Here is a 113,631-nt window from a genome sequence, read left to right on the forward strand (position 1 = left end):
GAGCACGCTCCGTCTCTTCGAGCACGGCCTTTCCCTGGAAAAAGACAAGCGGCTCTTCCCCTTCGGCATACGCTTCAAAAGCGATGTCTCCGTTTTCTTCCGGCTGAAGCTTTACATGAAGCGTCACGCCTTCAGAAAGCGCCGTCACCGGGCGAAGCCAAACGATCTGTTTGAGCCGGACACCCGCTTTCCCGCCCGGCAAGTCCTCAGCGGCAAGCGTAACGGCGGCCCGGGCCATTTCTAAAGCAGCCGCGCCCGGAAGCACCGGTTTTCCATTGACGATGTGATCGGCAAAAAACGGTTCACGCCCTGAAAAAACAGAAGTAAAGCGCTGGGCGGTAAAGATCGATGTATTCGCGTGGAGCAGCGGGTGAAGTCTGGCTGCTTTCTCACTTTGCGCTGAGCCTGTTTTGTCAAGTGACACATCAGCTTTTGTGACCCAATATCGGTCTTTGGCAAAAGGGTAAGCCGGGAGACTGATGCGGCCCGGGTTGCGCTGATAAAGAGCTGACCAATCGACGTCAAGTCCTTTAACCCAAAGGTCAAGCAGCTTTCCGTATTTCCCTTTTTTCAGCCAGGCATTTATGGTAAGCGCCATATCTTCATCAGAAGTGAGCGAAGCCGCCAATGAATGATGTTTGGCTGTCCTGCCCCGCCAGATATGAGCATGTTCGATATTATGATCGTTTGAGAAACTCCTAAGCTTCATTTTCAGTTCTTCTATCGACTCGGCCGTAAATGCAAGCCGCTCAGCCATCGGTTCTCTTCCCGCCTGAAGCGTGTAAGCGATCTTGGCCAAATCCCCGTCAGAACGTTTTTTTCTTATGACATCATCCAGAAGCTGGCGGGCGCGCTCTTTCAATTGCTGCTCATTTCGTGCTGATAAAATAATAACAGCCGGTTTTTGCGGAGAAACAGACGCGTTTTCCATTGGTTTCAGGCTGTCAGACGGCACATATTCCTGAATGATGACATGCGCGTTTGAACCTCCTGCTCCAAATGAGGAAATACCGGCAATTCTCGGATATTCTTTCATTTCACCCGTGATATTTAAGACAGGTCGTTTCCATTCCGTTTCTTTTTGCTGTACGAAAAACGGAGTGTGCTCAAACTCAATATTCGGATTCAATTCCGCCGCATGCAATGAAGGGGCAATCCTCTTATGTTTCAATTGGAGAAGCAGTTTGGTGATTCCCGCAATCCCGGCAGCGCTTTCTAAATGTCCGATATTTGATTTAATTGAACCGATGGAACAAAACTGCCGGTCTTCTGTTGTCAGGCGAAAAGCTTTCGTTAACCCGTCGATTTCAATCGGATCACCGAGCGCAGTGCCCGTTCCGTGGGCTTCCAAGTAACTGACCGTTCTCGGGTGAATGTCTGTCCGTTTCAACGTCTCTGCGATCAGATCAAACTGCGCTTTCGGATTCGGCACCATATAAGCGTTTGTCCTGCCTGCTGCGTTCAGCATGCTTCCTTTGATAACGCCGTAAATATGATCGCCGTCTTTCTCCGCTTGAGCAAGCGGCTTTAACACAATCGCCCCTACTCCTTCACCGTCAACAAAACCGTCCGCCCTGTCTCCGAAAGATTTGCATTTATCACCGGGAGACAGCATTGAAAAAGCGGACAGCCGCTCATAGTGAGCCGGATCAACGATAAGATTGACTCCGCCGGCAATCGCTGTTTCACTCATTCCGCTCCGCAGGCTTTCTGCAGCGAGATGGACAGCTGTTAAAGAAGAAGAGCAGGCTGTATCCACTGCCATACTCGGCCCTTGGAAATTGAACAAAAACGATACTCTGTTTGCGATAGACCAGTCGCTGGGAACTGTCGGGTAATTGCTGTTCATCACACCGACAAAGACTCCGATTTTCCGGCTGTCACATAGCGTGGCCGGGGTGTACCCCGCATCTTCAATGCTTGAATAAGCAGTCTGCAGAAACAACCTTTCCTGCGGGTCCATCCTTTCAGCTTCCGCGGGAGATATACGGAAAAACAGCGGATCAAATTTATCAATGTCATCGAGGAAACCGCCCCATTTTGAATAAATGGACCCCCATTTTCCGCGTTCCTCGTTATAAAACGTTTTCCAGTCCCAGCGATCTTTCGGCACTTCAGTAATAGAATGCCTGCCGGCTTTTACATTTTCCCACAGCTCATCAACGTGATCGGCGCCCGGATACCGGCCTGACAGACCGATGACAGCGATATCCTGGATATAGGGATCTCCGTTTGTCCTGCTGCCTTCCTCGTTTTGAGGAATTACATTCAGGTTATCTGTGTGATCAGACAGCTGCTCCTCACGCACACCCATTGCTTTCATAAATGCTCCCCGCTGAGAAAGAAGCAGGTAATCCGCGATTTCTTCTATCGTCTGATATTCAAAAAAGAGGGTGCTGGTCATTTGGTCAAACACGTTACGAAAAGCATTTGTAAGCCTGACGACCAGAATAGAATCCAAACCGTATGCGGTTAAGGAAACCGACGGATCCATTCTCCCGCTCGGAATCTTCAGCGTTTTTCCTATTAATTCCGTCAGATATGTGATGCCCCGTTCCCTTACGTTTGGAATCGGCGCGGCGCTTTCTGCGGGAGCCTGCACCCGTTCGGCGTTTTCAGGATGAGCCCGTCCATTCCCGAATTGCCGCTCGAGCGCTTCTTTACGGGAAGACAGAAAGTAATCAGCAAGCTCATCAATGGTTTGATATTCAAAAAACAAAGTGCTGCTGACAGAACCGAAGACGTCTTTTAACGCGTTGGTCAGTCTGACGACCAGTATGGAATCCAATCCGTATGCGGTTAAAGGTTCATGGGATAAAAGACGATGCGCCGGCACTTTAAGCGCTTCACCGATTACCTTCTTCATCAGTTCAACGCTTTTTTCTCTCAAGCTGAAATGCAAGGTATCATCCGAAAGACCATCTGCGTCATACGGACGGCGCTCCGGTTTTTCTTCTGACGCCTGCGGGAGGGCAAGCCTGACCGTTCCGTCACTTTCAGCCGCTATAATCTGCTGGCCCAAGTCGTGTGCGGCTTCAGCCGGAAACAGAGGATGGACGAATCCTTCAAGTGAAAGCGCTTCCGCCCAGCCGGCCGGCTCAACCCCCGGACAGCCCGGAATCCGTAAATCATGATCCTCATACAGCCACCAGCCTTCAAGAAGGCCGAATGTCACATGGTTAAATATGGTGCGGCTGTTGATCTCATTTATAAACAACTGGCCGTTTTTTTGCAGCATTGCTTTCGCATGGCGCAGCGTAGAGCGGATATTTTTTGTCGCATGAAGCACATTGGTCGCGATCACTGCGTCATACGTGCCGATGTCCGGCACTTCTGTTGATACCGGCTGCTCAGCGTTGAATATTTTATAAGTGACATAAGGATATTCCGGACCGAATATGTCTTCTGCATGTAAAAGAAATGCTTTAGAAATATCCGTGAAACAATATTCGGCAATATGCGCTTCATACGGTTTCAATTTTCTCATGACCGCGGCGCTCGTCCCGCCCGTTCCGGCTCCGATTTCTAAAATGCGGATTTTCGCCTGCGGGTCTTTTTCCAGACGTTCCCGCAGAACTGCAATCAATGTGTCAGCAAGCTTGTCATTGAAAAAATCAGAAATGATATTATTGCGGTAAATACCTTCCACAAGACGGAAAGAGGAGTCTGGGAACATCACTTCCGTTGCCGGAAGCTTACCGGTTAAAATGTCTGGAAGCACACGCAATGTCTCTTCTGCCAATCTGACATGCGCCCTCATGTCTTTCTGGCGCAGCCAAGTCTCTTTTTTCCGCTCCCATTCCTCCCACACCTGCCCTAAATCCGTTTTTTCCGGAGCAAGCGCTAATTCAGTCAGGAAGACAAAGCTCTCTTTCAGCCATCTGCTGTATTGTTCCGTTATGCCGGCAGCCGATTGAAATAACGGCAAAGTCTCATCAAGCCTTGCGCCCATCTCATAAAGGGTTGATACAAGTATTTTTTCAATGAGGGATTCCATCTCTCTCATGCAGCTCATGACATTTGATGCTTTTACCCGCTCAGCTTCGTCATTCTGCGTGATGTTAACCGCTAATTGTCCGAGTGCGGAAGGAATCTTTTCCGGATAAACCGTTACTTGTTCTTTCAGATCATCTTTCATAAAAACCGGATCTGTCGTTTTGATCAGCGCCAGCTGGTCATAAGGTCCCGAAAGCAGGGTTTCCAGCGTTTTCATCGCTTCGGGCGCCTCAATAGAAGCGATTCCGTCCCGCTCCATCCGTTTCCGGTATTGTTCTGAAGCGACAACGCCGACACTTCCCCAAAAGCCCCAATTGACAACCTTTACGGCATACGGCGCTTTTTGTGAGATCCGCTTAGCAAAAGCGTCTTTAAACGTGCACCCGGCGGCATAATTGCTCTGTCCCGGCGCTTTTTGAAACGACATCATCGAAGAGAAAAACAGCAAGAAATCCAGCGGTTCCCCTTCAGCTACCCGGGCAATCTGCAAGCTGACATCAGTTTTTGCAGAAAGTGAAGCGCGGAACTGCTCCTCTTCCATATTGGCAAAACTTCGGTCTGATAACACGATGGCGGAATGAATGATTCCGCGCACCTTTCCATGTTCCTTCACAATGGTGTCATACGCCCGCTTGAGAGAATCATAATCCGCAGCATCCGCGCTGAAATATTGCGGTGCGGGGCCTAAAGCCGCAAGTCTTTTCAGCTTTCTTTCAATCTGTGTATCTTTTTTCCGTCTCCCGATCCAGACAATTTTCGCCTGATAGGTCTGAATCATATATTCAGTCCATACTTCTCCTATTCCGCCTGCTCCGCCGATAATCACATAAACCCCGCCGTGCCGGTATAATGAAGGCTCACCTGCATGAGGCTGGCAGACGGCCAATTGCTGGCGGTGCCACTGACCTGCACGAAAGACCCACGGATTTCCCTCGGGGTCCGCCGGTAAAGAAAAAACATCGGGAAGATGCCGGTCTCCCCTTTGAGATTCCAAATCAAGAAGCCGGATGCTCCAATTACTGTATTCTTTTGCGAGCGACCCCGCTAATCCGTGTATGCTTGCATGACTCGGATTGACCTCATCATGTTCATGAATCGGCTGTGCTTGAAACGTGCAGATTGTCAATGATAGTTGTTCCGTGTCAAAATTCAGAAGCAGAAGCGATTTTACCAGCCGGAAAAGCTGCATGACCCCGTGCTCCTGTCCGTCGGCCGTATCCGCATCATAAACGGATGGAATCGGATGATCCGGCGCAGCCCATATCATGTGTTGAAAAGAGCCTTGCGCTTTCAGTGTTTCAGCCATTTGTTCCGCGCTGTCCAAAGAAGTGATGTCCGGAAAACGGACATCGGAATACATCTCTTTCAAAGCCTGCTGAAAATCCGGCCCGCCCCCGATGACGATTATTTTTTCTTCACGCATGAAAGACATGCCGGTTTCCGGAATGGTGACGGTGTTCCAAACCGGTGTCATAAGCAATTCCGTTTCACGGCTTTTCTTCGGCGTGACGCCGGCTTTTTGGTTAAACCCGGCGCTTTCCTGCACCTCTTTTATGATAAAATCTTTCACTGCCGCCAGCAGCACGCCGCGCTCATCACAAATATGCAGATCAAATTGGTGAACGGAGGCGGCTTTTACCTCCGCATGCACAAATACGGTTTTCGCTAACGGTTTAAGCAGCTGTATTTCTCCGAAGGAAAACGGTACGATAAGCGCAGGCTCTTTTTGAAATTGCAGCACATGCGCCATTGCGGTTTGAACAGCGCCATCCATTAAGGACGGGTGCAGGATGTACTGTTTAAAATCGGCTTCCAAGTGTGACGGGAGCGTTAATTTGGCCAGTGCTTTCCTTTCTGTATAAGAGAATTCGCGGATGACCTGAAAACTGTCCTTTTGCACGATTCCCGCCGCAGAGAACGAGTGATAGATGTCTTTCGGCTCCGTTCTCTGCACAAATGGCGCCGGAAGCTGAAAGACCGAGGCCTCAAAAGGCGCTCCTTTTTCTTTACAAATCACTTCTCCTTGCGAAAAGAGAGTGCCGGCCGCTCCTTTTTCCTTAATGACATAGCTTATACGCTCTTTTTCCGCTTCAAACTCTATCATGACGGATCTTGGGTCTGTCCCTGTCACAATCGGCTCCATGTACCACACATTTTGGAGAGAGACGGCCGGACGTTCTCCCCACAATGCCGCGCCGTATGCCGCCATTTCCAGATGACAGACTCCGGGGAGCACATATTTTTCGTTCACTAAATGATCTTTAAAGAAATATTCATCCTTGGAAAATATCTTTTGAAACGTCCCTTTCCGGGCGGATGAAACATTCTCATCAAGCAGCGGATGCAGCGCTTCACGCCTTTTGATAGATTGGGGCTTTTTCGTATACCGCTTTTTTTGATCGGTCAGCCAGGACGTTTCCTTTAAAAACGGATACGTAGGAAGCGGAACTTTCTGATACGGCGTCTCCGGCTTTTTGAAACCTTGAAGGCCTTTGACCCACAGCGCGGCAAATTTTTCAGGATCTGAAACGGATTGGCCTGAAACGTCCGGCCGCCCGGGTGACGCTTTTCCGAAGTAAATATGCCTGCCGTCACTGTGGCCGCTGACAAAGCCGTCCAATCGCTGTTTCAGCTCGGAAAGAGATGACGCAATGACAGCAAGCCGGAAGGAGAAAGGCTCTCTGCCTGACAATAGGGTGGCAGCGATATTTTCCAGGCTGTATCCGCCGGCAGAAGGCGAGTTTTCCAATCGGGCAAGAAAGGAGCTCAATTTCCCGGCATATTCTTTCAGCTGCTGTTCGGAATGTGCGCTTAGTACGACGGCATGCGGTTTTTGCTCAGTATTCCCGTCCGCTTGCCGTTTTGGCTGATAAGCACCTACGATCAGATGGGCATTAGAGCCTCCTGCGCCGAACGAACTGATTGCGGCGATTCTCGGTTTATCTCCTTCAGCCGGCCACGGGCGGTTGTTTCGGACAACATAAAATGGCGAATCAGAAAAAGAAATCTTGCGGTTCAGTTCCTCGGCGTGCAGACTGGCGGGAAGCGTTTCATGTTTCATGCTTAAAAGCACCTTGATTAAACCGGCGATCCCTGCAGCCGCTTCCAAATGTCCGATATTGGATTTCACCGAGCCGATTCCGCAGTCATTTTTCTCATCGGCCTGTTTCTCAAATGCCATAGACAGACCGCGTATCTCAATCGGATCGCCGAGTGCCGTGCCGGTACCGTGAGCTTCAATGTAGCTGATATCCGCCGGACTTACCGCGGCTCTGTTTATAGCGGATAAAATCAGGTCCCGGTGCGCTTCCGGATTCGGCACCGTATACCCGGTCGTTTTGCCGCCGTGGTTAGTGGCGGACCCCTTAATGACACCGTAGATGTGGTCGTTGTCCGCAATCGCTTTTTTCAATGGTTTTAACAAAACGGCTCCCGCGCCTTCGCCGGGCACGTAACCGTCTCCGCCTTCACCGAAACTGCGGCATTTTCCTTCAGAAGACAGAAAATGCGATTGGCTTAAAAACATGTATTTTTGCGGATGTAAGCTGAGGTTGACGCCTCCGGCCAGCGCCATTTCACAGTCGCCCGACATAATGGCCTGACAAGCCTGATGGACGGCGACAAGCGATGAAGAACACGCCGTATCAACAGCGATACTCGGTCCATGGAGATCAAGGAAATAAGAAACCCGGTTCGGAATCCCCCAATATAAGGAGCCGGGGCCTTTATACTGATCTTTGAGGAAACCTTCTTCGTGTGCAATTAATGAATATTCATTCCAGGTCACTCCGGCGAATACACCGATTTGATCCGTCGGCCTCGCCGCCGGGTTCCCGTAACCGGCATCCTCCATCGCTTCCCAGCAGCACGTGACATACAGTTTTTGCTGAGGGTCCATTAAATCAGCTTCCCACGGGGAAACAGAAAAAAACAGCGGGTCAAATCGATCCGGACGATCAATAAAACCTCCCCATTTACTGTATGACGCGTATTCTGCCGTTTTCTCTTCCGAGTAATAAGAGCTGTCCCATCTGTCCTCAGGGATTTCGGAGACACAATCTTTATTTTCCATTAAATTGTCCCAAAAATCATGCTGGTTTTCCGCTTTCGGAAACATCCCGCTCATTCCGATAACCGCAATATCAGAACTCCTGTCCGTTCCCGGTTCGGGCACCTTTTCAGCCGCCTGTACAGGAAGCACTTCTTCCTGCCGGCTTCCCGTATCAGGCTCCGTTTCTTTGAATTCAAGAACGCTTTCGGGATTTCGTTTCTGCGTACTTAAAAACTCACTCAATTTCTCAATGTTCGGATATTCAAACAGCAGCGTTTCAGAAAGGCCGGTAAATTCTTTATGCAATATGGTCATGATTTCTTCACTGATGAGAGACGTCACGCCAAGAGTAAAAAAAGCGGTTTTATCTTCTGCTTCGGTCACCTCGGCACCCAGCTTTTCCGCTATTACCGTTCTTAAAAATTCGTTAATACATTTCATGAGGATACCATCCCTTGTACAAAAGAATTTTTCTGTGCTTTAACAAGTTAATCCGCCGTCTATCGCCATTGTCTGTCCGGTCATAAAGGACGATTCAGGAGAAAGCAGGAAACGAACGAGTCCGGTCATATCGTCTGTTTCGCCTAAACGCCCCATCGGCGTCCTTCTGATAATCTGCGATTTTTGTTTTTCCGGCATATTTTTCGTCATATCGGTGTCCACAAAACCGGGCGCAAGTGAATTGACACGGATTCCTTTGGACCCGAGCTCCCTGGCCAGACTTCGCGTCAAGCCGTCAAGAGCCGCTTTGGATGCGCTGTAGACTGAAGTGCCTTTAAATCCTCTTGAACCGATAATGGAGCTTATGTTAACGATTGATCCGGAATTTTGTTTCAGCATGACCCGGGAAACGTTTCGGGTCAGCTTGATGACTGAACCGATATTCAGATTGAGGATGCGGTCAATGTCTTCATCATTGGTCAGGGGCAGCAGCTGATCAAGGTTCAAACCGGCGTTATTGACCAAGCCGTCTATTCTGGAAAACTTGCGGTATACTTGAAGAACAAACTGTTTCATGGCGGCATCATCCGCCGCATCCGCCGCTTCCCAATAAAAGCGGTCACGGTACTTTTCACTCTCTCTCAATGTGTTAATAAAATCAGATTCACTGCGGCTGAAAGCGGCTACTTTGTAATTCTCATCCAAAAGCGCCTGTACAATCGCTTTTCCGAGCCCCCGGCTACCTCCGCTGACGACCGCTACTTTTCCGTTATTCATATTTGCCTCCTGTTTTACACGTTTCTTATTTTTTTAAATCGGTCATTAGACAGTTTCCGATCTGTAACAGAGATGATCTGCGGTATCTGATATGGCTGCAGCTTCTGTCTGCAATGAGCTACGGCCCGCTTTCTGAAAGATTTGATATCTTCCTCTTTTTCAAGCACGGCCTCTGCCGCGACAATCTCGCCCGTAATCGGATTTTTTCGGCCCGTTATGAGAACATCCCGGACATTCGGTATCTCCAGAAAGACGCTTTCCACCTCTGCCGGAAACACTTTCTCTCCGCCCACATTAATAATTTCACTCTTTCTTCCGAGAATTCTTATATATTCGCCGTCTGTTTCCACCTGGTCACCGGTGTCGTACCAGCCGTCTTCATCGAAAGGTGAGGGTGCGTTTAAATAGCCGAGCATCGCCGACTCAGAACGGACCCAAAGCGTGCCTCCGGTAATTTTGGTCTCTGTTCCGGCACCGCCTACTTTCATCCAAGTGGATTGGCTGTCTTTTGATTTCGTTGAGAATATACCCAATTCAGTTAATCCGTATGTTTGTTTCAGCCGTACATCCGGAAACAGCCGGTGAATGCCGCGCAGCGTTGATTGGGGCATCGGTTCTGTGCCGTAAGTGATCAGCTGGAGTGAAGACAGGTTATAGCCGGCATCCGCCTTGGACATCAGCAGCATGTTTAAAAAGGTCGGGGTGGCGGGGAGCACTTGGACAGCATGTTTGTCGACCGCCTGATAAACGGACTCCGGCGTTCTGCTGTCTGATGTGACGATCGTTCCCCCGTTAAACAGAATCGCAAACAGCGTATTAATGCCGCCTATATGATCCAATTTCAGAAAAATGAGCGTACGCAGCGGTTTTCTCTTCGCCGTTTTGTATTTTTCAAGCAGCCGGCCGGCGCTTAACACGGATGCTTTGCTTTTGCCGGAGGTTCCCGATGTGAAAATAATAATGCCTGACTCCCCTCTCTCTCGCAGGTCATCAAGCAGAGGGTGAGAGGCGCTTTCAGAACCTTCACGAAGCGTCCAGCTGTCATTTTCATTTATTTCAATGATTTGATTCACTTTCGCGTCTTCAAACATATCAAGATGCTTTTCCCTTGATTCATTGCTGAGAGGGACAACGATATTTCGGTTTAACAAAAGCGCCATCAGCAAAAAAATGGCGTTCGGGGAATAATCCCCGATAAGCGCCACACATTCTCCTTCACGTATTCCGTTTTGTTCAAGTTCTTTCTGAAAAAAGCTGATTCGTGTCAGCAAATCATCATACGTAAAAGTCTGCCCTTTAAAAATGAGAAACTCACTGTCCTGCGTTTCCCTAAGCTTATCAGTCACCCAGCTGATATCTCCCCTGCTTTCTGTTTTCATGATTGAGCACTGTCCATATATTTTTGATAAATATCACAAATGCTGCCGACGGTTGTAATGCTGGAAATCGTTTCTCCTTGGGAAAAAGGATCTACTCCGGTTTCCATCTCCATCTGTGCGACTAATTGAGCGATATCCAGTGATGAGAAGCCCAGATCCTCTATGACTCTCACATCATCTCCCGCTTCGACGGCCCGATATGACTGCTGTTCTTGAATATCCTGAATGATTTGAGCAATGATCTGCTTCATTTCCTTGGTTTGTTCCATTTGCTTTCAGCTCCATTCTTTATTTTATAAACTTCTGATGACCCGTTTATAATCCGGAATATGATCTTGTGAAGAGGTCGGCACCGCCAGCAGCTTATCCACCTTGGAAATGGCCAGCAATGTATGATTCCTTTTCATATAGACTTCAATCTGATAGCTGATTTTCGCCACTGAGATCATACCGAGGGACTCACCGTGAAAGTCGGGATCGCATTCTTCAATGTGTCCCGTCATATAAATATCAAGCTCTTCATCTGCAAAACAATTTCCGTAATAATACGTCTCTCTTTCAAGCAAAAATAAATGCCGCGCGATTGAAACCGGAAAACCCGGCTTCGATCGGCGCGTCAACCACTCAAATTCCGCCGCATCCATTATCTTGCTGAATTTCGCAAACACCATGGCATGCCCCGGCGCAGCATCCTGATCAACAGGAACCCGATATGAAACGGGGTCCGCTGTTTTGAGGTTGCCCGGCTTCATACCGAAAGCGTCCGTTCTGATTTTCTTTGACCGCATCAGCGCGTAAGGCGGCTTGGCTAACTTAGAAAGTTCCGCAATGCATTCAGCCTTAGGCGCTGAGACTTTGCGGGTCGAACCTTCTGTTTGTGTGACGTCGACGACTATTAAACTATTGGCTTTCATAGAAGGAAACCGTCCCCGGTCCCACTCGCTTTTATCAGAGCTGACCGCTCCTTTCGGCCCGAACAAATAATCAGATTCTAATATGGTTTCTCCAAACCGGGAGATATCGACTCCGACGGAAACCTCGTCCCATAATCGGTACTGATCAAGAGGCTGATCTGAAGGAACTTTGAGATGTGTCATAAAATAAGCCGGATACAAAATCAGCCCTTGGTGATCGGCCATCTGATCAGGCCGGAATCCCGTTCCGTCCGTTAAATGGTGACTGTGTGCGTTGCCGAATAACAGCAGCAGCGCGTACTCATTCAAATTCCCTAATCCGACATGGCTCATCGTTAATTCATGATTTTCAATCAGCATGGTAGTCCTCCGCAGAAAAAATGTAATGTCTGGTCATACTCAGCCTGTAATCGATACCAGCCTTTGCGCCAGAAGGCCGGCTGTTTCTTCCATGAGCTGTTTGCCGATCAAGTCGACATGCCTGTTTCTCCAATTTTCAAGCGGGGTTCCTTTCACCCATTGATTAAACGCGCCGAGTGCAGGGCCGCAATGAATTTGGTAATCTATTTTACTTTCGCTTTTTCCTTCCAGAGCGAGCCTCGTCGTATGGGAAAAATACCATTTAAATACCATCGCCATTTTGTGTTTCGGATTCTGTTCGGCTTTGGCGATCTGTTCAGGAGATTTATCACGTTTCAACTGCTCATACACTTCCTCAAAACTGCGCTGGAAATACTTATCTTCAATTAATGTTTTCGTTTTTTCATCTATTTCATCTAAAGAATTGTATTGTCTGTACAAGTCAAAGAGTTTATTGGCTCTTGCCGGAAAAAACAGGCCTTTTTTCAGCACCTGCACCCTTGCCCCCGCTTCAAACATGTCTCCCGCGGGAGCGTATGACGTATCCTGCACGTTCGCTTCCTGAAGCAGATCTTTCACTGAATCACTTGTCCCGGCTTCGACCGTGCATTGATTAATAGAACCGGTTCCGATAAATTCGGCGCCGAGCAGAAACGCGGCAGCAGCCGCTTCCGGAGTGCCGATGCCGCCCGCTGCCCCGATTCTTACTTTTTTCGCATACCCGTGCTTCTCCATCATGCGGTCTCTGAGTCTGATCATGGCAGGCATTAATGTATACGGAATCCCTTGGTCGGTATGCCCTCCTGAATCCGCTTCAACGCAAATGTCATCAGCCATCGGAATTTCTTTTGCAAGCGCCGCTTCCCCGGCTGTCAGCCGATTGTCAGACACAAGTCTTTCCAGCACATGAGCCGGAGCCGGATTCAGAAAGGCCTCAGCGACTTCAGGCCGGGATACTTTCGCGATGATTCTGTTTTGAACTGACACCGACCCGTCATGATTCCTGCTTAATCCTTTTGCCCTGTATATCACGAGAGCCGGGGTTATGCCCATAAATGCCGATGCTTCAATAAGATGAATGCCGTTTTTCAAATATAAATCTATCATTCTGACTTCCTTGTCAGGTGACATCATATGATGAAGAAGATTCATTCCGAATGTTTCCCCTTGCCGCAGTGCAGACCGGATGGTTCCGATGGCCTGTCCGATCCGTTCGATACTCAATCCGCCCGTTCCGAAAAAGCCTAGCATTCCCGCTTTTGCCGCTTTAATGACCATCTGTTCCGAAGCAATTCCCCTGTACATGGAGCCCGTCATGTAAGCATATTGGATGTTATAATCTTTTTTAAAATCTTCGTTCCCTAATCTCATTCCCGCCGTTTTTTGTGAATCAGCTGCCGATGCTTTAACATCAGCAGTATCAGACTCTTCTTTCGGCATTGGTAATGGGACGGCATCTTTTTTAATCTGCCGCGTCAGTTTTGTCAGCACTTCCCCGGGCCCGACTTCTGCAATTTCATTATTTTCAAGCCCCATCAGACGGCGTATCGTGTCCGTCCACTTTACCTGATTGGTCATTTGCAAAGTCAGATTTGTTTTGATTTCATCATTCTTATAAGGTGCGGCATGAAGATTTGAGATCACCGGAAAACGAAGAGGCAAAAACGCCGTTTCTTCTAAATAATCCGCGAACTCTTTTTCAGCATCTTTCATATAGCGGGAATGGAAGGCGCCGCTCACATTTAAAGGAAGATACATTCTCACGCCGGCTTTTTCAAAGACGGGGCCCGCTTTTTCAATGTCTTGTTTCGTTCCGGCGATCACAATTTGAGAAGGTGAATTGTGGTTAGCGATATCAATGCCGGTCAGATGATAATCGGATAGAACCTCTTTTACTTGTTCAGCCGTAAACCCCAAAACCGCCGCCATGCCTCCGGGAGCTGCCTTGCTCATGAGCTCCCCTCTTTTTTTCACAAGCTGCAAACCGGTCTTAAAATCAAAGCAGCCGGCCGCAAATAACGCATTATATTCTCCTAAACTGTGCCCTGCGGCGTAATCGGGCTCTCTGCCGGACTCTTTAATCTTCTTTAAATAACTGAGTGCACTTACCGTATATAACGCCGGCTGGGTAAATTGCGTTTTCCCCAGCTGATGACTCGGATCCTCCAGACACAATTCTTCTATAGAGTAGCCTAATATGTCATCAGCCTGACGTGTCAGATCTTGAAATTCATCAAACAGCCCGGCTCCCATTCCTTTAAATTGAGAACCCTGCCCCGGGAACACAAACGTAAGCATCTTATCCTCATCCTTTCCGCATCGTCAATTTGAATATCACATGTGGTTCTCAATGCAAAAACGTCTCGCTCATTTCATATATTGACTGGTGTAAACACCGCCATAAAAATAAAAACACAAACGCGTTTGCGATTCAGCACAGGTTTAAAAATCGCAAACGCATTGTGTTTTCCTTTTCTAACATAATTTATATAAAGACATCTTGCTTGTTTACAGAATGTTTCGCATGACAAGCTGCAGTGCCAATATGCCCGAAAACAGCCATGACGGCACACTTCTCCCTTATCATGTATATGTAGATATATACACTGCAATCATTTTTATAATCCCTATTTCCTCTTCAACGTGCCGAAACAGCGATTGAAATTTAATAGGTGCTTTACTTTAATTTAATAAATTTAACAAATAGTTGCTATTTAAAGAGAATAATATCAATTTATAGATAATAATGTCAAGGCTTTATTTCGTTATTTTCTGACATTTATTCCACAGTTTTATGTTCGGTGGACAGTCGGCATAATTGTTTCGGGATAAATGTCAGATAATTCCCTGAACCCTTTTCATGTCAAAGAAAATTCATCACCTCTCTGTCAATTGGGTCTATACTTATTTTTCATTTTCATATATTATGTAAAAAAAAGACGAATTAGAAAATTTTTTAATCACTTTAAATACTATCCATTAAATACTTTCTTTGTATAATAATTTCTTATTATTCTAAGGAGGATCCAGTCATGAAATGGTACGCACTTTTTGTAGAGTCGGGAAAAGAAGAAGCAGTTCAAAAATTTCTGCGTCTGCAGTTTGATGAGCAGGCTCTCTACTCAATCATACCCAAGAAAAAAGTCACAGAACGAAAAGCCGGAATCAAATACGAGGCACTCAAAAAGATGTTTCCGGGATATGTTCTGTTTAAAACAAAGATGACAGAGCGGACATTTCATAAAATCAAAGAACTCCCCATTTCATGCAGAATCGTGAATAACGGCGCATATTATTCCAAAGAGCGTAAAACCTATTTCACGACAATTAAGGATGAAGAAATCCTCCCTATTATCAGGCTGATCGGAGAAGGAGACACTGTAGATTATTCAAAAGTCTATATTGAAAATTCAAAAGTAACCGTTGCCTCAGGGCCTCTTAAAGGAATGGAAGGCATTATTAAAAAGATCGATAAAAGAAAAAGACGCGCCAAAATCTGCCTGTCTTTTATGGGACTGGACAAAATGGTCAACGTCGGAATTGAAGTGCTCTCCAAACCCTAGCATTTCAAAAAAAGCATCAACAGCATGTGCCGTTGATGCCCTTTTTATATAAACAGACGAAAGCCCGACATCAAAATAACCCCGCTCACCACCGTCACGGTCAAATTTTTGTTTTCAAGGCATAGTTGACCTGAAGCCGGGCTGCGCCTATGAGACAAAATCACATTTAGGGGAATCCATTTTAATCAAGAGCGGTGAATTGACGGTTGAGCTTCATGACGAAAACCATGTGCTGACTTCGGGCGGTGCCGCACAATTATTTTCATTCCTCGGATGAACCGGTGACATATTTTATGCTGGTCTATTATCCTGAACCGGCTTAAACGCATATCAGGCTTCTTCAGACAGAAGCCTGATGGACCGCAACCCATTCTTGTATGCATTGAATCAGTTTCTGGACAGAAGGTGTCTGCGTCTCCTTTGCATGAGCTGTCAAAATGCCGAGCTGCCTGGAGACATACCGGTCGAACCGTTTGATGAGCACATCACAATCATTCACCAAAAGCTGCGGCAGGATGCTGATCCCCAGATTGTTCCGCACCATTGCAATTATCGCTTCATCCCCTCTGATTTGATAAGCGACCCGCGGTGTGATCTTTTCTTCCTTCAGCACTTTCAGCACATCAAAATGTGTCTCCGGATAAGGCACGATACATTTGACGGATTCCATGACATGTAACGGAACCGTTTCACATTGCGCCAATTCATGCTGCGGGCTCATCACCGCTACAATCGGGTCCTCGGCCAACGGGTAAAAATGCCACTTCTCGCTGTGGGATGTCCCGATCGCCGCATCAATCCGGTCATCTTTCAGCCATTGTTCCAGCTCAGTAGAATTTCCTTCAAACAAATGCACCTTAATAGAAGGATACAGCTCATTAAATTCCCTCAAGATTTTCGGCAGCCATTTTACCGCCACGCTCGTAACAGTGCCGAGCCGGACTTCCCCTCTTTCTAACCCATTAATATTATCAACGGTTTGAGACAGTTTTTCATAGTTTTTTTGAATTTCCTTCATAATATGTAACACTTTCAAGCCATTTGCGGTGGGCCTCACTCCATGCCGCTGTCTGATCAAAAGCGGAAAACCGTACTCTTCCTCTAATTTACTGATCATTTGGCTGATGTTCGGCTGTGTGTAATTCAATATGGCAGCGGCCTGGGTCAGGCTGCCGCTTTCTACCGTTTTAATAAAGGCTAAATGCTTCTTTAAATCCAACCGGCTTCATCTCCCAGATATCATTACTTATTATCCAATGCATTAGTTATATTTAGTTTACTTATACATCAATCAAAAATAAAATGGCAATGTCTCCATCATTATACTTAATAACAAACAGAAGGTGAGCGTTTCAGCATGAGTTTTCTCATTCAATTTTTTATCGGCGGCACCGTTATGGTGGCCGCCGCGTATTTAAGCAAGTCGAAATACTTATTTTTATCAGGCGTTATCACATTGCTGCCGATCATGACGTTACTGAATATTCACTTGCAGCTGAAAAATATGAGCCCCGACGATTTCAGAGCAGCTCAAAAAAACGGAATATTCGGTGCCTTCGGCGCAGTGATCTTCATCAGCAGTATTTTCATCCTGACAAACTGGTTCAAAGGAGGCCACGCAGTCATCGGTGCGTTTCTCATCTATATTTGCTATATGATCGGCTGTAAATGCCTGTTATGAAGATACGGCCACGCTGTGTATAAAAAAATGCCCGTCCAGAACAATAAGAACGATCTGTTCAGTTGTGAGCAGTTTATATGACTGAATGATCATGAGTTGTTATAATCAATGTCTAAAAACATTCCGGGAGGCGAAATAAATGGCGAGAAAATTATTCACACCATGGACCGTTAAAGATGTAACGATCAAAAACCGTATTGTTATGGCACCGATGTGCATGTATTCCTCACATGAGAAGGACGGAAAACTGCAGCCTTTTCATATGGCGCACTACATATCGCGTGCAATCGGACAGGTCGGCCTGATTATCGTGGAAGCGACAGCCGTTAATCCTCAGGGGCGCATTTCCGATCAGGATTTGGGCATTTGGAGCGATGATCATATCGAAGGTTTTGCCAAACTGACGGAACAAGTGAAAGCGCAAGGATCTAAAATCGGCATTCAGCTGGCGCACGCCGGACGTAAAGCTGAGCTTGAGGGAGACATTTACGCTCCGTCAGCCATTCCGTTCGATGAGCAGTCCAAAACACCGGCTGAAATGACGACAGAACAAATTAAAGAAACCATTCAGGAATTCAAACAGGCAGCGGCGCGCGCGAAAGAAGCCGGCTTTGACATTATTGAACTTCATGCCGCACACGGCTACTTAATGCACGAATTTTTGTCCCCTCTGTCCAATCACCGTACAGACGAATACGGAGGCTCACATGAAAATCGCTACCGCTTCTTAGGCGAGACCATTGAAGCCGTCAAGGAAGTCTGGGACGGCCCGTTATTTGTCCGTATTTCTGCATCGGATTATACAGACAAAGGGCTGGACATTGCGGATCATATCGGTTTTGCGAAGTGGATGAAAGAACAGGGAGTCGACCTCATTGATTGCAGCTCAGGCGCACTCGTTCAAGCTGATATTAACGTCTTCCCCGGCTACCAAGTGAGCTTCGCGGAGAAAATCCGTGAACAGGCCGAAATTGCAACAGGCGCCGTCGGTTTGATAACGACGGGAACAATGGCGGAAGAAATTCTGCAAAACAACCGCGCTGACCTTATTTTTGTCGCGAGAGAACTTCTGCGCGATCCGCACTTTGCAAGGAGTGCAGCGAAGCAGCTGAATACTGAAATACCGTCACCGGTCCAATACGACAGAGCATGGTGATGAAGTGACAGCCGGAGTTTTTCGATCCGGCTGTCTCTTTTTTTATTTTTCGAGAAACGATTGCCGAAGCTTCTCCGTCTTCCCTATAGAACCAATTAGAGGAGATGACTCCAATGAAAGCAGCATGGATGGAAAGGACATATCTGATTGACGGGTGTCCGTTTTATACGAAACACCGTAAAGGCGCCGGCGAAGTGACGATCGTCTTTGAAGCCGGCTACGGCACTTCTTCTGAAACATGGACATCATTACTCGCTGACATAGATGAAGAATTTGGGGTTTTCACATATGACAGAGCCGGAATCGGCAAAAGCGGACGAAGCCGAAACAAGAGAACGGCGGACCATATGGTACAGGAATTAAACGCTCTTCTTCTGAAGGCCGGCGTCAAGCCTCCTTACCTTGTCGTCTCGCATTCATACGGCACGATTATCAGCAGACTTTGGGCGAGCCGGAACCGCCGGGATATTCTCGGGATGGTGCTGCTTGATCCGGTTTCTGAGGATCAGGAGACGAAAGTGCTTCCGCTTCTTCCTGAAGAAATGAAGGCCGCCTATTTGAAACAGTTCAAATTGGAAGGATCACACGCGGAATTTTTAACGAGCCTTAGGCAGATCCAGCATCAGCAGATTCACTTCGGCGATATGCCGCTGTTGATTTTATCATCGGGAGAGCGGGATGAGCGCTTAAAGCACACTCATGAACAATGGGTGAAACTGCACAGAAGCATGCTTGATGTCTCTTATCAAAGCGGATGGATTCAGGCCAAAAACAGTTCTCATGCCATTCACCACGATGAACCGCACATCGTCCACCTTGCCATTTATGATGTTTGGTGCGCGGTGCGCCAGCAAATGAATGCTCCTGCCTATCAGGCGGTAAACTGATAAAACAAAAGCCATTGTGCAACGGCACAATGGCTTTTGTTATCGTGATCTATTTTGTCTCACGATGCAAAGTATACTTTTTCAACCGGGGTGAATACTTTTTCATTTCTAACCGGTCCGGATTCGTCCGTTTGTTCTTCGTCGTGATATAATTTCTGTCCCCTGTCTCTGTACAGGCCAATGTAACATTCACACGCATCATTTTCACCCCTTATATAAATCGTAATTATTACGTTTTATTATATCTCATCAGAAAAAAATGTCAAGCGTCTATTTTTTAAGACCGCTCCACAGTGACCTCCATGAAGTCAAATGCGATCTTACTGTTCTCAAATACCGCTTTCGCCTCATGTTCGAGACGCTCTATCGGCGATTCACCCTGATACCTTGCGCTGATATGAGTTAAGATCAGCTGTTTGGCGCCTGCTTTTTTTGCCGTTTGCGCAGCCTGTTCTGTCGTCGCGTGATAATAATTATGTGCGAGCTTTGCATCTTCCTTGGCAAACGTCGCTTCATGAACAAGCACATCCGCATTGCGCGCAAGCTCCGTTACCCGCTCTGATGCCCTCGTATCCCCGGAAAAAGCGACGATTCTCCCTTTTTTCGGGGATTCCAGAAAATCCCGCCCGTTAATGATTCTGCCATCGTCAAGTGTGACCGTTTCGCCTTTTTTAAGTTTCTGATAGACGGGTCCGGGCGGGATATTCATTTCTTTCAATCTGCCGGCCTGCAATGCGCCGGGAATATCCTTTTCCTGAACCCGGTAGCCGAACGCTTCCACACCGTGAATGACGGATGCTGCGGTAACAATGAATTGCTCATCTTCAAAAACCGTCCCCTCTTCGATTTCATGTACGGTAAGAGGATACGTCAGATGAGTCGCCGTCACGTTCAGGCTTGTTTCGATAAAGGCTTTAATGCCTTTTGGCCCGTAAATCGTCAGCTCTTCTTCACCGCCCTGAAATGAACGGCTCCCCAACAGACCCGGAAGACCGTAAACATGGTCGCCGTGAAGGTGGGTGATGAAAATCTTTTCAATTTTCCTCGGTTTGATTGTTGTATGTAATATCTGATGCTGAGTGGCTTCTCCGCAATCAAACAGCCATACGGAACGCCTTTCTTCAAGAAGCTTCAGCGCGACGGACGTTACGTTTCTCGTCTTTGCCGGCATGCCGGCCCCCGTCCCTAAAAATAATAATTCCACAATGCTTCCTCCTAGATCTTTGTACTACTAAGGATACAGGATCAGACTGAAAATGTGAATTCACCCGGGCCTTCTCCGGCCTGATTAATTTTTTTCCGCAAACCGCAAAAAACAGGCTGAAATGTTTGCTTTCAACGAATTTTAGATTTAAAATGAAGGAAATATGCGGGGTTTTAAACCATGCTTCAGATAAAGTGAGGTACTCTAAGTGAAAACAAACGACAAACCAAAAGCAGTAATTGTAATATTTGGTGCCACAGGGGATTTGGCAAAACGAAAACTTTACCCATCCATTCACCGTTTATATAAAAATGGTCAAATTGGTGAAGAGTTTGCAGTTGTAGGTGTTGGAAGAAGACCTTGGTCAAACGAGGACCTCCGGGAAACGGTTAAAACGTCTGTTTCTTCTGCCGGGCAAAAAGACATAGACGATTTCACATCTCATTTTTATTACCATCCGTTTGATGTAACGAATCCGGGTTCCTATCAGGAGCTGAATGTCCTGCTTGATCAGCTTGAACATACATATGAAATCCCGAACAACAGAATGTTTTACTTGGCGATGGCTCCTGAGTTTTTCGGCACGATCGCAAAATCACTTAAAAACGAAGGTGTCACAGCGACAAATGGCTGGTCCCGTCTCGTCATTGAAAAACCGTTCGGCCATGATCTGCCGAGTGCGAAAGAGCTTAACAAAGAAATACGCGAAGCTTTCACGGAAGATCAAATTTACCGGATCGACCATTACTTAGGCAAACAAATGGTTCAAAATATCGAAGTCATCCGGTTTGCGAATGCGCTGTTTGAGCCGCTGTGGAATAACCGCTACATCTCAAACATCCAGATTACGTCAAGTGAAGATCTCGGCGTTGAAGACCGTGCGAGATATTATGAAAAATCAGGCGCACTCCGTGATATGGTTCAAAACCATATTTTACAAATGGTCGCTCTCTTGGCAATGGAACCGCCGATTAAACTGAACACGGAAGAAATCCGCAGCGAAAAAGTGAAGGTGCTGAGAGCTCTCCGCCCTGTCGCTCCAAACGAAGTGAGTGACTTCTTCGTCCGCGGACAATACCAAGCGGGAAAGATTGACGGAAACGCTGTACCGAGCTATACAGATGAACAAAATGTAGCACCGGATTCCAATACGGAAACATTCGTGTCCGGAAAGCTGTTAATCGATAACTTCCGCTGGGCCGGCGTTCCGTTTTATATCCGCACAGGGAAACGGATGAAAGAAAAATCAACGAAAATCGTCGTTCAATTTAAAGACATTCCGATGAACCTTTATTACGGCAATGAAACGAATGTAAATCCGAACCTGCTTGTCATCCATATTCAGCCGGATGAAGGCATCACACTATATCTGAACGCTAAAAAATTAGGCGGAGCCGCTCATGCTCAGCCGATTAAGCTGGATTACTGCAGCAACTGCAGTGATGAAATGAACACACCGGAAGCCTATGAAAAATTAATCCATGACTGTCTGCTCGGTGATGCGACAAACTTTGCCCATTGGGACGAAGTGGCGCTTTCCTGGAATTTCGTCGATGCGATTTCCGAAACGTGGGCAGCCGACAAAACCCTTTCTCCGAATTATGAAGCCGGGTCAATGGGACCGAAAGCTTCGGACGATCTTCTTGAAAAAGACGGCCTCCACTGGTGGAATATATAAGAAAAAATTAAAAAACCGCGGCGCCGTTCATGACGGCCCGCGGTTTTTAATATCAGGAAAAGCCCCCGCAATCAATGCGGGGGCTTCTTCATTACTTCATCCATTCAGTATGGAAAATGCCTTCTTTATCTGTGCGTTCATACGTATGCGCGCCGAAGTAATCACGCTGCGCTTGAATCAAGTTTGCAGGAAGCACTGCCGTACGGTAGCTGTCGTAATACGCAAGTGCGCTTGAGAACGAAGGTACCGGCACGCCTTGGGCTACGGCAAGTGAAATCACTTGGCGAAGGGCGCCTTGGTAGCTTTCTGCAATGTTTTTGAAGTAGCTGTCTAACAGCAGGTTATCAAGCTCCGGTTCACGGTCATATGCGTCTTTGATCTTTTGCAGGAACGCCGCGCGGATGATACAGCCGCCGCGGAAGATCATCGCGATTTCACCGTATTTCAGATCCCAGTTATATTCTTCAGACGCGGCTTTCATTTGGGCGAAGCCTTGTGCGTAAGAACAGATTTTACTCATGAAGAGCGCTTTTCTGACCGCTTCAATCAGCTCTTCTTTATTTTCAGTGACCGGCTTAACGTCTGGTCCGGACAGAAGGCCGCTTGCTTTCACACGCTCTTCTTTCATTGCGGAAATGAAACGCGCAAAAACAGATTCAGTGATAATCGGAAGCGGCACGCCTAAGTCAAGAGCGCTTTGGCTTGTCCATTTACCCGTTCCTTTTTGGCCAGCTTTATCAAGGATGACGTCAACAAGCGGTTTGCCCGTTTCTTCATCTTTTTTAGTGAAAATATCAGCCGTGATTTCGATCAGATAGCTGTCAAGCTCTCCTTTGTTCCACTCAGCGAATACTTCGTGAAGCTCTTCGGCAGACAATCCGAGCACCTGTTTCAGAATGAAATATGACTCAGAGATCAGCTGCATGTCACCGTATTCGATACCGTTGTGCACCATTTTTACATAGTGCCCCGCTCCGTCCGGGCCGATGTATGTCGTACAAGCTTCTCCGTCCACTTTAGCAGAAATGGCTTCTAAAATCGGTTTTACGAGTTCGTGCGCTTCCTTTTGGCCGCCCGGCATAATAGAAGGCCCTTTCAGCGCTCCCTCTTCACCGCCTGATACACCCGTTCCGATAAAGTGAATGCCGCTTTCGGCAAGCTCTTTGTTCCGGCGCTGTGTATCTTTATAGTATGTATTTCCGCCGTCAATCAAAATATCGTCTTTTTCCAGATGAGGAAGAAGAGATTGAATCGTCGCATCCGTTGCAGTTCCCGCTTTAACCATTAATAAAATTTTACGGGGTGTTTCAAGAGACTGGACAAACTCCTCAATGCTGTATGTACCGACAACATTTTTGCCTTTTGCCTCTTCTAAAAACTCTTCCGTTTTGCTGCTTGATCTGTTGTATACAGACACAGAAAATCCCCGGCTTTCGATGTTAAGAGCCAGATTTTTACCCATTACCGCAAGACCGATAACTCCGATTTGTTGTTTTGACATATTCTAACGTCCCTTCTTCAAACGTTTAACCATTTTAAAATTTAAATTAAAATAAAATGATATTTATACTAAAGAAATTATCATACATAACCCCTTTTTTCAAGTTATTCACCTTTTCTTTTCATCCTGAAAAAAGTCTCTGTTAAAGCTCGTTCCCCTTGTTTTGCTTTCTTCTTTTTTTATAACGGCGCCTTTTCTGATCAGGTTTTGGCCGTACTTTTCATTCAGCTCGTTCATCATCTGAAAAATCGGCTCATCCTTTGCGTCCTCCTTGAATGAAAACAGATCAAGCTGTTTATACGCCTGCTGTTTTTCAACCAGTTCCGTCCCGGTGATGCCGAGAAGCCTTACCGGATTTTGGTTCCAGTGCTTGTCAAACAGTTCCATCGCCGCTTCCATGATGTCTTTTTTCTGATCAGCCGGATTGCTGAGGGTCATGCTTCTTGTGACCGTTTTCCAATCCGCATACCGAATCATGATGAACAGCCGGCAGGCCATGACCTCCTTACGCTGGAGCCGTTCGCTCACAGACAGCGCAAGCCGGTCAAACACGCCCGTTAATTCATCCCAGTCAGCCGAATCATGCGACAGGGTGGATGAGTTGCCGACGCTTTTAAATTCATAAATCCGCTCGGGATTGACTTCTGCAGGATGGATGCCGTTCGCTTTATCCTTCAGCCTCGGGCCGTTTATGCCGAGAAGCGTTTTCAGCGCATGTTCATCTCCTTTTGCCAAATCACCGATCGTTTTGATGCCCAGCGTTTTTATTTTTTCCGCAGTTTTCGTTCCTATACCGTGCATCTCTTCTATCGGAAGAGGCCATAAGACGTCCGGCAGCTCTCTTTTTCTTAAAATGGTGATGCCGAGCGGTTTTTTCATGTCAGACGCCATTTTAGCGAGAAATTTATTCGGGGCGATGCCGATGCTTGACGGAAGCAAAAGCTCTTTTTGCAGTCTCGCCTGAATGTCTGCGGCTGTCTCATACGCCCTGTGTCTGTGCGGTGTGTCCGTAATATCCATGTATCCTTCATCAATAGAAACAGGCTCGACTAAATCCGTATACTCCCACAGAATGCTGAACATTTCTTTTGACGAACTCCGGTAGCGGTCAAAATTCGGAGGCACGACGATGAGTTCCGGACAGAGGCGTTTTGCCCGCCACACCGGCATGGTGGTCTTTACGCCCCGCGCTCTCGCTTCGTAGCTGCAGGTGACGATGATTCCTTTCCGTTCCTTCACGTTTCCGGCAACGGCGATAGGTTTTCCTCTTAAAGACGGATCATACGCCATTTCTACAGAGGCATAAAAACTGTTCATATCGATATGAAATATAATTCTCCCTTTTCCGGCCACTCCCGGCGCCTCCTTTCCTTATATAGACAACCTTATATATATGTAGTAAAATAAGAGCTGAATGGATGTGATAAAATGATTCTTGAGTCAATGAATGACTTTTTATTTTTAGTCGATTTTTTCACAATTATTCTTCCCGCTCTGACCGCGATCGGCATCGCTTTTCTTTTGCGTGAGCGCCGCGCAGGCGAGCATTGGAGAACGAAACGAATAGATGAACATCAAGCAGTCGTTCAGCTGAACCGAACAGACTTTCTTATTATTATATATCATCGCATTACAACTTGGATACGTAAAGTCATCCGCATGAATTCACCGGCGAATGATGATGAAGATGTCAGCTTCCTCCTTTTATAACGGCAAGTGAAGATAAAAAGGAGGAGACATAATTGTCTAAAACATATCAAAAATGGATTGCATTCGGATTGTTTTTTATCGTACTGTGCACAGGCCGCTCGGCTTTTGCGGCGACATCTCAGACTCAGACGGGAGGCCTCGGGAATATCGGTTTTTTCCACGATTACCTGATCGAGCCGTTTTCGGCACTTTTAAAAGGGGTGGCGGGCCTGTTCCACGGTGAGTACGGACTGTCGATTATTCTGGTGACGATTATCGTCCGGATCGTTGTATTGCCTTTGTTTGTGAACCAATTTAAGAAACAGCGGGTGTTCCAGGAAAAAATGGCTGTGATCAAACCGCAGGTCGACAGCATCCAGGCTAAAATAAAACAAACGAAAGATGCGGAAAAACAAAAAGAACTGCAAATGGAAATGATGAAGCTTTACCGTGAGCACAATCTGAATCCGATGGCAATGGGATGTCTTCCGATGCTGGTGCAATTCCCGATTTTGATCGGTTTTTATTACGCCATCCGCTCAACGCCGGAAATTGCTTCACACTCATTTCTGTGGTTCAGCTTAGGGCATTCTGATATTCTTGTATCACTGTGCGCGGGGGCCATGTATTTCTTACAGGCTTATATTTCCCAAAAATTAAACCAGAAATATTCACCGGCTGCTCAAAATCCGGCCGCGATGCAGTCAGCAAAAATCATGGTCTTTATTTTCCCTGTCATGATGACCGTTTTTTCGCTTAACGTACCGGCTGCGCTGCCGCTTTACTGGTTTACAAGCGGACTGTTTTTGACAGTGCAGAACGTACTTTTACAGCAGACGCATCATAAAAAGAAACAGGCTGCGGCTCAGGCGGAGCCCGCCAAATCATAATACTGAAACCCTGCCGGAACCTATCCGGCAGGGTTTTTTTCTTGTATCTGCAAAGCTTTAAGCCAATTATCTTATCATGAAGAATGAAAAAAGCACCCAATCAACTGGGTGCTTCGTTTTTAGTTGGCCGCTGTTTCGATAATGGCAACGACCATTTCCGCCGTTTTGACGAGCTCTTCAATCGGCATTTTTTCATTTTTCGTATGGATTTGTTCATAGCCTACTGACAGGTTGACTGTCGGAATGCCGTGGCCGGCAATGACGTTTGCGTCACTTCCGCCGCCGCTTGTCTGAAGTTCGCTCGGACGGCCGATTTTTGCCGCCGCTTTTTTCGCGACTTCCACAACCTGATCGCCGTCCTGATATTTGAAACCCGGATACATGACCGCGATGTCCACTTCCGCGCGGCCTCCCATCTCAGCTGCAGCAGATTCGAAAGCTTCTTTCATTTTCTGCACTTGCGCCTCCATTTTTTCAGGCACTAATGAACGCGCTTCAGCCAGAATATCAACCTGGTCGCAGACGATATTGGTTTGCGTGCCGCCTTCGAAACGTCCGATATTAGCCGTTGTTTCTTTATCAATACGGCCGAGCGGCATTTTAGAGATTGCTTTTGATGCGATGGTAATCGCGGAGATGCCTTTTTCCGGTTCCACTCCCGCATGAGCCGTTTTCCCGAAAATGGTTGCTCTCACTTTCGCTTGTGTCGGCGCGGCTACAATAATGTTGCCGACTTTTCCGTCTGAATCAAGCGCAAAACCGTATTTCGCGGTAATGTCTGAACGATCCATTGCTTTTGCCCCGACTAATCCCGATTCTTCTCCGGCCGTGATAATGAATTCAATGGTGCCGTGCTCGATGTTTTGTTCTTTCAGCACTTTAATGGCTTCAAACATTGCGGCAAGACCCGTCTTATCATCAGCGCCGAGAATCGTCGTGCCGTCGGATTTTACATAGCCGTCTTCCACAATCGGCTTAACGCCTTTGCCCGGAACAACCGTGTCCATGTGCGAAGTGAAATAAATCGTATCCGCATCTTTTGTGCCCTTTAACGTACAGATTAAGTTGCCGGCTCCATGCCCGGTCACTTCTTTTGTATCATCTTCTTTTACGCTCAATCCTAAATCAGTGAATTTTTGTTTGAGCACCTTGCTGATTTCCGCTTCATGTTTTGTCTCTGAATCAATTTGAACGAGTTCAAGAAATTCTTCAAGCAGACGTTTTTCGTTTACCATTTTCAGTTCCCTCCGTTTAAAGCGGTATATTACCGTGCTTTTTTTTCGGTCTTTCCTCTTCCTTATGCGCAAGCATGTCAAATGCCTGAATCAATTTTTTCCTCGAGTCTTCCGGCCGGATGATATCATCCACCATTCCGCAGGCCGCCGCTTTATACGGACCGGCGTTTTCCTTTTCGTATATGGCTTTTTTTTCGCGCTTCGTCTTCTCCGGGTCGCCAGAAGCCTGTATGTCTTTGCTGTATAAAATCGACGCCGCGCCTTCCGCTCCCATCACGGCGATTTCCGCATTGGGCCAGGCGAATACAAGATCTGCCCCGAGCCCTTTCGAATTCATGGCAACATAGGCGCCTCCGTAAGCTTTTCTGATGATGAGCGTCACTTTCGGCACCGCCGCTTCGGCAAAAGCATACAGCAATTTTGCTCCGTGACGGATGATTCCCGCATGTTCCTGCTGAAGGCCCGGAAGAAATCCCGGAACATCAGCGATCGTCAATAGCGGAATATGAAACGCGTCGCAAAAACGGATGAATCTCGACGCTTTGTCAGCGGCATCAATCGTGAGGCTCCCCGCCAAGTGTTTCGGCTGGTTTGCGACAACACCGACTGTACGCCGTCCGAGTTTCAGAAAACCGACAGCAATGTTTTTGGCAAAATACGGCTGAATGTCAAAAAACGTTCCGTCATCCGCCAGCTCTTTTATTACCTGTAACACATCGTAAGGTTTCGAACTGTCCGCGGGAACGAGGGTGTTTAATAACGGTCTGGCGTCTTCCTTTTTAACGGGTAATGCCGTCTGTCCGCCGTGCGGGAGATAAGAAAGCAGGGTTTTCACAGCGGAAAGTGCCTCTTTTTCCGTTCGTGCGGAATAGTGGGCATTTCCGCTTATCACATTATGTATTCCCGCACCGCCTAAACTTTCCGCGTCAATCTGTTCACCCGTCACCTGTTCAATGACTTTCGGGCCTGTAATAAACATGTGCGACGTATGTTCCGCCATAATCACAAAATCCGTCAAAGCGGGTGAATAAACAGCACCGCCGGCACAGGGCCCAAGGATGACAGAAATTTGCGGAATCACTCCCGAGTAAAGGACGTTGCGCCTAAAGATATGACCGTATCCATTTAATGATACCACACCCTCTTGAATTCTCGCACCACCTGAGTCGTTCAGCCCGATGATCGGGGTTTTGTTTTTCGCCGCCAGATCCATTACCGCCGCGATTTTTTCCGCATGTGTCTCGCCGAGCGTCCCGCCGAGTACGGTAAAGTCATGGGCAAACAAATACACGGGCCGTCCGTCAATTGTGCCGTATCCGGTAACAACGCCGTCTCCCGGAGCATTCTGGCACCCGGGCGTGCGGCTTTTGGCAAACGGCTGCAGCTCTGAAAAACTGTCTTCGTCCAATAGATAGTCAATTCTTTCTCTTGCCGTCAGCTTGCCTTTTTTGTGCTGTTTTTCATTTTTTTCCGCTCCGCCGCCGTTTGTTAAAAAGGAACGTCTTTCGTTTAAGTGTCTGATATGATCACTCATGCTCATCTTGAGTTTCTCCTTTTTCAATTGTTTCACAAAGCTCAATCAGGACCCCGTTCGCCTCTTTTGGAGAGAGAAATGCGATCTTCTTCCCGCCCGCTCCGTTTTGCGGTTCATGATGAATCAAGGTCATGCGGCATGATTCAAGCTCCTTGATCGTTTCCTTCATATCGGCGCAGCGGAATGCCAAATGATGCAGCCCTTCGCCTCTTTTCTGTAAAAAAGAGCTGACGGGAGACGCGTCCGACAGCGGCTCAATCAGCTCAAGCTTTGTGCCTCCCGCTTCTAAAAAAGCAACTCTCACATTTTGGCCGTTTACCAGCTCGTCTCCCATATACGTAAGCCCGAGCATCCGTTCGTAAAATCCTCTCGCGGCTTCAATAGAGCTGACGGCAATGCCGACATGATCAAGTTTTTTCATAGCGCGGCCACCTGCTTTCCGCCATAGGATATGGCTTGTTCATACAAGCAAAACACGTTAAAATGGTAGACAGTAATCTTAAGGAGTGAAACAATGTCTCAAAAATTTATGAAAAGCGCCGTCATCGTCATTTTGGGCGTATTTATACTTTCAACCCTCCTCTCAGGCATTATGATGTATTTGCGGTAAAAAAGCAGGCGCCTCATTGCAAGGGGGTTTCCTGCTTTTTTATGAGGGCTTTCCGCTCTATTGCAATGTCCTCGAATGAGCGGTTTTCTTTTGTAATCAATACTTTCGTTCCGGGAGGGATAATCCGGAAAATACGGATGACATCCCGGTTTTTCATACGGATGCAGCCGTTTGATACAAACCCCCCGATCAGCTCTTCTCTGTTTGTTCCGTGAATGCCGTATATTCTGCCGTCGGTGCCTTTCGCATCAAAACCGATCCAGCGGACGCCGAGCGGGTTTTCCGGCGCGCCTCCCTCTACATTTTTCTTCCGGTAATACGGATTGACGGCTTTGACCGTTACCGTAAATTCTCCTTCAGGCGTCAAATCATCCGTTTTTCCCGTCGCTACCTGATAAATGCCTTCTATTCGGTTATCCTTCACAACAGCAAGCGCGTTTGTGGCTTTATTGACGATAATATAAGGGTCACCCGGCAAAGGGTTCGCGCCAAGCGGCCAAAGCGGAGACAGCAGCAGGGCGGCTGACAATAAAAAAAATCGCATGGGCTCCCCTCCTTTTTTCATTAGAATGACCAATGAAAGGAGGACTCATGCGATTGATCCATATGTTTTTTACAGCTTGATGCCTTTGAAATAACTTTTAATCACGAGATATTGTTCCATCTCACCGAGGAGGTGGAACAAAGCCGCCCGCGCTTCAAACTCCTCGCGCGTTGCCGGGAGCGGCATTTCTTCAAATTCCGTTCTCATTTCTGCAAGTCTTTTTAAAAATTTATGAGCGGTATTGCCGGGATGAATGGCTTCCCTTAATTCATGGATGAAATGGGCGATTATTTTTCCCTGCTCCACCGTTATTGAAATAGAGGTAATCTTCGGCAGCAGCCGTTCAATGATTTCAAATTGTTTCTGTCTCATCTTAAAATAATGATAGTAGAGATTTTCATGGCGCAAAATATGATTCTGCACGTCCCGATAGGCGAGGTTTTTCGCCTCTTGAATCATCTGATGCGTCTCCGGTATTTCCTTCCCCGTCCAATCTTGCTCACCAGTTAACAAATACCGTTCGATTTCGGCGAAGATGACGGAAAAGTTGTCCTCGATTTTTTTCCTGTACGCCGCGAGTTTTCTGTCGAGGCTCGGCATATACAGATTCATTAACAGCGCGACGCCGATACCTACGGTGATCAGCTGGAACTCATTCCAGATAAACGCCATCGTAATGCCGCCGGACATATATAAATGAAGAATGATTACTGAACTGGTGACGATCCCTTCATTTATTTTTAAAACGACTGTAGTCGGAATGAACAGCACCAGCAATATTCCGATCGCAAACGGATAATAGCCGATCAGTCCGAAAAAGACATATGAGAAGACGATCGCCAATAAACAGGCGGCAAATCGGGCCCACGAGGCCTGAAGCGACCGCTTTTGCGTAATCTGGATGCACAATATGGTGATGATTCCTGCGGATGCGAAGTTTTGCAGATGCAACAGCTGGGCTAAATAAATGGCCAGCGCCGTTCCAAGTGCGGTCTTTAGTGTCCGGTAACCGATTTTAAACATTGCTTGCTCCATTCTGTTTGTTTCTTTCTCAAAAAAAAGAAGAAGAGCATTCTTCTTCTTTTCTTACAGTTATATTTTATAATATTTTTTCTAAAAAGTCCTGTGCTCTTTTTGACTTCGGAGAAAGAAAAAATTCTTCCGGCTGACCGTCTTCCACGATCGTCCCTTCATCCATAAATAATACGCGGTCTGCGACTTCTTTGGCAAATCCCATTTCGTGCGTTACGATCACCATTGTCATGCCCGTCTGCGCGAGCTCTTTCATCACCTCAAGAACTTCTTTGACCATTTCCGGGTCAAGAGCCGAGGTCGGTTCATCAAACAGCATGATGTCAGGATTCATGGCAAGCGCCCGCGCGATGGCGACCCGCTGCTTCTGTCCGCCTGACAAACGGTTCGGATAGTCGTTCCGTTTGTCAAGCAGTCCGACTTTTTCAAGGAGAGCGCATGCCTTTTCCTCCGCCTCCTTTTTAGACTCTTTCTTCACGCTGACCGGCGCGTATGTGATATTTTCAAGCACCGTTTTATGAGGAAACAAATGAAAATGCTGAAATACCATGCCGATATTTTCCCGCACTTTCAGTTTATTCGTTTTAGCTGCGGTGATTTCGTTTTCTTTAATGGCAATCGTTCCGCCGCTCGGGGTTTCCAGCAGATTTAAGCAGCGCAGAAACGTTGATTTGCCGGAACCGGAAGGGCCGATGACAGCGACGACTTCCCCTTCTTCGATCTGTGTTGAAATGTTTTTCAGTACTTCATGTTTCCCGAATGATTTTGACAGGTTATCGACCTTAATCATTGGCTTTCAGCTTCCTTTCTACGCCTTTTCCGATGAATGCTAAGATCAAAACGAGCACGTAATAGATTAAGCCCGCCACAATAAGAGGTTCTAAATAGTTGTATGTTGCGGCGCCGGACTGGTAGGCCCGTCTCATAATGTCTCCGAGACCGATTACCGTGACGATCGCCGATTCTTTCGTCAAGGTGATTAATTCGTTAATAATAGCCGGAGAAATGTTTTTAAACGCCTGCGGCAGCAGCAGATCTTTCATCATTTTTCCGTACGGCACGCCGAGAGCGACGGCAGCCTCTTTTTGTCCTTTGTCAATTGCGTTGATTCCCGCTCTGATAATTTCAGAGACGTAAGCGGCTGAATTGAGCGATAATGCGGTGACCGCCGCCCAAAATTGATCGATCTGAAAGCCGAGAAGCTGCGGCATTCCGAAATAGATGATCATCAGCTGCAGCACGAGCGGCGTGCCGCGGAATATCGAAGTATAAAAATCCGCAATCCATTTCAGCGGACTGATCGTGCTGATTTTAAATAAGCTGAGCACGATTCCTAATACAAGACCGATGACCGCTGAAACGAGCACAATTTTTAATGTGACCGCAAGGCCTTCCAATATAAAAGGAATTTGGGGGATTGTCGCTGAGAAATCCAAATTCATACGTGTGATCTCCTTTGTCTTTATTCAAGATAAAAAGCTCAACGAAAAGTTGAGCTTTCTTTTATTTCTCGTTGGTGAACCATTTTTTCTTCAGTTTTTCGATTTCTCCGTTTTTCTCCATTTCTTTCAGCGCTTTGTTAAACTTCGCTGTCAGATCACTGTCTTTGCGGAACGCAATCGCGGAGCCCGATTCGTCTGATTTCGCATCCGCTGACGCAAAGCCCTGCAGATCGTTATTTGAACTGAAATAGCCTTGTGCTACGATGTCTTCGATAATGGCGGCATCAAAACGCCCGGATTTAATCTCTTCCGTTAAGTCTGAGATCCGGTTGCGGTCTTCGAGCTGAAAACCGTATTTCGAAGCGAGCTTCTTGCCTTTTTCCTCTTGAATGGAGCCGAGCTGAACACCGACGGTTTTGCCTTTCAGATCATTCAGGGATTTAATGCTGCTTCCCTTTTTCGTAACAATCATATTGTTAGCAGTATAATAAATATCAGAAAAATCAACTTGCTTTTTCCGTTCCGGCGTAGGTGTCATTCCAGATAAAATCATATCTATCTGCTTGGACTTCAAGGCTGTAATCAGGCTGTTGAAGTCCATGTCCTGCACCTCAACGTCATAGCCGGTCTTTTTGCCCAGAGCTTTTGCCAGATCAACGTCAAACCCGGTGATCTGATCGCCGTCTTTATATTCAAATGGTTTATAGTCAGCCGATGTACCCATAATCAGCTTGTTCTTTCCGCCCTCTGAGCCTGAATTGCCTGATCCGCAGGCGGACAGCGCAATGGTGATACATGCGGCAGCTAATACCAACAGCCATTTCTTCATGATTCATTTCCCCCATATCTACTGATCTCTTAAATTTGAATATTTATTCGTTAACTTGTATTTTAAACACTTTTTAATTGTGATGCAATACTATTTTTGAAAAATATATTTTCCTTTCTGTGTTTATTATAGTCATTGTTTTTCCGATTAGTGACAGCTGAACGCCGATGTATAAATATTTATATTTATACAGATTCCATATAAAAAAACCCCGAAAGCGCTCGGCTCCGGGGTTTTTCTTTCACTTATACTTCTTCACAATATTCTTCAAATGCTTCCTGCAGTTTTGTGACGACGGCCATCGGCTCATGGCCTTCAATTTCATGGCGTTCCACCATTTTCATGATTTTCCCGTCTTTTAAAATGGCAAATGACGGAGAGGACGGCGGATAGCCTTCAAAGTATTCTCTCGCTTTGGCTGTCGCTTCTTTATCCTGTCCGGCAAATACCGTCACAAGCTGATCCGGGCGTTTATCGTAATGTACGGAATGGTATGCGGCAGGCCGTGCAATACCGCCTGCGCATCCGCACACAGAGTTGACCATAACGAGTGTGGTTCCTTTTTTCGAAAGCGCTTCGTCCACTTCCTCAGCGGTTTTCAGCTCTGTATACCCGGCGGCCGTGATTTCCTGGCGGGCTTGACGCACGACATCATTCATAAATAAATTAAAATCCATATTCAACTGGGACCTCTCCTTTTTGATCATCTCTTCTTATGATAGCAAGGAACCTCCCTATCGGCAAATGACACCGCTCATATCCAATTGTTTTTGTCCCTTTTATGTACCCGATGTAAGTTTATGACCTTTTAAAAACGGGAAACTTGTTAAAGAGATTGTCTGAAATAAAGGAGCAGTCGTATGAGCCAACGGAAAGCAGTATTAATTTATAACGGAAACGCCGGTCAAAAACAGATTGATAAAACGCTCGGCACGGTCGTCCCCATTTTGGCCCAGTCAGCTGACGAACTTTTGATTAAACCGACCAAACATCAGGATGATGCCCGTCAGTATTGTGAAAATCTCGACAGTTCAGTTGACTATTTATATATTTTAGGCGGAGACGGCACTGTGCATCAATGCATCAACAGCATCAGTAAGCTTGATCACAGGCCCGCTGTCGGCATTTTGCCGGGAGGAACGTGCAACGATTTCTCAAGGGCGCTCGGCATCCCGCAAAACCTTCAAAAGGCCGCTGAAGCGCTCGCGCCCGGACATAAACGAATGATTGACGTCTGTAAAACGGATGACGGCTATTTTCTGAACTTTTGGGGCATCGGATTGATCACCGAAGCATCAAGCCATATCAATGAAACTGAAAAAGCATGGCTCGGTAAAATCAGCTACTTCACGAGCGCCTTGCGAACGATGACAAGCGCGAACCCGTTCCCTGTCAAATTGACGATTGACGGCGAGGTGAAAGAAGACGAAGCCGTAATGGTGCTTGTCATGAACGGGCATTATATCGGGACAAACCGAGTTCCCCTGCCTGATGCCAGCCTCCGGGACGGCTTAGCCGATGTGTTAATCTGCCGCAACACAAGCCTTGCCGCGTTGCGGGAGCTGATGACGATGGAGCAGGGTTCATTTGATGATTTCAAAGGGGAGCTGTCCTATATTCAGGCCTCCAGGATTGAAATCGAAACCGGACGTGAAATGGACGCGGATACAGATGGCGAGGTATACGGAACAACGCCTTGTACGATCGAAGTGAAAAAACATCATCTCACTATGCTTGTTCCCGAGGATTCACAATGAAAGTAAAAAAGCTCCTTTTGCCGCCCGGGCAAAAGGAGTTTTTTTAATAGACTGAAGTATTTTCGTCAATGTTTTCTAAGATTTCTTTGACGCGTCCGAGGAATCGGCCGCACACGAGCCCGTCGAGCACTCTGTGATCTAAAGACAGGCAAAGATTAACCATATCACGAACGGCAATCATTCCGTTATTCATGACAACCGGACGTTTGACGATAGATTCTACCTGAAGAATCGCCGCCTGCGGATGGTTGATAATGCCCATAGATTGAACTGAGCCGAAAGATCCCGTGTTATTGACGGTAAATGTGCCGCCCTGCATATCTTCCGCGGTAAGTTTTCCGTTTCTCACTTTTTTCGCAAGGTCCGTTATTTCTCTGGCTATGCCTTTAATCGTTTTTTCATCAGCATGCTTAATAACCGGAACAAACAGCGAATCTTCCGTGGCAACGGCAATAGAGATGTTGATGTCTTTCTTTTGGACGATTTTGTCTCCCGCCCACATGCTGTTCATCTGCGGGAACTCTTTGAGAGCCTGCGCCGCCGCTTTTACAAAGAAAGCGAAAAATGTTAAATTGAAGCCTTCTTTCTGTTTAAATGAGTCTTTTATGCTGTTTCTGTACGCCGTCATGTTCGTGACGTCGACTTCCATCATCGTCCAGGCGTGCGGAATTTCTGTTTTGCTTTTATGCATATTGGCGGCGATGGCTTTTCTGACGCCTGTAACCGGAATCTCAATATCACCGGCTGACAGAGCTGGCGCCGGCGCTTGTTTTTGCTGTTGTTTCAGCGCTTGTTGCGTTGTTTGAACGGCGGCCGGCGCCGGTGCTTCCGACTTCTGCTGCATTCCCGAATCAATGATCTTTTGAATGTCTTTTCGCGTAATTCTTCCGCCTGCACCCGTTCCTTCAACTTCTTCAAGCTGAATGCCGTGTTCTCCTGCTAATCTGAGCACGGCCGGTGAATAACGCGCTTTATTTGACTGATCTTTACCTTGACGGTTTGCATCGGTGTCTGAAGGGGTATTCTGCTCTTCTTCCCGCTTCGGCGCCTCTTCGGTTTCCGTTTCTTCCGTTTCAATTTTGCAGATGATCTCGCCGACTGTAAGAGTCTGGCCTTCTTCTCCTACAAGTTCTGTAATCGTACCGGTAAAAGAAGACGGCACCTCCGCATTCACTTTATCCGTCATGACCTCCGCAATGGGGTCATATTTATTCACTTGATCACCGGGGGATACCAGCCACTTGCTGATCGTCCCTTCCGTCACGCTCTCTCCGAGCTGAGGCATAGCCATTTGTTCAATCGCCATGTCAAAAACCTCCTTACGTCTTTAAAACTCCGCTAATTCTCTCATCGCGGCTTCTGCTTTGTCAGGATTCATCATGAAGTATTTTTCCATTGTCGGCGCATAAGGCATTGCCGGAACATCAGGACCTGCAAGCCGCTTGATCGGCGCGTCTAAATCAAATAAGCAGTTTTCAGAAATAATGGCGGCGACCTCACTCATAATACCGCCTTCTTTCGTATCTTCTGTGATCAGCAATACTTTTCCGGTTTTAGACGCAGCTTCAATGATGGCTTCTTTATCTAACGGATAAACCGTACGCAAATCTAATACGTGCGCGGAAATTCCGTCTTTTTCAAGACGCTCGGCAGCCTGCAGAGCGAAATGGACGCATAATCCGTACGTAATGACAGTAATGTCGCTGCCTTCGCGTTTTACATCCGCCTTTCCGATCGGAAGGACGTAATCATCCGCAGGGACTTCGCCTTTAATCAGACGGTACGCCCTCTTATGTTCGAAAAACAGCACCGGATCTTCGTCACGGACTGCGGCTTTCAACAGCCCTTTTGCGTCATAAGGAGTTGAAGGCATGACAATTTTAAGACCCGGCTGGTTGGCAAAAATGGCCTCCACAGACTGGGAATGATACAACGCGCCGTGCACGCCGCCCCCGTAAGGCGCTCTGATGACCATCGGACAGCTCCAATCATTGTTTGAACGGTAGCGTATTTTGGCCGCTTCTGAAATGATTTGGTTGACCGCAGGCAGAATGAAATCGGCAAACTGCATCTCGGCAATCGGGCGCATGCCGTACATCGCGGCGCCGATCCCGACACCGGCAATCGCTGATTCCGCAAGCGGCGTATCCATCACCCGCTCTTCTCCGAACTGTTCATAGAGACCCGCCGTGGCTTTAAACACGCCGCCTTTTCTCCCGACATCTTCCCCGAGAACAAAAACGCGCGGATCTCTTTCCATTTCTTCTTTCATTGCTGCATTAATACTGTCAATATAAGACATTACAGACATAAGTATTCCTCCCTACTTCGCATAAACGTGATCAAGCGTTGATTCAGGAGATGCGTATGGCGCTTTCTCCGCTTCGTCTGTCGCTTCGTTTACGATAGCCATGATGTCATCCAGCATGGTCTTTTCTTCTTCTTCACCTAGAAGCCCGGCTTCTTGCAAGTATGCTTTATATAAAAGAAGCGGATCTTGTTTCTTTGCTTCTTCTACTTCTTCGCGTTCTCTGTAGCTGCTGTCGTCGTCATCACTGGAATGGGGCGTCAACCGGTAGGAAACCGTTTCTATTAATGTAGGACCTTCGCCTTTAGATGCCCGTTCGCGCGCTTCTTTCACGGCCCGGTAAACTTCCAGCAGGTCGTTTCCGTCAACTGTGACTCCCGGCATGCCGTAGCCTGCTGCGCGGTCGGAAATATTTTCGCACGCCACCTGTTTGTCATACGGAACAGAAATAGCATACTTATTGTTTTCACACATGAAAATGACCGGCAATTTATACACGGCGGCAAAGTTTGCCCCTTCGTGAAAATCCCCCTGGTTGGAAGATCCTTCTCCAAAGGTTACGAAAGAGACGATATCCTTTTTATCCATGCGTCCCGCAAGCGCGATTCCGACTGCGTGAGGCACCTGCGTTGTCACAGGGGATGAGCCCGTTACGATTCTGTTTTCCTTTTGCCCGAAGTGGCCAGGCATCTGCCTTCCGCCTGAGTTCGGGTCAGCCGCTTTCGCAAAACCGGACATCATCAAGTCCTTTGCAGTCATACCGAATGCAAGCACAACTCCCATATCTCTGTAGTAAGGAAGCACATAGTCGGTATCACGGTTTAAAGCATAGGCCGCGCCTACTTGAGCCGCTTCCTGTCCTTGACATGAAACAACGAACGGAATTTTGCCCGAGCGGTTTAAGAGCCACATTCTTTCGTCGATTTTTCTGGCTAACAGCATGGTTCTATACATTTCAACGGCTTCTTCGTCAGAGAGCCCTAATGCTTGATGGCGGTTTGTAGTCATTCAAACCCCTCCTTCTTTCCTTTTAAAAATGAATCGCGTTTCCGTCTGCGGCTAACGCAGCTTCTCCAATCGCCTCTGAAAGCGACGGATGCGGATGTATGGACTGGCCGATTTCCCAAGGCGTCGCGTCGAGCACCTTGGCAAGCCCCGCTTCAGAGATCATATCGGTGACGTGCGGGCCGATCATATGAACACCGAGAATATCATCTGTATTCCGATCGGCAACGATTTTCACAAAGCCATCGCTTTCTCCGTATACAAGAGCCTTTCCGATTGCCATGAACGGAAACTTCCCGATCTTCAGTTCATGTCCTTTTCGGGTTGCTTCCTCTTCTGTCAGACCGACACTCGCCGCTTCCGGATTTGAATAAATGCATTTCGGCACAAGAGCTGCATCAAGCGGAGCCGGATTAAGACCCGCCATATGCTCAACGGCAATGATGCCTTCACGGGAGGCCACATGTGCAAGCTGAAGACCGCCCACAACATCACCGATCGCATAAATGTGCGATTCCTTCGTCTGCCCGGCTTCGTTCACGATGATAGAACCGTTTTCCGCTTCAATATCCGTGTTTTCAAGGCCGATCCCTTCAATGTTCGGCTGGCGGCCGATGGAAACAAGCATTTGTTCCGCGTGATACGTTTCTTTTTTTCCATTCTTTTCAGCGGCAATTGAAACGCCGTCCGCTTTTTCCAATGTATCCGGAAGCACTTTCGCACCCGTTACAATCTTAATTCCTTTTTTCGTTAACAGTTTTTCCATCTCGCTTGAAATATCATGGTCTTCAGTCGGCAAAATGCGGTCCGCATATTCAATCACAGTGATATTGACGCCGAAATCGTTCAGCATGGATGCCCATTCAATTCCGATGACACCGCCGCCGACGATCAACATGGATTGGGGCAGACGCTCAAGCTCAAGCGCTTCATCTGATGTCAGAATATATGTACCGTCTGCTTCTAAACCCGGCAGCATTTTCGGCTTTGAACCGGTTGCGATAATCAATTGTTTCGGTATCAGCATGTCGTTTTCTTCACCATTTGCGTATTCGACGGAAACCGTACCGGGAAGAGGTGAGAAGATGGAAGGGCCGAGCATACGTCCGTACCCGTTGAATACATCAATCTTCCCCTTTTTCATCAAGTGGGCGACACCGCCGGCCAGACGGTCAACGATTCCCTGCTTTCGTTTTTGCACGCTGTCAAAGCGGAGGGAGACACCTTCCGTTTCAATGCCGAATGCTGCCGCTTCCTTTGCGGTTCGGTACACTTCCGCGCTTCTTAACAGCGCTTTACTCGGGATACATCCTTTATGCAGGCATGTTCCGCCGAGCTTTTCTTTTTCTACAACGGCCGTTTTTAAGCCGAGCTGGGCCGCTCTGATGGCGGCTACATAACCGCCCGTCCCGCCGCCCAGAATGACCACATCATATTCAGTCGCCATTTGTTTTCACTCCTTCGCCGATCTGATATTGCTTTGACTGCTCCTCACCGGCTAAAACCCGAAGCGCGCCTTGCGCGAGAGATTGCAGTTCATTTTCTCCCGGGTACACCAGTACATCCGAAATCCAATCTATGTACGATCTGATGGCGGATACGAAACTTTTCCCGTACGCCAATCCGCCCGTCAGGACGATAATGTCTACTTTTCCTTTTAATACGGCGCTTGCCGCCCCGATTTCTTTTGCTACTTGATAAGCCATGGCGTCATAAATGAGCCTCGCATGCTCATCTCCGGCCTGAATGCGTTTTTCCACCTTCACCGCGTCCGTTGTCCCCAGGTAGCCGGAGAGTCCGCCCGTGCCGACAAGTTTTTTCATCATATCGGCTTTTGAATACTTGCCGGAAAAACACATCTCCACCAAATCACCCGCAGGAACGGTTCCCGCGCGCTCCGGGCTGAAGGGCCCTTCTCCGTGAAGCCCGTTGTTGACATCCGTCACCCGTCCGCAATCATGGACACCGACTGTGATGCCGCCGCCCATATGAGTGACGATCATCTTCATCTGTTCATACCGTTTGCCGAGGGACGCCGCCGCCTGACGGGCAACAGCTTTTTGGTTCAAAGCATGAAAAATGCTTTTCCGCTTGATTTCAGGCATCCCTGATACTTTAGCGAGCGGAGTCATCTCATCCACCACGACCGGATCGACGATATACGCGGGGATATTTAGTCCGTCAGCTATTTCCCTGGCAATAATTCCGCCCAGATTAGAAGCATGCTGGCCGTTGTAGCCGTTTTTCAAATCAGTGATCATGGCGTCATTCACTTCATATGTGCCGCCCTCAATCGGTCTGAGCAGGCCGCCCCTGGCACAAACGGCATCAAACTTTGAAATGTTGATGCCCTGTTCGTGCAAAGACTCAAGAATGCTTATTTTTCGAAATTCGTACTGGTCGATAATGCCGTTAAATGTTTTCAGCTCTTCTTCGGGATGTCGCAGCGTCTTTTCAAAGATACAGCGTTCATTGTGAAAGACACCGATTTTCGTTGATGTTGAGCCTGGATTCAGAATGAGAATGCGTTTTTCCTTTTCGAACATTTTCATACCTCCAGATCAAATTCCTATCGTCTGCTTAATATACTTTGGCCGTTTTGCAGAAACTGGCTTCTTGAACGGCGCATGCGTTCAATTCGTTCCTCAGCCAGACGGTCGGCCGCTAAGTATGTCGGAATGCCGTCACGCGCGGAAATATCGAGCACCCGCTCAATGTTTGCATAGATGCCTTCAACTTTTTTCAAAGCCCGCTCAGCATTGTAGCCGTAAAGCTCATCGGCCACATTGATGACGCCGCCTGCATTGATGACATAATCCGGAGCGTACACGATTCCCATTTCATGAATGGTATCGCCGTGACGTGTTTCTTTCAGCTGGTTATTGGCCGCTCCCGCAATGACTTTCGCCTTCAGCTGTTTAATCGTGTCATCGTTAATGACGGCGCCGAGAGCACATGGGGCATAAATATCGCACGTCTGTGAGTAAATGTCGCCGGGATCAACTGCGCGGGCGCCGAAGTCCTCAACGGCACGTTTAACAGATTCTTTATTGATATCCGTTACGATTAAAGAAGCGCCTTCTTCGTGAAGGTGGCGGCATAGATTGTAAGCCACATTTCCCACGCCTTGCACGGCAATTGTTTTACCTTCCAGTGAATCAGTGCCAAACGCCGCTTTCGCTGCGGCTTTCATCCCTTTGTAGACGCCGTACGCCGTAACCGGGGACGGATTTCCTGATGAACCGAATGCCGGAGAAATTCCGGTTACATAGTCTGTTTCATCATGAATAATGTCCATATCTTCAACGGTGGTGCCGACGTCTTCCGCCGTAATATACCTTCCGTTTAAGCCTTGGATGTAGCGGCCGAACGCGCGGAACATTTCTTCATTTTTATCTTTGCGCGGGTCTCCGATAATAACGGTTTTCCCGCCGCCTAAGTTTAAACCGGCAGCCGCATTTTTATAAGTCATGCCTTTTGCGAGTCTCAGTGCATCTTCAATCGCCGCTTCTTCACTGTCATATGTCCACATTCTTGTTCCGCCGAGTGCAGGGCCGAGCGTCGTATCATGAATCGCGATGATCGCTTTTAATCCGGATTGTTCATCTTGGCAGAATACCAATTGTTCGTAATCGTAAGTCTCCATATATTTGAAAATTTCCATAGGTTCGTTCCTCCTACTGTTCTTGTGATGCGCAAATCGCAAGCGCAATTGAATACAGTTTATTTTCTGCGGTATCCGCTCTGCTCGTTAATGCGATCGGCGCTTTTGCACCGGCGATGACGGCAGCAACATTTGCTTTCGCAAAATAAATCATTGACTTATAAAGCATATTTCCGGCCTCGATTGAAGGAACCAAGAGAATATCCGCCTGGCCCGCTACGCTTCCGGAAATCCCTTTTTGCAGCGCAGCCGCTTGGGATACGGCATTATCCAAAGCAAGCGGTCCGTCCGCAATGCAGCCGGTAATCTGTCCTCTATTGCACATCTGGACGATCGCAGCCGCGTTCAGCGTCGCCTCCATTTTCGGATTAACCGTTTCAATAGCGGCAAGGACTGCGGCTTTCGGCATAGGGTTCCCTACAGAATGTGCGACATGAACCGCATTTTGCAGAATATGCCCGAGCTCTTCAAGAGACGGGGCAATGTTCAGCGCTGAATCAGTCACATACATCAGCCGGTCATAGTCCGGCACCTCAAAAACGGCTACATGTGATAACACCCTTTTTGAACGAAGCCCTTCCTGGCGGTTTAAAACCGATTTCAGAAGAGTTGAGCTCGGGAGATTCCCTTTCATTAAAACGTCCGCCTCTTGTTCACGCACTGCGCGCACTGCTTTTGCCGCAGATTCTTCGGGTGAATCGGCGTGGATGATGTCAGCATTGAACTTCGGCTCATTTGCCAGAAGCTCTTTCAGCTTTCCGCTGTCACCCGTCAGTAAAAATCGTGCCGACAAGTGTTCTGCCGCCATTTTGACGGCCTGGATCACTTCTTTATCTGCTGCGTGGGCCACTGCAATGGTTTTTGCGTTTTTTGCCGCGGCTTTTTCAACTAGGTCTTTCAGCTTCATTTTGTACCACCTTTCTTGTGCGAATCCGCTTTTAACAATGCAAGTTCCGTGCCAAATATGCGAAAGGGTTTATTCCGGCTTTTTTCAAGAACACATGCAGCTGTTTGCGCTTTCTCTGCAACTTATTGCATGCCGTCATTTGCAAGGCCGTACTTGTCCATTTTGTAGTACAGATTCCGAATGCTGACACCAAGCGCTTTCGCCGTTTTGGTTCGGTTGAATTTATGCTTTTCAAGCGTTTTTTGAATGACGTGCGCTTCAAATTTTTCAACAGCCTGAGACAGCTTTTCCCCTTCTATATCCGGAAAATCACTTTGGGTGCCGTTTTTTTCATTCAGCTCTGATTCGAAAACAGGCAGATGCTGCTGTTCGATCCGTTCCATGTGCGGCTCTAAAAATATCATTGCCCGTCCGAGAACATTTTCAAGCTCCCGTACGTTTCCCGGCCAGCTGTAGGCTGATAAAGCTCGCAGCGCGTTCGGCGTGAGCCCCTTTACATTGCGGCCGTAATCCTGATTGATTTTTTCAATGAGCCGAATGCTCAGCGCTTCAATATCTTCTTTGCGCTGCCGAAGCGGCGGGATTGAGATCGGATAGCGGTTAATCCGGTAATACAGGTCTTCACGGAACGCGCCTTCCGCCATGGCCTTTTCGATGTTGACGTTTGTCGCTGCGATAATTCTGACATTGACAGAAATCGCTTTAGCGCCGCCGACTCTGATAATTTCTTTTTCCTGCAGAACTCTGAGCAGCTTTGCCTGGGTGCTTTGGGTCAGCTCTCCGATTTCATCTAAGAAAATGCTGCCGTTATTCGCTTCCTCAAAAAGTCCTTTTTTGCCCCCGCGCCTCGCGCCCGTAAACGCGCCTTCCTCATAGCCGAAAAGCTCGGATTCAAGCAGGGATTCAGACAGGGCCGCACAATTGACCCGGATGAATTTATTGTATTTTCGGTCGCTTTCATTATGGATGGCGTGGGCGAAAAGTTCTTTCCCTGTGCCGGATTCTCCCCGCAGCAGAATCGTCGCCGGCGTTTTCGCCCCGAGCTTCGCCTGTTCAAGGGCGACCAGCATTTGTTCACTCGTGCCGATAATGTCATCAAACGTGTATTTCGCTTCAAGCGTGCGGATAATCTGGCGCGCCCGATTCAGCTCAGCAGTCAGCGTTTTAATTTCTGACACGTCGTGGATGACGCCGACGCTGCCTTTTAAAATACCGTCCACAATAACGGGGGCAACATTTACGATGACATCCTTTTTATTGGGGCCGACCTTCATCCTCACACCCCGAACGGGCCGCCTTGTCCCCAATACTTTCAGGTGCATGCTTTCCCCTTCTGAGATATCGGTGGAAGCGGGTTTTCCGATGACCTCGCTTTCTGACAGCCCGGTCATTTTTGTATACGCTTTGTTGATTAACATTCCGATGCCGTTTTCATCAACGACGGAAATGGCCTCGTCTGACGATTGAATAATCGCTTCAAGCATGGTGCGGATTTGTTTTAAGTTCGTGACCTCTTCCGCCAGTTCAACTGCGTCGGTGATGTCTTTAAACACGCATAACGCGCCGAGAAGCTTTCCGCCTTCGTCAATGATCGGCAGTCTTGTCGTAACAATCTGCAGGTGCTTGCCGAGAAGCTGCTTCTGGTTATATTCCGGCTCTCTCGTTTCCAGAATCCGCGGCAGCTTTGTGTTCGGCACTACATCTTTAATTTGGCGGCCGATGACATCCTCCCGTTTTCGGCCGACCATTTTTTCTGCCATCTGATTAAATAAAATGATCGTTTCGTTGACGTCTATAAAAATCATGCCGTCGTGCGTTGAATTAAAAATCCGGTCATGCTTATACGTCTGCGACTTCAGCATTTGGATAAGCTGCTGTTTTTCCTCCATCAGCTGAAACACCATGTACGCCAATTTTCCCGGCATGACGATGGTTTGTTCTTTTTTCTCATGGAGCAGCTCATCCATGACCGCTTTATCGCCTGTTGTATGGATGATAATATCTATATCTTCAGTTATGTAGGGTTTCCAATCTGATGAGGTTGCAATTCCATATCTCCGGGCTTCTTGCAGCCCTTGCGCCTCCGGATCTTGGTCAACCACCGCAATAATCCGGATCAGTTTTGTTTTCATCAAAATCTGTAGGAGCGCCGTGCCTCCTTTACCAGCACCTATAATCAGCACCTTCTGCATCCCGATACCCCTTTATATGAAAAAATTTGCACACCTGTATTTCCCGTTGCAATAATTTGCACAACCCCTATGTTACCACGTTTTGATCTCTTGACAAAATATTTTTTCGATTGGACAATAAAGGAAATCATATCGTAAAGGGGTTTTCTGAATATGAGCCGGCTTGTTGCACTTTTGATTCTGGTCCTCCCCGGCGCTGTCGCGGCGCTCGGCATTAAGCTGATGAGAGATGCATTATTCGGGCATGCGTTTTCCCCGTTTCCGTCCCTTTTTCTTCAGGGGGCGGCCGGATTGGCGTTTTTTTTGTTCGGCCTTTATGTCCTGGCCGGGTTTATTCTGTACAGAGATCGGAAACGCAATCAAGTCAGCCCGCGGTTCAGGAAAAAAAAGCTGTAAAAAAAGCCCTTGCAAAAAAAGGGCTTTTTCAGTCGTCCGGCAGTATCGTTTTGGCAATGGATTGATCCAGTTCTTCATAGTCATGGTAAGCGATCGTTTCATATAATTCTTTTCTCGTCTGCATATCCGAAAGCCCCTCTTTTTGAGAGCCTTCTTCTTTCAGAAGGCGGAAAATACGTTCAAAAGCCTTGGCCGCCGTTCTGAGTGACGTGACCGGGTAAATGACCATCTGACAGCCCATATCGGAAAATTCATCAGCACTGTAATACGGCGTTTGTCCGAATTCAGTCATATTTGCGAGAATCGGCACACTGATTTGTTTGGAAAACGCTCTGAATTCACTTTCGGATTGGAGCGCTTCCGGAAAAACAGCGTCAGCACCCGCTTTTATATAAGCGGACGCCCTTTTTAATGCTCCCTCCAGCCCTTCCTGCTGTCTGGCGTCTGTTCTCGCAACAACAAGAAGAGTCGGCGCGGCCCGCTTGACCGCTTGGATTTTTTGCGCCATTTCTTCAATCGGCACGAGCTGCTTCCCATTCAGATGTCCGCATTTTTTCGGCAGGCGCTGATCCTCCATTTGGACGGCGGCCGCGCGCGCTTCATACATTTCTTTCGCCGTCCGGGCGGCATTCAGCACGCCTCCGAAACCCGTGTCAATATCGACGAGGACGGGCAGATCAGACGAGCGGACCAGATCTTTAACCCGTTCAGCCATTTCCGCCGACGTGATGATGCCTAAATCGGGCAGCCCTCTGCTCGCCGTGTAAGCCGCGCCTGATAAATAAAGAGCCGAAAAACCCGTTTTCTTGGCGATAAGAGCGGCCATCGCATCGTGAGCGCCGGGAATCTGCAATAGATCCGGCGCTGCCATCAGCGTACGGAACCGCTCTGCAAGCTCCTCTTGAGACGACTGCTTGCTGACGATCCACGTCATGTTTGTCACCCTCCTATTTTATATGAGAAATAAGTCCATAAATTCACTAACGCTGAGCTTCTGCATTCGGCCGCTATCTTTACAGGCCTCTTCGATTTTCCGCTGCTGCTTCAATGAAAAATGAGTGCTGATGTTTGCTGAAAACTTGGCAAGAATCTTCGGAACGGCTTCTTTTCTGCGGAATCGGTGCCCGAGCGGATATTCACATTCAATCCGTCCCGTAGCCGTGCCGTCTGTAAAATGCACCTGTACGGCATTTGAGATGGATCGCTTATTCGGGTCTAAGTAATCTATTGAGTACGCTTTATGTTCTGTCACCTCCATTTTGCTCCGCAATGTATCAATTCGCGGATCAGACGCCGTTTCCTCTTCATAATGATCCGCCGTGATATCTCCGAAAAGCAGCCCGATTGCCGTAATATACTGGAGGCAGTGATCCCGGTCAGCCGGATTGTGAAGCGGCCCTTTTTTATCGATAATCCGGATTGCCGACTCATGGGTCATAATCGTGATCCTGTCAATGTCTTCGATGCGGTCTTTCACCTCCGGATGAAGCCGGACCGCGCATTCCGCCGCTGTCTGGGCGTGGAATTCAGCCGGGTAGGATACTTTAAACAAAACATTCTCCATCACATAGGACCCAAGCCGGCGGGCAAGCTTCATTTCCTGACGGTTAAATAATACGTCTTGAAATCCCCACCCAGATGCGGTCAGAGCCGTCGGGTACCCCATTTCACCTTTTTGCGCCATAAGGGCCAAATATACGCCTCTGCTCGTCGCGTCGCCGGCCGCCCATGATTTGCGTGATCCGGTGTTCGGCGCATGACGATACGTTCTGAGGCTTGAATTATCAATCCAAGCGTGAGATACGGCGTTATTGATTTCCTCTCTTGAGCCGCCCAGCATTTGTGCGCAAACAGCCGCAGTCGCCACTTTCACAAACAGCACATGGTCAAGCCCGACTCTGTTTAAACTGTTTTCCAAAGCGAGAATTCCTTGAATTTCGTGCGCTTTGATCATTGCGCAAAGCACATCACGCACGGTAAGCGGTTCTTTCCCTTCTGAAATCCGCACTCTGGATATATAATCCGCACAAGCCAATATGCCTCCGAGATTGTCAGACGGATGCCCCCATTCGGCCGCAAGCCACGTATCATTATAATCGAGCCACCTGTTGATACAGCCGATATTAAAGGCAGCCGTGACCGGGTCTAAAACAAAAGGCGTGCCCGGGACTCTGCTGCCGTTGGGCACGGAGGTTCCCGGGACAATCGGGCCGAGCAGCTTTGTACATTCGGGATAGCTGAGCGCCAAAATTCCGCAGCCTATCGTATCAAGAAGCACATGTCCTGCCGTAGTGAAAGCTTCTGAACTGTCAATCTCCTGATGGAGCACGTAGTCAGAAATCTCTTCGATTACAGCATCCATTCGGCGGGGTTCTGTCATGTTTTCATCTTCCTTTCTCATCTGTTTACAGGCGCGCTCCGGTATAGCGGACACGCGGGCGGAAAAGCCGGTTTCGGCTGTGCTGTTCAATGACATGAGCGCACAGTCCGACCGTCCGTGCGCTGAAAAATATAGGCGTATACAGCGGGATCGGGATGCCGAGCATGTAATAAACCGGCGCTGCGTAGTAATCTAAGTTCGGATAAAGGCCTTTTTTCTCCCGCATGACGGTTTCTCCGGCTTCACACATATGATAAAGACGGAAATCGCCTGAAAGATCAGACAGTTTTTTCAATGCTTCTTTCATCATGAGCGCCCTCGGGTCCATTTTTTTCATGTAGACACGGTGGCCGAAGCCCATGATTTTTTCTTTGTTTGCGAGTTTTTGAGTTAATAATTGTGTAAACCCGTCTGTATCCTTCGCTTCCTCAAGCATGTACATAACCGCTTCGTTCGCTCCGCCGTGAAGGTTTCCCTTAAGCGAGGCGACGGCTCCGGTCAGCGCGCCGTAAATATCCGATTGCGTCGAAGCAATGACACGGGCCGTAAACGTTGAGTTCGGCAATTCATGCTCACTGTATAAAAGAAGCGACCGGTCGAATATTTCTTCTTCCAAGGAGGACGGCGTTTTTCCGGTAATCATATATAAAAAGTTTGCGCTGTACGATAAGGTTCCGACAGGCGCTAAAGGCTCCAGTCCGTTGATGACTCGATAGCTGTTGACGGTCAGATTGGGCATTTTGCCTATCAGCCCGCGGACACGGTGCCGATTTACAGAAGAGGTGCGGTTATCAATATCCTTATCAAAGCCTCCAAGCGCGGACAAACCTGTCCTCAGTCCGTCCATCGGGTGAGTACGTTCGGGCAGCAGACGGCATATACGCAAGATTTCCTCGGGAAGGTGTCCGCCGCGCCGAACGTCTTCTTCTAGCGCCTTCTTCTCTTTCGCATCAGGAAGTCTGTCTTCCAATAAGAGATGAACAATGTCCATATAGCCGGCCGTTTTAGAAAGCTCAATCAGATCGTGGCCTTTGATTAAAATACTGCCCTGCTGTGTATCCAGGAAAGAAATCCCCGTTTCCACCGCAATGACGCCATCTAAACCGGGAGAATAAGATTCCATGGTTTCGCTCCTTTGCGCACTTTTTATTGAAGAAGATACTTAGAAATAATCAGCCTTTGAATCTCATTGGTTCCTTCATAGATTTGCGTGACTTTCGCATCCCGAAATAAACGCTCCGCGGGATACTCTTTCATATAGCCGTAGCCGCCGTGAATCTGAACAGCCTCCACCGCCGCTTTCATCGCCGCATCGGACGCGAACTGCTTCGCCATAGATGCTTCTTTTCCGCACGGAAGCCCTCGCTGATACAGATCAGCAGCATGATAGACCAATAATTTGGCAGCTTCCGCATTCGTTGCCATGTCAGATAATTTAAATGAAACGGCCTGATTCGAAGCGATGGGTCTGCCGAACTGGCTGCGGGTTTTGGCGTACTCCACCGAGCAGCCGAGCGCCGCTTCGATAATCCCGAGCGCCTGAGCCGCTATGCCGATCCGTCCGACGTCAAGGTTTTTCATGGCGATTGAAAAACCCTCGCCCTCTTCGCCGAGCCGGTTTTCAATCGGAATTTCCGCTTGGTCAAACTGCAATTCGACAGTATTGGAACCTAACAATCCGAGCTTTTTTTCTTTTTTTCCGACAGAAAAACCGGGTGTGTTTTTTTCAACGATAAACGCTGAAATTCCCTTTCTCCCTTTACCCGGATCGGTTATGGCGAATGTCAGATACAGATCTGCCGCTCCGCCGTTTGTAATAAAGATTTTTGAACCGTTCAGAATATATGAACCGCCTTTTCGCACGGCTGTTGTTCTCAGGCTTCCCGCATCAGATCCGGAGTGAGGCTCAGTAAGCGCAAAAGCCCCAATATATTCGCCCGCTGCCAGCTTCGGAATATACGTTTGTTTTTGGGCTTCTGTCCCGAAATGCAAAATCGGGATTGTCCCTACCGATGTGTGGACGGACAAAATGACGCCGACGGCCGCGCTGACTTTTGATATTTCATGAATCGCTAAAATGTAAGATGTTGTATCAGCACCCGCCCCGCCGTAAGCTTCCGGGACGGGAATGCCCATCAATCCCGCTTCGCCCATTTTTTTAATCAGCCGCTCCGGAAATTCATCTGTTGATTCCATGAGCTCAACCACCGGCGCGATTTCCTTGCGGGCAAAATCACGCACCATTTTTCTCATCATGATGTGCTCTTCTGTAAAATGCATGGCTGCCGTCTCCCCTCATGATCTTTACATCATCTGCCGTACTCATAAAAACCGCGCCCGCTTTTTTTGCCGAGCCAGCCGGCGCTGACATATTTTCTGAGCAGAGGGCATGGGCGGTATTTCGGATCTCCGAGCCCCGCGTAGAGAACCTCCATAATGGAAAGGCACGTATCCAGCCCGATGAAATCAGCTAACGTTAAAGGGCCCATCGGATGACGCATGCCGAGCTTCATCACCTCATCAATCGCTTCCTTTGAAGCTGCTCCTTCGTAAAGGCAATAAACGGCTTCGTTAATCATCGGCATTAATATGCGATTAGATATAAAGCCCGGGAAGTCATTGACTTCGACAGGGGTTTTATTCATCCGGACGGCAAGCTTCTTTACTGTTTCCGCCGTTTCTTCCGATGTGGCGAGTCCTCTGATGACTTCGACAAGCTCCATGACAGGAACCGGATTCATAAAATGCATGCCGATTACTTTTTCAGGCCTTTTTGTGGCCGCGGCAAGCTCCGTAATAGGAAGAGAAGACGTATTGCTTGCCAATACGGCATGAGGGGGACAGATTTTATCAAGTGTGTCAAACAATTCCGCTTTTGCTTTTTTGTTTTCGGCAATGGCTTCAATGATAAAATCAGCATCTCCCGCTTCTGTAAGCTCTGCCGGGGAAATACGGCTGAAAACGGCATCTGTCTCCTGCTGTGACTTCCGTCCTTTTGCCTGCTCTTTCTCCAGGTTTGTCTTTATGCGGTGAAGACCTTTTGTTACCGTTTCCGGCTCCCAATCGTATAAATTGACGGCAAACCCGGCTTCTGCAGCCGTCTGAGCGATGCCTGCCCCCATCTGACCGGCACCTGCGACCATGATTGTTTTCATCTTCATCCGGCGCTCCCTCCTTTGATCAGTACACCTCCAGCAGGACGGCATCTCCTTGAGCCGCTCCGCTGCATATAGCCGCTATGCCTAAACCTCCTCCGCGACGCTTTAATTCGTATATTAAACTCATGATGATTCTCGCTCCGCTTGCGCCGATCGGGTGGCCGAACGCGATTGCCCCTCCGTTTACATTCACTTTCTCCCGGCTGAACCCGGCTATTTTTTCACTCACGAGCACGACGGACGCAAATGCTTCATTTACTTCAAACAAATCAATATCGTCAACGGACAGTCCGGTTTTTTTCAAGAGCCGGCTGATGGCCTCTCCCGGCGCGCTTGCCAGCTCGGACGCTTCCAGTCCGACTGACGCAAAGCCAAGTATTGCTGCGAGCGGCCTGACATGCTGCTTTGCTGCTTTTTCCTCTGACATCAGCACAAATGCTCCGGCCCCGTCATTTACACCGGGAGCATTTCCTGCTGTAACCGTTCCGTCGGCTGTAAAAATTGGCTTGAGCGCTGCGAGCTGCTCAAGGCTTGTATCAGGACGCAGCCCCTCATCCGCTTCAACGATATGCTGTTTGCCCTTTTTGCCGATCCAGGTAACGGGGACAATTTCTTCACGCAATTTGCCCGCCTCAGCCGCCTCAGCCGCGCGTTTCTGGCTCAAAAGAGCGTAATGATCCTGTTCATCCCGGGAAATGCCGTACTTTTTGGCCGCAGTGCTTCCGTGGACAGCCATATGTACCTGGTCGAACGCACAGGTCAGACCGTCATGAACCATTAAATCCTGAAAAACCCCGTCCCCCATCCTCACACCCCAGCGGCCGGCCGGAATGGCGTACGGAATGTTGCTCATGCTTTCCATTCCGCCTGCAATCAGCACGTCCGCGTCTTTCGCCCGGATCATTTGATCACAGATGGTAACAGCCCTGAGCCCTGATGCACAGACCTTATTAATGGTTTCAGCCGGAACGGACCACGGAAGCCCGGCATATCTTGCAGCCTGCCGTGCCGGAATCTGCCCGGCACCCGCCTGGACGACCATCCCCATCACCGCTCCTTCCGCTTCGCTTTCACTGATAGCGGCGCGCTTGATTGCTTCTTTTATGGCAATGCCGCCAAGCTCGGCTGCCTTTACCTCTTTTAATGCGCCGCCGAATTTTCCGAACGGCGTTCTTGCCGCACTGACGATAACCGTTTTTCCCACAATTTTGCCTCACTTTCAATAAGATAAAAGATAACGCTTACACAAAACGCCCTGTTACAATATATGAACCGGCTGACCGAGTTATGATTGCACCGCCTTTTTCCCGCCCATAAAAAAAGAAGACTGTCTGAACAGTCTTCTCAGCTGCGGCATTCTTCTTTTATAGAAACAGCCAGCTTTGGATAATCGGTAAAAATTGCGTCTATCCCCGCTTTCATCAGCTGCTTCATATCCTCAGGACGATTGACAGTGAACGGACGGAGCGCCGCTTGGTGTTTTGCAAGATGTTTGATCACTTCAGCGCTGACCGCAGGCGTACCGAGCTTCGGATGATAACCCGAAGCGGGGATGGCGGCAAGATACCGTTCAGGCCGGTACAGCACATCCATTGTCAGCACCGCCCGTTCAATTTCAGGCGCCAGGGCGTGGCAAACCGCGAGACTCTCATGATTAAATGAAGAAAAAATAACGCGCTTTTCCAGTCCGTAATATCTGACTTTTTTGATCACTTCTTCTTCCATTCCTTCGTAACGGAATACACTGTTTTTCAGCTCAATGTTTATCAGAAAATCAGCACGTTCCGCAAAACGCAGCACATCTGACAAAAGCGGAATTCTGACACCTTTAAAAGAATCTTTCCATTTTCCGGCGGCATCGGCGGTTCTGATTTTGTCATACGCCGTATCTTTCACAAATCCTTTCAAAGACGTCGTGCGGTCGAGGGTTTCATCGTGAATGACCACGATCCGGCCGTCTTTTGTCATCTGTACATCAAGTTCGATTCCGTCAGCCCCGTCCTCAATCGCTTTTTTGAATGCGGGCATCGTATTTTCAGGGCAGTCGCCCGACGCCCCCCGGTGGGCAAAAATATTCGTCATATGTGTCACCTCAGATGTTTGTCATCGGTTTTCTCTATTATAATCGTTATGCACATCAGGAGGGCGCTATTTACACATATTTTATCATTACCGTCCGCTGTAATAGGTTTCGATTCCGTTTACAACGGCGTCCGCGGCATGCTCTTGTCCGTTATCGCTTTTCAGCTTGTCCGCATCTTGAGGATTTGTGATAAAACCTAATTCAGCCAGCACACTCGGCATCTTTGAATATGTAATAACATAAAAAGGAGCTTCTTTTACGCCTCTGTCCCTCATCCCTAAAGACGTGACAAGCTGCTGCTGAATGTCGGAAGCAAGCCTTTCGCTGTCCGCGCCTTCATATGTCGAATTAAAATACGTTTCCGTGCCCGATGCCGTTGATACGGCTGAATTCGTATGGAGGCTGACGAATAAATCGGATTGGCTGGCGCTCGCTTTCGCCACCCGCTCGTCCAAACGTAAAAAAGTATCGTCAGTCCTTGAAGCTACAGGTTTTGCACCTTCTGCCTCCAATTTGGCGATCACCTTGTTTGACACCGCTAAATTGATGTTTTTCTCAAGCAGTCCATTTCCGCCGGCCCCGCTGTCTTCTCCGCCATGTCCGGCATCGATATAAATGGTTTTCCCTTGCAAAGGTTCGGCTGCATAAGCGGACGGCGCAAGCAGAAGCAGAGCGGCACCGAAGGCAGCAGCGCTTTTTGTCAGTAAACCCACGTTTTTTCCTCCCCGTTTTCACATATCTGTTTCTTTTTTCAGTTTCTCAAGCCGTAATTGTCCGTTGCTCTCTTTTTTATAGGTGATTTGCACCGCCGTATGTTCAGGCAGCGACTGACATTCAAACCGCTTAGCGAAAGGCACCTTCACCTCTTGCCTTTCTCCGTCAATTTCGACCGCGATCGTATCGTTTCCGGCCGCTTTTATAAATGTTCCTTCCTGTGTAAATGACGGCGCCGCATCAGCCTCCGCGGTATACTCGCAGCCTGATAACAGCCATGCGGTGAAGATCAGAAGTATGACAGACTTCACACAGATCACCTCACGTTTTCTCATTCGGCTTTATCTTTGAACAGATTGGCCGATTTGTAAAGGGAGCCTCCATTCCTCCAGCGCTTTTCCATATTTGGAATGAAGGCTATCTGACCTGCTGTTTACCTGAACTTAGAAAGAAAACAAGCTGATCAGTCTATGAAAAAGGTTCTGTCTGAAGGCCGAATATGCAGAATTTAACGGAAACGGACGACTTTCTGTTCATTTTGAAAAAATATCAGATCGGCAAAAAAAAGAGAGCCGCGTCATGCACTCTCCCGAATAGAAACATTCATATTTATTTTGAGCTTTTCATAAAATGAACGGGACAACTTAAAAGAGCAGCGTATTGGCGGCAATGATGAGAATAATCACTCCGCTCAGCACCGTGCTGAACTGTCCGACGTGAAAAGAACCGATGCGCAATGACGCGGCTTTTTTTCCAAGCGAGCAGCCGATCCATATGGTCAGAAAGCTTCCGATCGCCGCAGTGATGGAAATGGCAGCAGGAGAAAGCCCGATCAACCCCGCGCTTAATCCGTTGGTCAGCGCATTTGCGGATACGGCCACCCCGAGAACCATGGATTCCAATATACCGATTTCTCCCGAACCGTCGGCATCCGCTGCCTCCGGATTTTGCAGCAGACCGGCAAAACGGCCTTTTTTTCCTGACGCGCCAACACGCGCTGTTTTTCTCGGCACAGCCAGCAGAATGATGCGGATACCGATGACAGATAAAATAAACGCCGCCAGCAATACAGGAAGAAAGCCCGGTAAAACGGCTGAAATCCATTTGCCGAAATAAATTCCGATATAACTGAATACAAAACAGATAAAAGCGATCATCATATTTGACGCATGCGATATTTTGATTTTTCTGATGCCGTATGACATCCCCACTCCTAAATTATCAATGCTTGAGGACACTGCCAAACCTAAAATCAATAACCAAGCCATGTTCGTTTCTCTCCATTCTTTGATGTCTTTTCAACATGTTGTGCCGTTGAATCTACACTATTCTATTCAGCAGCACAGAAAAGGTACCTTTTCTGCAAAAATTATTGATTGACGATCATCATTCCGGCGGAAACGAGGTGACACCCTTGACAGAAAATAAAAATAAGACACTGGGACCCCTTTTAAAATCACTGCTTGATAAGCACTCGCTCTCCATGAGAAAGCTCGGCGCCTTAACAAACATTGATACGGCCACCATCTCCCGGATTATCAACGGCAAACAGAAGGCCAATTTAAAGCATCTTCAGGAATTTTCAAAACACCTCCGCACCCCGCTGGAGGAATTGCTTGAGGCGTCAGGCATAGACATCGGTCATGAAAAAGAAGCTGCGCCGCAAGACCCGATGCACGCGATTCAGGATATGCTGAATATGGCCGAGATGTTTGATCAGCCTTTTTCCCGGGAGCAAATTGAGCGCGAACTGACCAGATATGAACAATACGCCAAAACCCAGCAGGGCCATCGCCTGATTTGCGATGAGTTTCAAAAGAAAATGGACAATGAAGAAAGCGTCGGCCCTTTTATTGATCATTTGAAAAACATGCATCATCAGTATATGGATGAATCAACACCGGCTGAAGACCGCGCGATTCTCGGGAGCGCGCTGCTGTATTATATTTTAGCGACCGACGTTATTCCGGATTACATGTTTCCGATCGGCTACCTGGATGACGCCATCGCCGTGCAAATCGCTTTGAACCGGCTGAAAAAAAAGTAAAGGCGCTTAAAAAAGCGCCCTTTTTGTGTTGAAAAATATGAAACACCGCATTACGGTTTTGTCAAAACAGAGACAGCTGTCATATGATACATCAACCTAACAAAAAGGAGGGTGTCTTCTATGGACAGCAACACAGTAGTGGCAGTGTGCGCTCTGTTAAGTGTTGTGATTCAGATCGGAACGATATTCGCCGCAGGAAAGTGGAAAAAAGAATAAACAAATTGACGGTTTTTTCGCACAAGCGTATGCTTATAAATAACCTTGTAAAAGATAAGAAAGAAGATATGCATATGAAAAAAATCATTCTCCTCTTCGCCGCCGCTGTCATATTCAGCTCGATCGGCCATCAAATTTCAGGAGGATATAAAGATCCTGAAAAGGAACGGAGAAAACCGTTTCATTCGTTTAAATGGTTCAGCCGGTCATAACCTCCGGAAGAAGAACAAGCAAAATAATTGCACACAATGAAAACATAAGCTAGAATACGGACGAGTTAAACTCCTAAGGAAGAAGGCGAAATGATGAAGCAAACTTATCAACCGCTGTTTGAACCTTTTACGTTCGAAAGCGGCGTCACCATACCAAACCGTATTTCAGTCGCACCGATGACACATTATTCATCAAATGATGACGGAACGATTTCCGACCGTGAATTAAGCTACATTACTCCCCGTTCAAAAGAAATGGGCATGGTCATTACGGCATGTGCAAACGTAACGCCGGACGGCAAAGCGTTTCCAGGCCAGCCCGGCATCTATGATGATTCTCACATTCCCGGCTTGAAAAAACTCGCTCAGGCGATCCAGTCTCAAGGAGCGAAAGCCGTTGTGCAGATTCACCACGGAGGATTGGAATGCCCTCCTGAACTCGTGCCAAACAACGACGTCGTCAGTCCGAGCGGCTCAGAAGAAGACGGCAGACAAACGTCCCGGGCTCTCACCGAACAAGAAATTGAGCACATCGTGAAAGCATTCGGCGAAGCGACACGCAGAGCGATTGAAGCCGGCTTTGACGGTGTTGAAATTCACGGGGCAAACGGGTACCTGATTCACCAATTTTATTCACCGAAAACAAACCGGCGCACAGACCGCTGGGGCGGAAGCGATGAAAAGCGCCTCGCGTTCCCGCTTGCAGTCGTTGACGCTGTCAAACAGGCGATTGATACACACGCTGAAAATCCATTCGTTCTCGGCTACCGCCTGTCACCGGAAGAGCCGGAAACACCGGGGCTTACAATGAAAGAAACATTCATGCTCGCCGACGCGCTTGCGGAAGAGAACTTGGATTATCTGCATATTTCACTGATGGATGTCAATTCCAAAGCCCGCCGCGGCGCGGATACTTCACGGACCCGGATGGATTTATTAAACGAACGCGTCGGCCATAAAGTGCCGCTGATGGCCGTCGGTTCCATCTATACCGCGGACGAAGCGCTTGCCGTATTAGAAAGCGGAATTCCGCTGGTGGCTCTGGGACGTGTCATTTTGATTAACCCCGAATGGGCGGTGCTGGTCAAAGAAGGCCGCGAACAGGAAATCGAAAAAGCCATTCAAGCATCTGAAATTGAGAAATACCGACTTCCTGAACCGTTATGGGAAATGATTCAGAATACAGGCGGCTGGGTGCCGTTTGAAAAGTAGACTAAAAAAACTGCCGGATGTCCGGCAGTTTTTTTGATTCACAAGTTTTTACCGCTTTGTTTACTCCTATTTCCAACACACAGCGTACATATAGTAAATAGATTAATAGAAAGGAGACCGTATATGATGGCTGGTTTCCCTATTACGATTAACAGTCTTTCCGGAAACGGGGTTGTCAATGTCGGCGGTGCGTTTTCGATAAGTCATTTAACCGTATCAAAAACCGTCTACGGCTCAGGAGGGGGAAATACAGGTATGGTCCTGCAAATGAATCAATCCAGCACATCTCAATCTTCAAACTCTCAATACTCTGATCAAAATGTAACGAAAACATTATGACATCCGTATTTCCCTCCCTTTCCGGCTGGCAGCAGCCGGATTCTTTTTGCCGTTTTGTTTAATCTTATTCAAATATCACAGCGTACATATAGTTAGTAGACTGAGAGAGAAAGGAGAAAAAATAGAATGAGCGGTTGCCCGATTACGATAAACAACGTATCAGGAAACGGAGTTGTCAATGTTGGCGGCGCCATATCCATCAGTCCGCTGACTGCATCAAAAACCGTTTTCGGTGCCGGAGGGGGAAATATCGGCATTGTCATTCAAAACAATGCTGTAAGCCAGTCCAAAATGTTTGAACATCAATTTTCAGATCAGAATATTGTGAAGTCATTGTAAGGGCTGCCATGCAGCCCTTACTGCATAAATAAAGCAGGCGCATGATTTCCCGAAAACTTGATTTTTAACATCAGCGGTCACCTTCTCATGTTTTGAATGATTTCAGTTAAAGATGAATAGAATGCAGATTGAAAGCATGAGTACTGAATCTCATTAAGGAAAGAAGGAATCGTGATGAAAAAACTTTGCCGGGAAGTTTGGATTGAAGTTGACCTTGATGCGATAAAAAAGAACGTACGGGCGATCCGCCGCCATATTCCGAATACGTCTAAAATTATGGCCGTCGTAAAAGCGAACGCTTATGGCCACGGCTCTGTGGAAGTAGCGCGGCAGGCACTGGAAAGCGGGGCGAGCGAGCTTGCTGTCGCAAGCGTCGAAGAGGGAATTGTGTTACGGAGAGCGGGAATTACGGCACCTATTCTCGTGCTCGGCTTCACAGCTCTCAGCTGTGTGAAAAAATCTGCCGTTTGGAACATCACATTATCAGCGTTTCAGGTCAGCTGGATCAAAAAAGCGAATCGGATATTGGAAAAAGAAGCAGATTCGAAACGGCTGTCCATTCATATCAATGTGGATACCGGAATGGGCCGGCTGGGTGTGCGCACGGAAGAAGATCTTTTAGCAGTGGTGAAAGCGCTCAAGTCGAGTACATACCTGTCATGGGATGGCATCTTTACACATTTTTCAACAGCGGATGAACCGGACACTGAGCTGACGATGCTGCAGCACGAAAAGTTTATCAGCTTCCTCCGCTTTTTAAAAAATCAAGACATTACGCTGCCTACCGTGCATATGTGCAATACAGCCGCCGCTATCGCATTCCCGGAATTCAGCGCCGACATGATCCGTTTAGGCATTGGGTTATATGGTTTATATCCGTCCGCCTCGATAAAGGAGCTGAGCCTCGTGAATCTCACGCCCGCACTAAGTTTAAAGGCGCGTATCGCTTATGTGAAAGCCATGGTGACAGATCCCCGGACCGTCAGTTATGGTGCCACATATATCGCCGAACCGGGTGAAATCATCGCGACGATTCCGATCGGCTATGCTGACGGTTACTCCCGCGCCCTGTCCAACCGCGGGTTTATTCTGCACCGCGGCAGACGGGTGCAGGTAGCGGGGAGAGTGACAATGGATATGATAATGGTCAGTTTAGGTGAGAATGAGGGCAAACAAGGAGAAGAAGTCGTCATCTACGGCAAACAAAAAGAAGCCGAGATTTCCGTTGATGAAATTGCCGAAATGCTCGGTACGATCAGCTACGAAGTCCTGTCAGTGTTAAGCCGCCGCATCCCCCGCTTTTATTTCAGAGACGGCAAAATCATTAAAATATCAGCTCCGGTATTATACGTATAGACGGCATAGTTCCCGTATTTATGTATAGAACAAGTACCAGCGTGAGTGATTCCCATTGTTTTCGTCAGCAAAATCTCAAAACGCCTTCTCTTCCGCGTTCATGCACGGAATAGAAGGCGCAAAAAGACATTTAGCCAAAGGCTTGCGTTACGAAGCTTTATGCTCCAATCTCAGCTTGTCAGCAACCATCGCGATGAACTCTGAATTGGTTGGTTTTGCTTTTGTCATGCTTACCGTATATCCGAACAGTGAAGAAATGGAATCAATATTTCCCCTGCTCCATGCGACTTCAATGGCGTGGCGGATGGCCCGTTCTACACGGCTTGCGGTCGTGTTGAATTTTTTGGCGATGTCGGGATAAAGGACTTTTGTGATGCTGCCGAGGAGTTCAATATCGTTATACACCATGGAAATGGCTTCACGCAAATAAAGATAGCCTTTGATATGGGCAGGCACACCGATCTCATGGATAATGCTTGTAATGCTGGCATCGAGATTTTTCCGCTTCGGCTCCGGCTGGCTGCGGATAATGCTGCTTTGCGCGGACGGCGCACGGTGTGTGACACTGCTGACATTTCCGCTTACCTGGCGGATATGGCCGACAAGGTTTTCCATATCAAACGGCTTCAGGATGAAATAGGACGCGCCTAAATCGACGGCTTTTTTCGTAACGTCTTCCTGACCGAATGCCGTCAGCATGATGACGTTCGGCTGCTTCTCGAGCTCTGATTCCCGCAGACGCTCCAAAACCGCAAGTCCGTCCAGATGCGGCATGATAATGTCTAAAACGAGCACATCGGGATTCTTATCTTTAAACAAAGAAAGACATTCCTGTCCGTTATAAGCAACGCCAATCACTTCCATATCATCCTGTCCCTCTATATATTCACTCAACAGGCTTACAAGCTCTCGATTATCATCAGCAACACAAACTTTAATTTTCTCCACGTTTCTTCCTCCCCCAATGTATTAACAGGACGCAACCCATTTGACTGCTATATGTTACATTCGACAAAACCACTACTTCCCCTTTTAAAAAATCCATATTTACCAATAATAGTGGTATATCTTTGTTTTTCTAGCATTTTCTAGGTTTTTCGACTAAAAATTAAGTTTGACAAATCAGGAAACGTGAATTTGTCGAAAAATCTTCATGTCTTATTTTACATGAATCCAGGAAAGAAGTGAAGAACGCATCACATAAAAAAACTGCCGGATCATCCGGCAGTCAGCTTGCTTTGTCTTTCCCGTAAACATCAACACCCGCTTCAGACAGCATCCATTCGATATGAACGCCGTAGCCGCTTGTCGGATCATTGACAAATACGTGGGTTACGGCTCCGACGACCTTTCCGTTCTGAATGATCGGGCTTCCGCTCATCCCCTGAACGATTCCGCCGGTTCTTTTCAGCAGTTTCGGATCTGTCACTTTCAACACCATTCCCTTTGTCGCCGGGAATTTTTGCGGCGTGGTGCTGACGATTTCAATATCAAATTTCTCTACTTTATCGTTTTCGATAACCGTCAGCATTTGCGCAGGTCCTTTTTTTACTTCATTTGACAAAGCAATCGGAAGCGCTTTGTCGGAAATGTTGTTTTTAATCGGCTGATGCAGTGTCCCAAAAATGCCGAACGGGCTGTTGCGGTTAATATCGCCGATTGTTTTCCGTTCTGACGAAAACCTTGCCAGTTTTTCGCCGGGATTGCCGCCTTTTCCTTTTTCAATCGATGTTACAGTAGAACGGACGATTTCTCCGTCTTCTACAACAATCGGTTTTTTTGTATCCATATCAGAGATGACGTGGCCCAATGCGCCGTATTTTTTTGTTTTCGGTTCAAAAAATGTCATGGTGCCGATGCCGGCTGCCGAATCGCGGATATAAAGGCCGATTCGATATTTCCCCTCGGCTTCGTCCTTTGTCGGAATCAGCTTTGTTTTGATTTTTTGCTTATCGCGTTTCACCAATAAATCCAAAGATTCACCGGTTTTGCCCGCTTTTTGAATAAACGGGGCGATGTCGCTCATTTTTTCAATTTTATGTCCGTTCATTTTAATAATGATGTCGCCAGATTCAATACCCGCTTGTTCTCCCGGAGACTTTTTCCCATCCTTTGTCATCACCTGGTGAAAACCGACGACCAAAACACCGACTGAATGCAGTTTTACACCGATGGACTGTCCGCCCGGAATGACCTTCAATTCTGGAAGGACACGCACTTTCGTTTTTTTAATGGGAAACCCGGCAAGATCATATACTACTTCTGACCGGCCTTGTGTTTGCCCTGTTATGTTTGCATGACCGTGCTCTTCTTTCAGCGTAAAGGCTTCTGATAATTCGCCCTTTTCAGCGCTTATTGATGCATTGACCGGAACGGCCTGAGTCTGGTTTTCAAAGACGCTCATTTCTGACGGTATCAGTAAATATTCTTTAAACGGCTTAAAAAAGCCTACACTTAGTAAAGAAACAAGGAGAATTACACCTATTGCTTTCCTCATGTTATCGTGCATTCATTCCTTCACTCTCCTCGCTCCTATCCCACACCACTTTCTTTTTCTGCTACATCTATACTTTTGCCTTCCTGCGCTTGATTTATAACCGGCATACGAAGAAAAACATTGGATACACTGTTAGAGAAATGGAACAAAAAAATAAGCTGCCTGTATCAGCAGCTTATCCTGTCGTTTTTACCTGTCCGGCCTGTTTTAAAAGCTCTTGTGCATGCCGTTTTGTCAGATCGGTCACTTCAACACCCGCAATCATGCGGCCGATTTCCGCTACCTTATCCTGCTTGGAAAGCGGCGTGACATGCGTTGTCGTCCGTCCGTCTTTGAATTCTTTTGCGATCAGAAGGTGTGTATCCGCCATGGCGGCAACCTGCGGCAGGTGTGTAATGCAGAGCACCTGTGAACCGGTCGATACTTTATGGATTTTTTCCGCGATGGCTTGGGCAACCCGCCCGCTTACACCGGTGTCCACTTCGTCAAAGATGATGGAGGTGACATCCTGCTGGGAAGAAAAAATACTCTTCATCGCCAGCATCACCCTTGAAAGCTCGCCTCCGGAAGCGACCTTTGACAGCGGTTTTAAAGGCTCACCGGTGTTTGTTGAAATTAAAAACCTCACAAGGTCAATCCCCTTTTGGGTAAGCTGCACGGGCTGCCCGTTGACAACCGGTGCTTCACTGGCTGACGGATCGGTTTTCACGAGAAATTCCGTATCAAACGTTGATTTGCCCATATACAGACTTTGTAATTCCTGATGAATCGCTTCCGCCAGTTTCTTGGCCCATGCTTTTCTGATTTTTGATAAATTGGCGGCTTCTACGGCCACATCTTTGCCGACCGACTCCAATTCCTTCTTCAGCGCTTCAAGGTGGCTGTCGCGGTTCTCGATTTGATCGATTTCCTCTTCTATTTTAGAGCCGTATTCCAAAATGTCTTCTACCGTCGCTCCGTATTTGCGCTTCAGCTGTTTGATCTCATTTAAACGGGTTTCAATAAAATTCAGCCGTTCCGGGTCATATTCCAGATCATCTAACAGATTGCGCATCTGAAAGGTTGCATCCTCCAGCAGATAATAGGAACTTGACACACTTTCAGACAGCTTTTGCAGCGGTTCATTAATATCCGAAATATCTTCAAGCTGGGCAGAGGCCATTCCGACCCAGTCAAGCCCCCCCTGCTCGCTGCGGAGCGCATTATAGGCGTTTTGCAATGATTCATAAATTTTTTCAAAGTTGGATATCTGCTTCCGCTCTTCCTGAAGAAGTTCGTCTTCATTCAATTCAAGCTTCGCCGACTCGATTTCTTCAAGCTGAAATTGAATCAGGTCTAACCGATGCGCCATTTCCTGCTCGCTTTCTGACAGCTTCTTCACTTTTTTGAGCAGCTTCATATAACGCTCATAGCCTTCATGGTAAGCCTGAAGCGCGGATTCGGCCTCAGCGCCCGCAAATTTATCCAAAAGCTCCAAGTGTTTGTCGTCCTCCATTAACAGCTGGTTATCATGCTGTCCGTGAATATCTAATAAAAGTCTGCCGATTTCCCTTAAAGCCGCAATCGTCACTAATTTTCCGTTGACACGGCAGACGCTTTTTCCTCCGGCATTGATGTCCCTTCTCATGACAATCATGTCGTCAGATGCGTCTATTCCCTGCTCACGGCATACTTCAAAAACGGGATGACCGCTGTCCAATAGAAACAGTCCTTCAAGCTCGGCCTTTGTTTCACCGTAACGGACAAATTCAGACGAGCCGCGGCCGCCGACTAATAGGGAAACGGCGTCTATAATAATTGACTTGCCGGCCCCTGTTTCTCCCGTCAGGACGGTGAGCCCCCGTTCAAACGAAATCGTCAGTTCCTCTATAATGGCAAAGTTTTTTATTGATAGTTCAGCTAACAAACAGCATTCCACCTTTTATCTGATAATTACGCTACAGCAGCTCCAAAAGACGGCTTTGTACGCCTTCCGTATCTTCAGGCGTCCTGCAGATGATTAAGATCGTGTCATCTCCGCAGATCGTGCCCATGATTTCTTCCCATTCGAGATTATCCATCAGAGCGCCGATTGCCTGAGCATTCCCCGGCATCGTTTTTAATACGATCATATGGCTTGCTGAGTCAATTTTTACGAACGCATCCATTAATGAACGCTTCAGTTTTGACAGCGGATTGAACCGCTGATCCGCCGGCAGGCTGTATTTGTAGGAGCCGTTGTTCGTCGGCACCTTTACGAGATGCAGCTCTTTAATGTCTCTGGAGACAGTCGCCTGGGTTACCTTATATCCTTCTTCTCTCAGCATGTCAACTAAGTCATCCTGCGTTTCAATCTCATGGCTTGTAATAAGCTCTCTGATTTTTATATGCCTTTGGCCTTTTGTCATGTAAGCACCTCTGTTTTCAAGCTGTTTGTCATTATGTTAACCGCTTCTTGATAAAAAGTACATGATGGCAGAAAAAAGGAATAATAGCCCCCTATTATTCCGGTACATCTGTCTTTTTGGCTTTTAATGTCTCATGTGCTTCGCGGACGGTACGGAGAATGTCTTCTTCCGGCAGTTCAGCGCCGTTTCCGTCTTCTCCGCCCCATTCCAAATGAAGCAGAAACTCAATATTGCCGTCTCCCCCCGTAATCGGTGAGAAGGACAGTCCTTTCACTGTATATCCTTCAGAAGCTGCAAATTGATTCATGCGGCGGAGAACGTCAGCATGAACGCCGGGATCTCTGACAATGCCTTTTTTTCCGACGAATTCCCGTCCGGCTTCAAATTGCGGCTTCACCAGTGCGATACAATCGCTCCCCGGTACAAGCAGCGTTTTTAAAACCGGCAGAATGAGGCGGAGTGAGATGAAAGAAACATCGATTGTCGCAAATTCCGGCAAACCCTCTGTGAAATCGGAAGGCTCGGAATAGCGGAAATTCGTCCGTTCCATGACGACGACCCTCTCGTCCTGTCTGAGCTTCCAAGCAAGCTGATTATAGCCGACATCCACTGCGTAGGACCGCTCAGCTCCGTTTTGGAGGGCGCAATCCGTGAATCCCCCTGTAGACGAGCCGATGTCAATCATCGTTTTGCCTTTTACCGAGACAGGAAACACTTCCAAGGCTTTTTCAAGCTTTAATCCGCCTCTGCTGACGTATTTAAGAGGGTTTCCTTTTACCGTTAACGGAAGATCCCGGGCGATTTTTTCACCCGGTTTGTCCAATCGGTTTTCATTTGAGTATACGATGCCCGCCATAATGGCGCGTTTCGCTTTTTCCCGCGTTTCCGCAAGGCCTTTTTCTACAAGAAGTACATCTAATCGTTCTTTTTTTGCTGTCATGATCCAATTCCTTTATGTGTCTTCGGCGGCATCAGCAGTTTTATCCGGTTCATAACCTCAGCCTTCGTGAGACCGATTTCTTCAAGCAGGGCGGTTACGCTGCCGTGTTCAATAAACCGGTCTGGGATGCCCATTCTGTCAATCGGTGTATGATACATGCCGAGGTCATGAGCGTATTCAAGAATCGTGCTGCCGAATCCGCCTTCAAGCACGGCTTCTTCTATCGTTAAAATCGGCAGACCTTCATTAAGAATGGCCTTCATCATTTGTTTATCAATCGGTTTTATGAACCTCGCATTCACGACACGCACGGACAGGCCTTCTTTTTGCAGTTCTTCAGCCGCTTCCAGCGCCATTTCAATGGTCGTACCGAATGTTAAAATGACCGCGTCTTTTCCGGGACGGAGCACTTCCCATGTTCCGATCGGAATGGTTTTCAGCTCTTTATCCATCTTTACGCCGAGCCCGTTTCCGCGCGGGAAGCGCATCGCGATCGGACCTTCCTCATAGGAAAGGGCTGTATTGACCATATGGCGGCCTTCATTTTCATCCTTCGGCATCATTAAAACGAGGTTCGGTATATGCCGCAAAAAGGCGATGTCAAAGACGCCTTGATGCGTCTCCCCGTCAGCGCCGACCAAACCGGCGCGGTCAATGCCGATAAATACATTCGCGTTTTGACGGCAAATATCATGGACGACCTGATCGTACGCCCGCTGCAAAAAGGTCGAATAGATCGCAAGAAACGGCTTCATCCCCTGAAGCGCCATTCCCGCGGCCATTGTCGCCGCATGCTGTTCTGCGATTCCGACGTCAAACATGCGCTCAGGAAATTCTTTCGCAAATCCTTCAAGCTTAGAGCCGACCGGCATGGCCGGTGTAATCGCGACAATTCTGTCATCCTCGCGCGCAAGCTCCTGCACGGTGCCGCTGACAAGTCCGCTCCATGAAGGCGCCGCGGCTTTCGGCTTGACAAAATCACCCGTATTGATTTTATAAGGACCCGTTCCGTGCCATGTGCCGATTGTGTCGGTCTCAGCCGGTTTATAGCCTTTGCCCTTTTTCGTAATGACATGTAAAAGGACAGGACCTTTCGTTTTTTTGGCGTATTGCAGGTTTTCAAACAGTTCGTGGTAGGAATGACCGTCAACCGGGCCTAAATACGTAAAGCCCAGCTCTTCAAAAAACATACCTGACACAAGCATATATTTTAAGCTGTCTTTTATCCGTTCCGCTGTGGCGGCCAATTTTCCGCCGACGGCCGGGATGCGCTTAAATAAATATTCAAGCTCGTCTTTCACCCATTGATATTTGCCGGCCGTGCGAAGCCGTCCCAGCATAGAATGAATCGCCCCGACATTCGGCGCAATGCTCATCTCATTATCATTCAGAATGACGATCATATCTTTTTTCTCATCACCGATATGGTTCAGCGCTTCAAGCGCCATTCCTCCGGTTAAAGCGCCGTCTCCGATAATCGGGATGATATATTCTTTTGATCCTTTAATATCACGGGCGGCAGCCATTCCCATCGCGCCTGAGAGCGATGTTGAGCTGTGGCCTGTTTCCCATACGTCATGTTCGCTTTCGCTGCGTTTCGGGAAACCGCAAAGCCCTTTATATTGGCGCAAGGTTTCAAACTCCTTGCCGCGCCCGGTTAACAGTTTATGAACATAGGACTGATGTCCGACATCCCATAAAAATTTATCTTTCGGACTGTCAAATTCTTTGTGAAGCGCAATTGTCAGCTCGACAACCCCGAGGTTCGGCCCGATATGGCCGCCAGAGGCAGACAGCGATGTGATGAGGAAATTGCGGATCTCCTCACTCAGCTCTTCCAGCTGTTCAATTGACATCTTTTTAAGAAATGACGGGTCCTGTATTGATAAAAGATCCAAAGCGGATCAACTCACTTTCAGCATGAATTTCTGCAAATTAAACAGTGTCTTTTTGAAAAAAGAAAAAGACTCCCTTTGTATTTTCATCGAAACTGCTTACATTTTACCATAGGAGCGGCAGCCCCTTCAAATCAGGACCGTTTTTAATGATCTCTCGCCGCGATTAAATCACAGAGGTCATGCAGCAGTTCTTTCTGAAGAGAAAGGCCGCTGATGATCCGTTTCGCCTCGCTGATATGATACGCCAGCTTCTCTTTCGCGCCTTCAAGCGTTAAAAGCGACGGATACGTTGACTTTTCATTCGACGTGTCTGAGCCGACCGGTTTGCCGATCTTCTCCTCATGCCCTTCAATATCAAGGATGTCATCTCTGATTTGAAATCCGATGCCGATATGGCTGCTGAACAGACGCAGCTTTTCGACTTCATCCTCCGGCGCATCTGCCAAAATGGCGCCCGCCGTCACAGAAAAACCGAGGAGCTTGGCCGTTTTCCGCTCGTGGATGGATTCCAGCTCCTCAAGCGTTATCCGCTTTTGTTCCGCTTCCATGTCGGCAGCCTGCCCGCCGACCATTCCTTCCGTTCCTGCCGCGCTGATCAGCTCATCGACGAGACGGAGCCGTTTTTCTGCTGAAACCGCCTCAGACACGTGAGATGTGATCAATTTAAAGCTTTCTGTCAGAAGCCCGTCTCCGGCCAATACGGCTGCCGCTTCTCCGAAGACTTTATGGTTTGTGGGCTTTCCCCGGCGCAGATCATCATCGTCCATGCAAGGAAGATCATCATGGATTAAGGAATACGTATGAATCATTTCGACAGCGCATCCGACCGGAATCCCGTCTTTTTCATCTTTTCCGTAAGCATTCAGAACGGCTAAGACGACGAGGGGGCGCAGCCTCTTTCCGCCTGCTTCCAAAGAATACAGCATAGATTTTTTGAGGATTTCAGGCATCGCAAGCCGTTCCGTATACAAAGAAAGCTGCTGTTCAATCAGTTGTTTGCGCGATGCTAAAAATGCGTCCAGTTTATTTGTCACCTTCGTCTTCCTCCTGAACGCTGAAAGGTGCAAGTTCGCCGTTATCTTTTAAAATAAAGTCCATTTGCTTTTCGACATGCTGAAGCTTTTCATGGCACATTTTTGAAAGGGCCATCCCTTCCTGAAAATAATTAATCGCCTGCTCAAGCGGCACGTCTCCTTCTTCAAGCTTTGCCACAATGCCTTCAAGGCCTTTCATCGCCTCTTCAAATGTCAGCTCTTCACTTTTTTTGGTTTCTGTCATTTTCGTTCGCCTCTCTTTTGCAATACTTCACACGTCAGAACGCCGTCTGTCATCTTTACTTCAAGCGTATCATTTTGTTCCACTTGATCAACGCTTTTGATCAGCTCTTTGTCTTTATAGGCCAGACTGTATCCTCTCTCCATCACCTGAAGGGGACTTAATGCATTCAGTTTACCAAGAACCGTCTGAAACTGCGAATGAAGCTGCTTCAGCTGGACATTCATGCTTCGGGCGAGCTGATTTGAGCGCTCCTCGTACCGTTTTTTCGCCTGTTTCAGCTGGGTTTCAGGGTGGAGCGCCGTTAATCTGTACGTATTCCGCTCCAGCTGCCTTTGTTTCCTGTCCGTAAGCCCTGTGAGCTGTGATTGGAACTGCTGATACAAAAGATCAAACTGCTGTTCTTTTTGGGTATACAATCGTTTCGGAAAACGGAACGCGTAGGATGACTGGAGCGATTGAACCCGTTCTTTTTTCTTGCTGATATGCTGCTGTATCGCTCTTGTCAGGCGGACTTCCGCCGTTTTTGTCCGTTCCATTAAGTCCGTCGTGTGGGGGACGGCGATTTCTGCCGCTCCTGTCGGCGTTGCCGCCCGGATATCCGCGACGAAATCACTGATTGTAAAATCTGTTTCATGTCCGACGGCTGATATAATCGGAATGGCGGAAGCAAAAATCGCCCGGGCCACGATTTCTTCGTTAAATGCCCACAATTCTTCGATCGAGCCCCCTCCCCTTCCGACGATCAGGACGTCACACATTTTTTGTGCATTGGCTTCTTCAATGCGCTTCACAATCGATCTGCTGGCATTTTCACCTTGAACGAGCGCGGGAAGCACAATGACTTTCACAAGGGGGTATCTTCTTTTAAGTGTGGTAATGACGTCTCTGACGGCTGCTCCCGTCGGTGACGTGACGACCCCGATCGTAGCCGGAAAAGCGGGGATGGCCTGCTTATGCCGGTCATCAAACAACCCTTCGCCGGCAAGTTTTTTCTTTAATTCTTCATATGCTAAGTAGAGCGCCCCCACACCGTCCGGCTGCATTTCTTTCGCGTACAGCTGATAGCTTCCGCTCGGTTCATAGACGGAGATCCCGCCTCTTACGATGACCTTCATTCCGTCCTCGGGCTTAAACGCAAGCCTCGAACTTTGTCTTTGAAACATGACGGCCTGCATGCGGGCATGCTCATCTTTTAATGTAAAATAGATGTGGCCTCTCGTATGAATTTTAACATTGGAGAGCTCACCCTTAATCCAAATGTCTTCAAGATGAGGGTCCACATCGAATTTTCGTTTAATGTATTTGGTCAGCGCGGAAACCGTGACATATGCCGCTTCACTCACATCCTGCACTCCTTTCATAAAGGCTTTTTGCCCTAAACTAAGAAAACCCGCTCTGGCTGAAAGGAGCCTTAAGAAGCGGGTATCGTGCTCATTGTCACACTTTTTGTGACTGTCTCCGGTTATCTATGATAACGTACGTCTGGCAGATTTAACAGTATTATGCGCAAGCATTGTGATGGTCATCGGACCTACTCCGCCCGGCACCGGTGTAATGAAAGATGCTTTTTCTTTCGCTTCATCAAACTGAACGTCTCCGCAGAGTTTTCCGCTTTCGAGACGGTTGACGCCGACATCAATGACAATGGCGCCCTCTTTGATTTGATCGGCTTTGATGAAATTCGCTTTACCGACCGCTACCACAAGAATATCTGCTTTTTTCGTATGCTCAGACATATTTTTCGTGCGGGAATGGCAATATGTGACGGTCGCGTTTTCGTTCAGCAGCAGCTGGCCGACCGGTTTACCGACAATATTGCTTCGTCCGACTACAACAACTTCTTTGCCGGAAAGATCTACGTTCGTCTTTTTCAATAACTCGACAATTCCGTGCGGCGTGCATGGAAGAAATGTATCTTCGCCAAGCAGCATTTTCCCGACGTTGAGAGGGTGGAAACCGTCAACATCCTTATCGGGAGAGATCCGCTCGATTACGGCTTTTTCAGAAATATGATCCGGAAGCGGCAGCTGGACGAGAATGCCGTGGAATTCCGGATTTTGATTATACTGATCAATCACTGTTAAAAGCTCCGCCTCGGTTAAGCTTGAGTCAAAGCGGTCAAGCTTAAATTTCATTCCCATTGTTTCAGCGGCTTTTTTCTTGCCTGTCACATATGAAACAGAAGCGGGATCGTCTCCGATTAAAATGACCGCCAAACCAGGCACTACGCCTTGTGCTTTCAGCTCTTCTACTTCTTTTGCCAATTGTTCGCGTTTTTCTTTAGCCGTTTCTTTTCCGTCGATGATTGTTGCAGTCATTTTCTTTCCTCCTATGATTCGATATCAGTTTTAATGTTAGAAAGAACCCCGTTTACGAATTTTGCAGCTTTATCGTCGCCGAACCGTTTTGCCAGCTCGATTGCTTCGTTTAATGACACGTTAGCAGGAATGTCGTCAGTATAAACCATTTCATACACCGCCAGACGCAGGATCGCGCGGTCTACGTTTGCAATCCGGTCAAGCTTCCAATTGACGAGATGGCCGGAAATCATTTCATCAAGCTGAACCTGATGTTCGATCACTCCGTACACCAGCTGTTCAAAGAAGGCATCTGTTTTTTCACCATCAAGCGCGTGCTCAATGGCATCGTTCGGTGCAATATCGCTGACATCAATCTGAAAAAGTGCCTGCAAAGCTTTTTCTCTAGCTGTTCTTCTTTTCATTTTCTTTCTCCTTCAGATCCGCTTTATCCGCTTGTCGTTAAGCTTAAAGAGATCATAACATATTTTTTTCTCAATCGCATGTCGAAATTTAGGTTTTTTCACCCTAATGCCGAATATTTTCACAAACCGTATTAATTTCATTCGGATTTCACAGCATGAAGAAACTCGGCTGCCGTTTGTAAGCCGGCTTTCTTCATGCCTGAAATGACGGGAAACGTATAAAAAACCAAAGGGCTGCCCATCCCCTTGGTTTTTATACGCTCATTACATTTCTTCGTCGATTTCGACTTCTTGGGCTTTCGTGTCAAATTGAATGCCGACGATATGAATATTGATTTCATTAATGGTCAGAGACGTCATGTTTAATAAGGTTTGGCGGATATTCTCCTGAACGCTTGCCGCCACTTTCGGGATCGAGATCCCGAATTGAACGACGCAATAGACGTCGATGGTAATGCCGTCATCGGCTAAATCGACCTTTACGCCTTTACCGTGATTGATTTTGCCGAAGCGCTCTACGACGCCGGTGGCGAAATTGCCGCGCATTTCAGCAACTCCTTCAACTTCGGAAGCGGCGATGCCGGCAATGACTTCAATGACCTCAGGAGCAATTTCAACCTTGCCTAAATGAGCCTCGTCATGATCCATTTTAAGCACACTGTTGTCTTCCATTCAATTCACCTCCCGCAAAAATTATGAGCCCATTACATCATATGTTTCTAAAAACTTTGTATTAAACTCTCCGCTGACAAATGTTTCGTGTTCAAGCAGTTTCAGATGGAACGGAATCGTCGTTTCAATACCTTCAATCACGAATTCGCTCAGCGCGCGTTTCATCCGTGCGACTGCCTCATCACGCGTTGTTCCGTATGTGATGACTTTAGCAATCATACTGTCATAGTACGGCGGGATCGAATAGCCAGGATATGCGGCTGAATCCACGCGTACGCCGAGTCCGCCCGGCGGCAGGTACATGTTAATTTTACCGGGTGAAGGCATGAAGTTTTTCGCAGGATTTTCAGCATTGATGCGGCATTCAATCGCCCAGCCGTTAAATTCAACGTCTTCCTGTCTGAGCGAAAGCTCCTGTCCGGATGCCACTTTGATCTGTTCTTTGATCAGATCCGTTCCCGTCACCATTTCTGTGACAGGGTGCTCTACTTGAATACGCGTGTTCATTTCCATGAAGTAGTAGCGCTGTTCTCTGTAGTCATAAATGAATTCTACTGTGCCGGCTCCCGTGTAACCGACGGCCTTCGCTGCTTTTACCGCAGCTTCGCCCATCTGCTCCCTGATTTCAGAATCAAGCGCAGGTGACGGTGACTCTTCAAGAAGTTTTTGCAGACGTCTTTGGATAGAACAGTCACGCTCTCCGAGATGGATCGTGTTTCCGTAATTATCCGCAAGCACCTGAATTTCAACATGGCGGAAATCTTCTATGTACTTCTCGATGTACACACCCGGATTTCCGAATGCCGTAGCGGCTTCCTGCTGGGTAATCTCAATGCCTTTGATCAGTTCTTCTTCTGTGCGTGCGACCCGGATGCCTTTTCCGCCTCCGCCCGCAGTGGCTTTTATAATGACAGGATACCCAATTTCACCTGCAAGCGAAACCGCTTCTTCCGTATTTTTTATAATTCCTTTTGAACCGGGCACAATCGGCACGCCGGCCAGCTGCATCGTGTCGCGCGCGATATCTTTTGTTCCCATTTTTGAAATGGCGTCAGCCGTAGGGCCGACAAACGTTACGTTCAATTCCTCGCACAGCTCGGCAAAGTCGGCGTTTTCAGCTAAAAACCCGTATCCCGGATGAATCGCATCCGTGCCGGTCAGCTTTGCGACGCTGACGATGTTCGTTACATTTAAATAGCTTTCTTTTGATGTTTTCGGCCCGATACAAAAAGCCTCATCGGCCATTTGGACATGCAGGGCATCTTTATCTGCCTCAGAATAAACGGCTACAGTTTCAATGCCCAGCTCTTTGCAGGCCCGGATGATTCTGACGGCGATTTCTCCTCGGTTGGCGATCAATAGCTTTTTAATCATAATAGCAGGTCTCCTTACTCAGCTTTTACAAGAAATAGAGGTTGTCCGTATTCGACCAGCTGGCCGTTTTCAACTAACACTTCAACGATTTCTCCTTTTACTTCGGCTTCAATCTCGTTAAAGAGTTTCATTGCTTCTACGATACAAACAACTGTATTTTCGCTCACTTTTGAACCTTGGTTTACGTAAGGGCCGGCTTCCGGCGATGAAGAAGCATAAAACGTTCCGACCATCGGAGACGTAATTTTGTGCAGGTTTTCGTCTTGTTTCGGCGCTTCCTGAACAGGAGCGGCTTCACGCGCTTCCGGTTTTGCAGCCTGCGGAGCAGGTGCGTAAGCGGCGGGAACGGCTTGGGCTTGTCCCGTTACATTCACTGCCGGCGCTTCATTTTTTTTCAGTTTGAGGCTTACGCCTTCGATTTCGTAAACGAATTCGTCGATGGAAGATTCATCGATTCTTTTTATCAGTTCATGAATTTCGTTGATTTTTAACATCAGTTTCCACTCCTATGTATAAAAAATAGAAATTTATGGGTTGCTACTAAAAGTACATACTATGTTTATCTTACAGGAGCGCTTGTGTAAATTCAATACTGATCTAAAATGACATCAGAAAAGCCCGCAGCAGGTGCGGGCGGTGGAGATCTCTTATTTTGTCGGTTCAAACGTGACGGCGACGTCTTTCATCGTCTTGATTTCTTTTTCCACCAGGTCAATGATAGCGGAAGCTTTTGCGTTTGAATGTTTGTCAGACATGACCGTAATGTTGATTTTGTCTCCTTCAGCATCCACGAGCGCATCTTTGTAGCCTTGTGTTTTAATCAGCGTTTCCAGCTGTTTTTCCGTCCCTTCAGCATTGCTCAGCGCCGTCATTTTATCGTAGGCTTCGCTTTTTTCCTTTGCGGTCGCATCATCGCTTGAAACAATGCTGTTTAACTGTTCCCTTTCTTTGCTTCTTGCGTCTTCAAGCTCCATGCGGTATGCGGTAAATAAGTTTTCATCAGCTGTTTCTGTAGCGACCGATCCGTCTTTGTCCGATGCTTCGGCTGATGTTTCTTTATCCTCTTTTGTGCCTTTAGAATCTTTCGTTCCTTTTGTTCCGTCTTCTTTATCCGTGCCGCTTCCGTTCTTATCTTTCGTTTCAGGAGCCGGCGTTTTTTCAGTTGCCACTTCTCCGCTGCTTTTTTCGCTTTTCATCTGCACGGCATTTTTGCTTTCCGGCGACATAATATAATAAACACTTAATACCACGACGAGACTGAGCATTGTTAAAAGCCAAACCGTTTGTTTTTTCAGCATGATTTATGAATCCTCCTTGATTTTTTTAGGGGCAACCGCTACACGGTAGCTCGGAACATCAAGCACCCTTGTGACGGCATCAATGATGGTTTTTTTTATTTGAACGTTGTCCACTCCCTGAGCGACAACGAGTACACCGCGAATATCGGGCTTTTTCGTCTGGACGACGACCGGGGTTTCCTTATCCCCGTTTCGAATCATGACAATTTGCTCCTCTGAGGTTTGATCGGTTACGCTTCTTTTGCCGCCTTCTTTATCGGTTTCTTCGGTGGTGGTGTCTTTTTTCGTTTTATTTTTCTCAAACACTTTCAAAGATGTTGCGTCTACGTTCACGACAATTGATACATCCTCCACGCCGATAATCGTTTCAAGGATTTCTTTCAGCTGGTTTTCATAGTCTCTTTCATAATCATCGATCGTGTTTTTGGCGCTGCTGTCTTTCGATGCCTTAAAAACGGGTGCGCTTTTTTGCCCGCTTTTGTCTTCCGTTCGGCCGGACATGACGGTCTGCGCCGCTTGGTCCTTCCCGGTTTTCTCCGGTGAAGAGAACAGCTGGCTCACCAGCATAAAAGATACCCCGAGCACAAACACGAACAGAAAGTAATGATATTTTGTCAGTTTTGGTTTTTCTCCGTCTTTCGCCTGTCCGATCATCAGCTGTTTTTTGAGTATGGTCCATAGTCCGTTTTTATTCATGGCCGTTTTTCTCCCCGCCTTCCATATAAACCGTAATTTTCTCACTGCCGATTTCCCATATATCCGCAAGTTTTTCTTTGATGTCTGCGGCCTCTTTTTTGTCGGCTGCGCCTTCCGGTTCGTATTTGCGGTCTGTGCGGATGTCGATCGGTGCGACGGTTTGCACGGTTTTTTCAGAAGATGGGGCCATATACACGCTGATCGTTCTTACATCTTCTTCTGAACGAACCTGTTCTTCCGCTGTAAGGCGGATGTCGTCTATTTTGTATTCGTCATGACTGAACATCTCCTCCGCTTTCTTTTTTAGTTGGACAGCCATTTCTTCTAAAACATATGCGCGGTTTGATGCTTGTATTTCTTTTTTTTCTGATTTGATTTGATTTTTTATATCAGCGGATTGAGATTGCTCTTGTTTTGTCAAATAATCGAAGATGATTTCCGGGTCTGTTTTGAAAAGTTTGAAGATCGGGTTGAGCATGACAATGATTAACAGCAGGCTGACAACCATCTTGGCGTATTTTTGCATACTGGAGCTTGGCAGCAGCATGTCGATGACGATGGCGAATAAGATAAATAAAATAATGCTTGTCAGCCATTCTGTTAAAAAGCTCATATCCAATGGGCCTCCTTTATTTCATCATCATGGTGAGGTTGCCTGCTGTAATAATGACTGTAATACTGAGGAAAAACATGAGAGAGACGATGGCGAGCGCCGCGAAAATATACAGCACGCTTCTGCTGATGACGCCGAGGCACGTAATGACGGGCCCGCCTCCGAGCGGCTGCAGAATAGCGGCCGCGAGCTTATAAATAAAAGCGAGCGAGAGCACTTTAATCGCCGGAAACGCGGAGATGCAGATCAAAATTCCGACTCCTAGGATTCCTACGGTGTTTTTTAATAGGAGCGAGGCGCTGATGACCGTATCCGTCGCATCCGTAAACATCCGGCCGAGCACGGGAATAAAATTGCCTGTGATAAATTTTGCAGTCCTGAGGGTAATCCCGTCCGTCACGGCAGCCGAAGCCCCCTGTACGGAGATGACGCCGAGAAACACGGTGAGAAATACGGCAAGCGCGCCGATCGCGATATTTCTGAGCAGATTGGCAAGCTGCGTGACTTTATATTGATCCGTCATCGTGCTGACGATGCTTAAAATCGCTGACAGGAAGATAAGCGGCATGACAATGTTTTGAATGAGAAGGCCGCTCGTATTCATCAGAAATAAAATAACGGGGTGAAAAAAAGCTGCGGAGACGGCTCCCCCGGAAGACGCCAAAAGCGCGAGTAAAAGCGGGATGAGCGCGAGAATGAAACTTGTCATCGTCTGGATCGCTTCACTGGCATAATTGACGGCAACATGAAAGCTGTTTAAAGCGAGAATAATCAGCACCATGTAGACAATTGCATAAGCCACTTTGCTGACGGTGCTCTGCTGGAACGCATTTTGCAAAAGCTGCAGAATGACACAAAAAATGGTGAGAAGAATCAAAGTTCCCAGGAGCTTTCCGTTTGCGAGCACTTCATGAAACAAGTATGAAAATAAAGCCTTCAGCCATGCCTCCGGCGAGAACGTTTTTTCTCCGTTAATAAAGTCGATGATGCTTCCCTTTTGGCTTTCAGGCAGAAGACCGCCGTATTCTGTCATGATGTCGTCCCAAAACTTTCCGATGCCTTCTGTTTTCAGCGCTTCAGCCTGCTTTTTCGCCACTTCATCAGCGGATTCTTGGTGAACTGCGGTTTCCTGCGACGCACCGTCTGTTCCGGCAGCTTGTACACATTCAGTCTGAAAAAATAAGAGGATGAACAAAAAAGCCCCCGCCCACCGAAAGCGCTTCATTTTTTGTGCCCCCCTTTCCATTTTATTGATGATCAAGAAGGAATAAGTCCGAGAATCGTTTCAATAATGACGGTGAGTATCGGCACGGCCATTACCAGTATCAAAATTTTTCCGGCCAGCTCTATTTTCGAAGCAATCGCTCCCTGGCCCGCATCCTTTGTCAGCTGCGCACCGAATTCAGCGATGTAGGCGATGCCGATAATTTTTAAAATGGTTTCCACATAGACCATATTGACATTTGCATTGACGGCTATTTTTTCTATCATTCTGATAATGTCGTAAATCTGATCGATGAGATAGAGAAAGATCACGCAGCCGCTGAAGACGACAATCATAAACGCGAAAGTCGGTTTCTGTTCTTTCACGATCAGGGAGAGAAATGTGGCGATCAGGCCTAAACCTACAATTTGAACAATCTCAATCTGTAAGCCCCCCTATCCTTGGAATAGAAACACAGCTTTGATCTTTTTGAACAGGTCATCGACAATCGTCGCCACCATAAATAAAATATAGATAAAGCCAAGCAGCGTCACCCATTGGGCGTATTCTTTTTTTCCCATTTGGTCAAGTATGGTGTGCAGAAACGCAACCACGATACCGACTCCGGCGATTTGAAAAATGACATTTACGTCGACTCCCATTTTATGTTTGCTCCCCTCATGTTTACATCAATAGAAGAATGAGTAACAGTCCGGCTAAAAATCCTAAGCTTTTCACCATTTTTTCATTTTTCGCCTGCGCCCGTCCGGCATCCGCTTCCGCCGCTTCCAAATGTGTAAGCGCAAGCTTGATATGTTTCTGCTGAGAAACACGGTCATGGAGCCCGAGCGTCTCTCCGAATTGCTTCAGCACATCGTATTCGCTTTTTTTCATCGCCATGGAAGACCAGTTATGTTTCAAGCTCTGTTCCCAAGCCGTTTTGGCGGAATCGCTTCCCTGCTCAAGCCTTCTGCTGAAAGCTAGAAACAATAACGATACAGGTTCGGAAAGCTGTGCGGCAATTTGTCCCGAAGCTATGTGCAGCGGCGTATGCCCGAACATGATTTCCGCTTCTAGCGATTGGAGCGCCGCGCGCAGCTGACGGATCTGCCTCGGCCTTTCAATATACATTTTGGCGATCTCAAATCCCGTCCATGTCGTCGCTGTCAGAATGAACACGGCACCTAAAAGCTTCAGCATGACATCACGCTTTCAGCATGCGGAACAGGTTTCCCGTCCTTTCCGTAAATCCTGCTGATCGTTCCCGGACCGCGGCGTCTTGACAGCTCCACATACCGGTCAAACACGTTTTCCTCCCACAGCATTTTCAGCGACGGCCTCTTGACCAAGTCTTTCATATTCCATCCGTGCGCAGAGACGATAACGGATACGCCCGCATGGAGCGCCTCCAGCAGCGCTTGTGAGTCTTCCATTCTGCCGATCTCATCCACAATTATGACATCAGGACTCATAGAGCGGATCATCATCATCAGCCCTTCCGCCTTCGGACAGGCATCAAGGACATCGACTCTGCGGCCGAAACTGTGCTGGGGAATGCCCCGCAGGCAGCCGGCAATTTCCGACCGTTCATCTACGATACCTGTCTTTTTTGCCGGGATGCGTGTTGATCCGGTGCTGGAAAGCCGGGCCAAATCACGAAGCAAGGTCGTTTTCCCCGTTTGCGGAGGACCGATGATCAGCGTGTTCAGCCAGTTTTCTTTCCATAAGAAAGGAATGAGCGGTTCTGCGATCCCCAGCTTCTCCCGGGCGATTCGGATATTAAAAGATGTAATATCCCGGAGTCCTTTGACGGCTCCGTTTTCGACGATGACTCTTCCGGCCAGCCCCACACGGTGGCCTCCTCTGATTGTGATGTATCCTTTTTTCAGCTCTTCTTCAAGCGTGTACATACTGTAGTTGCTGAGCCGGCTGAGGATCAGCTGTGCGTCGCCGGCCGTACACACATATGACAAATACAAAGGTTGTCCTTTTTGGATCAGTTCAACCGGCCTGTCGACCCGGATTCTGATTTCTTCTGTATCCCGCCTTACTTCTTCGGGCACGGCGGAGATGGCATCTCTCAATAATTCAGGGAGAACCTCTGTAATTTCATTCAATAGAGTCTCCTCCTTTTTACCGATTGGCTTCTTTAAAATGTATGATCCGGGACAGACTTTATGACACCCTGGCCCTCTATTTATGCACACCGGCCAAAATCAGCACCACCCCCGCAAAAATCAATATTAATTTTGCATATGAGAGCTGTCCGGCAATCTGATAAATGCCGATCGTCATTGTGATGATAAAGATCAGAGGGCCGACGATTGCCAAAATACTATTCACCACAACCGCTTTTCTGATGTCGTTTGTCAAAAGCATGATAATAGCGGCCGATAATTCAATGAGCGAGGACAAAACTCGTAAACCGGCCATCGTTAAAACAGTAGAATTGATTGAACCGAACAAAATTTTCATTGCAATCCCCCAACTTCAAGCATTTTGTTACACTATATGCTCTAGCTGACGGAAGTAGTCTCACTATTTTCATATAGAAGAAAGATTCTGAGGCAGAACGCAAAAAAAGCCTGCCCCGTAAAAGGAGCAGACTCCGAATTTCTTTAACTACGCTCTTGACACGTAAGAACCGTCTGATGTATTTACAACCAGCGTATCGCCTTCGTTCACGAAGAACGGTACGTTTACGACAAGGCCTGTTTCCGTTTTGGCAGGTTTCGTGCCGCCTGACGCCGTGTCGCCTTTAATTCCCGGCTCTGTTTCAACAACTTTCAGTTCAACTGTGTTCGGCAGTTCAATACCGAGCGTTTCAGACTGATACATCATGATATGCACAGACATATTTTCCAGAAGGTATTTCAATTCTTCTTCGATTTGGTTTTCGTTCAATTCAAGCTGTTCATATGAGCTTGTATCCATGAACACGTGCTGATCGCCGTTGGCATAAAGATACTGCATCGTTTTTGTTTCGATTTGAGCTTTCGCGACTTTTTCACCTGCACGGAATGTTTTCTCCTGAATAGCGCCCGTGCGCAGGTTACGCAATTTAGAACGGACAAATGCCGCTCCTTTTCCCGGTTTTACGTGCTGAAAGTCAACGACGCGCCAAATGCCGCCGTCTACTTCAATCGTTAGTCCTGTACGAAAATCGTTAACTGAAATCATGTTTGATGTCCTCCTATATTCCGATCACAAAATAATTAATTCTTTAGGGGAATGCGTAATTGTCCGGTTGCCGTCCTCAGTGATGAGGATATCATCTTCGATTCTTGCGCCCCCAACATCCGGTATGTATATGCCCGGCTCAACCGTTACCGCCATGCCCGGCTCAAGAACGGCCGATGACCTGAAAGACAGCCCCGGTGATTCATGGACTTCCATTCCGAACCCGTGTCCTGTCGAATGGCCGAAATACTGTCCGTAGCCTTTTGCGGTGATATGATCCCTCGTCAGGGCATCCGCTTCTTTTCCCGTCATGCCGGGTTTTATATGCAGGACACCAAGCGCTTGGGCATCGTATACGACCTGATAAATCTCTTTCAGTTTATCACTTGGCTCTCCGACCGCGACGGTGCGTGTGATATCAGAACAATAGCCTTTATAATAAGCGCCGAAATCAAGCGTGACCAAGTCTCCCTTTTCAATCAATTTGCCGCTTGCCACTCCGTGGGGAAGGCTGGATCTGACTCCCGAGGCGACGATCATATCAAAGGAAGAGCCGTCTGCTCCTTGACGTCTCATATAAAATTCGAGCTCGTTTGCAACTGAAATCTCTGAGATGCCCGGTTTGATAAACGTCAGAATATGTTCAAACGCATCATCCGCAATCTTCGCAGCTTCCTCTAATATCTTAATCTCTTCACTTGACTTAATCAAGCGCAACTTTTCAACGGAATCCGCGACGGGAACCATCTCCGCTTCCTGCAGCACCGCTTGGTAGGATGCATATGTTCCGTACGTCATGCTGTTTTGCTCGAAGCCGAGTTTTTTAACGCCGTACTCAAGAATCGTATCCGCAGCCGTTTGGATTAAGCTACCGCCGTGCTCGATAATGTCAAAACCCTTCACTTGCGTCTTCGCCTGCTCGGTGTAACGGAAATCCGTGATAAATGCCGCACGTTCTTTCGATATGACCGCAAGGCCTGACGAACCCGTAAATCCCGTCATATACTGCAGATTGGCGGAGCTTGTCACCAACATTCCGTCTATATCCAGCTGACCGAAAAGATTTCGCAATTTCTCCAGTTTCATTCCCTTTCTCCTCCTCGCCGATTCTTGACTGCCGCCTGACAACGCGGGAGCATCCCCGCCCGGTTTTCAGCATAAAAAATGTTCACTTCTCGTGAACATTTTACCATACCGGATAGGGATTATACACTTATTCACTTGTTGCCGAGCGCCCTTGCAAGCTTGTCTGACGTAAGTTCATTGTAGTTGAAGGAAATTGAGTAGCCGACAAACAAACCGTACAGAATGTAAAGGCAAAGCGTCGTCACGATTGTATCTGATTTCAATTCAGTGACGGATTTCACATCTTCGAAAATCGGATTGAATAAGAAAAAAACCGCACACCATAAAATGACGCCGTACACCATCCCCGGCCACATGGTTTTAAAACGCTTCAGGCAGACGAAATAAATAAACGCCCCGGCAATTGAAATGAATCCGATGACAACGATGCTGACCATCGTGCCTAGCCATTGTTTTTTCCATTCTCCGATCATAAACGGCTGAAGAATCATGTTGGGGCTGATCTCTGAAAAATGAAAGACATACCCGAGATAGCCGATCAAACTCCAAAATACACCGCCGGCAAATCCGATACCGCAAATTCTGCCGGTAAATGAAACAGGCTGCTGATCATCATCCTGCTTCTTTTTTTCTTCCTGTTCTGAATGTTTTTCGCTTGTCATCATGGCACCTCCAGTCATAGACTGCCCAAAAATTAAAAAGTCATAAAAAGCTGCGCCATATTTTCATTCAATGAGTAAAATCTAAAGAAACGGGGTATACTGCATGTAGAAAAAGCATTGATTTTCCGGCTGTCTAACTAGAGGTTTACCGCGGTTTCCTGTACAATAGAGTGAAAGGAAATGGTTAGTAAATCCTAAGAAAACAGGCAGGTTGATAAACAATGTCCAAACAAAAAACGCCCCCTGCATACGGCGGGCAGGCTGTCGTTGAAGGGGTAATGTTCGGCGGCAGAAAAAATTATGTTACCGCCATCCGCAGGAATGACGGAAGCATTGATTTTTTCAAGCTTCCGAGAGTGCCGAACGCCAAGCTTTCGGCTTTAAAAAAGATTCCTTTTTTGCGGGGAATCGTCGCCATCATTGAGGCGAGCGCCAACGGCACAAAGCATTTAAACTTTTCCAGCGAACGTTACGGGCTTGATCCTCAGGATGACGCCAAGCTGGAGCAGGAAGATAAGAAGGGTTCCGGCTTATCGATGTTTTTCAGCCTGGCGGTGATCGGCGTTCTGTCGTTTTTGTTCAGCAAATTCGTTTTTACGCTCGTCCCGGTCTTCTTAGCGGAGCTTGTAAGGCCCGTATTTTCCTCAGACGCCGCGCAGATCGGAATCGAAAGTCTGTTTAAGCTGATTCTGCTTCTCGGCTACATTTATTTTTTATCAATGACGCCGTTAATTAAAAGAGTGTTTCAATATCATGGAGCCGAACATAAGGTCATAAACTGTTATGAACAGAATTTGCCAATTACAATAGAAAATGTTCAGAAACAGTCACGGCTTCATTACCGTTGCGGTTCAAGCTTTATTTTATTTACGATCATTGTCGGCATGTTCGTCTATTTACTTGTTCCGACAGATCCGCTTTGGGTGCGGATTTTAGACAGGATTGCGCTTATACCGGTCGTTCTCGGCATCTCCTTTGAAGTGCTCCAGCTGACGAACAGAGTGCGGAATATCCCCGTTTTGAAAGTGCTCGGTTATCCCGGCCTGTGGCTGCAGCTTTTAACGACAAAGGAACCGGCGGATGATCAGGTCGAGGTTGCCATAGAAAGCTTTAACGAGCTTCTCAGACTGGAAGACATTTCAGAACAGAGCGAAAAGCCGTCTCACAACGTAATCTGAGCCGTTACCGTTATTATTTTGGAGGTGGGCAGTTATGAATCATCGTGTACAACCTTTTTTTGCTGTATTGATAGCGCTTGGCGCATTCGGTTTCATTTATGCGGCGGTAACCAACCCCGGGCAGATGATTTCAAGAGCGATCACCGTTATTATCGCAGGCGTTATTATTTATTTTATCGTGAGGACGGTCCTGAACCGCCGCACCGGCCGTGACGGAACCGCTTTCAGAAAAGCGGCCAGACAATCGCGGCTCCGAATGAAGGAGCAAAAAGCGAAGCACCGCGCCGGACACAGAGGCCGGGTCAGCCATTTGCGGAGCGTGCCGAGCAGTAGCAGACCGAAGCCGATGATTCTTAAGAAAAAAAGCCAGACCCAGCTTACCGTCATAGAAGGCAAAAAGAATAAAAAGAAAAACAGAGCGCTTTTTTAATAGCTCCATTGCTTCAAAAATTGCTCTGTTCTGCTTTTTCCTAGCTCAATGAGAGCTAGTTTTTTTTGCGGTGTGAGATGAAACTCCGTCGCCATCACATGTTCCACCGGAATAAAAATAATATTCTGTTCGTACTTTGTCGCGATATGCCTGGCATCATGAGCGTCTTTCATCGTTTCAAACAAAGCCCCGAACAGCTCAAAAGCGTTGCGGATTGATTTTTTCGGGCGCTCTTTTTCGTTGGGCGAAAGCGAAATTCCGATGACCGGCCGTTTGCGTTCTTTTGAATACAGCCAAATCGGGAAATTGCTTAACACACCGCCGTCAACGACCGTTGAGGTGCCTTTTTCGGTCTTCAGTTTTATCGGTTCAAAAAAATAAGGAATGCTGCAGCTCATTCTGACGGCTCTGGCAACCGGGAACATCTCCGGATTTAATCCGTAGCGGGGAAGATCGTCAGGAAGCACGATCATCGTTCCGTTCGTCAGATCTGAAGCGATGAGACGGAGCGAGCCTTTTTTCAAATCGCCGAACGCGATGATGCCCTTCGCTTTTAATTTATCCGCAATCCATTTTTCCAGCATATCGCCTCTGTATAGTCCGAGGCGCCAATATATCGACACCCACTGCAGGATTTTCAGCGGGAGGAATGAGCATCTCTGATCAAGCAATTGCCTTCCGTCCACCTCATCTATGATGGAATGAACCTCTCTGCTCGTATAGCCCGCAGCGATAAATGCGGCAATAATCGCGCCGGCGCTTGTTCCGGCGAGCCTTTCAAAGCGAAAGCCCTTTTCTTCCAGCGCTTCATAAGCGCCGGCAAGCGCCACCCCTTTTATCCCCCCTCCCGAAAATACGCCGTCAATCTGCATAGCGCGCCCTCTCCCTTCCATCTCAAGGTGTATTATTATTTTAAGAAACGGCTGGGCGAAATAGACCAAAGAATGAAGACATTAAAAAAAGGGCGCCCCATTTCGGGCTGCCCTTTATTCACCGGGATTTTCGGTTTTTTTCTGTACGGATTTCAATTCTTTTTTCCGGCTTTCGTCATCTTCAAAATACTGAACGAGGTCGCCGATGCGGTCAATGCTGTTCCAGCTCAGATGATGTTCGATTCCTTCAACATCATTGTAAATCTTCTCTTCATCAACACCAATGATTCTTAAAAACTGCTCAAGCAATTCGTGTCTGTATACGAGCCGTTTGCCGATCTTTTTGCCTTTTGACGTCAATACGAGCCCGCGATATTTTTCATAAATCAAATACTCGTCTTTATCTAGTTTTTGAACCATTTTCGTTACAGAGGAGGGGTGGACTGCCAAAGCTTCCGCGATATCAGAAACCCGTGCATATCCTTTTTCTTCTATCAGCATATAAATCTGTTCAATATAATCTTCCATACTTGGTGTTGTCATAAGTAACCCTCCCAAAAAGCACCTTAACTTTATAAACCATTACAAGTTTACACTAACGGTCATGAAAAAACAAGGATGCTTCCGGTCTGTCAAGCCTTATCAGCGCTTATAATTCCATTCATCAGACGCGTATTTCGTCTCAGCCAGCTCATTGACAAATGCAAGCTCTTCAGACGTGAGTGTGTAAGGCTCAAGATGAATGTTCAGCCCTTCCTCAAAACCGGCTTTAAAAGCGATTCTGGCCTCATCCATCGTTACCCGTTTCGGCGCTAAGGCGTTGATGGCTACCGCTTTGTTTTTGAAATTCCGCTGCATGCGCTCACGGACTCTGTCGCTCGGATATAAAAACAGATCAAACAGTTTATCCTCATCAATGTCAAGCAGGATGGAACCGTGCTGAAGAATGACGCCTTTTTGGCGTGTCTGTGCGCTTCCGGCAACTTTCCGTCCTTCGACGACCAGTTCATACCACGAAGGCGCATCAAAGCAGACGGACGAGCGCGGATTTTTCAAGCTTTCTTTTTCTTTCTCCGTTCGCGGAATCGCAAAGCAGGCATCAAGTCCAAGGTTTCTGAATCCCTGCAGAATACCTTCTGAAATCACCCGGTACGCCTCTGTCACCGTGGCCGGCATTTCCGGGTGATCCTCTGAAACGATTACGCTGTATGTCAATTCTTTATCATGCAGAACACCCCGTCCGCCTGTCGGTCTTCTGACAAACCCGAGGCCGTGTTTATGTACTGCGTCAAAGTTAATTTCCTTCTTAATATTTTGAAAATACCCGACAGACAAAGTTGCCGGATTCCAGCCGTAAAATCGGATCACCGGAGGAATTTTCTTTTGGCTGTGCCAATATAAAAGCGCTTCATCCAGCGCCATGTTAAATGCCGGGCTTTCATTCCCTGAGTCAATAAACCGCCATGTTTCTTTTTCCATATACTGAACCCTTCTTTATCGTTTTAATAAAATCAGTTTAGCAAACTGCCTTGAAAATGAAAAATATTTCGTTTCATTAAGGATGACAATCGCTTCATGCTTTACTATAATAGTATTTGTCCCAAAACGTCCGGTAAGCCTTGTTTTCAGGAAGCAGGGTTTTGATTTTATAAGCTAAAGGAGTAGAATTGCATTGTCTAATATGATTGCTTTAATTATTGTTGCGGCGTTTATCGTTTATATGATCGTGTCGTATTTTTACCAGCAGCGTTTAATGAAAACACTTACGGAAGAGGAATTCCGCGCGGGCTACAGAAAAGCGCAGCTGATTGACGTCCGTGAACCGAATGAATTTGAAGGCGGCCATATTCTCGGCGCGCGCAACATTCCGCTGTCACAGCTGAAACAGCGCAAAAGTGAAATCCGTCCTGATAAACCCGTTTATCTGTACTGCCAAAACAATGTCCGCAGCGGACGCGCGGCACAGACGCTCCGCAAACACGGCTGCAAAGATATTTACAACCTGAAAGGCGGATTTAAAAAATGGGGCGGAAAAATTAAAGCAAAAAACTAATCATGAAAAAAGAGCTGTCCGTTTTATACGGAAGCTCTTTTTTTATACCGTGTCAGCGGCTGACGTCAGGTGTACGTTCGTATTTTAAAACCGGCTTTCTTGCCGCCTTGGTTTCATCCATTCTTTTGACAACTGTTGTATGCGGCGCCTCCTGAACGATTTCAGGCGATTCCTCCGCTTCCCGCGCAATTTGAATCATGGCATCTATAAACGCATCAAGCGTTTCCTTCGATTCCGTTTCCGTCGGTTCGATCATGATGCTTTCTTCAACATTGAGAGGAAAATACACAGTCGGCGGATGATAGCCGAAATCCAAAAGCCGTTTGGCAATATCAAGCGTTCTTACGCCGAGCTTTTTCTGCCTTCTTCCCGATAACACAAATTCATGCTTGCAATGACGGTCAAACGGGAGATCATAATAAGGCGCGAGTCTTCTCATCATATAATTTGCATTTAAAACCGCGTTTTCGGTCACAGCTTTTAAGCCGTCAGGCCCCATGGAACGGATATACGTGTAGGCTCTGACATTAATGCCGAAGTTGCCGTAATAAGGTTTTACGCGCCCGATCGACTGCGGCCGGTCATAGTCAAAAGTCAAACGGCCCTCTTTTTTCGTAAGAACGGGTTTCGGCAGATACGGAATGAATTCTTTTTTCACTCCGACCGGCCCTGAGCCCGGTCCTCCCCCGCCGTGCGGCCCGGTAAATGTTTTATGCAGATTAAGGTGAACGACGTCAAATCCCATATCTCCCGGTCTTGCTTTACTTAAAACGGCATTTAAATTCGCTCCGTCATAATAAAGCTTTCCGCCGGCCTGATGGACGATGTCAGCCATTTCCGTAATGTTTTCTTCAAACAACCCGAGGGTGTTCGGATTCGTCAGCATCAGCGCCGCTGTTTCTTCGTTTACCGCTCTTTTCAAATCTTCAATGTCAACCAGCCCGTGCTCATTTGACTTAACGGTAATCGTTTCAAAACCGGCGACCGTGGCGGATGCCGGATTCGTACCGTGGGCTGAATCAGGGACAATCACCTTCGTCCGTCCGAAGTCTCCCCGCGCTTCGTGATAGGCGCGGATCATCATCAGGCCGGTCCATTCGCCGTGAGCGCCCGCCGCAGGCTGCAGCGTCACCTCGTCCATGCCCGTAATCTCCTCCAAGTGTCCGCTTAAATCGTATAAAAGCTCAAGCGCCCCCTGAACTGTGTCCTCGTCCTGAAGCGGATGAATAGCGGAAAAACCTGCGAACCGGGCAATTTTTTCATTTAATTTCGGATTGTATTTCATCGTACAGGAGCCGAGCGGATAAAAGCCTGAATCAACTCCGTGGTTTCTCTTAGAAAGAGCGGTATAATGCCGCATAATATCAAGCTCTGATACTTCCGGCAGCTTTGCGTCTTCATCGCGGATATAGTCACCGGGAAGAAGGCTTTCAAGCTCTGTTTCCGGCACATCAAGCTCCGGAAGGCTGTAACCGACACGCCCTTCGCGGGACATTTCAAAAATAAGCGCCTGATCTTGATTATTCATGTTGATCCCCCAATCCCGCAATAAGCGAATCGATCTCTTCTTTCGTTCTCAGCTCTGTGACGGCAATCAGCATATGCTGATTCAGTTCCGGATACGCAAGACCTAAGTCATATCCGCCGATGATGCCGTCTTGCAGGAGCCGCCGGTTTGCTTCCTTGACGGGAAGATTCAGCCTGACGGCAAATTCATTAAATATCGGGCCGTCAAATGCTACGTGCAAGCCGGCTTTTTCCGCTTGGCGTCTCGCGTAATCAGCTTTCAATATATTTTGACGGGCCATGTCTTTGACGCCGTTTTTTCCGAGCGCCGTCATTGCGACTGAAGCCGCTAAAGCATTCAGCGCCTGATTTGAACAAATGTTAGACGTGGCTTTGTCTCTTCTGATATGCTGCTCGCGCGCCTGAAGAGTGAGAACAAAACCTCTTCGCCCGTTTTCATCCTCCGTTTGGCCGACAAGCCGGCCCGGCACCTTTCTCATCAGTTTTTTCGTTACTGCAAAATAGCCGCAGTGCGGGCCGCCGAATGCCGCAGGTATGCCGAAAGGCTGCGCGTCCCCGACGACAATATCAGCTCCGTATGCCCCGGGCGGTGTCAAAATACCGAGCGCGAGCGGGTTTGAAGAAACAATCAGCTGGCTGTTTCCTTTATGTGCGAGCGGCTCAATGCCCTTTAACGGCTCGATTTGTCCGAAGAAGTTCGGATACTGAACGATCACGGCGGCCGTCTCATCACAAACGGCATGTTCCAATGCTTCAAGATCTGTGACGCCGTTTTTCGCGGGCACCTCTACAACCTCAATATATTGGCCCTTTGCGTATGTTTTCAAAACATCCCGTGATTCCGGATGAACGGCTGCGGAAATGACGATTTTTTTCTTTTTCGTATGTCCCGATGCAAGCATCGCCGCTTCCGCAAGCGCCGTTCCCCCGTCGTACATAGAGGAGTTTGCGATATCCATTCCCGTTAATTCACAGATCATCGTTTGAAATTCAAAAATCGCCTGCAGCTCCCCTTGTGAGATTTCAGGCTGGTAAGGCGTATAAGCCGTGTAAAACTCTGATCGGGAAATCACATGATCGACGATAACCGGCTGATAGTGATCGTACACTCCTGCGCCCAGAAAAGATGCATATGTAACAGCGTCTTTATTTTTCGCCGCAAGCTTTGTCAGCTCTCTCGTCAGCTCCGTTTCAGATTTTGCTTGTTTAATTTGGTAGTCTTTTTGAAACCTCACATCTTCCGGAATATCGGCAAACAGTTCATCAATTGTTTCTGCGCCGATGGCTTTCAGCATTTCTTTTTTATCCTGTTCTGTCGCGGGCAAATATCGATGCTTCATATGACTCTCCTTTTTCAGTTCTGTTTTGGACGTTTATAAAACGGTGTGCGGACAACCTTCGCTTTTACCGTTTTTTTACGGATTTCCACTTCTACTTCCGTTCCGACTTCACTGAATTCCGTTTTGATTAAGGCAAGGCCGATATTTTTCTTTAAAGTCGGAGATTGCGTGCCTGTCGTGACTTCCCCGATCGGAACACCGTCTTTTTTCACGGCGTACCCGTGTCTCGGAATCCCTTTTTCAATCATCTCAAGTCCGACCAGCTTTCGCGGGGCTCCTTTTTCTTTCTGTTCACGCAATACAGATTTCCCGAAAAAATCGGAATCTTTCTTGTGTTTCACGGCAAATCCGATTCCGGCTTCAATCGGTGTAATATCTTTCGTCAATTCCTGACCGTATAAAGCAAGCTTCGCTTCAAATCTCAGCGTATCACGGGCGCCGAGGCCGCACGGAACGAGGCCTTCATGCTCTCCCGCTGCAAGTATCTCCTTAAATAGATGAACCGCATCTTCATTGCGGCAATATAACTCAAACCCGTCTTCACCGGTATAGCCTGTTCTTGAAAGCAGGACTTGGCGTCCGGCAACGTCCGCCTCGTCAATAAATGTAAACGGCTTTAAGGAGGACAAATCACATTCAGTCAGCTTCGCAAGAACCGTCTGAGCATTCGGCCCCTGAACGGCAAGCAGTGAAATCCCGTCAGACTGATTCGTCAGCGTGACGTCGCCTTCCGCATGTTCCGTCAGCCAGGCGATGTCTTTTTCAATATTAGACGCGTTTATCACGAGCAGATAGCAGCGCTCGCTTTTCTGATAGATCAGCAAATCATCAACCGTACCGCCGTCAGGATAACACATGGCGGTATAAAGCGCGTTTCCCGGCTTTAAATCGGCAACGTCATTTGTCATCATTTTTTGCAGAAAAGACAGGGCGTCTTTACCGGATACTTCAACTTCCCCCATATGAGACACATCAAACAGTCCCGCTTTTGTGCGGACGGCTTCATGCTCCTCTTTAATAGAAGAAAATTGAACCGGCAGCTCCCATCCTCCAAAATCAATCGTTTTTCCGCCGTATTCTTTATACACGTCATAAAGCGGTGTTCGTTTCAGCATCATCTTCCCCCTTCAGTCATTGGCGCATTGTAAAAACATATAAAAAAGGACAGAGAAACACCTCATGAAAATGAAGGTTTCTCTGTCCCGGCACCTGAAAGTTTACTTTATGAACATATCATAAAGACGTCCCCTTTGGTGGCCTGCTTCTTCTAAGTGCAGACACTCTCCAGAGTTGCGTCGAGCAAGAGTTCTTTTGCCTGAGAGATTCACTCCGCAGTTTGCTCCTTCGGCGCCCGGACGCCCATCTTTCGTCCGAGTCTCTCCCCTTGCTGTCATTCGCTCATATTTACCAATTTTATGGACATACTAAAGCAATATCTTTTAGTGAAATCATTACTTATATCCTACCACCCTCATTTACGTCCGGCAACAAAAATTATGATAAATCAGTTTTTTAAAAGAAAGGCGGTTTTGTTACATATGACAGCAGAGATCATATTTGATGCAAACTGGCCGGGAGAGTTTTCTGAGCGGCTGAAAACGGACGGTCCCTGGTCAAATTGGGAGATGTACAAACTGTCGGCTGAAGTCCAGCAGACCCTTGCCATTCCTGAATTCGAAGGGTTGAGGGCTCCTTTGTACCTTCCCGATTTCACTCCGCTTCCCCATCAGCTTGAGGTCGCGCAGAAAGTCGTTGAAAAAATGAACGGCAAGGCGATTTTGGCTGATGAAGTGGGGCTCGGAAAAACGGTGGAAGCAGGCCTGATTTTAAAAGAATATATGATTCGCGGGCTGGCCAAAAAAATCCTGATTCTTGTGCCGGCATCACTCGTTTCCCAGTGGGTGAAAGAGCTTCAGGAGAAGTTTTTAATACCCGCTGTTGAACAGAAGAAAAGCTATGTGTGGGAACAGTGCGATATCGTCGTTTCTTCTATTGATACGGCCAAACGCTCCCCTCACAAAGACATTGTCCTTTCTATTCCGTATGATCTCGTCATTATTGACGAGGCGCACAAGCTCAAAAACAGCAAAACGAAAAATTATGAATTTGCGAGAAGTCTTGTGAAGAAATACTGCCTGCTTCTGACGGCGACGCCGATTCAAAACCGGATCGAAGAAATCTTCAATTTAGTGTCACTGTTAAAGCCCGGCCATTTAGGAAACGAAAGCGGATTTCAAGAAACCTTCAATCAGAAGGACGGGATTGACGCTCATGAGCATTTGAAAGAACTCGTCAATAAGGTGATGATCCGCAACACGCGGAGCGACACCGGCCTTACATGGACGAAGCGCCACGTGGAAACAGTGCCGATCACCTTTTCACCGACGGAACAGGCGCTTTACGATGACATTGCCGCACTGAAAAACGGCACGGAAAAGCCCGCAAGCGCATTTTCCATTATGACGCTGCAAAGAGAGTGCTGTTCAAGCAGGGAAGCCGTGTATATGACGCTCAAAAAAATGCTTGACCAAAAAGACAAACAAGCGCCCGCATTCGATGAACAGACGATCGCTAATTTAATGGACCGCATCAATCAAGTCACGCAAAACTCAAAAGCGATTCAAGTTGTTGACTTGATCCAAAAGATTAATGACAAAGTCATTATTTTTACTGAATACAGGGCGACACAGATTTACCTGCAATGGTTCCTTCAGCAGAACGGCATAAGCTCCGTTCCGTTCAGAGGCGGATTTAAACGCGGAAAAAAAGACTGGATGAAGGATCTCTTCCGCGGCAAAGTGCAGGTGCTGATTGCTACAGAAGCAGGAGGCGAAGGGATCAACCTGCAATTCTGCAACCATATTATCAATTATGACCTCCCGTGGAACCCGATGCGGCTTGAACAAAGAATCGGAAGGATTCACAGACTCGGTCAGGAAAGAGATGTCCATATCTACAATATGGCGACAAAACATACGGTGGAAGAGCATATCTTAAAACTTCTGTATGACAAAATTCATTTATTTGAAAATGTCGTCGGAGAATTAGATGACATTTTAACAAAAATCAAAGTGAGCAATTTTGAAGACCATTTGCATGATATTTTATGCCATTCGCTGACAGAGGAGGAAATGAGAATCAAAATGGACAATCTCACCTCTTTTCTGTCGTACAGTACGGAAAAGCCCGCCACAAAAAAAGGCTCTTAAAAAGGAGGAAGCGCGACATGAGACAGCAGGAGGTTCACCAATTTTTACTGCGCTTTTTTGAAGCGAACCACTGCCCGATTACAGAACACGGGCCGGGTTTTATGACGGTTCAGTTGACGGTCGAGATGGACAAACAAATTATGAACCGCCCGTTTTATTGGCATTGGCGTGAAAAAACGGGCGGCGAACCGAACCCGATGAAGATTACGTTCATCACTGATAAAGAAACGGCTCCGGAGGATATGGACGGCGAGTTTATTTACTTTGGAGCCCCGCGCCTCTTTCAAATCTTTCAAGCAGTTAAACAAAATGGGAGATTTACAAGAATATATGAGAAAATTGTATCAGCCGGAGCCAGAGTGCCGCTTCAGCCCTGGCTTGGATTAAATGTAGTGATTTCATACCAATCCGACATGAAAAAAGACAGACTTTTGTCTTTAGGCCTGCATCTTGTTTCTGGAACAATTATAGAAGGGTTTCAGCAGAAGCTTGCACCGCTTCCGCTGACCTCGCAAATATCAGACTATTGCTTTACCATATCGCCGATGATTAAGCCGGAAAGCGGGATTAAAAGGATGGAGCATTACTTAAAAGACGCTGCCGCCAAAGAGCCGTCAGACTGGGCTGACAGCGCGATCGCCAGATGGAAAAAGGACCTCAGGCTTCTCGATCAGTTTTATGAGCAGACAGAAGAAAAACCTGAGGAATACCATTTGGAAAAACAAGCGCTGAAAGCCTTATATCAGCCGAAAATTCACATTCAGATTGAAAATGGCGGTTTATTTTTCCTGCAAAGTAATTTTTCTGGATAAGCGTTATCCATTCGACACCTTTCCCGTTTTTTCTGGAAATTCTATATTATAATAAAAGTATATAGAAAAAATTTCTGGCGTTTCGCATGCGATGAATCACTTCCAGACATGTAAAGATAAGGTCATGGGCGGATTGGCTGAAATACATAAACAAGTATTTTAGGAGGAGAAAATGCATGAAAAATGCAAAAATGGAATTTTCGCAATTAGATAAGGAATGGGTTGAGCTGATATTAGAAGCTCAAAAAGCAAATATCAGCCTAGAAGAAATACGCAAATACCTGCTTTCGCATAAAAAGTCTTCTCAACATATCCAGGCAGCCAGAAGTCATACCGTAAATCCTTTCTGAATGTGCTATAATATCACAAGGAAGGTGATGACATTGATTGGCCAGCGTATTAAACAATACCGAAAAGAAAAAGGCTACTCACTATCAGAACTAGCTGAAAAAGCTGGGGTAGCGAAGTCTTATTTAAGCTCAATAGAACGAAATTTACAGACGAACCCCTCCATTCAATTTCTCGAAAAAGTCTCCGCTGTTCTGGACGTCTCGGTTCATACTTTACTTGATGAAAAACATGAAACCGAATACGATGGTCAATTAGATAGTGAATGGGAGAAATTAGTTCGCGATGCGATGACATCCGGGGTATCAAAAAAACAATTTCGTGAATTTTTAGATTATCAAAAATGGAGAAAAGCGCAAAAAGAGGAGTAGTGCCGCCATATGTGCACAACTCCTCTTTTAACTGTCCGACTTTCGGATTAGTTTTTATCCTCACTGTGAGCCTTTTCATTTTCCTTGACGTAACCGTCTTTATCCGTATGATCTTTCGTAATGGTCAAGCCGTTCCATTGCGTTGCTTCAAAAGAGAATTGAAGAGAAATCGCATTGCCTTGGAACTTGTTTTGCACACTTAATCCGTCCGCAGTTTTTGCGGTGTCATTTTTAAATTGGATTTCCATTCTCACCTGGTCATAATCAGCAGGCGTTTTCGGAACTCCGTCGTACTCAGGAGCTGTTTTGCCGTTAATGGTTGCCACATTGACTTTTCCGCTCTCACTCAGGAATTTCGGATCAATGTGCTTGCTGATCGCTTCGGCAGCTGCTTTATCCTGTTTTGTTGACATTAAGTATAAGTCTTTCAGGCTGGCCGCCTTTAAAATGATATTTTTAGGATAGCCGTTGCCCCCTTCTTTACCGACTGTCAGAACCGTAATTTCAAACTGGCTGAGGAAATCCTCCGCAGATTCATTTCCTTTCTTTGCTCCTTTAAAGTCAGTAAAATTCAAAGCCATCAGCACTTCTTTAATGGCAAGTGAACCGTTGTTTCTGAATTCAAAATCTTTCGTCAATTTATCACCTGGTTTTAAGTTTGACAAATTGACATTGGCTGATTGTTCTTTAGCCGATAAATCAAGTGTTCCTGACGCAAATGTAGCGTCCGTCGACTTTACATCATTAAATGCGGCCCATGTGCCTCCTCCTACTAATGCTAAACCGAGTGCGGCAGAGGCAACGCCCAAGCTTAATTTCTTTTTCATACCCATGTTTGTACTCCCCTTACTTTTTATTTTTTGTTATCAAATCCTGTCGCCAGGTTGCAACCGTATTCATGTGGAGATGGTTCCCTTTTTCGCATGTTCTTCCAGCGCTTTCGTTTTCCGCTCAATATCGCGGAGGGCGCTGACGATGACTGTTATTGAGTAAATCAAAAGCATGACGCCGGGAACGATTAACAGAATCGCCGTTCCGATCGGCTGGCTTGCCAAATGTATGACATATCCTGCATACGGAAGCTGATATCCCGTATACTGGGCCGCCACTTTTTCAGCTTGAACGGGTGCGGCATCCGGGGCGGCATTATGGTCCCCTTTTGTCTCAAACAGCAGGTTCCCGTCCTTTTTTGTGATCCCGATTATTCTGTGTGTGACGGCTGTTCCGTCATCTTGCGTAAAGGTGATCACATCCCCTTTTTTTAAGTCATTCACGTCAGAAATTTTCTTTACCGCTATGAGCGAACCCGTCTTAAATTCCGGGTCCATTGAACCCGACAGCACGGATTTCAGCGTATAGCCGAAGATGGCCGGCTCACCCCCGGAAGCCCGGGTCGAAATCACCGTTAACGTCAGCACAATAATCAGACTGAAGATGACGGCATACAAAATATTACTGATCAGTTTCAGCGTTTTTTTCATGTTCTTCCCCGCTTTCTTTTACCGGCTCAGCCGGCTCTTTCTCCGTTTTCTTTAGATCAGAAACGGTTGCCTGTTCCCGGCATTTGACGAGTTTCATCGGTTTTGACCACTCAAATTTTTCTTCGTCCGCCGGATACCCTTCAGGCTTGTAAACCTTGAATGCGTATATGCCCGGCTGCAAAGACCGCTTTGACTCAATTTTATAAATCGTTTTGCTTTTTTTATCAGTAATAAGCCCTTTATCCACAACATTGCCGTTTCGTAAAGGCTGCTGCTGAGAAGCGATTTTATGGAGCTCCCATTTCCAGTCAGAAACAGTCCGCTCTTTTCCCTTATTCTCCAGCTCGGCATAGAGTTGAAGCGGCGCACACACGGTGCCTGACGTATCAGTTTGATTTGTTATATGTAAATCACTCTGATCCCAGCGTTCGTCATAACGGCAATCGTCATCCGTATATTGAAAATCTCCGCACGTTTGAACCGGGAGACTGAAGCTTTTCACATCATTGAAGGAGGAACTTGTATCACCTGTGAACTGAGCACATATCGTCACGGACAGGCAAAAAATGAACGAAAGCCGTAAAAATAGCATCATCCGCCATCTCACCTTGCCCTTTTTTTCCATTCGCAACCATCGGAACATGCCTTACCCCCTGTAAAACTGTTAATAAATATGACAACCGTTCTTTTTAAAGAACCGCATGAACAAAGTATAATCAAGGATTATCGTCTTGAAAAATGTCAAAATCGGTCAAATTGTTCGTTTTTAAGAATGGTATCTTTCAAAAACATCGTTTTGCTTCAAATTACACACCTTTTTGGAATTTTTTCTAATAAAACGTGAGAAAATAACGAGGTGACTAGAACAAAATGGAAAGTATATACAGCGAAAGGACGAAGAATGATGATCACACAAAGTCTGATTTGCCTTTCTCTTCTTGTTTTCGGGGTTTCAGGAACAGCTCAGGCGGAAACGGTGCCTTATTATGCTGTTCACCATAAATCAAAATGGGAAAAGTTAGCAGAAAAAGAAGCTAAAAAAAGGTATCCGCTCGCCCAAACATTATTTATTCAAAAGGTGTGGGATCGGAAAAGAACGGATGAAGCAGTCAAACAATACCACTTGACATTGCGGGATGGCGCAAAAGAATTTGGTGTGTTTGTTACGATTTCTTTTAATCCCTACAGCCAAAAGGTAAATAAAATTGCCGTCATTGAGGAATACCAATAAGACCCTCCTGATACAGGAGGACCTTTCGTGTGATTCACTTTATTTTTTTCGTTGCATCCACAGCTTAAAACTGTACGGCAATATTCCGAACCAGTGCTGAGAAGCCGGCACTTTCTTTTCTTTCCGCACTTCTTTTCGCTCTCTCCGTTCCTGTTTCGGCGTATCGAAATATTTAACGAATTGCTCAGTCATATATTTTACATAATCATTTGTTTTCACGGCTCTCACCTCATAGTGCTGTCTTTACTATGAAGTGTTGTCTCGCCGCCTCTTTTTTATACTTCCGTCCATTGAATCAGCTGTTTCTTCTTCTGATCGAACAAAAGGTGAGCCTCGCGTCTCGTGCCTGACACTGTTTCGGCCTGAATTGTAACCTGAACCGTTTCCCGGCGATCACTCCCGGTGATGTGGAAGGAAACAGTTCCGTACGGAAAACGCTGTGTACCAGTTTGGACCTTTTGTCCCTGTGTCATATGGCGGCTTGACAGCAGCGCGCCGTTTTGGAGCAGATTCTCTCCGATCCAGTACTCCCCGGCCTCTTTCTCAAATATTTTTCGGGTGATGAAATCAGATGAAGTATAGCTGATGACAAGTAAAACTGCGGCAGAAACAAACAGAATCGCGGGATATATAAAACCGTCAGATTTGTGCATTTAATCACCTTTTAAAGAGCTGTAAACCGGAATGACCGCCTGATTCTTTTTACCTGTAACGCTTGAGATCTCTAATAAGAGCAGGCCGTTTTTCACATCAGCCGTTAATGATGCCGTGTTTTGCAGGATCGGCACGTGGCCTTTTCCGTTTACTCTTTTCCTTATCATCTTATGATAAATTTCAAAACGCACTTCTTCGCCCCCTGTTTTCCGGCATGCTAACGCCAATCCGCCGTCCGCCGGCTTCACAGTCTCAGCCTGTTTACATTCGTTCATGATCTGCTGAACGGCAATTTGATGCTCCCGGCTGTCTAATCCGCCGTTATCGGTCCGGTTTGATAAAAACAGATGTAAAATCGGGCCCAGGGTTCCTGATAGGAAAAGACAGACTGCCAAGGAGAACAAAACATTAAGAAGCGTAAAGCCAGTCTGTTTTGAGAATGCTGAGGCACATTTCTTTTTCGCCGCGGTCAGCCGCACACACTTTGTAATACTCACCATCCTCCTTCCACTTCACACCGGGAGACGGCGGCTTTTTTCCGGTCATCATATAAGTGCTGATATGTTTCTGAAGAAGCTGGTACGCTTCCTGGCGATCTTCTATTTTCAGACCATCTGTCAGCATGCCCGTCCAGACCGGAATGATAGACGTCATAAGGAACAGCCAAATGGACATTGCTGATAGTGTTTCAATAGTAGAGAACCCTTTATTTCCGTTTAGCATGGACATTTCCGCTCCCTAAGTAAACTGTGATCTCATAGGTGAACCCGGCGCTCTTCAATTGAATCTTTCCTCCCGAATTCGGATGGCCTTTTTCATTAAATTCAAGGCTCTCCGGTAAAGTCACAAGTGTAATGTGAAGCGAATCAAAAGAACGTTCGACAATCCTTCCGCCTGACTGCAGTTTGTATTTATGCTCTTTTGGTAGAAAAGTGATTTTTGTTCTTTTATGTTCTGCGATAGCCGTTTCCTGCGCAAGCTGAATATCTTTTTGAAGCTGTTCTGTTTTTTGCCGCACGGCAAGGTGGGTGCAGACCGGCGGAACCGTCGTGAACAAAATCGTCAGCAGGACGGACGCCAGGCTTAACACAATCAGGCTTTCAAGAAGGGTAAACCCGTTTTCTGTCTGCCTGTTATTGTTCAACTGTAACTTCTCCGCCACTAATTAAGATCTGTTTACCATTCGGGCAGGCTGTATTCTTTTTGATATACCCCTCTGATTGTAAATCGTTCATATCCGGCATTTTACCTTCATGGTCGATTTCGTACGCCGTCACTTGGGCTTTCACCATATTCTGCAGTCCTTCACAGCCTTTATGCTGAATGCTTTGATTATGTTTTGTAACGTTAGGAATGGTGATTAAAAGCAGAATGGAAACGATAAATAAAACGATCAGCATTTCAATTAAAGTAAATCCATCTTGATTTTTCAGACGAAGCACTCCCTTACATTTGGTTCATCATCTGGTACATCGGCATCAGCATTGACATGTAGACAATTAAAATCATACCGGCCACAACACCGTAAATGACAGGCTGGAGAATGCCGGTATACTTCGCCGCGTTTTGTTCAAGACGCTCCATCATAAACTGGCTGTACGTATAAAGTTCGCGGTGAAGCAGGCCGTTTGCCTGTCCGTGGCTGACTGCAGCCGCAAGATCTTTTTCATAACACGGATGCCCGGAAAGAGCGGATTCTATGGTTTCTCCGGCTTTCAGACGTGTAATGAGCATCTCTGCTTCTTCACGATAAAAAGGCAGAAAAGATTGTTCTTTAAAAGCTGTTAAGCTGTCATAGATAGAAAGGCCGGATTTCAGAAGACTGCTGAGCTGTAAAGAGAAAAAGTAGCTGTTAAAAAGAACGGCCGCTTTTCCTAAGAGGGGTATTTTCACAACAATGAGCATTTTATCTTGCGGGGATTTTTTCTTACATAAGAACCAAACGTACAAAAACAAGCAGAAAGCGGCGGACAGCGCCAGTGCGCAGGCTTCATGAAAATGCCGAAAAAACGCAAAGATGAAAGCAGTCGCACCGGATGTATTCATATTCATTGATTGATAAATCCCAGAAAACTGCGGAATAATTAAACTTTGCAGGATATAAAACATGACACAGACGGAAGAAATTAAAAACATCGGATACCGGAGCATTTTTTTGATTTGATTCGTCTGCATGAGCTTTCTCTGTAATAATTCGCCGCTTTGTTTCATCGCCCCTGGCAATTCTCCGTGTTTCTCTGCGAAATAGCAGATAGAGACGGCTTCTTTATGAAAAGACAGTGCCTCAAGCACTTCGTAAAACGCATCACCTTCCCTCAGCCGGCGGATTCCGTCCGTCAGCTCTGCAAGCTGACGTTTATGCAGCTGGAGTTTCAGCAGTCTGAGCCCTTCAATCAGACTGTATCCTTTTTCCGTCATTTCACCGAGCCTTTTCAAAAAAGCCGCTTGATCCTTCAACGGCCAGGTTCGTTTAATCCGCTTCATGATACACCCACCGATCGTAATTGTCGGTCGTGACATAGCCGAGCGCGATTCCTTTTCTGATCAGCCTGCGGAGCGTCTGATATTGAAAATTGGCGTGCTCTCCCTTTGCTTCCCGAAAGCATTGGGTGAGGTTTTTCCCGTAGAGCAGTTCATAAATGCCCGCACGGCGTGTCTGCCTGTACATCCGGCAGTACACCGAACAGTTTTCCTCTTTGCAGAACGGACATGTTAAATCAACCAGACGCTGAGCAGCGATGGCAATGACGGTTTGTTCAATTTCTGTCATGTTCACCCCAAACTCCAGCAGTCTGTATATGGCGCCCTTAGCATCCCTTGTGTGCAGGCTTGAAAGAACGAGGTGTCCCGTCATGGCCGCGCGGACTGCGATTTCAGCCGTCTCGGCATCCCTGATTTCCCCTAAGATGATCATATCGGGATCATGTCTTAAAATCGCTTTTAAACCGGCGGAATATGTGACTCCGGCTTTTTCATTCACCTGAACTTGCAACACATCCTCATCTCTTGTTTCTACGGGGTCTTCAAGCGTGACAATCCGCCGGTTGAAATGCCTTTTTGCATAGTTGACAAGCGAGTAAAGGGTGGTCGTTTTTCCAGATCCGGTCGGTCCGGTAAACAGAAGCAGGCCGTGCGAATGCTTCAGAAAGGACAATAGTGCGGCGCCCGCCCCCCGAAATAAAGACAGTTTATCCAGAGGGGGAATCTGCCGCTTAGGCAAAAGCCTGATGACAAGACTTTCATCATTCATTGTCGGCAAGGTTGACATTCTCAAATGAACGGTTTCCGTCGGAAGCGGCAGAGACAATGACCCGTTTTGCGGCTTACGTCTTTCTCCTATATCCATGGCCGATAAAAACTTGAAATGAGAAATAAGCCTTACGCATTCCTCTTTTTTTAAGACTCTTTTTTTCACAAGAGCATGGCCGATGCGAAAATGAATGAAAGCATCCTTTTCTCTCGGCACAATGTGTATATCTGAAGCCCTTGCCGTATAGGCCTCGTTTATGATGTTCCTGCTGTATGTTTCAATATTTTTCACAAGACTTTCCTCCTTCCGCACGTATTGTAAATCAGATACACAAAAGCCGGCAAAGGAGAGATTATGCGTTTTACACTGTGTAAAACGTAAAAAAATAAAAAATAAGCCCCCTGACTTTGATTTACTGAATGAAATCCGGAACCATTCGGCCATTTTCAGCCATCAAAAAAGCAGGCGTATGCCTGCTCTTCTTAGCGTTTCTTTTCTTTCCGCAAATATTTTTTTTGATGCTCCCTCAAAATGTCTCCTGTCCAGCCTTTCTGCCGCAGATAAATATAAATCAGCAGGGTTGATACAATAATGAGCACGATGGAACAGATATACGCATATTTCCAATGAAGCTCCGGCATGTTATCAAAGTTCATCCCCCAGAGAGCTCCAAGCGCGGTCATCGGTGTAAAGAGAGTTGTAAAGATCGTCAAGGCTTTCACAATTTCATTTCCTCTTTGGGAGGTAATGACTTCCTCGGCGTGCAGCAGATTGCTCAGTTCCTGATCAAACTCATTGATATATGTAATCCCTCTTTCCATCTTATGATGAGCCCTGAGGTAATCTTTCTGCCTGTCATTTTTCGGGAGAAACGCTTCTTTTAAAGCCATTTCCACTTTTTTAGCTCCCAGTGTAAGACCTTTCCAAATGAACAGCTCATGGCGCAGTTTATGCACATTTTCCAAGATTCCTTTGCTGTTGTCATCATGAATCTGCCATTTCAGCGTCCGCTGCTTGACTTCAAATTCATCCAGTCCGATCAGATAGGAATTCATCAGCTCTCCCAGCAGAACAAAAAAGCCTTCAATCGGATTTTCACAGGTTTGAATCTGCTGTGTGGCATGCTTTTCTTTTACACCGCGCAGCAGCGAAAAATCAAAATTAATCGTAAAAAAGAAGTCTCTCGTAATATAAAAGTGAAATACGGTATGGTTTTTTTCATCATCTAATCCTTGATGATAGATTAAAGATCCGAAAACCGCTTCATTATTCTGATCATTTGTATCTGAGCGCAGAAAGTTTATATGATTTTCATGTTCAAACCACTTTTCGCATTGCGGCCAGTGATTGTGATGAATCATTTTTTTCGCTTCCGTTTTTTCATGCGGACCGAGCTGGTACCACAGCCAGTCCGCTCCCGAATGTACCTTCATCTCTTGTCATCCTCCAGTATCGCTTTCTTGTTTTATTACCGTAAATGAAGCAGGCTAAACCAGGTTCGATGTTTGAGCAGCTTTCTACAGTGGTATTATTCCGAAAAAAGGGAGGTGCAAGCCTTCCTTCGCGGAAGGCGTTACATTGTATATCATCAAACTATCTGCCATCGTACTATTTATTTTATTAACGGCGTGTTTTGTCGCCATAGAGTTTTCAATTGTTAAAGCAAGGCGCTCCCGCATTAATCAGCTCATTGAGGAAGATGTAAAAGGAGCAAAAGCAGCCAAGCATGTCATTACACACCTCGATGAATATTTATCGGCGTGCCAATTGGGCATCACCGTCACCGCTTTGGGGATCGGCTGGCTGGGTGAACCGACAGTCAAAACAATGCTTCAGCCGTTATTTTTAAAAACCGGAGTTCACGAAGCGGTTGCCCAAGTACTGTCATTGATCATCGCCTTTCTGCTGGTTACATATGTGAATGTCGTCATCGGCGAACTCGCCCCGAAAAGTTTTGCTATCCAAAAAGCCGAGCGGATTACACTTTTATCTGCCAGACCGATGATTTTGTTTTATAAGTTAATGTTTCCATTCATCTGGCTGCTCAATCATTCCGCCCGCCTGATTACAGCCATGTTCGGCTTGAAGCCTGCTTCCGAACATGAAATGGCTTATACGGAAGAGGAATTGCGGGTGCTCCTTGCCGAAAGCTATCGAAGCGGCATGATCAAAAAAAGCGAGCTGCATTACGTAAATAACATTTTTACATTTGATAAGCGCACTGCCAAAGAAATTATGGTGCCCCGGAATGAAATGGTGAGCCTGCCGTTAGACAGCGGATCGGGACATATGCTCCGGGACATTATCAAAACAAATAAATATACCCGGTATCCCGTCGTAAAAGGAGATAAAGATCATGTAGTCGGCATCATCAATATTAAAGAAGTTTTATTCAGATTCCTGTCAGAAGGAGGGGCGTTTACAAAACACGAACTCAGCCCTTACATCCAGCCGGCGATCCACGTGATTGAGACGATTCCGATTTATCAATTGTTCGTTAAAATGCAGCGAGAACACGCCCATATGGCCATTCTCATTGATGAGTACGGCGGAACCGCGGGATTAGTAACGGCGGAAGATATCATTGAAGAGATCGTCGGCGAAATCCGCGACGAATTTGATACGGACGAAACACCTTCCGTTCAAAAGCTTGGGAAGAACCGCTATCTCCTGAACGCCAAATTGCTGATCAGTGACGTCAATGATTTACTCGGAACAGAGATTACGGCTGATCAAGTCGATACACTCGGGGGCTGGTTTCTTACTCAGCATATTGACGCGAAGCCCGGGAGCACCATTGATTTTGAAGGCTACACATTTACGGTAAAAGAAATCGACAGCCATCATATCATGACGATTGAAGCTGACAAAGCTGAATAGCTGAGGGAGAAATCCTCCCCGGCCATTCAGCTTTTTATCATCTTAATGATTCTTTTACGATAAATCCGTTTTTTGCCAGCGCCTTCGCCAGACTCTGCTCTGTTTTCACCTGAGAAAAATCGATGCCGAGCTTCACGACAGTCTGCGCGATTTCCGGTCTGATGCCTGAGATTGTCGTTTCTATGCCAAGAAGTTTTGTGCTGTCAATCACTTTGAAAATCTGATAAGCGACCATCGTATCCACAATCGGCACTCCTGATATATCTAAAAATAAATAAGAAAGACGGAGTGAAGAACATTGGTCAAGCACCGATTCCAAAATCATTTTTGCCCGGTAGGTATCAATTTCGCCGACGAGCGGCAAAATTCCAATACCGTCGGCAATCGGCATAATCGGCGCGCTTAGTTCGTTAATCATTTCCTTTTGGGCGTTTAATTGTGTAACCGTCACTTTATAATATTCCTCTGTAAATACTTCAATCATATGGTCAATTGCTTTGTTCAGCTTCTCTCCCCAATGGAATACCGCATTCGCCCCGGGCTTCTCAGACATCGTTTCACAGCATGTCTGTATGCGGTTCCAGACCAATCTCCGGAATTCTTTAAAGCTCGTGACGCTTTCATAGACCGGTACTTCATGGACGGCCCGGTCCCTTGCGAACTGAAGCGCCCACTTTGTCAGCTCCTCTTCCCCGCCGTCTTTTTCCGATAAAATGCCGGCAACGATTTCAATTAACAGACGGTGCTGCATTTCCGCTTTCTGATCATCTGAAGGCCGCCCCGATTTTGGTATGAGCAGCCACTGGCGTGTGATTTCACCTGATTCTTCAATTAAGGTTCGAGATAATGTTTCATTCAAATGTTTCACGGGTCTCCTCCATTCAAATTACTTTGTATGTATAAATCGGCGCCGGACGCACATACTGTAATTACATCCGATGGGCTATAGCCAAGCGGTAAGGCAATGGACTTTGACTCCGTGATCGTTGGTTCGAATCCAGCTAGCCCAGTCCCGCAACCGCAAAAAACGAAGATTAGCTGATAAATTTGATCAGCGGATCTTCGTTTTTCTCTTATGATACAGATTGATGTACCGTTTTTTTCTTCGTCAGCTTCATCAGTTCTCCCGGATTGTATCCGATAACGAGCTTATTGCGATCGATCAGAATCGGACGCCGCAGCAGTTTCGGCTTCTCAGTCAAAAGCTTCAGCACTTCATTTACAGTCATTTCTTCAATGTTCAGGTTGAGGTTTTTAAATGTTTGGCTTCTCGTCGCCAATATTTCATCAATTCCTTCGGTCGTTAATGATAAGATCTGCTTCAATTCATCAATTGTCGGTGTCTCCCTGAATAGATGGCGCTCTTGAAAGTCAACATTGTGGGCTTTTAGCCAATGTTTCGTTTTTCGGCATGATGTGCAGCTCGGGTATGAATAAAAAATAAGTTCTTTCATTTTTAAAAATTCCTCCCTCGGATAATCCGTCTCTTTGTTAACATAAGTACCCTGAACTTTTTTTCCCTAAACGTATTTCAAAAAGATTTTTCGGATCTTTTTTAGAGAGCGGCATAAGATATAAAACACAGGGAAAGACATAAATTCCACAATAAATATAATCATGAAAATGTTTACATTTTGAGTGCCGATCTATTATAATAAACTTCAGATAGACTCTCGGGAGGGGATAAGGAATGAATCGCATGTTCCGGGTGTTAGGATTTTGGACGGGGATATTTGCAGTCATGTTTTTTCTAGGGGGCATGAAAGACGCTTCTCTTTTGTTTTTTGGACAGACGATCTTTTTCGTATTTCTTTCTTATTTGAATCTGACTGAGCGGATGTATATTTATATTTTTGGAGCTTACTTAACCGTATTTTTCGCCGGATTTACATATTACTCTATTTTTATTATGACACCGGGCGGCGGAACCCATTGAACAGAAAAAGACAGACCGATTATGGTCTGTCTTTTTTCATTTACAGTGAAAAACCATTGATAAACGGGTTTCGCTCCTGCTCTGTCTGGATGTCCGTTTCCGGCCCGTGCCCGCTTAATACAAGTGTATGTCCGGGAAGCGTGAGCAGTTTTTGATGAATGGAATCAAGCAATACGTCCTGACTTCCGCCGTGTAAATCAGTTCGGCCGATGCCTCCCTGAAAGAGCACATCACCTGAAATCACCAGATCCGCGTCCTTCACATAATAAGAAACGCTTCCCGGTGAATGTCCCGGCGTAAACAATGTCTCCAAATGGAAAGGCCCGATGTCCAAAATGCCGTCGCCTTCGATGAGCCGTTCGGCGGGCCGTGCCGTTACGGCAATGCCCCGCAATATGCCTGATCCGTTTAAGGAAGAGTCCTCCAGCCACTTTTCTTCATTTTTGTGAAGATAGACGGGAACATCCCATCTGTCTCTTACTTCGTCAAGTGCGCCGATATGGTCAAAATGGGCGTGCGTCAGTAAGATGGCCAGCGGCTTCAGATTGTTTTCTTTTATGTAATTGTTGATTTTGTCCGCTTCCCCGCCCGGATCAAAAATAAGACAGGACTGATCCTCACTGACAAGAAAATACGCGTTTGCCTGAATCGGACCGGCCGGCATTCGTCTCCATTTCACTTTCATCACCTCTTTATGTATATGCCCTTATTATGAAGGTTTTCTGCGGAAGATTCAATGAATGCGGATGGGAAAACGCTATCGACAAATAAAATGAAAACGGTTAAAATAAAATGGAAAGATTTTCAGGTTCCAATGACAAAGGAGGAGCATGATGTTACTAGTTGTAATCTTCGGCCTTGTCGCATTATTAGCTGTATTAGGAGTCCTGCGGGCTGTCAGACAGAGAAATATCCTGGGATTTTTGTTAGCCGCCGCCACGCTGGGTGTGTTTGGCTGGTTTACCGTAATGACCGTTGTAACCAGCGGCTATCCGACTGCACATTAAAAGCCTGTATCCAATGGATACAGGCTTATTTTTTATTGCTGCAAATGTTTGCTGACACTTTTGATTTTGCTCTCCAGCGTCGTTTCTTTATCACGTCTGTCATCAATGCGGATATTTGTCGCCACTCTGTGCAGCCCTTTTTGGAACGGGGCTTCGTGAATGTCCTGAATGACTGCGAATAAGTCGCTCAGCTCACCTTCAATCAACGTGTTCATCGGCGTGAGCTGAAATTTGATTTTGCCGGCAGCTTTGTAACCCTCCAAAATGTTTTGCACATCCGCTACATACTCACTGACGCTCGGTGTTTTTGTTCCGATCGGAATGATTGTGACATCTGCAATTGCCATTTGGTTCAAACTCCTTTTTCATTTGTTATGATTGGTTCTGTCATGCCTGTTTTCAGTGAAATCAGACGGTCATACGTAAAGCCGTATAAAGCGTATTCCCCGTTCGGAGAGATCTGAATCGGCTCCATTTCCGTGTTTTTGAGCACCGTCCGCTCCCGTTCGTCTCCTAAGTCAAAGCTGATCAGATTGTAAGAGCGGCCTTCAGGCTTAAATATGTAAAACCGCTTGTGTGTCTGATCGTAATCATATTCCATCGGCGCAAAGCTCTCATACTTTTTTTGGAGAGGAAAGCGGTGTGTCACGGATGCCGGCTTTTGGAAAAGGAACTCGCCGTCTCCGTCCGATTGATCCGTTTGTCTGACGGCAATCGTCATGCCCGGGCGGGAATCAGCCCAGATGACGTGATGAAGCACTCTTTTTTCTTTTTTCGTCTGCAAGTCATAAGAATATAAAGGACCCTCTTCCTCCGTTTTTCCTTGCTTGATATATTGGAATTCATCAGTGGAGGTCCAATGAACAAAAGGGGCCTGAACGGGACTCTTTTTTAAAATGCCGTTGTTCATATCGGCCGTATAGGCTGTGAAGTCCCATGTTTCAGTAAAAACGGTAATCATCATTTGATACGGGTCATACGGATTCCAAGCCGTCTCCAGCTCATAAGAGTTAAAGGCTTTGTGATAAAGTCTTTTCCCCTGCTTGTTCATAAGCACAAGCTCAGTCTGACCGCTGCTTGTCACCTGTACGAGAATCAGCTGTTTTTTCCGGCTGATCTTTACATTGACAATATTGCCCTTTGTTTCATAGAGCCGTTCGGATTTTCCGCTGAAAAGATCATATTTCATCAGCTGATGATGTGCTGTATACAGAATTGTTCTGTTATCCAGCCATCCTTCCGTTTTTTCCGCTTCCTTTTTACTGAGCGGAACGATTTTCTGTTCTGCCGATTTTGCCGAAACGCCTGTGTCTTGCTGCTGATGAGATGGTTCACAGGCCGCTAAACACAGAACGAATGCGGACAGCAGAACACAAACCAAGTATCTCATCAGCCTTCCCTCCATTCTTTTCTATTGTCCCATATTTGTTTATGTAAACAAATGAGAAATTTCACAGATGTCTCAAAAAACAAGCGACCTCCACAAAATACCTTCCGTCGCTTGATAAATATCAGCAAACTGGTGAAAAGGCAAAGGGTTTTTTCCCTTCCCGAGCTCAATGGTATAGCCCTCTTTTCCATACTGCTGTATAAACCAATCCCTAAAACCGGCATGGCTGTCAATGGTTTTAACGCCTTGATAGCGGTTTCCGCTTATCGCTTCAAACTCCCGAATCATCTGAGATGATTGCTCCGGTTCACATCCTTCGTATCCCCAGTAAATCTCTTCTCCCTGCGTATGAAGCGCGATCAGCCGGTCAGGCGGCTGATCCGTTATCAGCCGATGCATCGCCTGCGCCTCCGGTTCAGTGAGCGGCGCCGTTCCCGGAAAATCACGGTATGAAGGGGCTTTCGGTTTGCGCCTTTGTTCAATATCCCAATTGGATGGGAAATGTTTATTTAAATCCACACCGTTTATATTCGCCTTCCATTCGCGGAAATCCGAGCGGTGCTCATTTAATTCGTTGAGAAATTCATTTTTTTCTGATAAATCTTCACATCCGTAAAGCACGAGATCAACCCCGTCGGGATTTACGAGCGGAACGAATGACAATGATGTCCGGCTGAATATATCAAGCGCAGAGTGCCCGAAAACGGTTTTATTTTCGCATAATGCCGCGCAATATTCTTTACACCATTTAAGCGCGACCGAGGTGGTGATCCATTCATTGGCATGAAATGAGGCGTTTACATGGACTTTTCTTTCGGCCGTATCCGCACCTATTTTCAGCTCATAAAGCGGCTTTCCCAATACGGAACTGCCGATTTTACGGCATGTGACAAACGGAAAGACATCCGTTATTTTCTCAATTTCTTCATAAACCGATTGGGAGCCGTACACCTTTTCTTCCTTCACCCATTGATCAGCGGAAAGAACGCTTTCACAGTGCCGGATGTATCGCGAAAGCCCGCTCAGCGTCTCAAGCGGCGGACCCTCTGACTGCCCGCTCACGGCAAAGCCGGGACAAAATAATTCATCGCTTTCCGCCATTTTATCAGCGGCTTTCAACAGTTTTTCATCAATTGAAAGCACCTTTGCAATATCTTTCATATGCTGTTTCAATTCAGGTTTGACACGAATTCCCGCCATGTTCATCCCCCTTTTTTTAAAACTATATGACAGGGGAGATAAAAAAAGAAAGCTGCCCGCGATATGGGCAGGCAGACTTTCTTCAGCAGTTTTGATGTTTGAGCCATTCATTTTTGGCAATCCACGCCCCGCCGATGACTCCGGCGTCATTTCCAAGTGCCGCAATCGAAATATCGGCCGCTTCCGCAGAACGCGGGAACGCGGTGATTTTGAAGGTCTCTTCCACTTTTGACCGCAGGATTTCACCCGCTTTAGACACGCCTCCGCCGAGCACGATTTTCGTCGGATTCATGGCGCTTGCCAGATTTCCGAGCACGAGGCCTAAATGTTTTGCGACGTAATCAACGACTTCAAGCGCTGTCTTATCCTGCTGTTTAGCCGCTTCGAACACGTCACGTGCCGTCAGATCGCGCACTTTTAAGAGCGAAGAGTCGGAAACCGCTGCAAGCTTTTCTTTCGCGATGCGGACGATGCCGGTTGCGGACGCAATCGTTTCGATGCAGCCGGATTTTCCGCAATTGCACGGAGCTCCTCCTTCCGGAATACTGCAAATATGACCGATTTCTCCGCCGGCCCCGTTTTTACCGTGAACGATTTCTCCGTTGACGATGATGCCTCCGCCGACTCCGGTTCCGAGCGTCACTAAAATGACATCTTTGGCCCCGTCACCTGCACCCTTCCACATTTCTCCGAGCGCCGCGATATTGGCATCGTTTTCAATGACGGCCGGAATACCCGTTTCCGCCTCGAGATGGTCTTTCAGCGGATAGTTTTTCCACCCCATATTTGTCGTCTCATAGACCATTCCCGTCGCCATTTCCACGGGTCCGGGCGCTCCCATTCCGATCCATTTTACGATCCGTTTCGGCTTGTTCAGTTCTTCCAGCTTCTGATCAAGCGCTTTGGCGATCGTGACCGTAATTGTGTTTCCTGATTTATCGGTCGGAACTTCCCATTTATGCTGAATTTCACCGTACATGTTGATAAAGGCCAGCTTGATGGTCGTTCCGCCAAGATCAATCCCCGCAAACCATGTATCTTCCATAATAATCTCCTTTTCTTATTTAAAATCCTGCTGTGTTATCTGTCTTTGATCCGCTCCGATTCTCTCTGAAGAACTCCGGCGGCTTTTTGCCATAATTCTCTTTCAATCACGTTTGACAAGTACATTTCCTTTAATTCATCTTTCATAAAGTCAATTTCGGCTTGTCTGTCACCGAAATAAACGATATGTCCGAATGACTTAAACAGCTGCTGCACGTCATAAAATGAATTCATCTTCTTCACCATTTCTATTCTTCTTAGTATAAGCGTATTTCATCACTGATCCGGGCGTCAAGCAAAAAACGATTGGAGAAAATATCCTTGTATTATTTTCATAAATTGTATATTCACAATTGTAAAAAAACACTCATTTATGCGTTTTTCTGTTACAATACTTTCGTGCCCAAAAGCACAAAAGGATTAAAGTTTGATGGGGTGTTGTTTTGAAACAAGAAAAAAGGCTGACGTTCATCTCAGCCATCAGTTTATTTGTCTTGATGTTAGCAGTCATTATTTCCTGCCTGTTTTTCTTTCATACAGAGCCGCATATGCCGCTGTTCTTTTGCGTCATTATTCTGTCTCTGGCAGGTTTATGGCTCGGTTTCTCGTGGGACAGTCTTGAAAAAGGAATTGTCAGCGGATTGAAAAACGGTGTGCAGCCGATTATCGTGCTGGCTTTGATCGGTGTGCTGATCGGCGCCTGGATGTACAGCGGCGCCATTCCCACTGTCACCGTTTACGCTTTGTCAATTATACAGCCGAGTCAGCTGCTTTTGACTGCATTATTTTCCTGCATGATTATCAGCACGCTTGTCGGCTCAAGTCTGACAACTGTCAGTACAATCGGCGTCGCGCTGTTAGGGGTAGCAAGCGCGGCGGGAGTTCCGCTCGAATGGACGGCGGGAGCAGTCATTTGCGGAGCTTGTTTCGGTGATAAAATGTCACCGATGTCCGACACGACGAATTTTGCCGCCGGAATCGGCGAAATTCCGATTTTTAAGCATATTCGCCATATGATGGGCACCACCGTTCCGGCACTGCTGATCACGATCGTTCTTTTTTATATTCTCGGTTCATCTGTTTCAATAAATGCCGCTTCAACGCAAAATATTGAGGCGGTCATTTCCGGAATAAAAGAGGCCGTGCACGTTACGCCTTGGTCGCTTCTTTCACCTCTGTTGGTGATCATTTTAGCTGTGAGACGGGTTTCCGTGATTCCGGTGCTTACCGCCGGTATTATTTCCGCAGGGCTTCTGACTGCTGTTTTTATTCCTGACAGCAGCATTCAAGGATTTATATCCGCCCTGCAAAGCGGGACGGCGTTTAAAACCGGCGACCAGGCTGTGGCCAGCATTATCAACAGAGGCGGGCTCCAATCGATGATGGGATCAGTCTCTCTGATCATGATCGCCTTTGCGCTCGGCGGCCTGATGGAAAAAACGGGCCTGATCGCGGCGCTGCTTCAAGGATTGATAAAAGGCGTGCATACGAAAGGACGTCTTGTCATGGCGACCGTCTTCTCAAGTATAGGCGTAAACCTTGCGACAGGTGAGCAGTATTTGTCGATCTTAATTCCGGGTCAATCTTATAAACCTTTATATGACAAGCTCAGTATTAAGCGGATTCACCTTGCGCGGTCGCTTGAGGACGGCGGAACATTGATCAACCCGCTGATTCCCTGGGGAGTAAGCGGCGCTTTTATGGCAAGCGCATTAGGGGTTTCCGTCATCGACTACCTGCCGTTTACCTTTTTCCTGTACATTTCTCCTATGATCTCAATTCTGCTCGGTTTCCTGAAAAAAAGCTGACAATACGAGAAAACCTGCCGTTTTTTACCGGCAGGTTTTCTTATGCAAAAAATCCCGCTGAAAAAACGGGATTTGTTTAAAATGCCTGCTGAATGAATTTGTTTCTGATAAACGGTATTTTTAAAAAGAAATGAATGAATGTCCGTCTGATCCCCGGCTGGCTGAGCACGCTGTTCATCAGACGGTAGCGGTTTTGGTAAACGGCTAAAACAGATACGGCGCATAATGAGTAGATCAACAATTTTTTCATCTTATCCCTCCTGCCCCTATCGTTTGTCAAACAGCGAGAATTATTCCGGTGCAAGAAGTTTTTTATGCGATTAAGCGATGGTTTCAGATTCAGTCACGATCATATCGACCGGAATATCGTGGGGCATGCGGGGAATGCGGTCTGTCAGCTGGCAGTCAAAGAGAAGCGACACGGTACGGCCTTTATAACCGGACAGGTACCGATCATAATATCCTCCGCCGTATCCGATTCTGAAGCCTTCCCGGTCAAAAGCCACGCCGGGCACAATCACAAGGTCAATGTCATTTTGGGCGGCTTTTTCCGTCAGACTCTCGATCGGTTCACTGAGGCCCGCATATACGGTTTCCAGCTGATCATACGCAGAAAATGTACGGAACTCCATTGCTCCCGTCTGCGGAAAGCATTTTGGGATACAGACTTGTTTTTTCTCTTGCCAGGCCTGTTCAATAATCGGCCGTGTCGGAATTTCCAGGCGTGTCGAGATGGTAACGGCGATCACGCGGGCCTGTTTCCATTCTTTTAAAGAAAACAGCGTTTCACGCATGCTGCGGCATTTTTTCTCCCATTCACTTTCTGTCATGTCAGAAAGCTTTGCTTTTATATCGGTTCTGATTTGTGCTTTCACGTTTCTCAAACCTCCCTGAAAGACAAAAAAGCCAGAACTTTATTGAAAGCTCCAGCTTTTTCCGCTGTGTTAAACAGCTTATTTTGTTTCACGGTGTAACGTAGATTTTTTATCACGTGGGCAATATTTTTTAAATTCAACGCGGTCCGGATTGTTGCGTTTGTTCTTTTTAGAAATATAGTTACGCTCACCACATTCAGTGCAAGCCAAAGTAATATTAACGCGCATTATTTTCCCTCCAAACTAAATATCATTTACTTATTCAGACTTATATATAATACCACTATAATGGACGGAATGCTAGAGCTGATTTACATGAAATGTTGTTTAAGTGCAGAAAACATCAGTTTACGCTTCTGATCCTCTGAATGAGCTTGCGTCAGAAGAAGGCAAAATATGACGAAACAGGACAAAAAAGGGCTTTCCGATACGAAATCTATAGAGAAATAACCGTTTGCTCCCCGAGTAAAAAAGATTTTCCGACAAAATTCCGTTTTTTTCTCTATTTCCTTTAGAATGGCGGCGTTTTATGGTATAAAAAAGAAGGGCA

General features: G+C 46.9%; 121 protein-coding genes, 1 tRNA gene and 1 riboswitch. Of the genes, 29 read left to right on the forward strand and 93 right to left on the reverse strand.

What is annotated here, in order from left to right; translation table 11 throughout:
• The 6 genes from OWN49_RS10065 to fabD form a co-directional block, all read right to left on the reverse strand.
• On the reverse strand, positions 1 to 8,488 hold an 8,488-nt coding region (locus tag OWN49_RS10065), incomplete at its 3' end, for a type I polyketide synthase (RefSeq protein ID WP_265958214.1).
• A 39-nt stretch (positions 8,489 to 8,527) separates the two neighbouring features.
• Positions 8,528 to 9,265: an SDR family oxidoreductase gene (locus OWN49_RS10070; RefSeq protein ID WP_003153268.1), complete on the reverse strand. Its 738-nt coding sequence runs from the start codon at positions 9,263 to 9,265 to the stop codon at positions 8,528 to 8,530.
• Positions 9,266 to 9,279: 14 nt separating this feature from the next.
• Positions 9,280 to 10,644, reverse strand: a complete 1,365-nt coding sequence (locus OWN49_RS10075; RefSeq protein ID WP_176283415.1) for a long-chain fatty acid--CoA ligase — start codon at positions 10,642 to 10,644, stop codon at positions 9,280 to 9,282.
• Entirely contained in the window at positions 10,641 to 10,913 is a 273-nt protein-coding gene (locus OWN49_RS10080) for an acyl carrier protein (RefSeq protein WP_003153264.1), read from the reverse strand. Before OWN49_RS10080 ends, OWN49_RS10075 begins: the two co-directional genes overlap by 4 nt.
• 24 nt (positions 10,914 to 10,937) lie before the next feature.
• A complete protein-coding gene (locus tag OWN49_RS10085) occupies positions 10,938 to 11,918 on the reverse strand; it encodes an LnmK family bifunctional acyltransferase/decarboxylase (RefSeq protein WP_176283416.1) in 981 nt (326 codons plus the stop codon).
• Positions 11,919 to 11,957: 39 nt separating this feature from the next.
• A complete protein-coding gene (fabD, locus tag OWN49_RS10090) occupies positions 11,958 to 14,216 on the reverse strand; it encodes an ACP S-malonyltransferase (RefSeq protein WP_176283417.1) in 2,259 nt (752 codons plus the stop codon).
• Between the two features lie 734 nt (positions 14,217 to 14,950).
• On the opposite strand from fabD, the gene loaP reads away from it, so the two are divergent.
• A complete protein-coding gene (loaP, locus tag OWN49_RS10095; protein WP_003153257.1) occupies positions 14,951 to 15,481 on the forward strand; it encodes an antiterminator LoaP in 531 nt (176 codons plus the stop codon).
• Between the two features lie 340 nt (positions 15,482 to 15,821).
• Here loaP and OWN49_RS10100 read toward each other — a convergent pair whose 3' ends face one another.
• Positions 15,822 to 16,700, reverse strand: a complete 879-nt coding sequence (locus OWN49_RS10100; protein ID WP_070082078.1) for a LysR family transcriptional regulator — start codon at positions 16,698 to 16,700, stop codon at positions 15,822 to 15,824.
• 138 nt (positions 16,701 to 16,838) lie between these two features.
• Between OWN49_RS10100 and OWN49_RS10105 the strand changes: the two genes are divergently transcribed.
• From OWN49_RS10105 to OWN49_RS10115, 3 genes are all read left to right on the forward strand, one after another.
• On the forward strand, positions 16,839 to 17,162 hold the full coding sequence (locus OWN49_RS10105) for a GlpM family protein (protein WP_015240166.1): 324 nt from the start codon (positions 16,839 to 16,841) through the stop codon (positions 17,160 to 17,162).
• Positions 17,163 to 17,301: 139 nt separating this feature from the next.
• Positions 17,302 to 18,318, forward strand: coding sequence for an NADPH dehydrogenase NamA (gene namA / locus OWN49_RS10110; RefSeq protein ID WP_003153250.1), 1,017 nt, complete (start codon positions 17,302 to 17,304; stop codon positions 18,316 to 18,318).
• Between the two features lie 113 nt (positions 18,319 to 18,431).
• Positions 18,432 to 19,205, forward strand: a complete 774-nt coding sequence (locus OWN49_RS10115) for an alpha/beta fold hydrolase (protein ID WP_176283418.1) — start codon at positions 18,432 to 18,434, stop codon at positions 19,203 to 19,205.
• Positions 19,206 to 19,254: 49 nt separating this feature from the next.
• On the opposite strand, the gene rpmG (OWN49_RS10120) is transcribed toward OWN49_RS10115, so the two are convergent.
• Both rpmG (OWN49_RS10120) and rnz read right to left on the reverse strand, forming a co-directional pair.
• Positions 19,255 to 19,404, reverse strand: coding sequence for a 50S ribosomal protein L33 (gene rpmG, locus OWN49_RS10120; RefSeq protein WP_003153246.1), 150 nt, complete (start codon positions 19,402 to 19,404; stop codon positions 19,255 to 19,257).
• 78 nt (positions 19,405 to 19,482) lie between these two features.
• The gene (gene rnz, locus OWN49_RS10125; RefSeq protein WP_032866386.1) at positions 19,483 to 20,409 is read right to left on the reverse strand and encodes a ribonuclease Z; all 927 of its coding nucleotides are present in this window, start codon (positions 20,407 to 20,409) and stop codon (positions 19,483 to 19,485) included.
• Positions 20,410 to 20,617: 208 nt separating this feature from the next.
• Here rnz and zwf point away from each other — a divergent pair, with 208 nt between their 5' ends.
• Positions 20,618 to 22,087, forward strand: coding sequence for a glucose-6-phosphate dehydrogenase (gene zwf / locus OWN49_RS10130; RefSeq protein ID WP_053573216.1), 1,470 nt, complete (start codon positions 20,618 to 20,620; stop codon positions 22,085 to 22,087).
• Positions 22,088 to 22,178: 91 nt separating this feature from the next.
• Here zwf and gndA read toward each other — a convergent pair whose 3' ends face one another.
• Positions 22,179 to 23,588, reverse strand: coding sequence for an NADP-dependent phosphogluconate dehydrogenase (gene gndA / locus OWN49_RS10135; RefSeq protein WP_003153241.1), 1,410 nt, complete (start codon positions 23,586 to 23,588; stop codon positions 22,179 to 22,181).
• A gap of 108 nt (positions 23,589 to 23,696) precedes the next feature.
• Positions 23,697 to 24,941: a DNA polymerase IV gene (locus OWN49_RS10140; RefSeq protein WP_176283419.1), complete on the reverse strand. Its 1,245-nt coding sequence runs from the start codon at positions 24,939 to 24,941 to the stop codon at positions 23,697 to 23,699.
• 75 nt (positions 24,942 to 25,016) lie between these two features.
• Here OWN49_RS10140 and OWN49_RS10145 point away from each other — a divergent pair, with 75 nt between their 5' ends.
• Together OWN49_RS10145 and OWN49_RS10150 are read left to right on the forward strand one after the other, a co-directional pair.
• Positions 25,017 to 25,298, forward strand: a complete 282-nt coding sequence (locus OWN49_RS10145) for a hypothetical protein (protein WP_003153239.1) — start codon at positions 25,017 to 25,019, stop codon at positions 25,296 to 25,298.
• A 32-nt stretch (positions 25,299 to 25,330) separates the two neighbouring features.
• A complete protein-coding gene (locus OWN49_RS10150; protein WP_076851362.1) occupies positions 25,331 to 26,167 on the forward strand; it encodes a membrane protein insertase YidC in 837 nt (278 codons plus the stop codon).
• A gap of 119 nt (positions 26,168 to 26,286) precedes the next feature.
• Here the strand turns inward: OWN49_RS10150 and OWN49_RS10155 are convergent, their stop codons facing one another.
• The 3 genes from OWN49_RS10155 to mce are packed head-to-tail and all read right to left on the reverse strand — an operon-like array spanning position 26,287 to position 29,357.
• Positions 26,287 to 27,402, reverse strand: a complete 1,116-nt coding sequence (locus OWN49_RS10155) for a tripeptidase T (RefSeq protein ID WP_003153237.1) — start codon at positions 27,400 to 27,402, stop codon at positions 26,287 to 26,289.
• 16 nt (positions 27,403 to 27,418) lie between these two features.
• Positions 27,419 to 28,942, reverse strand: a complete 1,524-nt coding sequence (locus OWN49_RS10160) for an acyl-CoA carboxylase subunit beta (RefSeq protein ID WP_370649019.1) — start codon at positions 28,940 to 28,942, stop codon at positions 27,419 to 27,421.
• Positions 28,929 to 29,357 (reverse strand): methylmalonyl-CoA epimerase, encoded by a 429-nt coding sequence (gene mce, locus OWN49_RS10165; protein WP_069473494.1) that lies wholly within the window; start codon positions 29,355 to 29,357, stop codon positions 28,929 to 28,931. Before mce ends, OWN49_RS10160 begins: the two co-directional genes overlap by 14 nt.
• Positions 29,358 to 29,450: 93 nt before the next feature.
• Between mce and prli42 the strand changes: the two genes are divergently transcribed.
• Entirely contained in the window at positions 29,451 to 29,546 is a 96-nt protein-coding gene (prli42, locus tag OWN49_RS10170) for a stressosome-associated protein Prli42 (RefSeq protein WP_007408390.1), read from the forward strand.
• Between the two features lie 13 nt (positions 29,547 to 29,559).
• Here prli42 and OWN49_RS10175 read toward each other — a convergent pair whose 3' ends face one another.
• The 6 genes from OWN49_RS10175 to brxB all read right to left on the reverse strand — a co-directional run bounded on the left by OWN49_RS10175 (position 29,560) and on the right by brxB (position 34,076).
• Positions 29,560 to 30,090, reverse strand: a complete 531-nt coding sequence (locus OWN49_RS10175) for a L,D-transpeptidase (protein WP_003153233.1) — start codon at positions 30,088 to 30,090, stop codon at positions 29,560 to 29,562.
• Positions 30,091 to 30,159: 69 nt separating this feature from the next.
• Positions 30,160 to 31,113: an aromatic acid exporter family protein gene (locus OWN49_RS10180; RefSeq protein WP_003153231.1), complete on the reverse strand. Its 954-nt coding sequence runs from the start codon at positions 31,111 to 31,113 to the stop codon at positions 30,160 to 30,162.
• Between the two features lie 76 nt (positions 31,114 to 31,189).
• Complete coding sequence (locus OWN49_RS10185; protein WP_003153229.1) at positions 31,190 to 31,912, reverse strand: amino acid ABC transporter ATP-binding protein; 723 nt, start codon at positions 31,910 to 31,912, stop codon at positions 31,190 to 31,192.
• Positions 31,905 to 32,564 carry an amino acid ABC transporter permease gene (locus OWN49_RS10190; protein ID WP_003153227.1) on the reverse strand — a complete coding sequence of 220 codons (660 nt, stop codon included), beginning with the start codon at positions 32,562 to 32,564 and terminating at the stop codon, positions 31,905 to 31,907. Before OWN49_RS10190 ends, OWN49_RS10185 begins: the two co-directional genes overlap by 8 nt.
• Positions 32,565 to 32,625: 61 nt before the next feature.
• A complete protein-coding gene (locus tag OWN49_RS10195) occupies positions 32,626 to 33,393 on the reverse strand; it encodes a transporter substrate-binding domain-containing protein (protein ID WP_070082086.1) in 768 nt (255 codons plus the stop codon).
• Positions 33,394 to 33,638: 245 nt separating this feature from the next.
• Entirely contained in the window at positions 33,639 to 34,076 is a 438-nt protein-coding gene (gene brxB, locus OWN49_RS10200) for a bacilliredoxin BrxB (RefSeq protein WP_003153223.1), read from the reverse strand.
• Positions 34,077 to 34,253: 177 nt separating this feature from the next.
• On the opposite strand from brxB, the gene OWN49_RS10205 reads away from it, so the two are divergent.
• A complete protein-coding gene (locus tag OWN49_RS10205) occupies positions 34,254 to 35,150 on the forward strand; it encodes a YegS/Rv2252/BmrU family lipid kinase (RefSeq protein WP_176283420.1) in 897 nt (298 codons plus the stop codon).
• 43 nt (positions 35,151 to 35,193) lie between these two features.
• On the opposite strand, the gene OWN49_RS10210 is transcribed toward OWN49_RS10205, so the two are convergent.
• The 8 genes from OWN49_RS10210 to OWN49_RS10245 all read right to left on the reverse strand — a co-directional run bounded on the left by OWN49_RS10210 (position 35,194) and on the right by OWN49_RS10245 (position 45,226).
• The gene (locus OWN49_RS10210; RefSeq protein ID WP_176283421.1) at positions 35,194 to 36,456 is read right to left on the reverse strand and encodes a dihydrolipoamide acetyltransferase family protein; all 1,263 of its coding nucleotides are present in this window, start codon (positions 36,454 to 36,456) and stop codon (positions 35,194 to 35,196) included.
• 21 nt (positions 36,457 to 36,477) lie between these two features.
• Positions 36,478 to 37,461: a 3-methyl-2-oxobutanoate dehydrogenase subunit beta gene (bfmBAB, locus tag OWN49_RS10215; protein WP_003153216.1), complete on the reverse strand. Its 984-nt coding sequence runs from the start codon at positions 37,459 to 37,461 to the stop codon at positions 36,478 to 36,480.
• Positions 37,462 to 37,473: 12 nt separating this feature from the next.
• Positions 37,474 to 38,466: a thiamine pyrophosphate-dependent dehydrogenase E1 component subunit alpha gene (locus OWN49_RS10220; RefSeq protein WP_070082089.1), complete on the reverse strand. Its 993-nt coding sequence runs from the start codon at positions 38,464 to 38,466 to the stop codon at positions 37,474 to 37,476.
• A gap of 22 nt (positions 38,467 to 38,488) precedes the next feature.
• Positions 38,489 to 39,910 (reverse strand): dihydrolipoyl dehydrogenase, encoded by a 1,422-nt coding sequence (lpdA, locus tag OWN49_RS10225; protein ID WP_176283422.1) that lies wholly within the window; start codon positions 39,908 to 39,910, stop codon positions 38,489 to 38,491.
• Positions 39,900 to 41,015 (reverse strand): butyrate kinase, encoded by a 1,116-nt coding sequence (gene buk / locus OWN49_RS10230; protein WP_094247799.1) that lies wholly within the window; start codon positions 41,013 to 41,015, stop codon positions 39,900 to 39,902. Before buk ends, lpdA begins: the two co-directional genes overlap by 11 nt.
• Before the next feature lie 17 nt (positions 41,016 to 41,032).
• The gene (bcd, locus tag OWN49_RS10235; RefSeq protein WP_173613040.1) at positions 41,033 to 42,127 is read right to left on the reverse strand and encodes a branched-chain amino acid dehydrogenase; all 1,095 of its coding nucleotides are present in this window, start codon (positions 42,125 to 42,127) and stop codon (positions 41,033 to 41,035) included.
• Between the two features lie 13 nt (positions 42,128 to 42,140).
• Positions 42,141 to 43,034: a phosphate butyryltransferase gene (gene yqiS / locus OWN49_RS10240; RefSeq protein WP_025649863.1), complete on the reverse strand. Its 894-nt coding sequence runs from the start codon at positions 43,032 to 43,034 to the stop codon at positions 42,141 to 42,143.
• Positions 43,035 to 43,156: 122 nt separating this feature from the next.
• Complete coding sequence (locus tag OWN49_RS10245; RefSeq protein WP_025649862.1) at positions 43,157 to 45,226, reverse strand: sigma-54 interaction domain-containing protein; 2,070 nt, start codon at positions 45,224 to 45,226, stop codon at positions 43,157 to 43,159.
• Between the two features lie 153 nt (positions 45,227 to 45,379).
• On the opposite strand from OWN49_RS10245, the gene OWN49_RS10250 reads away from it, so the two are divergent.
• Positions 45,380 to 45,622, forward strand: coding sequence for a DUF2627 domain-containing protein (locus OWN49_RS10250; RefSeq protein ID WP_007408378.1), 243 nt, complete (start codon positions 45,380 to 45,382; stop codon positions 45,620 to 45,622).
• Between the two features lie 28 nt (positions 45,623 to 45,650).
• Here OWN49_RS10250 and prpB read toward each other — a convergent pair whose 3' ends face one another.
• The 10 genes from prpB to ytaF all read right to left on the reverse strand — a co-directional run bounded on the left by prpB (position 45,651) and on the right by ytaF (position 55,225).
• Positions 45,651 to 46,556: a methylisocitrate lyase gene (gene prpB / locus OWN49_RS10255; protein ID WP_025649861.1), complete on the reverse strand. Its 906-nt coding sequence runs from the start codon at positions 46,554 to 46,556 to the stop codon at positions 45,651 to 45,653.
• 18 nt (positions 46,557 to 46,574) lie between these two features.
• Positions 46,575 to 48,002, reverse strand: a complete 1,428-nt coding sequence (locus tag OWN49_RS10260) for a bifunctional 2-methylcitrate dehydratase/aconitate hydratase (RefSeq protein WP_172802833.1) — start codon at positions 48,000 to 48,002, stop codon at positions 46,575 to 46,577.
• 25 nt (positions 48,003 to 48,027) lie between these two features.
• Positions 48,028 to 49,125, reverse strand: coding sequence for a citrate synthase (gene mmgD, locus OWN49_RS10265; protein WP_003153198.1), 1,098 nt, complete (start codon positions 49,123 to 49,125; stop codon positions 48,028 to 48,030).
• Positions 49,126 to 49,148: 23 nt separating this feature from the next.
• On the reverse strand, positions 49,149 to 50,282 hold the full coding sequence (locus OWN49_RS10270; RefSeq protein WP_003153197.1) for an acyl-CoA dehydrogenase: 1,134 nt from the start codon (positions 50,280 to 50,282) through the stop codon (positions 49,149 to 49,151).
• A gap of 29 nt (positions 50,283 to 50,311) precedes the next feature.
• Positions 50,312 to 51,163: a 3-hydroxybutyryl-CoA dehydrogenase gene (locus OWN49_RS10275; protein ID WP_077722577.1), complete on the reverse strand. Its 852-nt coding sequence runs from the start codon at positions 51,161 to 51,163 to the stop codon at positions 50,312 to 50,314.
• 19 nt (positions 51,164 to 51,182) lie between these two features.
• On the reverse strand, positions 51,183 to 52,364 hold the full coding sequence (locus OWN49_RS10280; protein WP_077722578.1) for an acetyl-CoA C-acetyltransferase: 1,182 nt from the start codon (positions 52,362 to 52,364) through the stop codon (positions 51,183 to 51,185).
• Between the two features lie 140 nt (positions 52,365 to 52,504).
• Positions 52,505 to 53,242, reverse strand: coding sequence for a glycerophosphodiester phosphodiesterase (locus OWN49_RS10285; RefSeq protein ID WP_077722579.1), 738 nt, complete (start codon positions 53,240 to 53,242; stop codon positions 52,505 to 52,507).
• A gap of 87 nt (positions 53,243 to 53,329) precedes the next feature.
• Positions 53,330 to 53,956 carry an N-acetylmuramoyl-L-alanine amidase family protein gene (locus tag OWN49_RS10290; protein ID WP_003153193.1) on the reverse strand — a complete coding sequence of 209 codons (627 nt, stop codon included), beginning with the start codon at positions 53,954 to 53,956 and terminating at the stop codon, positions 53,330 to 53,332.
• Positions 53,957 to 53,974: 18 nt separating this feature from the next.
• Positions 53,975 to 54,292 (reverse strand): hypothetical protein, encoded by a 318-nt coding sequence (locus tag OWN49_RS10295; RefSeq protein ID WP_003153192.1) that lies wholly within the window; start codon positions 54,290 to 54,292, stop codon positions 53,975 to 53,977.
• A gap of 309 nt (positions 54,293 to 54,601) precedes the next feature.
• Positions 54,602 to 55,225, reverse strand: coding sequence for a sporulation membrane protein YtaF (ytaF, locus tag OWN49_RS10300; RefSeq protein WP_070082095.1), 624 nt, complete (start codon positions 55,223 to 55,225; stop codon positions 54,602 to 54,604).
• Between the two features lie 146 nt (positions 55,226 to 55,371).
• Here ytaF and OWN49_RS10305 point away from each other — a divergent pair, with 146 nt between their 5' ends.
• From OWN49_RS10305 to alr, 6 genes are all read left to right on the forward strand, one after another.
• Positions 55,372 to 56,004: a helix-turn-helix domain-containing protein gene (locus tag OWN49_RS10305; protein ID WP_014418348.1), complete on the forward strand. Its 633-nt coding sequence runs from the start codon at positions 55,372 to 55,374 to the stop codon at positions 56,002 to 56,004.
• Between the two features lie 290 nt (positions 56,005 to 56,294).
• Positions 56,295 to 56,432: a hypothetical protein gene (locus OWN49_RS10310; protein WP_014470646.1), complete on the forward strand. Its 138-nt coding sequence runs from the start codon at positions 56,295 to 56,297 to the stop codon at positions 56,430 to 56,432.
• Positions 56,433 to 56,525: 93 nt separating this feature from the next.
• Positions 56,526 to 57,644, forward strand: a complete 1,119-nt coding sequence (locus tag OWN49_RS10315) for an NADH-dependent flavin oxidoreductase (RefSeq protein WP_003153184.1) — start codon at positions 56,526 to 56,528, stop codon at positions 57,642 to 57,644.
• A 126-nt stretch (positions 57,645 to 57,770) separates the two neighbouring features.
• Positions 57,771 to 57,983: a spore germination protein gene (locus OWN49_RS10320; protein ID WP_223883535.1), complete on the forward strand. Its 213-nt coding sequence runs from the start codon at positions 57,771 to 57,773 to the stop codon at positions 57,981 to 57,983.
• A gap of 126 nt (positions 57,984 to 58,109) precedes the next feature.
• The gene (locus tag OWN49_RS10325) at positions 58,110 to 58,322 is read left to right on the forward strand and encodes a spore germination protein (protein ID WP_014305392.1); all 213 of its coding nucleotides are present in this window, start codon (positions 58,110 to 58,112) and stop codon (positions 58,320 to 58,322) included.
• 174 nt (positions 58,323 to 58,496) lie between these two features.
• Positions 58,497 to 59,678, forward strand: coding sequence for an alanine racemase (alr, locus tag OWN49_RS10330; protein ID WP_077722582.1), 1,182 nt, complete (start codon positions 58,497 to 58,499; stop codon positions 59,676 to 59,678).
• 147 nt (positions 59,679 to 59,825) lie between these two features.
• On the opposite strand, the gene spo0A is transcribed toward alr, so the two are convergent.
• The 26 genes from spo0A to OWN49_RS10460 form a co-directional block, all read right to left on the reverse strand.
• A complete protein-coding gene (gene spo0A / locus OWN49_RS10335) occupies positions 59,826 to 60,626 on the reverse strand; it encodes a sporulation transcription factor Spo0A (protein ID WP_003153177.1) in 801 nt (266 codons plus the stop codon).
• A 280-nt stretch (positions 60,627 to 60,906) separates the two neighbouring features.
• On the reverse strand, positions 60,907 to 62,187 hold the full coding sequence (spoIVB, locus tag OWN49_RS10340; RefSeq protein WP_007408360.1) for a SpoIVB peptidase: 1,281 nt from the start codon (positions 62,185 to 62,187) through the stop codon (positions 60,907 to 60,909).
• A gap of 163 nt (positions 62,188 to 62,350) precedes the next feature.
• Entirely contained in the window at positions 62,351 to 64,081 is a 1,731-nt protein-coding gene (gene recN, locus OWN49_RS10345; protein WP_077722583.1) for a DNA repair protein RecN, read from the reverse strand.
• 31 nt (positions 64,082 to 64,112) lie between these two features.
• Complete coding sequence (gene ahrC, locus OWN49_RS10350) at positions 64,113 to 64,562, reverse strand: transcriptional regulator AhrC/ArgR (protein WP_003153173.1); 450 nt, start codon at positions 64,560 to 64,562, stop codon at positions 64,113 to 64,115.
• 94 nt (positions 64,563 to 64,656) lie between these two features.
• The gene (locus tag OWN49_RS10355) at positions 64,657 to 65,502 is read right to left on the reverse strand and encodes a TlyA family RNA methyltransferase (protein WP_077722584.1); all 846 of its coding nucleotides are present in this window, start codon (positions 65,500 to 65,502) and stop codon (positions 64,657 to 64,659) included.
• Positions 65,499 to 67,400 carry a 1-deoxy-D-xylulose-5-phosphate synthase gene (gene dxs / locus OWN49_RS10360; RefSeq protein WP_024085592.1) on the reverse strand — a complete coding sequence of 634 codons (1,902 nt, stop codon included), beginning with the start codon at positions 67,398 to 67,400 and terminating at the stop codon, positions 65,499 to 65,501. The genes OWN49_RS10355 and dxs overlap by 4 nt, the downstream gene beginning before the upstream one ends.
• Before the next feature lie 143 nt (positions 67,401 to 67,543).
• Entirely contained in the window at positions 67,544 to 68,434 is an 891-nt protein-coding gene (locus OWN49_RS10365; RefSeq protein WP_043867281.1) for a polyprenyl synthetase family protein, read from the reverse strand.
• Positions 68,424 to 68,678, reverse strand: a complete 255-nt coding sequence (locus OWN49_RS10370) for an exodeoxyribonuclease VII small subunit (RefSeq protein ID WP_007408352.1) — start codon at positions 68,676 to 68,678, stop codon at positions 68,424 to 68,426. Before OWN49_RS10370 ends, OWN49_RS10365 begins: the two co-directional genes overlap by 11 nt.
• The gene (xseA, locus tag OWN49_RS10375) at positions 68,675 to 70,021 is read right to left on the reverse strand and encodes an exodeoxyribonuclease VII large subunit (protein WP_077722585.1); all 1,347 of its coding nucleotides are present in this window, start codon (positions 70,019 to 70,021) and stop codon (positions 68,675 to 68,677) included. Before xseA ends, OWN49_RS10370 begins: the two co-directional genes overlap by 4 nt.
• A 123-nt stretch (positions 70,022 to 70,144) precedes the next feature.
• Positions 70,145 to 70,996 carry a bifunctional methylenetetrahydrofolate dehydrogenase/methenyltetrahydrofolate cyclohydrolase FolD gene (gene folD, locus OWN49_RS10380; RefSeq protein ID WP_007408350.1) on the reverse strand — a complete coding sequence of 284 codons (852 nt, stop codon included), beginning with the start codon at positions 70,994 to 70,996 and terminating at the stop codon, positions 70,145 to 70,147.
• An 11-nt stretch (positions 70,997 to 71,007) separates the two neighbouring features.
• Positions 71,008 to 71,400, reverse strand: coding sequence for a transcription antitermination factor NusB (gene nusB / locus OWN49_RS10385; protein WP_061890719.1), 393 nt, complete (start codon positions 71,398 to 71,400; stop codon positions 71,008 to 71,010).
• Positions 71,401 to 71,664: 264 nt separating this feature from the next.
• A complete protein-coding gene (locus OWN49_RS10390; RefSeq protein WP_003153156.1) occupies positions 71,665 to 72,072 on the reverse strand; it encodes an Asp23/Gls24 family envelope stress response protein in 408 nt (135 codons plus the stop codon).
• Between the two features lie 21 nt (positions 72,073 to 72,093).
• Entirely contained in the window at positions 72,094 to 73,446 is a 1,353-nt protein-coding gene (gene accC / locus OWN49_RS10395) for an acetyl-CoA carboxylase biotin carboxylase subunit (RefSeq protein ID WP_007408348.1), read from the reverse strand.
• Positions 73,447 to 73,460: 14 nt separating this feature from the next.
• A complete protein-coding gene (accB, locus tag OWN49_RS10400) occupies positions 73,461 to 73,940 on the reverse strand; it encodes an acetyl-CoA carboxylase biotin carboxyl carrier protein (RefSeq protein WP_070082099.1) in 480 nt (159 codons plus the stop codon).
• 153 nt (positions 73,941 to 74,093) lie between these two features.
• Complete coding sequence (locus OWN49_RS10405) at positions 74,094 to 74,744, reverse strand: SpoIIIAH-like family protein (protein WP_003153150.1); 651 nt, start codon at positions 74,742 to 74,744, stop codon at positions 74,094 to 74,096.
• A 3-nt stretch (positions 74,745 to 74,747) separates the two neighbouring features.
• Positions 74,748 to 75,440, reverse strand: coding sequence for a stage III sporulation protein AG (spoIIIAG, locus tag OWN49_RS10410; RefSeq protein WP_077722586.1), 693 nt, complete (start codon positions 75,438 to 75,440; stop codon positions 74,748 to 74,750).
• Positions 75,433 to 76,053 carry a stage III sporulation protein AF gene (gene spoIIIAF, locus OWN49_RS10415; protein ID WP_077722587.1) on the reverse strand — a complete coding sequence of 207 codons (621 nt, stop codon included), beginning with the start codon at positions 76,051 to 76,053 and terminating at the stop codon, positions 75,433 to 75,435. Before spoIIIAF ends, spoIIIAG begins: the two co-directional genes overlap by 8 nt.
• A gap of 16 nt (positions 76,054 to 76,069) precedes the next feature.
• The gene (spoIIIAE, locus tag OWN49_RS10420) at positions 76,070 to 77,278 is read right to left on the reverse strand and encodes a stage III sporulation protein AE (protein ID WP_003153145.1); all 1,209 of its coding nucleotides are present in this window, start codon (positions 77,276 to 77,278) and stop codon (positions 76,070 to 76,072) included.
• Positions 77,279 to 77,310: 32 nt separating this feature from the next.
• A complete protein-coding gene (spoIIIAD, locus tag OWN49_RS10425; RefSeq protein WP_071392571.1) occupies positions 77,311 to 77,700 on the reverse strand; it encodes a stage III sporulation protein AD in 390 nt (129 codons plus the stop codon).
• A 12-nt stretch (positions 77,701 to 77,712) separates the two neighbouring features.
• Positions 77,713 to 77,919 (reverse strand): stage III sporulation protein AC, encoded by a 207-nt coding sequence (gene spoIIIAC / locus OWN49_RS10430; RefSeq protein ID WP_003153142.1) that lies wholly within the window; start codon positions 77,917 to 77,919, stop codon positions 77,713 to 77,715.
• Between the two features lie 22 nt (positions 77,920 to 77,941).
• Positions 77,942 to 78,457, reverse strand: a complete 516-nt coding sequence (spoIIIAB, locus tag OWN49_RS10435; RefSeq protein WP_071391624.1) for a stage III sporulation protein SpoIIIAB — start codon at positions 78,455 to 78,457, stop codon at positions 77,942 to 77,944.
• Complete coding sequence (gene spoIIIAA, locus OWN49_RS10440) at positions 78,451 to 79,374, reverse strand: stage III sporulation protein AA (RefSeq protein WP_077722588.1); 924 nt, start codon at positions 79,372 to 79,374, stop codon at positions 78,451 to 78,453. The genes spoIIIAB and spoIIIAA overlap by 7 nt, the downstream gene beginning before the upstream one ends.
• Before the next feature lie 76 nt (positions 79,375 to 79,450).
• A complete protein-coding gene (locus tag OWN49_RS10445; RefSeq protein ID WP_077722589.1) occupies positions 79,451 to 79,732 on the reverse strand; it encodes a YqhV family protein in 282 nt (93 codons plus the stop codon).
• A 147-nt stretch (positions 79,733 to 79,879) separates the two neighbouring features.
• A complete protein-coding gene (efp, locus tag OWN49_RS10450) occupies positions 79,880 to 80,437 on the reverse strand; it encodes an elongation factor P (RefSeq protein WP_003153123.1) in 558 nt (185 codons plus the stop codon).
• Positions 80,438 to 80,461: 24 nt separating this feature from the next.
• A complete protein-coding gene (locus OWN49_RS10455) occupies positions 80,462 to 81,523 on the reverse strand; it encodes a M24 family metallopeptidase (protein WP_176283423.1) in 1,062 nt (353 codons plus the stop codon).
• Positions 81,524 to 81,654: 131 nt separating this feature from the next.
• On the reverse strand, positions 81,655 to 82,185 hold the full coding sequence (locus OWN49_RS10460) for a YqhR family membrane protein (RefSeq protein WP_003153121.1): 531 nt from the start codon (positions 82,183 to 82,185) through the stop codon (positions 81,655 to 81,657).
• Between the two features lie 221 nt (positions 82,186 to 82,406).
• On the opposite strand from OWN49_RS10460, the gene OWN49_RS10465 reads away from it, so the two are divergent.
• Together OWN49_RS10465 and OWN49_RS10470 are read left to right on the forward strand one after the other, a co-directional pair.
• Positions 82,407 to 83,363: a DUF1385 domain-containing protein gene (locus tag OWN49_RS10465; protein WP_003153120.1), complete on the forward strand. Its 957-nt coding sequence runs from the start codon at positions 82,407 to 82,409 to the stop codon at positions 83,361 to 83,363.
• Positions 83,364 to 83,397: 34 nt separating this feature from the next.
• A complete protein-coding gene (locus OWN49_RS10470) occupies positions 83,398 to 83,793 on the forward strand; it encodes an SA1362 family protein (RefSeq protein ID WP_020956074.1) in 396 nt (131 codons plus the stop codon).
• Here the strand turns inward: OWN49_RS10470 and OWN49_RS10475 are convergent.
• The 3 genes from OWN49_RS10475 to OWN49_RS10485 form a co-directional block, all read right to left on the reverse strand.
• Entirely contained in the window at positions 83,790 to 84,665 is an 876-nt protein-coding gene (locus OWN49_RS10475) for a patatin-like phospholipase family protein (RefSeq protein WP_015388011.1), read from the reverse strand. The two genes, OWN49_RS10470 and OWN49_RS10475, sit on opposite strands and share 4 nt — an antisense overlap.
• A gap of 114 nt (positions 84,666 to 84,779) precedes the next feature.
• Positions 84,780 to 85,208 (reverse strand): transcriptional regulator MntR, encoded by a 429-nt coding sequence (gene mntR, locus OWN49_RS10480; RefSeq protein WP_007408338.1) that lies wholly within the window; start codon positions 85,206 to 85,208, stop codon positions 84,780 to 84,782.
• Between the two features lie 99 nt (positions 85,209 to 85,307).
• Positions 85,308 to 86,144: a lipoate--protein ligase family protein gene (locus OWN49_RS10485; protein WP_003153114.1), complete on the reverse strand. Its 837-nt coding sequence runs from the start codon at positions 86,142 to 86,144 to the stop codon at positions 85,308 to 85,310.
• Between the two features lie 193 nt (positions 86,145 to 86,337).
• Here OWN49_RS10485 and OWN49_RS10490 point away from each other — a divergent pair, with 193 nt between their 5' ends.
• Entirely contained in the window at positions 86,338 to 86,718 is a 381-nt protein-coding gene (locus OWN49_RS10490) for a rhodanese-like domain-containing protein (protein ID WP_007408335.1), read from the forward strand.
• Positions 86,719 to 86,770: 52 nt separating this feature from the next.
• Here OWN49_RS10490 and gcvPB read toward each other — a convergent pair whose 3' ends face one another.
• Genes gcvPB through gcvT form a run of 3 tightly spaced genes read right to left on the reverse strand, consistent with a single transcriptional unit; the run spans position 86,771 to position 90,700 of the window.
• Positions 86,771 to 88,246, reverse strand: coding sequence for an aminomethyl-transferring glycine dehydrogenase subunit GcvPB (gene gcvPB / locus OWN49_RS10495; RefSeq protein ID WP_070082106.1), 1,476 nt, complete (start codon positions 88,244 to 88,246; stop codon positions 86,771 to 86,773).
• Entirely contained in the window at positions 88,239 to 89,585 is a 1,347-nt protein-coding gene (gene gcvPA, locus OWN49_RS10500) for an aminomethyl-transferring glycine dehydrogenase subunit GcvPA (RefSeq protein WP_077722590.1), read from the reverse strand. Before gcvPA ends, gcvPB begins: the two co-directional genes overlap by 8 nt.
• Positions 89,586 to 89,599: 14 nt before the next feature.
• Positions 89,600 to 90,700 carry a glycine cleavage system aminomethyltransferase GcvT gene (gene gcvT, locus OWN49_RS10505; RefSeq protein WP_176283424.1) on the reverse strand — a complete coding sequence of 367 codons (1,101 nt, stop codon included), beginning with the start codon at positions 90,698 to 90,700 and terminating at the stop codon, positions 89,600 to 89,602.
• A 178-nt stretch (positions 90,701 to 90,878) separates the two neighbouring features.
• Positions 90,879 to 90,979, reverse strand: a riboswitch (glycine riboswitch).
• 144 nt (positions 90,980 to 91,123) lie between these two features.
• Between gcvT and OWN49_RS10510 the strand changes: the two genes are divergently transcribed.
• From OWN49_RS10510 to sinR, 4 genes are all read left to right on the forward strand, one after another.
• Positions 91,124 to 92,794 (forward strand): DEAD/DEAH box helicase, encoded by a 1,671-nt coding sequence (locus OWN49_RS10510; RefSeq protein ID WP_060562612.1) that lies wholly within the window; start codon positions 91,124 to 91,126, stop codon positions 92,792 to 92,794.
• 17 nt (positions 92,795 to 92,811) lie between these two features.
• Positions 92,812 to 93,606 (forward strand): YqhG family protein, encoded by a 795-nt coding sequence (locus tag OWN49_RS10515; RefSeq protein ID WP_014305407.1) that lies wholly within the window; start codon positions 92,812 to 92,814, stop codon positions 93,604 to 93,606.
• A gap of 176 nt (positions 93,607 to 93,782) precedes the next feature.
• Positions 93,783 to 93,956: an anti-repressor SinI gene (gene sinI / locus OWN49_RS10520; RefSeq protein WP_003153105.1), complete on the forward strand. Its 174-nt coding sequence runs from the start codon at positions 93,783 to 93,785 to the stop codon at positions 93,954 to 93,956.
• Positions 93,957 to 93,989: 33 nt separating this feature from the next.
• On the forward strand, positions 93,990 to 94,325 hold the full coding sequence (sinR, locus tag OWN49_RS10525; protein ID WP_003153104.1) for a transcriptional regulator SinR: 336 nt from the start codon (positions 93,990 to 93,992) through the stop codon (positions 94,323 to 94,325).
• A gap of 47 nt (positions 94,326 to 94,372) precedes the next feature.
• Here sinR and tasA read toward each other — a convergent pair whose 3' ends face one another.
• The 3 genes from tasA to tapA form a co-directional block, all read right to left on the reverse strand.
• Positions 94,373 to 95,158, reverse strand: coding sequence for a biofilm matrix protein TasA (gene tasA, locus OWN49_RS10530; RefSeq protein WP_007408329.1), 786 nt, complete (start codon positions 95,156 to 95,158; stop codon positions 94,373 to 94,375).
• Between the two features lie 63 nt (positions 95,159 to 95,221).
• The gene (gene sipW / locus OWN49_RS10535) at positions 95,222 to 95,806 is read right to left on the reverse strand and encodes a signal peptidase I SipW (protein WP_012117977.1); all 585 of its coding nucleotides are present in this window, start codon (positions 95,804 to 95,806) and stop codon (positions 95,222 to 95,224) included.
• Positions 95,778 to 96,449 (reverse strand): amyloid fiber anchoring/assembly protein TapA, encoded by a 672-nt coding sequence (tapA, locus tag OWN49_RS10540; protein WP_070082109.1) that lies wholly within the window; start codon positions 96,447 to 96,449, stop codon positions 95,778 to 95,780. The genes sipW and tapA overlap by 29 nt, the downstream gene beginning before the upstream one ends.
• 258 nt (positions 96,450 to 96,707) lie before the next feature.
• On the opposite strand from tapA, the gene OWN49_RS10545 reads away from it, so the two are divergent.
• Positions 96,708 to 97,037: a DUF3889 domain-containing protein gene (locus OWN49_RS10545; RefSeq protein ID WP_003153097.1), complete on the forward strand. Its 330-nt coding sequence runs from the start codon at positions 96,708 to 96,710 to the stop codon at positions 97,035 to 97,037.
• A 39-nt stretch (positions 97,038 to 97,076) separates the two neighbouring features.
• Here the strand turns inward: OWN49_RS10545 and OWN49_RS10550 are convergent, their stop codons facing one another.
• The 9 genes from OWN49_RS10550 to OWN49_RS10590 form a co-directional block, all read right to left on the reverse strand.
• Complete coding sequence (locus tag OWN49_RS10550; protein WP_003153093.1) at positions 97,077 to 97,256, reverse strand: YqzE family protein; 180 nt, start codon at positions 97,254 to 97,256, stop codon at positions 97,077 to 97,079.
• 56 nt (positions 97,257 to 97,312) lie between these two features.
• On the reverse strand, positions 97,313 to 97,690 hold the full coding sequence (gene comGG / locus OWN49_RS10555; protein WP_077722592.1) for a competence type IV pilus minor pilin ComGG: 378 nt from the start codon (positions 97,688 to 97,690) through the stop codon (positions 97,313 to 97,315).
• Positions 97,691 to 98,086 carry a competence type IV pilus minor pilin ComGF gene (comGF, locus tag OWN49_RS10560; protein ID WP_077722593.1) on the reverse strand — a complete coding sequence of 132 codons (396 nt, stop codon included), beginning with the start codon at positions 98,084 to 98,086 and terminating at the stop codon, positions 97,691 to 97,693. It lies immediately after the preceding gene.
• 13 nt (positions 98,087 to 98,099) lie between these two features.
• Positions 98,100 to 98,414 (reverse strand): competence type IV pilus minor pilin ComGE, encoded by a 315-nt coding sequence (gene comGE / locus OWN49_RS10565; protein WP_077722594.1) that lies wholly within the window; start codon positions 98,412 to 98,414, stop codon positions 98,100 to 98,102.
• Positions 98,398 to 98,835 carry a competence type IV pilus minor pilin ComGD gene (comGD, locus tag OWN49_RS10570; RefSeq protein ID WP_077722595.1) on the reverse strand — a complete coding sequence of 146 codons (438 nt, stop codon included), beginning with the start codon at positions 98,833 to 98,835 and terminating at the stop codon, positions 98,398 to 98,400. The genes comGE and comGD overlap by 17 nt, the downstream gene beginning before the upstream one ends.
• A complete protein-coding gene (comGC, locus tag OWN49_RS10575; protein WP_003153087.1) occupies positions 98,825 to 99,133 on the reverse strand; it encodes a competence type IV pilus major pilin ComGC in 309 nt (102 codons plus the stop codon). The genes comGD and comGC overlap by 11 nt, the downstream gene beginning before the upstream one ends.
• Before the next feature lie 4 nt (positions 99,134 to 99,137).
• On the reverse strand, positions 99,138 to 100,175 hold the full coding sequence (gene comGB, locus OWN49_RS10580) for a competence type IV pilus assembly protein ComGB (protein WP_063174751.1): 1,038 nt from the start codon (positions 100,173 to 100,175) through the stop codon (positions 99,138 to 99,140).
• Complete coding sequence (gene comGA / locus OWN49_RS10585) at positions 100,162 to 101,232, reverse strand: competence type IV pilus ATPase ComGA (RefSeq protein ID WP_070082113.1); 1,071 nt, start codon at positions 101,230 to 101,232, stop codon at positions 100,162 to 100,164. The genes comGB and comGA overlap by 14 nt, the downstream gene beginning before the upstream one ends.
• Positions 101,233 to 101,423: 191 nt before the next feature.
• The gene (locus OWN49_RS10590; RefSeq protein WP_003153082.1) at positions 101,424 to 102,374 is read right to left on the reverse strand and encodes a magnesium transporter CorA family protein; all 951 of its coding nucleotides are present in this window, start codon (positions 102,372 to 102,374) and stop codon (positions 101,424 to 101,426) included.
• 145 nt (positions 102,375 to 102,519) lie between these two features.
• On the opposite strand from OWN49_RS10590, the gene OWN49_RS10595 reads away from it, so the two are divergent.
• Positions 102,520 to 103,821, forward strand: a complete 1,302-nt coding sequence (locus OWN49_RS10595) for a hemolysin family protein (RefSeq protein WP_077722596.1) — start codon at positions 102,520 to 102,522, stop codon at positions 103,819 to 103,821.
• Positions 103,822 to 103,858: 37 nt separating this feature from the next.
• Here the strand turns inward: OWN49_RS10595 and OWN49_RS10600 are convergent, their stop codons facing one another.
• The gene (locus OWN49_RS10600) at positions 103,859 to 104,689 is read right to left on the reverse strand and encodes an STAS domain-containing protein (protein ID WP_070082115.1); all 831 of its coding nucleotides are present in this window, start codon (positions 104,687 to 104,689) and stop codon (positions 103,859 to 103,861) included.
• A gap of 71 nt (positions 104,690 to 104,760) precedes the next feature.
• Here OWN49_RS10600 and OWN49_RS10605 point away from each other — a divergent pair.
• Positions 104,761 to 104,831 (forward strand) — tRNA-Gln (locus OWN49_RS10605).
• 63 nt (positions 104,832 to 104,894) lie between these two features.
• Here the strand turns inward: OWN49_RS10605 and OWN49_RS10610 are convergent.
• Complete coding sequence (locus OWN49_RS10610) at positions 104,895 to 105,275, reverse strand: Spx/MgsR family RNA polymerase-binding regulatory protein (protein ID WP_003153079.1); 381 nt, start codon at positions 105,273 to 105,275, stop codon at positions 104,895 to 104,897.
• Between the two features lie 236 nt (positions 105,276 to 105,511).
• On the opposite strand from OWN49_RS10610, the gene OWN49_RS10615 reads away from it, so the two are divergent.
• Positions 105,512 to 105,757 carry a DUF2626 domain-containing protein gene (locus OWN49_RS10615; RefSeq protein ID WP_003153078.1) on the forward strand — a complete coding sequence of 82 codons (246 nt, stop codon included), beginning with the start codon at positions 105,512 to 105,514 and terminating at the stop codon, positions 105,755 to 105,757.
• A gap of 40 nt (positions 105,758 to 105,797) precedes the next feature.
• On the opposite strand, the gene OWN49_RS10620 is transcribed toward OWN49_RS10615, so the two are convergent.
• Positions 105,798 to 106,436 carry an MBL fold metallo-hydrolase gene (locus OWN49_RS10620; RefSeq protein ID WP_003153077.1) on the reverse strand — a complete coding sequence of 213 codons (639 nt, stop codon included), beginning with the start codon at positions 106,434 to 106,436 and terminating at the stop codon, positions 105,798 to 105,800.
• Between the two features lie 154 nt (positions 106,437 to 106,590).
• Between OWN49_RS10620 and OWN49_RS10625 the strand changes: the two genes are divergently transcribed.
• Positions 106,591 to 106,764 carry a DUF2759 domain-containing protein gene (locus tag OWN49_RS10625; protein ID WP_003153076.1) on the forward strand — a complete coding sequence of 58 codons (174 nt, stop codon included), beginning with the start codon at positions 106,591 to 106,593 and terminating at the stop codon, positions 106,762 to 106,764.
• 32 nt (positions 106,765 to 106,796) lie between these two features.
• Here the strand turns inward: OWN49_RS10625 and OWN49_RS10630 are convergent, their stop codons facing one another.
• The 5 genes from OWN49_RS10630 to OWN49_RS10650 form a co-directional block, all read right to left on the reverse strand.
• Positions 106,797 to 107,111, reverse strand: a complete 315-nt coding sequence (locus OWN49_RS10630; RefSeq protein WP_003153073.1) for an MTH1187 family thiamine-binding protein — start codon at positions 107,109 to 107,111, stop codon at positions 106,797 to 106,799.
• A gap of 5 nt (positions 107,112 to 107,116) precedes the next feature.
• Complete coding sequence (locus OWN49_RS10635) at positions 107,117 to 108,154, reverse strand: hypothetical protein (RefSeq protein WP_039254477.1); 1,038 nt, start codon at positions 108,152 to 108,154, stop codon at positions 107,117 to 107,119.
• A gap of 72 nt (positions 108,155 to 108,226) precedes the next feature.
• Positions 108,227 to 109,354: a M14 family metallopeptidase gene (locus OWN49_RS10640; protein WP_077723167.1), complete on the reverse strand. Its 1,128-nt coding sequence runs from the start codon at positions 109,352 to 109,354 to the stop codon at positions 108,227 to 108,229.
• Positions 109,355 to 109,436: 82 nt separating this feature from the next.
• Positions 109,437 to 110,399, reverse strand: a complete 963-nt coding sequence (glcK, locus tag OWN49_RS10645) for a glucose kinase GlcK (RefSeq protein WP_077722597.1) — start codon at positions 110,397 to 110,399, stop codon at positions 109,437 to 109,439.
• 35 nt (positions 110,400 to 110,434) lie between these two features.
• The gene (locus OWN49_RS10650) at positions 110,435 to 110,644 is read right to left on the reverse strand and encodes a YqgQ family protein (protein WP_025852938.1); all 210 of its coding nucleotides are present in this window, start codon (positions 110,642 to 110,644) and stop codon (positions 110,435 to 110,437) included.
• A 197-nt stretch (positions 110,645 to 110,841) separates the two neighbouring features.
• Here OWN49_RS10650 and nhaC point away from each other — a divergent pair, with 197 nt between their 5' ends.
• Positions 110,842 to 112,206 (forward strand): Na+/H+ antiporter NhaC, encoded by a 1,365-nt coding sequence (nhaC, locus tag OWN49_RS10655; protein ID WP_021494320.1) that lies wholly within the window; start codon positions 110,842 to 110,844, stop codon positions 112,204 to 112,206.
• 76 nt (positions 112,207 to 112,282) lie between these two features.
• Here the strand turns inward: nhaC and OWN49_RS10660 are convergent, their stop codons facing one another.
• The 3 genes from OWN49_RS10660 to rpmG (OWN49_RS10670) form a co-directional block, all read right to left on the reverse strand.
• Positions 112,283 to 112,456 (reverse strand): hypothetical protein, encoded by a 174-nt coding sequence (locus tag OWN49_RS10660; protein ID WP_003153061.1) that lies wholly within the window; start codon positions 112,454 to 112,456, stop codon positions 112,283 to 112,285.
• Positions 112,457 to 112,526: 70 nt separating this feature from the next.
• On the reverse strand, positions 112,527 to 113,081 hold the full coding sequence (locus OWN49_RS10665) for a 5-formyltetrahydrofolate cyclo-ligase (RefSeq protein ID WP_015387997.1): 555 nt from the start codon (positions 113,079 to 113,081) through the stop codon (positions 112,527 to 112,529).
• 78 nt (positions 113,082 to 113,159) lie between these two features.
• Positions 113,160 to 113,309: a 50S ribosomal protein L33 gene (rpmG, locus tag OWN49_RS10670; RefSeq protein WP_003153056.1), complete on the reverse strand. Its 150-nt coding sequence runs from the start codon at positions 113,307 to 113,309 to the stop codon at positions 113,160 to 113,162.
• Positions 113,310 to 113,631 lie beyond the last annotated feature (322 nt).

This window comes from Bacillus sp. NEAU-242-2, from assembly GCF_027853835.1.
Lineage (GTDB): Bacteria > Bacillota > Bacilli > Bacillales > Bacillaceae > Bacillus > Bacillus velezensis.

Excerpts from the sequence above, each read along its gene's own strand:
- alr (WP_077722582.1), top strand. The coding sequence starts at position 58,497 with ATGAAAAAACTTTGCCGGGAAGTTTGGATTGAAGTTGACCTTGATGCG.
- OWN49_RS10475 (WP_015388011.1), bottom strand. The coding sequence starts at position 84,665 with ATGCAGATTGACGGCGTATTTTCGGGAGGGGGGATAAAAGGGGTGGCG.
- gcvPB (WP_070082106.1), bottom strand. The coding sequence starts at position 88,246 with ATGAATAATCAAGATCAGGCGCTTATTTTTGAAATGTCCCGCGAAGGG.
- spoIIIAB (WP_071391624.1), bottom strand. The coding sequence starts at position 78,457 with ATGCTGAAGCTTTTAGGTGCCGTGTTCATTCTGACAGCGACGACATGG.
- mntR (WP_007408338.1), bottom strand. The coding sequence starts at position 85,208 with ATGACAACACCAAGTATGGAAGATTATATTGAACAGATTTATATGCTG.
- tapA (WP_070082109.1), bottom strand. The coding sequence starts at position 96,449 with ATGTTCCGATGGTTGCGAATGGAAAAAAAGGGCAAGGTGAGATGGCGG.
- spoIIIAC (WP_003153142.1), bottom strand. The coding sequence starts at position 77,919 with ATGGGAGTCGACGTAAATGTCATTTTTCAAATCGCCGGAGTCGGTATC.
- OWN49_RS10185 (WP_003153229.1), bottom strand. The coding sequence starts at position 31,912 with ATGATTAAGGTCGATAACCTGTCAAAATCATTCGGGAAACATGAAGTA.
- OWN49_RS10320 (WP_223883535.1), top strand. The coding sequence starts at position 57,771 with ATGGCTGGTTTCCCTATTACGATTAACAGTCTTTCCGGAAACGGGGTT.
- OWN49_RS10155 (WP_003153237.1), bottom strand. The coding sequence starts at position 27,402 with ATGGTAAACGAAAAACGTCTGCTTGAAGAATTTCTTGAACTCGTTCAA.
- lpdA (WP_176283422.1), bottom strand. The coding sequence starts at position 39,910 with ATGGCGACTGAATATGATGTGGTCATTCTGGGCGGCGGGACGGGCGGT.
- OWN49_RS10460 (WP_003153121.1), bottom strand. The coding sequence starts at position 82,185 with ATGACAAGCGAAAAACATTCAGAACAGGAAGAAAAAAAGAAGCAGGAT.
- ytaF (WP_070082095.1), bottom strand. The coding sequence starts at position 55,225 with ATGGCTTGGTTATTGATTTTAGGTTTGGCAGTGTCCTCAAGCATTGAT.
- OWN49_RS10285 (WP_077722579.1), bottom strand. The coding sequence starts at position 53,242 with ATGACGAATATTTTTGCCCACCGGGGGGCGTCGGGCGACTGCCCTGAA.
- spoIIIAG (WP_077722586.1), bottom strand. The coding sequence starts at position 75,440 with ATGAATAAAAACGGACTATGGACCATACTCAAAAAACAGCTGATGATC.
- spoIIIAE (WP_003153145.1), bottom strand. The coding sequence starts at position 77,278 with ATGAAGCGCTTTCGGTGGGCGGGGGCTTTTTTGTTCATCCTCTTATTT.
- OWN49_RS10590 (WP_003153082.1), bottom strand. The coding sequence starts at position 102,374 with ATGAAGGTACATTCGGGAGCGGACTGGCTGTGGTACCAGCTCGGTCCG.
- OWN49_RS10325 (WP_014305392.1), top strand. The coding sequence starts at position 58,110 with ATGAGCGGTTGCCCGATTACGATAAACAACGTATCAGGAAACGGAGTT.
- tasA (WP_007408329.1), bottom strand. The coding sequence starts at position 95,158 with ATGGGTATGAAAAAGAAATTAAGCTTGGGCGTTGCCTCTGCCGCACTC.
- prli42 (WP_007408390.1), top strand. The coding sequence starts at position 29,451 with ATGTCTCAAAAATTTATGAAAAGCGCCGTCATCGTCATTTTGGGCGTA.
- OWN49_RS10545 (WP_003153097.1), top strand. The coding sequence starts at position 96,708 with ATGATGATCACACAAAGTCTGATTTGCCTTTCTCTTCTTGTTTTCGGG.
- OWN49_RS10610 (WP_003153079.1), bottom strand. The coding sequence starts at position 105,275 with ATGAAAGAACTTATTTTTTATTCATACCCGAGCTGCACATCATGCCGA.
- OWN49_RS10105 (WP_015240166.1), top strand. The coding sequence starts at position 16,839 with ATGAGTTTTCTCATTCAATTTTTTATCGGCGGCACCGTTATGGTGGCC.
- yqiS (WP_025649863.1), bottom strand. The coding sequence starts at position 43,034 with ATGAAGCTGAAAGACCTAGTTGAAAAAGCCGCGGCAAAAAACGCAAAA.
- OWN49_RS10245 (WP_025649862.1), bottom strand. The coding sequence starts at position 45,226 with ATGCAGAAGGTGCTGATTATAGGTGCTGGTAAAGGAGGCACGGCGCTC.
- folD (WP_007408350.1), bottom strand. The coding sequence starts at position 70,996 with ATGACTGCAACAATCATCGACGGAAAAGAAACGGCTAAAGAAAAACGC.
- OWN49_RS10205 (WP_176283420.1), top strand. The coding sequence starts at position 34,254 with ATGAGCCAACGGAAAGCAGTATTAATTTATAACGGAAACGCCGGTCAA.
- OWN49_RS10635 (WP_039254477.1), bottom strand. The coding sequence starts at position 108,154 with ATGAGATACTTGGTTTGTGTTCTGCTGTCCGCATTCGTTCTGTGTTTA.
- OWN49_RS10160 (WP_370649019.1), bottom strand. The coding sequence starts at position 28,942 with ATGAGCATGAGTGATCATATCAGACACTTAAACGAAAGACGTTCCTTT.
- OWN49_RS10445 (WP_077722589.1), bottom strand. The coding sequence starts at position 79,732 with ATGAAAATTTTGTTCGGTTCAATCAATTCTACTGTTTTAACGATGGCC.
- OWN49_RS10270 (WP_003153197.1), bottom strand. The coding sequence starts at position 50,282 with ATGCATTTTACAGAAGAGCACATCATGATGAGAAAAATGGTGCGTGAT.
- accB (WP_070082099.1), bottom strand. The coding sequence starts at position 73,940 with ATGTTAAAAATCAACGAAATTCATGAACTGATAAAAAGAATCGATGAA.
- OWN49_RS10080 (WP_003153264.1), bottom strand. The coding sequence starts at position 10,913 with ATGGAACAAACCAAGGAAATGAAGCAGATCATTGCTCAAATCATTCAG.
- OWN49_RS10650 (WP_025852938.1), bottom strand. The coding sequence starts at position 110,644 with ATGGTGAAGAAGATGAATTCATTTTATGACGTGCAGCAGCTGTTTAAG.
- OWN49_RS10220 (WP_070082089.1), bottom strand. The coding sequence starts at position 38,466 with ATGACTACAAACCGCCATCAAGCATTAGGGCTCTCTGACGAAGAAGCC.
- OWN49_RS10370 (WP_007408352.1), bottom strand. The coding sequence starts at position 68,678 with ATGACAGAAACCAAAAAAAGTGAAGAGCTGACATTTGAAGAGGCGATG.
- OWN49_RS10260 (WP_172802833.1), bottom strand. The coding sequence starts at position 48,002 with ATGACAGAACCCCGCCGAATGGATGCTGTAATCGAAGAGATTTCTGAC.
- fabD (WP_176283417.1), bottom strand. The coding sequence starts at position 14,216 with ATGCTTACGTTTGTGTTCCCGGGGCAGGGTTCTCAATTTAAAGGAATG.
- loaP (WP_003153257.1), top strand. The coding sequence starts at position 14,951 with ATGAAATGGTACGCACTTTTTGTAGAGTCGGGAAAAGAAGAAGCAGTT.
- OWN49_RS10085 (WP_176283416.1), bottom strand. The coding sequence starts at position 11,918 with ATGCTGATTGAAAATCATGAATTAACGATGAGCCATGTCGGATTAGGG.
- OWN49_RS10355 (WP_077722584.1), bottom strand. The coding sequence starts at position 65,502 with ATGACAGCAAAAAAAGAACGATTAGATGTACTTCTTGTAGAAAAAGGC.
- OWN49_RS10510 (WP_060562612.1), top strand. The coding sequence starts at position 91,124 with ATGACAGCAGAGATCATATTTGATGCAAACTGGCCGGGAGAGTTTTCT.
- mmgD (WP_003153198.1), bottom strand. The coding sequence starts at position 49,125 with ATGGAATCTTATTCTCCCGGTTTAGATGGCGTCATTGCGGTGGAAACG.
- OWN49_RS10145 (WP_003153239.1), top strand. The coding sequence starts at position 25,017 with ATGATTCTTGAGTCAATGAATGACTTTTTATTTTTAGTCGATTTTTTC.
- OWN49_RS10295 (WP_003153192.1), bottom strand. The coding sequence starts at position 54,292 with ATGAGAAAACGTGAGGTGATCTGTGTGAAGTCTGTCATACTTCTGATC.
- mce (WP_069473494.1), bottom strand. The coding sequence starts at position 29,357 with ATGAAAAAACTTGATCATGTCGGCATTGCCGTCAGCTCTATTGAAGCC.
- buk (WP_094247799.1), bottom strand. The coding sequence starts at position 41,015 with ATGAAAATGTTCGAAAAGGAAAAACGCATTCTCATTCTGAATCCAGGC.
- OWN49_RS10630 (WP_003153073.1), bottom strand. The coding sequence starts at position 107,111 with ATGGCAATTGCAGATGTCACAATCATTCCGATCGGAACAAAAACACCG.
- spoIIIAF (WP_077722587.1), bottom strand. The coding sequence starts at position 76,053 with ATGAGCTTTTTAACAGAATGGCTGACAAGCATTATTTTATTTATCTTA.
- OWN49_RS10660 (WP_003153061.1), bottom strand. The coding sequence starts at position 112,456 with ATGAAAAAATTGTTGATCTACTCATTATGCGCCGTATCTGTTTTAGCC.
- bcd (WP_173613040.1), bottom strand. The coding sequence starts at position 42,127 with ATGGAAATTTTCAAATATATGGAGACTTACGATTACGAACAATTGGTA.
- OWN49_RS10470 (WP_020956074.1), top strand. The coding sequence starts at position 83,398 with ATGAATCATCGTGTACAACCTTTTTTTGCTGTATTGATAGCGCTTGGC.
- comGB (WP_063174751.1), bottom strand. The coding sequence starts at position 100,175 with ATGAAGCGGATTAAACGAACCTGGCCGTTGAAGGATCAAGCGGCTTTT.
- spoIVB (WP_007408360.1), bottom strand. The coding sequence starts at position 62,187 with ATGCACGATAACATGAGGAAAGCAATAGGTGTAATTCTCCTTGTTTCT.
- gcvT (WP_176283424.1), bottom strand. The coding sequence starts at position 90,700 with ATGCTGAAACGAACACCGCTTTATGACGTGTATAAAGAATACGGCGGA.
- OWN49_RS10310 (WP_014470646.1), top strand. The coding sequence starts at position 56,295 with ATGAAAAAAATCATTCTCCTCTTCGCCGCCGCTGTCATATTCAGCTCG.
- ahrC (WP_003153173.1), bottom strand. The coding sequence starts at position 64,562 with ATGACAAAAGGCCAAAGGCATATAAAAATCAGAGAGCTTATTACAAGC.
- sipW (WP_012117977.1), bottom strand. The coding sequence starts at position 95,806 with ATGAAAAAAACGCTGAAACTGATCAGTAATATTTTGTATGCCGTCATC.
- OWN49_RS10175 (WP_003153233.1), bottom strand. The coding sequence starts at position 30,090 with ATGCGATTTTTTTTATTGTCAGCCGCCCTGCTGCTGTCTCCGCTTTGG.
- OWN49_RS10180 (WP_003153231.1), bottom strand. The coding sequence starts at position 31,113 with ATGTTTAAAATCGGTTACCGGACACTAAAGACCGCACTTGGAACGGCG.
- OWN49_RS10250 (WP_007408378.1), top strand. The coding sequence starts at position 45,380 with ATGAGCCGGCTTGTTGCACTTTTGATTCTGGTCCTCCCCGGCGCTGTC.
- OWN49_RS10640 (WP_077723167.1), bottom strand. The coding sequence starts at position 109,354 with ATGGCGGGAATTCGTGTCAAACCTGAATTGAAACAGCATATGAAAGAT.
- OWN49_RS10195 (WP_070082086.1), bottom strand. The coding sequence starts at position 33,393 with ATGAAGAAATGGCTGTTGGTATTAGCTGCCGCATGTATCACCATTGCG.
- OWN49_RS10275 (WP_077722577.1), bottom strand. The coding sequence starts at position 51,163 with ATGAAGATGAAAACAATCATGGTCGCAGGTGCCGGTCAGATGGGGGCA.
- glcK (WP_077722597.1), bottom strand. The coding sequence starts at position 110,399 with ATGGAAGATACATGGTTTGCGGGGATTGATCTTGGCGGAACGACCATC.
- OWN49_RS10615 (WP_003153078.1), top strand. The coding sequence starts at position 105,512 with ATGAATCGCATGTTCCGGGTGTTAGGATTTTGGACGGGGATATTTGCA.
- namA (WP_003153250.1), top strand. The coding sequence starts at position 17,302 with ATGGCGAGAAAATTATTCACACCATGGACCGTTAAAGATGTAACGATC.
- efp (WP_003153123.1), bottom strand. The coding sequence starts at position 80,437 with ATGATTTCAGTTAACGATTTTCGTACAGGACTAACGATTGAAGTAGAC.
- comGG (WP_077722592.1), bottom strand. The coding sequence starts at position 97,690 with ATGCACAAATCTGACGGTTTTATATATCCCGCGATTCTGTTTGTTTCT.
- OWN49_RS10455 (WP_176283423.1), bottom strand. The coding sequence starts at position 81,523 with ATGAAACTGGAGAAATTGCGAAATCTTTTCGGTCAGCTGGATATAGAC.
- gndA (WP_003153241.1), bottom strand. The coding sequence starts at position 23,588 with ATGTCAAAACAACAAATCGGAGTTATCGGTCTTGCGGTAATGGGTAAA.
- rpmG (WP_003153246.1), bottom strand. The coding sequence starts at position 19,404 with ATGCGTGTGAATGTTACATTGGCCTGTACAGAGACAGGGGACAGAAAT.
- OWN49_RS10190 (WP_003153227.1), bottom strand. The coding sequence starts at position 32,564 with ATGAATTTGGATTTCTCAGCGACAATCCCCCAAATTCCTTTTATATTG.
- OWN49_RS10485 (WP_003153114.1), bottom strand. The coding sequence starts at position 86,144 with ATGGAAAAAGAAACATGGCGGTTTATTGACTCAGGGAATGAAAGCCCG.
- sinI (WP_003153105.1), top strand. The coding sequence starts at position 93,783 with ATGAAAAATGCAAAAATGGAATTTTCGCAATTAGATAAGGAATGGGTT.
- OWN49_RS10315 (WP_003153184.1), top strand. The coding sequence starts at position 56,526 with ATGAAGCAAACTTATCAACCGCTGTTTGAACCTTTTACGTTCGAAAGC.
- OWN49_RS10390 (WP_003153156.1), bottom strand. The coding sequence starts at position 72,072 with ATGGAAGACAACAGTGTGCTTAAAATGGATCATGACGAGGCTCATTTA.
- OWN49_RS10070 (WP_003153268.1), bottom strand. The coding sequence starts at position 9,265 with ATGAATAACGGAAAAGTAGCGGTCGTCAGCGGAGGTAGCCGGGGGCTC.
- bfmBAB (WP_003153216.1), bottom strand. The coding sequence starts at position 37,461 with ATGTCTGTAATGTCTTATATTGACAGTATTAATGCAGCAATGAAAGAA.
- OWN49_RS10515 (WP_014305407.1), top strand. The coding sequence starts at position 92,812 with ATGAGACAGCAGGAGGTTCACCAATTTTTACTGCGCTTTTTTGAAGCG.
- OWN49_RS10625 (WP_003153076.1), top strand. The coding sequence starts at position 106,591 with ATGTTACTAGTTGTAATCTTCGGCCTTGTCGCATTATTAGCTGTATTA.
- gcvPA (WP_077722590.1), bottom strand. The coding sequence starts at position 89,585 with ATGAAGCATCGATATTTGCCCGCGACAGAACAGGATAAAAAAGAAATG.
- OWN49_RS10115 (WP_176283418.1), top strand. The coding sequence starts at position 18,432 with ATGAAAGCAGCATGGATGGAAAGGACATATCTGATTGACGGGTGTCCG.
- accC (WP_007408348.1), bottom strand. The coding sequence starts at position 73,446 with ATGATTAAAAAGCTATTGATCGCCAACCGAGGAGAAATCGCCGTCAGA.
- OWN49_RS10210 (WP_176283421.1), bottom strand. The coding sequence starts at position 36,456 with ATGGCGATTGAACAAATGGCTATGCCTCAGCTCGGAGAGAGCGTGACG.
- prpB (WP_025649861.1), bottom strand. The coding sequence starts at position 46,556 with ATGACGTGGATCGTCAGCAAGCAGTCGTCTCAAGAGGAGCTTGCAGAG.
- comGE (WP_077722594.1), bottom strand. The coding sequence starts at position 98,414 with ATGCTAAACGGAAATAAAGGGTTCTCTACTATTGAAACACTATCAGCA.
- OWN49_RS10075 (WP_176283415.1), bottom strand. The coding sequence starts at position 10,644 with ATGAAAACAGAAAGCAGGGGAGATATCAGCTGGGTGACTGATAAGCTT.
- OWN49_RS10465 (WP_003153120.1), top strand. The coding sequence starts at position 82,407 with ATGTCCAAACAAAAAACGCCCCCTGCATACGGCGGGCAGGCTGTCGTT.
- rpmG (WP_003153056.1), bottom strand. The coding sequence starts at position 113,309 with ATGCGCGTTAATATTACTTTGGCTTGCACTGAATGTGGTGAGCGTAAC.
- nusB (WP_061890719.1), bottom strand. The coding sequence starts at position 71,400 with ATGAAAAGAAGAACAGCTAGAGAAAAAGCTTTGCAGGCACTTTTTCAG.
- OWN49_RS10405 (WP_003153150.1), bottom strand. The coding sequence starts at position 74,744 with ATGCTGAAAAAACAAACGGTTTGGCTTTTAACAATGCTCAGTCTCGTC.